This window comes from Pseudomonas sp. DTU12.1 (assembly GCF_009873475.1).
Classification (GTDB): Bacteria; Pseudomonadota; Gammaproteobacteria; order Pseudomonadales; family Pseudomonadaceae; genus Aquipseudomonas; species Aquipseudomonas proteolytica.
The window spans coordinates 4552088-4664589 of sequence record NZ_CP045254.1; the positions used below are offsets into that span (position 1 = coordinate 4552088).

At 60.1% G+C, this 112502-nt stretch carries 108 protein-coding genes, 4 tRNA genes, 6 pseudogenes and 1 riboswitch (2 of these 119 running past the window's edge); of the genes and pseudogenes, 50 read left to right on the forward strand and 68 right to left on the reverse strand.

What is annotated here, in order from left to right:
* The 6 genes from flgE to GDV60_RS20045 all read right to left on the reverse strand — a co-directional run.
* Positions 1–1120: the 5' portion of a flagellar hook protein FlgE gene (gene flgE, locus GDV60_RS20020; RefSeq protein WP_159908551.1), read on the reverse strand. Its footprint begins 200 nt before the window's first position; the window shows 1120 of its 1320 coding nt (coding positions 1–1120); its start codon is at positions 1118–1120; the stop codon falls past the left edge of the window.
* Positions 1121–1151: 31 nt separating this feature from the next.
* A complete protein-coding gene (flgD, locus tag GDV60_RS20025; protein WP_159908553.1) occupies positions 1152–1883 on the reverse strand; it encodes a flagellar hook assembly protein FlgD in 732 nt (243 codons plus the stop codon).
* A 16-nt stretch (positions 1884–1899) separates the two neighbouring features.
* The gene (flgC, locus tag GDV60_RS20030; RefSeq protein WP_029294486.1) at positions 1900–2343 is read right to left on the reverse strand and encodes a flagellar basal body rod protein FlgC; all 444 of its coding nucleotides are present in this window, start codon (positions 2341–2343) and stop codon (positions 1900–1902) included.
* Between the two features lie 3 nt (positions 2344–2346).
* On the reverse strand, positions 2347–2754 hold the full coding sequence (gene flgB / locus GDV60_RS20035) for a flagellar basal body rod protein FlgB (RefSeq protein ID WP_057439685.1): 408 nt from the start codon (positions 2752–2754) through the stop codon (positions 2347–2349).
* Positions 2755–3096: 342 nt separating this feature from the next.
* The gene (cheR, locus tag GDV60_RS20040) at positions 3097–3924 is read right to left on the reverse strand and encodes a protein-glutamate O-methyltransferase CheR (protein ID WP_029294484.1); all 828 of its coding nucleotides are present in this window, start codon (positions 3922–3924) and stop codon (positions 3097–3099) included.
* A 43-nt stretch (positions 3925–3967) separates the two neighbouring features.
* Complete coding sequence (locus tag GDV60_RS20045; protein WP_029294483.1) at positions 3968–4900, reverse strand: chemotaxis protein CheV; 933 nt, start codon at positions 4898–4900, stop codon at positions 3968–3970.
* A gap of 81 nt (positions 4901–4981) precedes the next feature.
* Between GDV60_RS20045 and flgA the strand changes: the two genes are divergently transcribed.
* The 4 genes from flgA to GDV60_RS20065 all read left to right on the forward strand — a co-directional run bounded on the left by flgA (position 4982) and on the right by GDV60_RS20065 (position 7566).
* A complete protein-coding gene (gene flgA, locus GDV60_RS20050; protein ID WP_159908555.1) occupies positions 4982–5746 on the forward strand; it encodes a flagellar basal body P-ring formation chaperone FlgA in 765 nt (254 codons plus the stop codon).
* 141 nt (positions 5747–5887) lie between these two features.
* Positions 5888–6205 carry a flagellar biosynthesis anti-sigma factor FlgM gene (flgM, locus tag GDV60_RS20055; protein ID WP_029294481.1) on the forward strand — a complete coding sequence of 106 codons (318 nt, stop codon included), beginning with the start codon at positions 5888–5890 and terminating at the stop codon, positions 6203–6205.
* Positions 6206–6253: 48 nt separating this feature from the next.
* Positions 6254–6721, forward strand: coding sequence for a flagella synthesis protein FlgN (locus GDV60_RS20060; RefSeq protein WP_029294480.1), 468 nt, complete (start codon positions 6254–6256; stop codon positions 6719–6721).
* 95 nt (positions 6722–6816) lie between these two features.
* Positions 6817–7566: a flagellar brake protein gene (locus tag GDV60_RS20065; protein ID WP_029294479.1), complete on the forward strand. Its 750-nt coding sequence runs from the start codon at positions 6817–6819 to the stop codon at positions 7564–7566.
* Between the two features lie 61 nt (positions 7567–7627).
* On the opposite strand, the gene GDV60_RS20070 is transcribed toward GDV60_RS20065, so the two are convergent.
* Together GDV60_RS20070 and GDV60_RS20075 are read right to left on the reverse strand one after the other, a co-directional pair.
* Positions 7628–9007 carry an MFS transporter gene (locus GDV60_RS20070; RefSeq protein ID WP_029294478.1) on the reverse strand — a complete coding sequence of 460 codons (1380 nt, stop codon included), beginning with the start codon at positions 9005–9007 and terminating at the stop codon, positions 7628–7630.
* A 368-nt stretch (positions 9008–9375) separates the two neighbouring features.
* Positions 9376–9452: transfer RNA gene (locus GDV60_RS20075), tRNA-Arg, on the reverse strand.
* 330 nt (positions 9453–9782) lie between these two features.
* Between GDV60_RS20075 and GDV60_RS20080 the strand changes: the two genes are divergently transcribed.
* The 3 genes from GDV60_RS20080 to GDV60_RS20090 all read left to right on the forward strand — a co-directional run bounded on the left by GDV60_RS20080 (position 9783) and on the right by GDV60_RS20090 (position 10926).
* Complete coding sequence (locus GDV60_RS20080) at positions 9783–10007, forward strand: hypothetical protein (RefSeq protein ID WP_029294477.1); 225 nt, start codon at positions 9783–9785, stop codon at positions 10005–10007.
* 11 nt (positions 10008–10018) lie between these two features.
* Positions 10019–10198 carry a PA3371 family protein gene (locus tag GDV60_RS20085; RefSeq protein WP_154906759.1) on the forward strand — a complete coding sequence of 60 codons (180 nt, stop codon included), beginning with the start codon at positions 10019–10021 and terminating at the stop codon, positions 10196–10198.
* Positions 10199–10599: 401 nt separating this feature from the next.
* Positions 10600–10926: an Arc family DNA-binding protein gene (locus tag GDV60_RS20090; RefSeq protein WP_029294475.1), complete on the forward strand. Its 327-nt coding sequence runs from the start codon at positions 10600–10602 to the stop codon at positions 10924–10926.
* Positions 10927–11092: 166 nt separating this feature from the next.
* Here GDV60_RS20090 and mgtE read toward each other — a convergent pair whose 3' ends face one another.
* The 8 genes from mgtE to ltaE form a co-directional block, all read right to left on the reverse strand.
* The gene (gene mgtE / locus GDV60_RS20095; RefSeq protein WP_029294474.1) at positions 11093–12535 is read right to left on the reverse strand and encodes a magnesium transporter; all 1443 of its coding nucleotides are present in this window, start codon (positions 12533–12535) and stop codon (positions 11093–11095) included.
* 381 nt (positions 12536–12916) lie between these two features.
* Positions 12917–12993 (reverse strand) — tRNA-Arg (locus tag GDV60_RS20100).
* A gap of 72 nt (positions 12994–13065) precedes the next feature.
* Positions 13066–13142, reverse strand: a tRNA-Arg gene (locus tag GDV60_RS20105).
* Between the two features lie 108 nt (positions 13143–13250).
* A tRNA-Ser gene (locus GDV60_RS20110) sits at positions 13251–13341 on the reverse strand.
* 62 nt (positions 13342–13403) lie between these two features.
* On the reverse strand, positions 13404–13592 hold the full coding sequence (csrA, locus tag GDV60_RS20115; protein ID WP_003178872.1) for a carbon storage regulator CsrA: 189 nt from the start codon (positions 13590–13592) through the stop codon (positions 13404–13406).
* A 183-nt stretch (positions 13593–13775) separates the two neighbouring features.
* Positions 13776–15017 (reverse strand): aspartate kinase, encoded by a 1242-nt coding sequence (locus tag GDV60_RS20120; RefSeq protein WP_029294469.1) that lies wholly within the window; start codon positions 15015–15017, stop codon positions 13776–13778.
* A 97-nt stretch (positions 15018–15114) separates the two neighbouring features.
* Positions 15115–17733 (reverse strand): alanine--tRNA ligase, encoded by a 2619-nt coding sequence (gene alaS / locus GDV60_RS20125; protein ID WP_092237642.1) that lies wholly within the window; start codon positions 17731–17733, stop codon positions 15115–15117.
* Between the two features lie 146 nt (positions 17734–17879).
* Entirely contained in the window at positions 17880–18884 is a 1005-nt protein-coding gene (gene ltaE / locus GDV60_RS20130) for a low-specificity L-threonine aldolase (RefSeq protein ID WP_133715414.1), read from the reverse strand.
* 209 nt (positions 18885–19093) lie between these two features.
* Positions 19094–19263, forward strand: a riboswitch (FMN riboswitch).
* 115 nt (positions 19264–19378) lie between these two features.
* On the opposite strand from ltaE, the gene GDV60_RS20135 reads away from it, so the two are divergent.
* Positions 19379–19888 carry a 6,7-dimethyl-8-ribityllumazine synthase gene (locus tag GDV60_RS20135; protein ID WP_029294462.1) on the forward strand — a complete coding sequence of 170 codons (510 nt, stop codon included), beginning with the start codon at positions 19379–19381 and terminating at the stop codon, positions 19886–19888.
* A gap of 54 nt (positions 19889–19942) precedes the next feature.
* On the opposite strand, the gene astE is transcribed toward GDV60_RS20135, so the two are convergent.
* The 7 genes from astE to GDV60_RS20170 all read right to left on the reverse strand — a co-directional run bounded on the left by astE (position 19943) and on the right by GDV60_RS20170 (position 27750).
* A complete protein-coding gene (gene astE / locus GDV60_RS20140) occupies positions 19943–20947 on the reverse strand; it encodes a succinylglutamate desuccinylase (protein ID WP_159908557.1) in 1005 nt (334 codons plus the stop codon).
* Positions 20948–20959: 12 nt separating this feature from the next.
* Positions 20960–21250 carry a hypothetical protein gene (locus GDV60_RS20145; RefSeq protein WP_029294458.1) on the reverse strand — a complete coding sequence of 97 codons (291 nt, stop codon included), beginning with the start codon at positions 21248–21250 and terminating at the stop codon, positions 20960–20962.
* 23 nt (positions 21251–21273) lie between these two features.
* Entirely contained in the window at positions 21274–22620 is a 1347-nt protein-coding gene (gene astB, locus GDV60_RS20150; RefSeq protein ID WP_159908559.1) for an N-succinylarginine dihydrolase, read from the reverse strand.
* Positions 22621–22772: 152 nt separating this feature from the next.
* The gene (astD, locus tag GDV60_RS20155) at positions 22773–24242 is read right to left on the reverse strand and encodes a succinylglutamate-semialdehyde dehydrogenase (RefSeq protein WP_169871674.1); all 1470 of its coding nucleotides are present in this window, start codon (positions 24240–24242) and stop codon (positions 22773–22775) included.
* Positions 24239–25264, reverse strand: coding sequence for an arginine N-succinyltransferase (gene astA / locus GDV60_RS20160; protein ID WP_070994679.1), 1026 nt, complete (start codon positions 25262–25264; stop codon positions 24239–24241). Before astA ends, astD begins: the two co-directional genes overlap by 4 nt.
* 51 nt (positions 25265–25315) lie before the next feature.
* Positions 25316–26335, reverse strand: coding sequence for an arginine/ornithine succinyltransferase subunit alpha (aruF, locus tag GDV60_RS20165; RefSeq protein ID WP_029294448.1), 1020 nt, complete (start codon positions 26333–26335; stop codon positions 25316–25318).
* Between the two features lie 194 nt (positions 26336–26529).
* Complete coding sequence (locus GDV60_RS20170) at positions 26530–27750, reverse strand: aspartate aminotransferase family protein (RefSeq protein ID WP_029294446.1); 1221 nt, start codon at positions 27748–27750, stop codon at positions 26530–26532.
* Between the two features lie 312 nt (positions 27751–28062).
* Here GDV60_RS20170 and GDV60_RS20175 point away from each other — a divergent pair, with 312 nt between their 5' ends.
* Positions 28063–33975: a dermonecrotic toxin domain-containing protein gene (locus GDV60_RS20175; protein ID WP_159908563.1), complete on the forward strand. Its 5913-nt coding sequence runs from the start codon at positions 28063–28065 to the stop codon at positions 33973–33975.
* Positions 33976–34026: 51 nt separating this feature from the next.
* Here the strand turns inward: GDV60_RS20175 and GDV60_RS20180 are convergent, their stop codons facing one another.
* From GDV60_RS20180 to acs, 7 genes are all read right to left on the reverse strand, one after another.
* A complete protein-coding gene (locus tag GDV60_RS20180; protein WP_070994681.1) occupies positions 34027–35007 on the reverse strand; it encodes a GlxA family transcriptional regulator in 981 nt (326 codons plus the stop codon).
* A gap of 216 nt (positions 35008–35223) precedes the next feature.
* On the reverse strand, positions 35224–35988 hold the full coding sequence (locus GDV60_RS20185; protein ID WP_029294441.1) for an ABC transporter ATP-binding protein: 765 nt from the start codon (positions 35986–35988) through the stop codon (positions 35224–35226).
* 27 nt (positions 35989–36015) lie between these two features.
* The gene (locus GDV60_RS20190) at positions 36016–37128 is read right to left on the reverse strand and encodes a succinylglutamate desuccinylase/aspartoacylase family protein (RefSeq protein ID WP_029294438.1); all 1113 of its coding nucleotides are present in this window, start codon (positions 37126–37128) and stop codon (positions 36016–36018) included.
* A gap of 1 nt (position 37129) precedes the next feature.
* The gene (locus GDV60_RS20195; RefSeq protein WP_029294436.1) at positions 37130–37828 is read right to left on the reverse strand and encodes an ABC transporter permease; all 699 of its coding nucleotides are present in this window, start codon (positions 37826–37828) and stop codon (positions 37130–37132) included.
* Complete coding sequence (locus GDV60_RS20200) at positions 37825–38514, reverse strand: ABC transporter permease (protein WP_029294434.1); 690 nt, start codon at positions 38512–38514, stop codon at positions 37825–37827. Before GDV60_RS20200 ends, GDV60_RS20195 begins: the two co-directional genes overlap by 4 nt.
* Before the next feature lie 91 nt (positions 38515–38605).
* Positions 38606–39391 (reverse strand): ABC transporter substrate-binding protein, encoded by a 786-nt coding sequence (locus GDV60_RS20205; RefSeq protein WP_104910755.1) that lies wholly within the window; start codon positions 39389–39391, stop codon positions 38606–38608.
* A gap of 626 nt (positions 39392–40017) precedes the next feature.
* Complete coding sequence (gene acs / locus GDV60_RS20210; protein WP_029294430.1) at positions 40018–41973, reverse strand: acetate--CoA ligase; 1956 nt, start codon at positions 41971–41973, stop codon at positions 40018–40020.
* Positions 41974–42366: 393 nt separating this feature from the next.
* Here acs and GDV60_RS20215 point away from each other — a divergent pair, with 393 nt between their 5' ends.
* The 6 genes and pseudogenes from GDV60_RS20215 (at position 42367) to GDV60_RS20240 (ending at position 46943) form a co-directional block, all read left to right on the forward strand.
* On the forward strand, positions 42367–42636 hold the full coding sequence (locus GDV60_RS20215; protein WP_092237663.1) for a DUF2790 domain-containing protein: 270 nt from the start codon (positions 42367–42369) through the stop codon (positions 42634–42636).
* 497 nt (positions 42637–43133) lie between these two features.
* On the forward strand, positions 43134–44384 hold the full coding sequence (locus GDV60_RS20220) for a ribonucleotide-diphosphate reductase subunit beta (RefSeq protein ID WP_092237666.1): 1251 nt from the start codon (positions 43134–43136) through the stop codon (positions 44382–44384).
* A gap of 88 nt (positions 44385–44472) precedes the next feature.
* A pseudogene (locus tag GDV60_RS20225) lies at positions 44473–44649 on the forward strand (HNH endonuclease); the annotation flags it as partial.
* Positions 44650–44721: 72 nt separating this feature from the next.
* On the forward strand, positions 44722–45375 hold the full coding sequence (locus GDV60_RS20230) for an HAD-IB family hydrolase (protein ID WP_159908565.1): 654 nt from the start codon (positions 44722–44724) through the stop codon (positions 45373–45375).
* 118 nt (positions 45376–45493) lie between these two features.
* Positions 45494–46444 (forward strand): hypothetical protein, encoded by a 951-nt coding sequence (locus GDV60_RS20235; RefSeq protein ID WP_159908567.1) that lies wholly within the window; start codon positions 45494–45496, stop codon positions 46442–46444.
* Between the two features lie 124 nt (positions 46445–46568).
* Entirely contained in the window at positions 46569–46943 is a 375-nt protein-coding gene (locus tag GDV60_RS20240; protein WP_029294417.1) for a helix-turn-helix transcriptional regulator, read from the forward strand.
* 22 nt (positions 46944–46965) lie between these two features.
* On the opposite strand, the gene GDV60_RS20245 is transcribed toward GDV60_RS20240, so the two are convergent.
* Entirely contained in the window at positions 46966–47667 is a 702-nt protein-coding gene (locus GDV60_RS20245; RefSeq protein WP_159908569.1) for an amidase family protein, read from the reverse strand.
* A gap of 176 nt (positions 47668–47843) precedes the next feature.
* Positions 47844–48899, reverse strand: a complete 1056-nt coding sequence (locus GDV60_RS20250) for an MBL fold metallo-hydrolase (protein ID WP_159908571.1) — start codon at positions 48897–48899, stop codon at positions 47844–47846.
* A 133-nt stretch (positions 48900–49032) separates the two neighbouring features.
* On the opposite strand from GDV60_RS20250, the gene GDV60_RS20255 reads away from it, so the two are divergent.
* The 4 genes and pseudogenes from GDV60_RS20255 to GDV60_RS27170 form a co-directional block, all read left to right on the forward strand.
* Entirely contained in the window at positions 49033–49656 is a 624-nt protein-coding gene (locus tag GDV60_RS20255) for a TetR/AcrR family transcriptional regulator (RefSeq protein WP_029294411.1), read from the forward strand.
* A 195-nt stretch (positions 49657–49851) separates the two neighbouring features.
* A complete protein-coding gene (locus GDV60_RS20260) occupies positions 49852–50910 on the forward strand; it encodes a diguanylate cyclase (protein ID WP_029294409.1) in 1059 nt (352 codons plus the stop codon).
* A gap of 163 nt (positions 50911–51073) precedes the next feature.
* Positions 51074–51841: pseudogene (locus tag GDV60_RS27165) on the forward strand (PAS domain-containing protein); the annotation flags it as partial.
* 114 nt (positions 51842–51955) lie between these two features.
* Positions 51956–52393: pseudogene (locus tag GDV60_RS27170) on the forward strand (methyl-accepting chemotaxis protein); the annotation flags it as partial.
* Between the two features lie 18 nt (positions 52394–52411).
* Here the strand turns inward: GDV60_RS27170 and GDV60_RS20270 are convergent.
* Entirely contained in the window at positions 52412–53299 is an 888-nt protein-coding gene (locus tag GDV60_RS20270; RefSeq protein WP_159908575.1) for a LysR family transcriptional regulator, read from the reverse strand.
* Positions 53300–53379: 80 nt separating this feature from the next.
* Here GDV60_RS20270 and GDV60_RS20275 point away from each other — a divergent pair, with 80 nt between their 5' ends.
* On the forward strand, positions 53380–54087 hold the full coding sequence (locus GDV60_RS20275) for a CTP synthase (protein WP_133715401.1): 708 nt from the start codon (positions 53380–53382) through the stop codon (positions 54085–54087).
* Positions 54084–54410 (forward strand): antibiotic biosynthesis monooxygenase, encoded by a 327-nt coding sequence (locus tag GDV60_RS20280; protein ID WP_159908577.1) that lies wholly within the window; start codon positions 54084–54086, stop codon positions 54408–54410. The genes GDV60_RS20275 and GDV60_RS20280 overlap by 4 nt, the downstream gene beginning before the upstream one ends.
* 107 nt (positions 54411–54517) lie before the next feature.
* Here the strand turns inward: GDV60_RS20280 and GDV60_RS20285 are convergent, their stop codons facing one another.
* Complete coding sequence (locus tag GDV60_RS20285) at positions 54518–54841, reverse strand: DUF2025 family protein (RefSeq protein WP_029294400.1); 324 nt, start codon at positions 54839–54841, stop codon at positions 54518–54520.
* A 246-nt stretch (positions 54842–55087) separates the two neighbouring features.
* On the opposite strand from GDV60_RS20285, the gene GDV60_RS20290 reads away from it, so the two are divergent.
* Positions 55088–56215 carry a glycerophosphodiester phosphodiesterase gene (locus tag GDV60_RS20290; RefSeq protein ID WP_029294398.1) on the forward strand — a complete coding sequence of 376 codons (1128 nt, stop codon included), beginning with the start codon at positions 55088–55090 and terminating at the stop codon, positions 56213–56215.
* Positions 56216–56893, forward strand: coding sequence for a helix-turn-helix domain-containing protein (locus GDV60_RS20295; RefSeq protein ID WP_133715400.1), 678 nt, complete (start codon positions 56216–56218; stop codon positions 56891–56893).
* A gap of 57 nt (positions 56894–56950) precedes the next feature.
* Here the strand turns inward: GDV60_RS20295 and GDV60_RS20300 are convergent, their stop codons facing one another.
* Positions 56951–57832 carry a sterol desaturase family protein gene (locus GDV60_RS20300; RefSeq protein ID WP_159908578.1) on the reverse strand — a complete coding sequence of 294 codons (882 nt, stop codon included), beginning with the start codon at positions 57830–57832 and terminating at the stop codon, positions 56951–56953.
* Positions 57833–57983: 151 nt separating this feature from the next.
* Here GDV60_RS20300 and GDV60_RS20305 point away from each other — a divergent pair, with 151 nt between their 5' ends.
* The 3 genes from GDV60_RS20305 to GDV60_RS20315 all read left to right on the forward strand — a co-directional run bounded on the left by GDV60_RS20305 (position 57984) and on the right by GDV60_RS20315 (position 61347).
* The gene (locus tag GDV60_RS20305) at positions 57984–58289 is read left to right on the forward strand and encodes a PepSY domain-containing protein (protein WP_159908579.1); all 306 of its coding nucleotides are present in this window, start codon (positions 57984–57986) and stop codon (positions 58287–58289) included.
* Between the two features lie 291 nt (positions 58290–58580).
* Positions 58581–59603: a transporter gene (locus GDV60_RS20310; protein ID WP_092237684.1), complete on the forward strand. Its 1023-nt coding sequence runs from the start codon at positions 58581–58583 to the stop codon at positions 59601–59603.
* A gap of 127 nt (positions 59604–59730) precedes the next feature.
* On the forward strand, positions 59731–61347 hold the full coding sequence (locus GDV60_RS20315; RefSeq protein WP_029294389.1) for an inorganic phosphate transporter: 1617 nt from the start codon (positions 59731–59733) through the stop codon (positions 61345–61347).
* A 96-nt stretch (positions 61348–61443) separates the two neighbouring features.
* Here GDV60_RS20315 and GDV60_RS20320 read toward each other — a convergent pair whose 3' ends face one another.
* The 3 genes from GDV60_RS20320 to GDV60_RS20330 all read right to left on the reverse strand — a co-directional run bounded on the left by GDV60_RS20320 (position 61444) and on the right by GDV60_RS20330 (position 64264).
* Positions 61444–62415: a biotin-dependent carboxyltransferase family protein gene (locus GDV60_RS20320; protein ID WP_159908580.1), complete on the reverse strand. Its 972-nt coding sequence runs from the start codon at positions 62413–62415 to the stop codon at positions 61444–61446.
* Positions 62412–63290 carry an allophanate hydrolase subunit 1 gene (locus GDV60_RS20325; RefSeq protein WP_029296493.1) on the reverse strand — a complete coding sequence of 293 codons (879 nt, stop codon included), beginning with the start codon at positions 63288–63290 and terminating at the stop codon, positions 62412–62414. The genes GDV60_RS20320 and GDV60_RS20325 overlap by 4 nt, the downstream gene beginning before the upstream one ends.
* A 152-nt stretch (positions 63291–63442) precedes the next feature.
* Entirely contained in the window at positions 63443–64264 is an 822-nt protein-coding gene (locus GDV60_RS20330; RefSeq protein ID WP_092237693.1) for a 5-oxoprolinase subunit PxpA, read from the reverse strand.
* Positions 64265–64383: 119 nt separating this feature from the next.
* Between GDV60_RS20330 and GDV60_RS20335 the strand changes: the two genes are divergently transcribed.
* Positions 64384–65301, forward strand: coding sequence for a LysR family transcriptional regulator (locus GDV60_RS20335; RefSeq protein WP_029296489.1), 918 nt, complete (start codon positions 64384–64386; stop codon positions 65299–65301).
* Here the strand turns inward: GDV60_RS20335 and GDV60_RS20340 are convergent.
* Complete coding sequence (locus GDV60_RS20340) at positions 65298–66194, reverse strand: LysR family transcriptional regulator (protein ID WP_092237696.1); 897 nt, start codon at positions 66192–66194, stop codon at positions 65298–65300. The two genes, GDV60_RS20335 and GDV60_RS20340, sit on opposite strands and share 4 nt — an antisense overlap.
* 123 nt (positions 66195–66317) lie before the next feature.
* Between GDV60_RS20340 and GDV60_RS20345 the strand changes: the two genes are divergently transcribed.
* Positions 66318–67076 carry an SDR family NAD(P)-dependent oxidoreductase gene (locus GDV60_RS20345; RefSeq protein ID WP_159908581.1) on the forward strand — a complete coding sequence of 253 codons (759 nt, stop codon included), beginning with the start codon at positions 66318–66320 and terminating at the stop codon, positions 67074–67076.
* Between the two features lie 15 nt (positions 67077–67091).
* Here the strand turns inward: GDV60_RS20345 and GDV60_RS20350 are convergent, their stop codons facing one another.
* Complete coding sequence (locus GDV60_RS20350) at positions 67092–67538, reverse strand: multidrug/biocide efflux PACE transporter (RefSeq protein ID WP_092237702.1); 447 nt, start codon at positions 67536–67538, stop codon at positions 67092–67094.
* A gap of 90 nt (positions 67539–67628) precedes the next feature.
* On the opposite strand from GDV60_RS20350, the gene GDV60_RS20355 reads away from it, so the two are divergent.
* Positions 67629–68483, forward strand: coding sequence for a LysR family transcriptional regulator (locus tag GDV60_RS20355; protein WP_133715394.1), 855 nt, complete (start codon positions 67629–67631; stop codon positions 68481–68483).
* Positions 68484–68490: 7 nt separating this feature from the next.
* On the opposite strand, the gene GDV60_RS20360 is transcribed toward GDV60_RS20355, so the two are convergent.
* Genes GDV60_RS20360 through GDV60_RS20375 form a run of 4 tightly spaced genes read right to left on the reverse strand, consistent with a single transcriptional unit; the run spans position 68491 to position 71034 of the window.
* The gene (locus tag GDV60_RS20360) at positions 68491–69720 is read right to left on the reverse strand and encodes an RNA polymerase sigma factor (protein WP_159908582.1); all 1230 of its coding nucleotides are present in this window, start codon (positions 69718–69720) and stop codon (positions 68491–68493) included.
* Positions 69717–70193, reverse strand: a complete 477-nt coding sequence (locus GDV60_RS20365; RefSeq protein ID WP_070995340.1) for an SRPBCC family protein — start codon at positions 70191–70193, stop codon at positions 69717–69719. Before GDV60_RS20365 ends, GDV60_RS20360 begins: the two co-directional genes overlap by 4 nt.
* Before the next feature lie 34 nt (positions 70194–70227).
* Entirely contained in the window at positions 70228–70572 is a 345-nt protein-coding gene (locus GDV60_RS20370) for a YciI family protein (protein WP_029296475.1), read from the reverse strand.
* Between the two features lie 42 nt (positions 70573–70614).
* Positions 70615–71034, reverse strand: coding sequence for a nuclear transport factor 2 family protein (locus GDV60_RS20375; protein WP_070995339.1), 420 nt, complete (start codon positions 71032–71034; stop codon positions 70615–70617).
* Positions 71035–71181: 147 nt separating this feature from the next.
* On the opposite strand from GDV60_RS20375, the gene GDV60_RS20380 reads away from it, so the two are divergent.
* The 3 genes from GDV60_RS20380 (at position 71182) to GDV60_RS20390 (ending at position 73646) form a co-directional block, all read left to right on the forward strand.
* Positions 71182–71667, forward strand: a complete 486-nt coding sequence (locus tag GDV60_RS20380) for an N-acetyltransferase (RefSeq protein ID WP_133715392.1) — start codon at positions 71182–71184, stop codon at positions 71665–71667.
* A gap of 20 nt (positions 71668–71687) precedes the next feature.
* A complete protein-coding gene (locus GDV60_RS20385; RefSeq protein ID WP_159908583.1) occupies positions 71688–72293 on the forward strand; it encodes a pyridoxamine 5'-phosphate oxidase family protein in 606 nt (201 codons plus the stop codon).
* 156 nt (positions 72294–72449) lie between these two features.
* The gene (locus GDV60_RS20390; protein ID WP_159908584.1) at positions 72450–73646 is read left to right on the forward strand and encodes a hypothetical protein; all 1197 of its coding nucleotides are present in this window, start codon (positions 72450–72452) and stop codon (positions 73644–73646) included.
* A gap of 40 nt (positions 73647–73686) precedes the next feature.
* Here GDV60_RS20390 and GDV60_RS20395 read toward each other — a convergent pair whose 3' ends face one another.
* Positions 73687–74166, reverse strand: coding sequence for a GyrI-like domain-containing protein (locus tag GDV60_RS20395; RefSeq protein WP_092237723.1), 480 nt, complete (start codon positions 74164–74166; stop codon positions 73687–73689).
* Between the two features lie 195 nt (positions 74167–74361).
* Between GDV60_RS20395 and alaC the strand changes: the two genes are divergently transcribed.
* The gene (alaC, locus tag GDV60_RS20400; RefSeq protein ID WP_029296464.1) at positions 74362–75573 is read left to right on the forward strand and encodes an alanine transaminase; all 1212 of its coding nucleotides are present in this window, start codon (positions 74362–74364) and stop codon (positions 75571–75573) included.
* A 118-nt stretch (positions 75574–75691) separates the two neighbouring features.
* Here alaC and GDV60_RS20405 read toward each other — a convergent pair whose 3' ends face one another.
* The gene (locus GDV60_RS20405) at positions 75692–77044 is read right to left on the reverse strand and encodes a GntP family permease (protein ID WP_029296462.1); all 1353 of its coding nucleotides are present in this window, start codon (positions 77042–77044) and stop codon (positions 75692–75694) included.
* Between the two features lie 83 nt (positions 77045–77127).
* The gene (locus tag GDV60_RS20410) at positions 77128–77661 is read right to left on the reverse strand and encodes a gluconokinase (RefSeq protein ID WP_029296460.1); all 534 of its coding nucleotides are present in this window, start codon (positions 77659–77661) and stop codon (positions 77128–77130) included.
* A gap of 213 nt (positions 77662–77874) precedes the next feature.
* Between GDV60_RS20410 and GDV60_RS20415 the strand changes: the two genes are divergently transcribed.
* From GDV60_RS20415 to GDV60_RS20430, 4 genes are all read left to right on the forward strand, one after another.
* Positions 77875–78906, forward strand: coding sequence for a LacI family DNA-binding transcriptional regulator (locus GDV60_RS20415; protein WP_178121364.1), 1032 nt, complete (start codon positions 77875–77877; stop codon positions 78904–78906).
* Between the two features lie 179 nt (positions 78907–79085).
* Complete coding sequence (locus GDV60_RS20420; RefSeq protein WP_159908587.1) at positions 79086–79718, forward strand: glutathione S-transferase family protein; 633 nt, start codon at positions 79086–79088, stop codon at positions 79716–79718.
* 10 nt (positions 79719–79728) lie between these two features.
* Positions 79729–80466 (forward strand): NAD(P)-dependent oxidoreductase, encoded by a 738-nt coding sequence (locus GDV60_RS20425; RefSeq protein WP_159908588.1) that lies wholly within the window; start codon positions 79729–79731, stop codon positions 80464–80466.
* 150 nt (positions 80467–80616) lie between these two features.
* On the forward strand, positions 80617–81117 hold the full coding sequence (locus GDV60_RS20430; protein ID WP_029296453.1) for a hypothetical protein: 501 nt from the start codon (positions 80617–80619) through the stop codon (positions 81115–81117).
* A gap of 53 nt (positions 81118–81170) precedes the next feature.
* On the opposite strand, the gene GDV60_RS27175 is transcribed toward GDV60_RS20430, so the two are convergent.
* Both GDV60_RS27175 and GDV60_RS27180 read right to left on the reverse strand, forming a co-directional pair.
* Positions 81171–81740, reverse strand: a complete 570-nt coding sequence (locus tag GDV60_RS27175; RefSeq protein ID WP_371923832.1) for a methyl-accepting chemotaxis protein — start codon at positions 81738–81740, stop codon at positions 81171–81173.
* Positions 81714–82490, reverse strand: a pseudogene (locus tag GDV60_RS27180) (PAS domain-containing protein); the annotation flags it as partial. The pseudogene GDV60_RS27180 and the gene GDV60_RS27175, both read right to left, overlap by 27 nt.
* Before the next feature lie 805 nt (positions 82491–83295).
* On the opposite strand from GDV60_RS27180, the gene GDV60_RS20440 reads away from it, so the two are divergent.
* A complete protein-coding gene (locus tag GDV60_RS20440; RefSeq protein ID WP_092237734.1) occupies positions 83296–83712 on the forward strand; it encodes a GNAT family N-acetyltransferase in 417 nt (138 codons plus the stop codon).
* Here the strand turns inward: GDV60_RS20440 and def are convergent.
* The 3 genes from def to GDV60_RS20455 all read right to left on the reverse strand — a co-directional run bounded on the left by def (position 83709) and on the right by GDV60_RS20455 (position 85572).
* Positions 83709–84248, reverse strand: a complete 540-nt coding sequence (gene def, locus GDV60_RS20445) for a peptide deformylase (protein ID WP_029296447.1) — start codon at positions 84246–84248, stop codon at positions 83709–83711. The two genes, GDV60_RS20440 and def, sit on opposite strands and share 4 nt — an antisense overlap.
* Positions 84249–84251: 3 nt before the next feature.
* Entirely contained in the window at positions 84252–85205 is a 954-nt protein-coding gene (locus GDV60_RS20450) for a YihY/virulence factor BrkB family protein (RefSeq protein ID WP_029296445.1), read from the reverse strand.
* Positions 85206–85380: 175 nt separating this feature from the next.
* Entirely contained in the window at positions 85381–85572 is a 192-nt protein-coding gene (locus GDV60_RS20455) for a CsbD family protein (protein ID WP_029296443.1), read from the reverse strand.
* 199 nt (positions 85573–85771) lie between these two features.
* Between GDV60_RS20455 and GDV60_RS20460 the strand changes: the two genes are divergently transcribed.
* On the forward strand, positions 85772–86149 hold the full coding sequence (locus GDV60_RS20460; protein ID WP_159908589.1) for a hypothetical protein: 378 nt from the start codon (positions 85772–85774) through the stop codon (positions 86147–86149).
* Positions 86150–86251: 102 nt separating this feature from the next.
* On the opposite strand, the gene fadD1 is transcribed toward GDV60_RS20460, so the two are convergent.
* Both fadD1 and fadD2 read right to left on the reverse strand, forming a co-directional pair.
* Positions 86252–87943, reverse strand: a complete 1692-nt coding sequence (gene fadD1, locus GDV60_RS20465) for a long-chain-fatty-acid--CoA ligase FadD1 (RefSeq protein ID WP_159908590.1) — start codon at positions 87941–87943, stop codon at positions 86252–86254.
* A gap of 318 nt (positions 87944–88261) precedes the next feature.
* Complete coding sequence (fadD2, locus tag GDV60_RS20470) at positions 88262–89950, reverse strand: long-chain-fatty-acid--CoA ligase FadD2 (protein ID WP_029296437.1); 1689 nt, start codon at positions 89948–89950, stop codon at positions 88262–88264.
* A 210-nt stretch (positions 89951–90160) separates the two neighbouring features.
* Between fadD2 and GDV60_RS20475 the strand changes: the two genes are divergently transcribed.
* Entirely contained in the window at positions 90161–91105 is a 945-nt protein-coding gene (locus GDV60_RS20475) for an alpha/beta hydrolase (protein WP_159908591.1), read from the forward strand.
* A gap of 68 nt (positions 91106–91173) precedes the next feature.
* Complete coding sequence (locus tag GDV60_RS20480; RefSeq protein ID WP_029296435.1) at positions 91174–91644, forward strand: MaoC family dehydratase; 471 nt, start codon at positions 91174–91176, stop codon at positions 91642–91644.
* Between the two features lie 138 nt (positions 91645–91782).
* Here GDV60_RS20480 and GDV60_RS20485 read toward each other — a convergent pair whose 3' ends face one another.
* A complete protein-coding gene (locus tag GDV60_RS20485) occupies positions 91783–92250 on the reverse strand; it encodes a PA2169 family four-helix-bundle protein (RefSeq protein ID WP_092237749.1) in 468 nt (155 codons plus the stop codon).
* A gap of 206 nt (positions 92251–92456) precedes the next feature.
* Between GDV60_RS20485 and GDV60_RS20490 the strand changes: the two genes are divergently transcribed.
* Together GDV60_RS20490 and GDV60_RS20495 are read left to right on the forward strand one after the other, a co-directional pair.
* A complete protein-coding gene (locus GDV60_RS20490) occupies positions 92457–92693 on the forward strand; it encodes a DUF3820 family protein (RefSeq protein ID WP_008056784.1) in 237 nt (78 codons plus the stop codon).
* Between the two features lie 12 nt (positions 92694–92705).
* Positions 92706–93878: an aminotransferase class V-fold PLP-dependent enzyme gene (locus GDV60_RS20495; protein ID WP_159908592.1), complete on the forward strand. Its 1173-nt coding sequence runs from the start codon at positions 92706–92708 to the stop codon at positions 93876–93878.
* 204 nt (positions 93879–94082) lie between these two features.
* Here GDV60_RS20495 and GDV60_RS20500 read toward each other — a convergent pair whose 3' ends face one another.
* The 3 genes from GDV60_RS20500 to zwf are packed head-to-tail and all read right to left on the reverse strand — an operon-like array spanning position 94083 to position 96932.
* Positions 94083–94748: a bifunctional 4-hydroxy-2-oxoglutarate aldolase/2-dehydro-3-deoxy-phosphogluconate aldolase gene (locus tag GDV60_RS20500; protein WP_029296409.1), complete on the reverse strand. Its 666-nt coding sequence runs from the start codon at positions 94746–94748 to the stop codon at positions 94083–94085.
* 17 nt (positions 94749–94765) lie between these two features.
* Positions 94766–95479: a 6-phosphogluconolactonase gene (pgl, locus tag GDV60_RS20505; protein WP_070995328.1), complete on the reverse strand. Its 714-nt coding sequence runs from the start codon at positions 95477–95479 to the stop codon at positions 94766–94768.
* Positions 95466–96932 (reverse strand): glucose-6-phosphate dehydrogenase, encoded by a 1467-nt coding sequence (gene zwf, locus GDV60_RS20510; RefSeq protein ID WP_029296404.1) that lies wholly within the window; start codon positions 96930–96932, stop codon positions 95466–95468. Before zwf ends, pgl begins: the two co-directional genes overlap by 14 nt.
* 219 nt (positions 96933–97151) lie before the next feature.
* On the opposite strand from zwf, the gene GDV60_RS20515 reads away from it, so the two are divergent.
* Entirely contained in the window at positions 97152–98012 is an 861-nt protein-coding gene (locus tag GDV60_RS20515; protein WP_169851198.1) for a MurR/RpiR family transcriptional regulator, read from the forward strand.
* Positions 98013–98135: 123 nt separating this feature from the next.
* Here GDV60_RS20515 and GDV60_RS20520 read toward each other — a convergent pair whose 3' ends face one another.
* The gene (locus GDV60_RS20520; RefSeq protein WP_029296399.1) at positions 98136–98981 is read right to left on the reverse strand and encodes a D-hexose-6-phosphate mutarotase; all 846 of its coding nucleotides are present in this window, start codon (positions 98979–98981) and stop codon (positions 98136–98138) included.
* 39 nt (positions 98982–99020) lie between these two features.
* Here GDV60_RS20520 and GDV60_RS26940 point away from each other — a divergent pair.
* Positions 99021–99122 (forward strand): annotated as a pseudogene (locus GDV60_RS26940) (outer membrane lipoprotein carrier protein LolA); the annotation flags it as partial.
* 88 nt (positions 99123–99210) lie between these two features.
* Here the strand turns inward: GDV60_RS26940 and GDV60_RS20525 are convergent.
* Positions 99211–100557 (reverse strand): carbohydrate porin, encoded by a 1347-nt coding sequence (locus GDV60_RS20525; RefSeq protein WP_029296397.1) that lies wholly within the window; start codon positions 100555–100557, stop codon positions 99211–99213.
* 82 nt (positions 100558–100639) lie between these two features.
* On the opposite strand from GDV60_RS20525, the pseudogene GDV60_RS26945 reads away from it, so the two are divergent.
* Positions 100640–100729: pseudogene (locus tag GDV60_RS26945) on the forward strand (outer membrane lipoprotein carrier protein LolA); the annotation flags it as partial.
* Between the two features lie 8 nt (positions 100730–100737).
* On the opposite strand, the gene GDV60_RS20530 reads toward GDV60_RS26945, so the two are convergent.
* From GDV60_RS20530 to GDV60_RS20565, 8 genes are all read right to left on the reverse strand, one after another.
* On the reverse strand, positions 100738–101895 hold the full coding sequence (locus GDV60_RS20530) for an ABC transporter ATP-binding protein (protein WP_159908593.1): 1158 nt from the start codon (positions 101893–101895) through the stop codon (positions 100738–100740).
* Positions 101896–101897: 2 nt separating this feature from the next.
* Entirely contained in the window at positions 101898–102740 is an 843-nt protein-coding gene (locus GDV60_RS20535; protein ID WP_029296393.1) for a carbohydrate ABC transporter permease, read from the reverse strand.
* Positions 102733–103641, reverse strand: a complete 909-nt coding sequence (locus GDV60_RS20540; protein WP_029296391.1) for a carbohydrate ABC transporter permease — start codon at positions 103639–103641, stop codon at positions 102733–102735. The genes GDV60_RS20535 and GDV60_RS20540 overlap by 8 nt, the downstream gene beginning before the upstream one ends.
* 168 nt (positions 103642–103809) lie before the next feature.
* The gene (locus tag GDV60_RS20545) at positions 103810–105096 is read right to left on the reverse strand and encodes an ABC transporter substrate-binding protein (RefSeq protein WP_092237758.1); all 1287 of its coding nucleotides are present in this window, start codon (positions 105094–105096) and stop codon (positions 103810–103812) included.
* A gap of 106 nt (positions 105097–105202) precedes the next feature.
* Positions 105203–106462, reverse strand: a complete 1260-nt coding sequence (locus GDV60_RS20550) for an AGE family epimerase/isomerase (protein WP_159908594.1) — start codon at positions 106460–106462, stop codon at positions 105203–105205.
* Between the two features lie 420 nt (positions 106463–106882).
* The gene (locus tag GDV60_RS20555) at positions 106883–107725 is read right to left on the reverse strand and encodes an ATPase (protein WP_159908596.1); all 843 of its coding nucleotides are present in this window, start codon (positions 107723–107725) and stop codon (positions 106883–106885) included.
* Between the two features lie 112 nt (positions 107726–107837).
* A complete protein-coding gene (locus GDV60_RS20560; RefSeq protein WP_029296383.1) occupies positions 107838–108836 on the reverse strand; it encodes an NAD(P)-dependent oxidoreductase in 999 nt (332 codons plus the stop codon).
* Positions 108837–108888: 52 nt separating this feature from the next.
* A complete protein-coding gene (locus GDV60_RS20565; protein WP_159908598.1) occupies positions 108889–109782 on the reverse strand; it encodes a LysR family transcriptional regulator ArgP in 894 nt (297 codons plus the stop codon).
* Between the two features lie 95 nt (positions 109783–109877).
* On the opposite strand from GDV60_RS20565, the gene GDV60_RS20570 reads away from it, so the two are divergent.
* From GDV60_RS20570 to GDV60_RS20580, 4 genes are all read left to right on the forward strand, one after another.
* Positions 109878–110477: a LysE/ArgO family amino acid transporter gene (locus GDV60_RS20570; RefSeq protein WP_029296379.1), complete on the forward strand. Its 600-nt coding sequence runs from the start codon at positions 109878–109880 to the stop codon at positions 110475–110477.
* Between the two features lie 178 nt (positions 110478–110655).
* Positions 110656–111252: a superoxide dismutase gene (locus tag GDV60_RS20575; protein ID WP_003212997.1), complete on the forward strand. Its 597-nt coding sequence runs from the start codon at positions 110656–110658 to the stop codon at positions 111250–111252.
* 154 nt (positions 111253–111406) lie between these two features.
* A complete protein-coding gene (locus GDV60_RS26610; RefSeq protein ID WP_166647888.1) occupies positions 111407–111583 on the forward strand; it encodes a hypothetical protein in 177 nt (58 codons plus the stop codon).
* 219 nt (positions 111584–111802) lie between these two features.
* A protein-coding gene (locus tag GDV60_RS20580; protein ID WP_029296372.1) for a bifunctional diguanylate cyclase/phosphodiesterase crosses the window boundary here: on the forward strand, positions 111803–112502 show its 5' end (the start). 1352 nt of this gene lie beyond the right edge of the window; the window shows 700 of its 2052 coding nt (coding positions 1–700); the start codon lies at positions 111803–111805; its stop codon lies off the right edge, out of view.

Here is a 112502-nt window from a genome sequence, read left to right on the forward strand (position 1 = left end):
AAGTTTCTTTCCAGGTGGTGCCACCTGCCGGCTGCAACCCTTGCTCGTTGTTGAAGCTGGCCAGGGAGATCTGGCCGATGGCCTTGCTCTGCTGGTTGCTGAAGGTGGCGAACAGTACACCGCTGCCGTCGATTTTCAGCCCGGTGATTTCGCCGGTGGCGTAGCCATCGGTGATCGGCGGGTTGCGGTAGCTGGCCGAGTTGTACTGAGTGATATCGGACATGTTGATCGCGATACCGCCCGGGTTGGCCGCCGCCCCGTTGTCAGGGTTCCACACGCCGTTGTCCATGACGCCCGGCTTCCAGTTGCTGATGGTCAGGGTGGTGTTGGATACAGTGCTCGGCGGGGTGACGATGCCCTTCAGGGTGCCTGATGTATCGAATGTCACCGTGGAGGCCACCGGGGCAACCGCGCCCGTTCCCTTGACCGGCGTACCGTCAGGGTTACGCCCATCGATCAGGGTGTAGGACTTCCAGGTATTGGAGCCGGTTTTCACCATGTACTGCACCATCTCATGGGCATTGCCTTGAGTGTCATACAAAGTGGTGCCGTACTGCTCGGTAAACGAGCTCGCTACCGTCGGATCAAACGGGCTGGTCGCCTGGTCGATCACCGGCTTGGAGGAGTTCAGGTTGCTGCTGGAGTCAACCTTGGTCGACGCTTTAGGCGGCAAGTTGGACAGGTTGATCCGCAGGTCGGTCAGGCCGCTCTTGGAGATTTTGCCATCTTCATCGGCTGCATAACCCTGCAAGCGCGAGGTGCCGGTGTTGTTGGTGATGTAACCGTCTTTGTTGGCCTGGAACGAGCCATTACGGGTGTACTCCAGCGAACCGTCGCTGCCCTTCTGTACGAAGAAGCCGCCGCCCTGGATGCCCATGTCCAACACGCCACCGCTGCCGTTGACTTCACCCTGGGTGAATTGCTGGGAAACCGCCGCCAGGTTCACGCCGGTACCGATGGTTTTATTGCCTGTGCCCAGGCGGGACGCGGCATAAATGTCGCCGAACTCTGCCCGGGACGACTTGAAGCCGGTGGTCGCGACGTTGGCGATGTTGTTGCCGGTCACGTCCAGTTGTTTGTTGGCCGCATAGAGGCCGCTAAGGCCGATATTAAAAGACATGTTTCTCTCCTCTTGCCGTATTTAGCCGGCTCTATGTACCGATAGTCTGAATTTGCGACAGCTTGATGCTGCCCATGCCGCCAGAAAGATTGAGCAGCATTTCGCCGCCGGTCTGGCTCAAGGTCACGCTGGTGACCGTGGCCGGCAGCGAGGTTTTCAAGGCCACCGGATCACCGGCGTCATTCTTGGTGCTGGCCGCGAAGGTGTAGGAGCCAGAATCAAGCTGCTCGCCTGCTTCGTTCTTGCCGTCCCAGATAAAGTCCGACTTGCCGGCGCTCTGGGCGCCCAGATCGATGGTCTTGACCAGGTTGCCGTCCTTGTCGGTGACCTTGACGGTAACGTTGCCCACCGACGCACCCACGGCAACCGAGCCGGTAAAGCTCTTGCTGGTGTCGACCATGGCCTTGTTGGTTTCAATAATTACCGAACGCCCCACCAGCGACGAGGCTTGCAGCGCCTGCGACGACTTGTAGTTACCGGTGATGGTGTTCACCGAATCGTTCAAGGTGTTGATGCCTTCCAGGCTGCTGAACTGCGCCAGTTGCGCCACGAACGCGCCGTTGTCCTGGGGCGACAGCGGGTTCTGGTTCTTCAACTGGGTGACCAGCAGTTGCAGGAATGCATCCTTGCCCAGGGACTGGTTGCCCGAGGCCGCCTTGGCGGTATCGGCCAGGTTGCCCTGGCTGGACTTGGCATCCTTGACCTTGGAGTCGAACAGACTCTGGATCGTCGATTGACTCGACACATCGTTAGTGACGGACATTCTTTAGCGCCCCTTATCACTGACCGAGGGTCAGGACCTTCTGCATCATGGCTTTGGCGGTGTTCATCATTTCCGCGTTGGTCTGGAACGAACGACTGGCGGAAATCATGTCTGCCATTTCCTCGACCACGTTGACGTTGGGGTAGTACACGTAGCCCTTTTCGTTCGCGGCAGGATGATTGGGTTCGTAGCGCGCATCGAGGTTGCTCTGGTCTTCGACCACACCCAACACCTGTACGCCCTGGCCGGCAGCATCCTGGCTCTGGAACAACGAGTCGCTGCCGCCGTTCTGACCGGCCTGGAACATGGTGGCGAACACCGGATGCCGGGCGCGGTAGGTCTGGTCGATGCTCGACGAGACCGTCTCGGCGTTGGCAATGTTACTGGCGACCGTGTTCAGACGCGTGGTCTGGGCGCTCATGCCACTACCGGCAATATTGAAAACACTGGATAGAGACATGGCTTACTCTCCGCGCAGGGCTGACATCAGCCCTTTGAATTTGCTGTTGAGCAGGGTGAAGCTGGCCTGGAAGTTCACCGAGTTCTCGGCGTAGTTCGATTGCTCCAACTGCGCATCGACGGTGTTCTGGTCGATCGACGGCTGCATCGGCGTGCGATACATCAGCGACTCATCGCCACTGCTCAGGCCCTGCGCTTCGATATGACGGTTATTGGTCATGTTCAAGGCGAAGGAGCCGTTCTTGGTCTTGTCGCTCTGTGCGGCGAGCACGGCGGCAAAGTCCAGGTCCCGAGCCTTGTAGTTCGGGGTGTCGGCGTTGGCGATGTTGTTAGCCAGGACTTCGGCACGCTGGGCGCGGAAGCCCAGGGCCTGTTCGTGGATACCGAGCGCTTTATCGAAGCTGATGCTCATGGCGGAGACCTTTAGGGGCTGACCTGCTTTTCGTAACAGGGATATAGCAAGCGCCATGCCAGGTTTATCAAGCCCAATAAATCAAGGGGTTAAGTAGAGGTTGCCGCCGGCAATGGCGGAAAAGCGGCAAGCGCTTTCCGCGAAACGTCAGGAAAGCGGCAATGGGGAGTTGCCGCTTTCCAAGGTCTGACACAAAAAAATGTGGGAGCGGCGGTGCGACGGTTCGACTTGCTCGCGAAGGGCGCACTTCAGTGTGTCAGTCAGCTATCAACCAACTTCACTACCGCCTTCGCGAGCAAGCCCGCTCCCACACAAGCCCCACCCCAAATGTTGGGTGGGGTGTTATTTAGCCTGGTAGATAATACCGGGGCTGCACTGCACCATCTGGTAATGGTCCGGCAAGCCGTTCAACGCTTCGGACGCGCCGAGGAACAGATAGCCACCGCGCTTGAGCGTGCCGTGGATGCGCAGCAGGATGTCCTTCTTCACTTCAGCCGAGAAGTAGATCAATACGTTGCGGCAAAACACGATGTCGAACTTGCCGAGACTGGCGTAGCTGTCCAGCAGGTTGAACGAGCGGAACTCCACACGGCTCTTGATCGGCGCCTTGACCGCCCAGCGCCCGGCGCCCTTGGGGTCGAAGTAACGCTGCAGGCGCTCCTGGGACAGGCCGCGACCCAGGGCGAGGCTGTCGTATTCGCCGGTCTTGCAGTTGGTCAGCATGGTGCCGGACAAATCAGTGGCAACAATTTGCACACCCGCTTTCAACTGGCCCATGTTGGTCCGCTCGAACTCATCGATGGACATCGACAGCGAATAGGGTTCCTGCCCCGATGAACACGCCGCCGACCAGATGCGCAAGCGCTGGCCGGGGCTGGCCTTGATGGCCTCGGGCAATACCTTGTTCTTGAGCACCTCGAAGGGGTAGGTATCACGAAACCACAAGGTTTCGTTGGTGGTCATGGCATCGACCACCATCTCCTTCAACCCGCTGCGCGGTTGACCCTGGATGCGCTGCACCAACTCGCCCAGGGACTTGATGCCCTGCTGTTCCATCAATTTGTTGAGACGGCTTGATACCAGGTATTGCTTGTTTTCACCGAGCAATATGCCACAGGCTTTTTCCAGGAATACCCGGAACTGTTCGAAATCCAAATTACCCGTAGACAATGAAACCGCCTCTTAACTCGTGTGACCGCCAGGGAGAAAGCCCCTAGCCGTGATCTGCAGATTTGATCCGTTCAACGACCCGGGAAGCCAGGTCATCTGGACGGAATTTGGCCAGGAAGTCATCGGCACCGACCTTCTTGACCATTGCCTGGTTGAATACACCGGACAATGAAGTATGCAGGATGATATGCAATTTTTGCATGCGTGGGTCGTTACGTATCTCGGCCGTGAGGGTGTAGCCGTCCATTTCCGGCATCTCGATGTCGGAAATCATCATCAGGAATTCTTCTTCCGGCTTCTTGCCTTCGTCCACCAGCTTGCGCAGATAGTCCAGGGCCTGGCGGCCGTCATTGAGTGCCACTACTTCGACACCAACGGTCTGCAGGCAACGGGACACCTGCTTGCGTGCCACAGAGGAGTCATCCACCGTCAACACCCGCAGGGACACGGCCTTCTGCTGGGTCTGCTCATCCACCACACCCACCGAAATATGCTCCGAAGTGGGCGCCACCTCTGCGAGGATCTTCTCCACGTCGATGATTTCCACCAACTGGTTATCGACCCGCGTCACTGCCGTGAGGTAGTGATCACGCCCGGTGCCCTTGGGTGGTGGATGGATCTCTTCCCAGTTCATGTTGACGATACGTTCCACCGAGCGCACCAGGAAACCCTGGGTCTTGGTGTTGTACTCGGTGATGATCACAAACGGACTCTCGCGGTCCTGCAAACCGGCAGAACCGGTGGCCATCGCCAGGTCAAGAATCGGAATCGTCGAGCCACGGATGTTGGCCACGCCACACACCACCGGGTTGGACTTGGGCATTATGGTGAGTTTGGGGCATTGCAGCACCTCCCGCACCTTGAAGACGTTGATGCCATATAGCTGCTTGCCATCGAGTCGAAACAGCAACAACTCCAGGCGATTCTGCCCTACCAGCTGTGTGCGCTGGTTCACTGAATCCATTACACCCGCCATGCCCAGACTCCTACGCTACAAAACTTACGGGTACGACGCGCACCCAACACGAAACGGCACGCGCTTTGCTTTTTATTGGCCATGGACATCAAAACGACAGTTTCCCGACGCCTTCGCTTGCCACAGTACCGCAGATTGCTCTGTGCCTGGATGGCGTTGCTTGCCTTGGGCGCAGGCCATCAGGCCCGTGCCGACAACGTCACCTTGCCTGATCTGCTTATCGGCGTCACTCAAGGCTTTCTTGAGTTCACTGTAGAAGATTATCTGGCGACCACCCAGACACCGGGCCGTTATGAAATCCAGGTCAACCAGTTGGACCCGCGTTTGCGCATGCCCATGTGCGACAAGGAATTGACAGGCTCCCTGGAAAGCCCCGCCCAGCCCATCGGCCGCGTGACCGTGCGCGTGCGCTGCGACGGCAGCTCGCCCTGGACGGTGTTTGTGCCGGCCCAGGTCCGCCTGTTTCGCGACGTAGTGACCGTCACACGCCCGCTCAAGCGTACCGGCATCATCGGTTTTGAAGACGTAGCCCTGCGTGAGCGGGACATCAGCCAGATCAGCCAGGGTTACCTCACCTCCGTGGACCAGGCCGTTGGGCAGAGACTGACCCGACCAATGGTCACCGACCAGGTCATTACCCTGGTTCACCTGGAACAGGCCGAAGTGGTGCGCAAGGGTGACCATGTGTTGATATCCGCCAGCAGCGGCGGCCTGAACGTGAAAATGCCGGGGGAAGCCCTGGCCAACGGCGGGATGAGCGAACAGATTCGCGTGAAGAACCTCAACTCCAAGCGCGTGATCAAGGCCCGGGTGACAGCCCCTGGCCAGGTGGAGGTGGCTTTATAGATCACTGGCGTGGGACGCTGGCTTTTCCTACACTGTGCGCATGATCTCGCTATGCACAGGTTTATTGTCGATCGAGCCTAAAGTTTGTCCGGGTATGGCCGAAAACATGGCAAGCGTCCAAATACCCAGAGGTTTTTTAACATGGTCATTGATTTCAGCCGATTGAACGGCGCCCAGGCAACGCCCGGCGGCACGCGTACCAACGCGGCCAAGGACAGCGTTGAAGCCAAGGCCCCGGCACTGCCTGCCAAGGCAGAACAAACCGCTTCGACCCAAAGTGGCGAATCGGTGCATTTGAGCAACGAGGCTCAACAGTTGCAGAAGATCACGGACTCGCTGCGCGATCAGCCGGTTGTCAATAAAGCCCGCGTGGCCGAATTGAAACAGGCGATTGCCGATGGCAGCTATCAGATCGACAACGACCGTTTAGCCGGCAAAATCATCAAAGCCGAGCGCTAGGCCAAGGCCTGCGCCAGGCTTTTGGACGCTTAAACCCCAAGGCCAGCCATGCACGACGAAAATCTGCTGCAACTGATCAACGAAGACCTGGCTCCGGCGCAACACCTGCTGGAGCTGCTTCAAGAAGAATTCGTGGCCCTCTATGGCCGCGATATGCGCCTGCTGGAAGATATCCTGGCACGCAAGCAATCGCTGATCATCCTGCTCGAACAGCACGGCCAGAAACGCAGCCAGATCCTGCTCAGCCTGGGCCTGCCCGCTGACCACAGCGGCCTGGAACAGCTGGCCAGCCATTCGTCGGTCGGCGACCAGTTGCTGGCCCAGAGCGCAGCGCTCAATCAGTTGTTGATCAGTTGCCAAGAGGCCAATGTGCTCAATGGCCAGTCGATCCAACTGCAGCAAGCTACCACCGCCAACCAGTTGCGCATCCTGCATGGTGGCGAACCTCCAGCACTGTATAACGCCCAAGGCTCCACCTCACGGCTGGTCAAGCCCAGCACCCTCAGCCAAGCCTGACGCCGGTTTATCGCGCGCCCTATCAAGGCACGCCACATGCTGGCAAAATGCCGGTTCTTGCGTGTAGTCGTATTTTGTCTGGAGATGGAAGAACCGTGTTCAACACCCTTAGCGCGGAAGATGCTCCGCAGCCACCCAAGGTCCTCACCACCCCTCTGGAAATTGCCAGCACCCTGCGGCTGCTGCAAGAGAGCCACGACCCGCTGATCATTACCTTCCACGAACGCAACCAGCGCTTCCAGAGCTACCTGGTGGATGTCGACAAGGACAGCAAGACCCTGAGCCTGGACGAAATGATCCCGCCCGAAGGTGAACGCTACCTGGAGAATGGCGAAGCGTTTCGTATCGAAGGCTTCCATGAAGGTGTACGCGTGGCCTGGGACAGCAATGGCACCCTGACCATTGGCGCAAAGGACGGCCACCGCATCTACAAGGGCAGCCTGCCGGAAGAAGTGGTCTACCATCAGCGGCGCAATGCCTTTCGTGCGGCATTGAAGCTGGCACAACTGGTGAATATCGAATTGGGCGGCGAGAAACTCAAGGCGCCCATCAGCGGCAAGTTGCTGGATATCTCCGCCACCGGCTGCAAGCTGCGCTTTGAAGGCGACATCTCCGAGCGCCTGCAACTGGGCCAGGTCTACGACCGTTTCATCGCCGCCCTGCCCTTTGGCAGCATGACCACGGCGGTGGAGTTGCGTTACCTGCACTTTGAAGAAAGGATCAACACCACCTTTGCCGGCGTGCGCTTTCACAACATGAGCGGCCTGGTGCAGCGCCAGGTCGAGCGTTTTGTTTACCAACTGCAGCGCGAGGCGCGACGGTTCGATAAAGACGACGACATGTAAACGTCGAACCATCGGCATAAAAAACGGGCAGCTCCTTTGGGAACTGCCCGTTTTTTTTGCTTCAAGGGCGGGCGCGGCTCAGGTCATGCGGGTGATCATCCGGGTCGGGATGCTCCGGCGGCTCGGGCTCGGGTTGCGGCGCAACTTCAGGCTCAGCCTCGGGCTCAGGCTCAGGCACGGCGGTTTGCATCTGGTCCTGGACCACCTGTTCATCGACACGCGGGTCGAGGGCGGCGACCAATGGCGAGCTGGACATGCTGTCGGGCATCGCCACGTGATGCAGCGGCGCGTCGTCCACCTGATGCAGGTTGGTCACAGCCTTGGGTCGAATGCGCCAGACCAGGATCAATGCGCACAAGCTGAAGAACGCATAGAGCATCTGGTTGCCAAACAGCTTCATGACCACACCCGCCAGCAACGGCCCGATACTCGCCCCCACACCGTAGGTCACCAGCAACATTGCCGTGAGGGACACCCGGCGATCACCTTCGACATGGTCGTTGGAAAACGCCACGGCCAGTGGATAGAGGCAGAACTGCACCAATGAACACAGGAAGCCGGCGATAAACAGTACTTCCAGCGGCACCTGGGTCATGATCGCCAGTGGCAACGCAGCCACCGCCAGGGCCAGGGCGAAACAGCGAATCAGCAACGCACGGTCATACCGATCCGACAGCCAGCCCAACGGCCATTGCACCAACAGGCCGGCAAAAATGCAGCTACCCATGAACAGACCGACCTGCTCGGTACTCAGCCCCTGCTGAGCCGCATACAGTGGCGCCAGACCGTAGAAGGAACCGACGATCAGACCTGCCCCCAACACCGTACTCAGGGACTGCGGCACGCGCTTGATAAAGAAGCGCGGCTCCATCGGCGCCGGATGCAAAGGCGCAGGGTGAATACGCCGGGTCATGGCGACCGGCACCAGGCACAGCGCAAAACACAATGCCACCAGCATCAGCAGCTCAAGCCCCAACTGAGGGTGCATGACCAGAATCAACTGGCCCAGCACCAGGCCCAGGTACGACGCGATCATATAACCGCTGAACACCACGCCGCGCTGCTTGGCATCCGCCTGCTCGTTGAGCCAGCTCTCGATGACCATGTACTGGCACATCATGCCCAGGCCGACAATGATCCGCAGGACGATCCAGGCCGGCAGCCAATCCACCAGACCATGACCGAGCACTGCCGCGCCGACGATCCCGGCGCAAGTGGCATAGGCACGGATATGCCCGACCCGGGCGATCAGGCGATGCCCGATCTTGCCACCCAGCACCAAGCCAAAATAGTTGGCAGCCATCAGCGCACCGACCCACAGGCTGTCGACGTTATCCGCCGCCAGGCGCAGGGCCAGGTAAGTACTGAGCAGGCCGGAGCCGATCAGCATCATCAAGGAAGCGAAATAAAGGGCTCGAAAAGATTTCCAGATCTGGCGCATCGGCGGTCCGAGCGGCTCCTTGCAGTGGGTGTCAGGCTATTCAGACTAGCCTGAGGGCGAAGCGTCGTTAAACCCAGGTACCCAACTACATCGGCACCCAGGGGTATTTTGATCCGGCAAACCTCGCGATCGTCGAAGCATGCAGCCTTCGATGAACTCGAGACCCAACAGTTCCTTCGCTGTTCAGATACGTGTCAGACGCACCTAGACAGGGGGCGAGGTACAAGGTTTTGACAATATATCTCGCCAACCCGCCCGAAGGCACTGGCCAGACGGCTAAGAAAACTGACCCCCACAAAAAAACCCCGCCAGAGCGATCTGGTCGGGGTTCTTTCACGTCACGGCCGGGTAGGCGGCGCAACTGCAGATGGTGTCCCAGGGCCGGTTCGAACGGCCAACCTTCCCCTTAGGAGGGGGATGCTCTATCCAATTGAGCTACTGGGACTAATGACAGGCGCAGAGCCAAATTGCACTGCGACAGACGGCGTGCATGTTAACGGCCAAGGTGAGTTTTGTCATGTCGTCCGTCAGCTTTTTAGGCGTAAGACTCCACCACTCCATACCCACGGCCGGCCCAGGTCCACAGGGCTGCCAAGTCTCATCGTGCAAAATGCACTAACACAAAAGGCCATCATTGCATCTTGCAACGAGCAGCACTTGCGAAGTCATTATAAACTATTGTTTTTAAAGGATATTTATCGATCTAGAAGCTGGCACGATGACTGCACTCTTTACCTTATCAATCTGTCCTGCACATGAACACGGGGAAACACCCATGAACAGCACCCTCCTGCTTCTGAACGCACTGGCCCTGGCCGTCCTGGTGATGTTCCAGTTCCAGAACAGTAGCGACAGCGATGCGGCACAGCTCAGCCACACAGGCAGCCACCAGACACAGCAACGAGCACAATTGGCGGTGATGACAGCCAATGGCCAACCCTCTGTCCAACTGGCACAAGGTGCGCAGGCCGCCAGCACTTCTGAACACTGGATTTTCTAAGCGAGCCGATCATGACCAAGACCACCTGGTTGCTTCTTTCCCTGACAATCGCCACCGGTATCCTGGGGTTCAACGCAACGTCGAATTATTGGCAGATCCTTTCTCTGAGCGCCTGCGCCGTCTTCGCCAGCGCATGGGTGATTGCCGCGATTGTCGGGCGCCGCTTCAAATTCGACCCGGTCCTGCGCTGAATAGCCGATTCACCCTCCTCGCTCCAGCCCTCGCCTATCGCCCGACCTTATGTCGCCTCGGCTCGCAAATCGGCCATTTGCCACTAGTCTTAAAATTAAGGGCAAAAGGCCACATTGCTATAGGATGTGCGCCCGAAAACCCTCTCGCGTCGAGAGCCCGCGCCGCGTTTACGGCGTGGAAAAGTTTTCCAACCAGTCCGCAAATTTGAAAATGAGTACTGGCATAACGCCTTTAGTAAGTTCAATATTTGTCACAGAATTGACGCCAAGGAACTGGCAAATTTGAGGCATGATGCGGCCTCTTTGCAATTCAGGTTGAACATTTGTTCGCAAGCCTTGTCCTAACACACATCTTGCGGCCAATTCCAAAAACCGCTCCCCTGAACTAACCGGTTAAATATATGCGCCCATTGAAACAGGCAATTTATTCCAGCCGTACGGCTGACAAGTTCGTCGTACGTCTGCCAGACGGAATGCGGGAACGCATTGCCGAGGTGGCTCGCAATCATCACCGCAGCATGAATTCTGAAATCATCGCGCGCATGGAGCAAAGCCTTATTCAGGAAGGCGCGTTGGGTGACGAACTGAGCATGCGCATGGACAGCCCGGAGCTGTCACTGCACGAACGCGAGCTGCTGCAGCGGTTTCGCCAACTGTCCCACCGTCAGCAAAATGCGCTTGTGTCGCTGATTGCCCATGACGTCGAGGCAGCCGCAGAAGCCGAATAATCGGCAACTGAAAGCTGAAGCCAGCCTTGCGCTGGCTTTTTTTGCCTGGAATTTAGGGGCGACTCGCGAAAAACCAAGGGGACCGATTTTCTATTGGTGCCCGGCGTTATCGTTAACGATTTTCGCGAGCAAGCTCGCTCCTACAGAAGTGGGAGCGAGCTGCGGGTCAGAGCAGGAAGATCGTCGCCAAGCCCAGGAAGATGAAGAAGCCACCACTGTCGGTCATGGCGGTGATCATCACACTGGCGCCCATCGCAGGGTCGCGCCCAAGGCGTGCCAGGGTCATAGGGATCAATACCCCCATCAACGCTGCCAGCAACAGGTTGAGCGTCATGGCCGCTGTCATGACCACCCCCAGGGACCAACTGCCATACAGCAGATAGGCCACCACACCAATGACACCACCCCACACCAGGCCATTGATCAGACCCACCGCCAATTCCTTGCGCATCAAGCGCGAAGTATTGCCCGTACTCACCTGATCCAGGGCCATCGCCCGTACGATCATGGTGATGGTCTGGTTACCCGAGTTGCCGCCAATACCGGCCACGATGGGCATCAGCGCTGCCAACGCCACCAGCTTCTCGATAGAGCCCTCAAACAGGCCAATCACCCGCGATGCAATGAACGCAGTGACCAGGTTGACCGCCAGCCACGCCCAACGGTTACTCAGGGATCGCCAGACTGACGCAAAAATATCTTCCTCTTCACGCAGACCCGCCATGTTGAGGACTTCGTTTTCGCTTTCTTCACGGATCAGGTCGACCATCTCGTCGATGGTCAAACGGCCGATAAGCTTGCCGTTCTTGTCGACCACCGGGGCCGAGATCAAGTCATAACGCTCAAATGCCTGGGCGGCATCATAGGCATCTTCATCAGGATGAAAACTGACCGGGTCGCTGGCCATGACCTCGGCCACCTGCTTGTCCGGATCGTTGACCAGCAGGCGCTTGATCGGCAGCACGCCCTTGAGGATGCCTTCATAGTCGACCACAAACAGCTTGTCTGTGTGCCCGGGCAGCTCCTTGAGGCGCCGCAGGTAACGCAGGACAACTTCCAGGCTGACATCCTCACGGATGGTCACCATTTCGAAGTCCATCAGCGCACCGACCTGCTCCTCGTCATAGGACAACGCGGAGCGCACTCGCTCACGCTGCTGGCCGTCGAGGGTCTCCATCAGCTCATGGACAACGTCACGGGGCAGTTCAGGGGCCAGGTCGGCCAGCTCGTCGGCGTCCATCTCCTTGGCCGCAGCCAGGAGCTCGTGATCGTCCATGTCGGCGATCAGGGTCTCACGCACCGAGTCGGATACTTCAAGGAGGATGTCGCCATCGCGATCAGCCTTGACCAGTTGCCAAAGCGTCAGACGGTCGTCCAGCGGCAAGGCTTCAAGGATGTAGGCAACGTCGGCAGAGTGCAGGTCATCGAGCTTGCGCTGCAATTCGACGAGATTCTGCCGGTGGACCAGGTTCTCGACCCGGTCATGATGAGGACCTTCCTGGCGATGGGTCAGATCTTCGACCACACGCTGGCGATGCAGCAACTCGACGACTTGCGCCAGGCGATCCTGCAGGCTTTCTTGTGTTTTCTTTACTTCTACTTCGGTCATAGGCGAACTCCACTCCCAGCAGCGGGGCACGCCGGAAGGATCAATCAGTCAATTCATGATTGGTAAAACGGGGTACTGAGTAACTACTGGGTAAGTCCATGGAGGTATTCCACAAGCCCCGGCGGGGCTGACGGGCGCAATGATACACGTTGCGCCCGCTTTAAACGTTAAAAAACTGGAAAGAACAAGCGCTTGCGCAGCAAAGCTGAGTATTGGCCGAACGTATGAAACTGCGACGACACCGACAGAAAAGAAAACACATAGGCGAGAGAAAAACATGCGCGACCGAGATAGGCCCAACAAAAAACACTCGACCCGCAACAGGAAAATAAAAAAACCCAAACGGCAAAAAGCCCGCACTAGGCGGGCTTTTTGTTTGTATGGTGCACTCGACAGGATTCGAACCTGTGACCGCTCGGTTCGTAGCCGAGTACTCTATCCAGCTGAGCTACGAGTGCAGATTGTGGTTTTATACCAGATCACAACTGGTTGGAGCCAAGTTACCTGCATTGCTGCAACTAACTCTTAAATGGTGCACTCGACAGGATTCGAACCTGTGACCGCTCGGTTCGTAGCCGAGTACTCTATCCAGCTGAGCTACGAGTGCATTTGTTGCCGCGCATTATAGGCCGTTCAATCTCTATGTAAAGCTATTTTTTCGTTTAATTTCAACAACTTAGCGAAAAAACCAGATTGCAACGTACTAAGCAAATAATGGCGGAGAACGGGGGATTCGAACCCCCGACACCCTTTTGAGGTGTACTCCCTTAGCAGGGGAGCGCCTTCGGCCACTCGGCCAGCTCTCCGCAACACGGGGCGTATATTAACCAGCTTCATCCCCGTTTGCAAACATAAAAAACGATAAAAATTAATGGCTTGGTTCGTCGTCCTTCTCTTTCTTGATCCGCAGGTAGATTTCCTCACGGTGGACGGCCACCTCTTTGGGGGCATTGACCCCAATCCGCACTTGATTGCCTTTGACGCCAAGCACGGTCACGGTGATTTCGCCATCACCAATAATCAGGCTTTCTGCGCATCGACGAGTCAGAATCAGCATACCTTTCTCCTCACGCATTTCATTTCGGGAACAACAGTCTGCAAAAAAAGGCCTTGGCCCCATGACCCAGCGGCCATGACCCTACATGCCTAAGTATTGTCGAGCGCGGACAAAAGAACAGGCCTGCACCCTCACCCGACAAAAAAGAAAGGCGCGGATCAACCGCGCCTTCCTGGCAACGCGTTACTCGCCCTGTCGAGCCGGCGCGTCCAGTTCGAAAGCGGTATGCAGTGCACGCACAGCCAGCTCCAGGTACTTCTCTTCGATCACCACCGACACCTTGATCTCCGAGGTGGAGATCATCTGGATATTGATGGTCTCCTTGGCCAGGGATTCGAACATGCGGCTGGCAACACCTGCATGGGAGCGCATACCCACACCTACGATCGACACCTTGGCGATCTTGGTGTCGCCCACCACTTCACGGGCGCCGATCTCCTTGGCGGTGTTCTGCAGGATACGTTCGGCCGCGTCGTACTCGTTGCGGTGCACGGTGAAGGTGAAGTCGGTGGTGTTATCGTGCGCAACGTTCTGCACGATCATGTCGACTTCAATGTTCGCGCCACTGATCGGCCCAAGAATCTTGAATGCCACGCCCGGGGTGTCTGGCACGCCACGGATGGTCAGCTTGGCTTCATCGCGATTAAAGGCGATGCCGGAAATGATCGGCTGTTCCATGGATTCCTCTTCATCAATAGTAATGAGGGTGCCCGGACCCTCTTTAAAGCTGTGCAATACGCGCAGCGGTACGTTGTACTTGCCGGCGAACTCCACCGCACGGATCTGCAGCACCTTGGAGCCGAGGCTGGCCATTTCCAGCATCTCTTCGAAGGTGATCTTGTCCAGGCGCTGGGCCACGGACACCACGCGCGGATCGGTAGTGTAGACGCCGTCCACATCCGTGTAGATCTGGCATTCGTCAGCCTTCAAGGCTGCCGCCAGCGCCACACCAGTGGTGTCGGAGCCACCACGGCCCAAGGTCGTGATATTGCCGTGCTCGTCAACGCCCTGGAAACCGGCGACGACTACTACGCGACCGGCCTTCAGGTCACCACGAATCTTCTGGTCGTCAATCTGCAGGATGCGCGCCTTGGTATGCGCGCTGTCTGTCAGGATCCGTACCTGAGTGCCAGTGTAGGACACCGCCGGAACGCCACGCTTGTTCAGCGCCATGGCCAACAGGGCAATGGTCACCTGCTCGCCCGTGGACACGATCACATCCAGCTCACGTGCCAGCGGAGCTTGATCACCACTGATTTGCTTGGCCAGCTCGATCAGGCGATTGGTCTCGCCGCTCATGGCCGACAGCACCACAACCAGGTCGTCGCCCGCATCGCGGAATTTCTTAACCTTGTCGGCGACCTGCTCGATTCTTTCGACAGAGCCGACCGAGGTGCCTCCAAATTTCTGTACGATCAAAGCCATTTCTAAGCCGCCTCAGCCCGTAAAGGGGCGCCCAATAAACAAATCTTCCAGTACCTAGGCAAGCCCATGCCTTAAGCATGGGCCCGCCGACAGCGCCTTAAATACCGGCTTCGACAAATGGCACGGTCAGGGCCAGCGCCGCGTCCAGGGCTCCAGCGTCTACACCACCGCCTTGCGCCATGTCCGGACGACCGCCGCCCTTGCCGCCCACTGCCGCAGCAGCTTGCTTCATCAAATCACCGGCCTTGAGTTGGCCAGTCAGGTCCTTGGTTACACCGGCAACCAGTACGACCTTTTCCTCATGGACACTGCCGAGCAGGATCACTGCGCGGCCGAGCTTGTTCTTCAACTGATCAACCAAGGCCAACAACGCCTTGCCGTCCTGACCGTCCAGGCGTGCGGCCAGAACCTTCACGCCCTTGATGTCCAGTGCCGAGGCCGACAAGTCGTCGCCCGCTGCGCTGGCCGCCTTGGCTTGCAACTGCTCCAGCTGTTTTTCCAGCAGGCGGTTGCGCTCCAGTACGGCAGAGAGCTTGTCGATCAGATTGTCACGGCTGCCCTTGACCAGGGTCGCCGCTTCCTTGAGTTGTTCTTCGGCCGCATTGAGATAGGCCAGGGCCGCAGCACCGGTCACTGCCTCGATACGCCGTACACCGGAAGCCACACCGCCTTCGCTGATGATTTTCAGCAGGCCGATGTCGCCGGTGCGCTTGGCATGGATACCACCGCACAGCTCCACGGAGAAGCTGCCGCCCATGCTCAGCACGCGCACGTTGTCGCCGTATTTCTCGCCGAACAGCGCCATGGCGCCTTTGGCCTTGGCGGTCTCGATGTCGGTTTCTTCGGTTTGCACCGGGGTGTTCTTGCGCACCTCGGCGTTGACGATATCTTCCAGGGCCTTGATCTGCTCAGGCTTGATCGCTTCGAAGTGGCTGAAGTCGAAGCGCAGGCGCTGGCTGTCGACCAACGAACCCTTCTGCTGGACGTGCTCGCCCAGTACCTGGCGCAGCGCGGCGTGCAGCAAGTGGGTGGCCGAGTGGTTCAGCGCAGTAGCGTGGCGCACGTCGGCGTCCACCTGGGTTTCCACTGGCGCGCCCACCAGCAGGCTGCCCGACGCCAGCACACCGTGGTGCAGGAACGCGCCGCCGGTCTTGGTGGTGTCACGCACATCAAAACGACCGGAGGCTGCCTTGAGCACACCACAGTCGCCAATCTGGCCACCGGATTCGGCGTAGAACGGCGTCTGATCAAGGACCACCACGCCCTCATCGCCTTCATTCAACACATCAACCGATTGGCCTTCTTTATAGAGGGCAACCACCTTGGCCGAACCGTTGGTGGCGGTGTAACCGGTAAATTCGGTGGCCACGTCAACCTTCACCAGGCTGTTGTAGTCCATGCCAAAGGAGCTGGCCGAACGTGCGCGCACGCGCTGGGCTTCCATCTCGCGCTCGAAACCGGCCTCGTCGAGGGTCAGGTTGCGCTCGCGGGCGATATCGCCGGTCAGGTCCATCGGGAAGCCGTAGGTGTCGTAGAGCTTGAACACCACATCACCCGGCACCACGTCGCCTTTCAACTCGGCGAGGTCTTGCTCGAGGATTTTCAGGCCCTGCTCCAGGGTCTTGGCGAACTGCTCTTCTTCAGCCTTGAGCACGCGCTCAATGTGCGCCTGGTTCTGGGTGAGCTCGGGGAACGCCTGGCCCATCTCGGCCACCAGGGCCGCGACGATCTGGTAGAAGAAGCTGCCGCTGGCGCCCAGCTTGTTGCCGTGACGGCAGGCGCGACGAATGATGCGACGCAGCACGTAGCCACGGCCTTCGTTGGATGGCAACACGCCATCGGCAATCAGGAAGCCGCAGGAACGGATGTGGTCAGCCACCACTTTGAGCGATGCCTGGTCGTCGTTGGCGCAGCCGATGGCCTTGGCCGCCGCCGCCAGCAGGCTTTGGAACAGGTCGATTTCGTAGTTGGAGTGCACGTGCTGCATCACCGCACTGATCCGCTCAAGGCCCATGCCGGTGTCGACCGACGGCGCTGGCAACGGATGCAACACGCCATCAGCGGTGCGGTTGAACTGCATGAACACGTTGTTCCAGATCTCGATGTAGCGGTCGCCGTCTTCCTCTGGCGAACCCGGTGGGCCGCCCCAGATGTCGGCGCCGTGATCGTAGAAGATCTCGGTGCACGGGCCGCACGGGCCGGTATCGCCCATGGTCCAGAAGTTGTCGGAGGCGTACGGGGCGCCTTTGTTGTCGCCGATACGCACCATGCGCTCGGCCGGCACGCCGACTTCCTTGGTCCAGATGTCGTAGGCCTCGTCATCGCTGGCGTAGACCGTGACCCAGAGTTTTTCCTTCGGCAGTTTCAGCACGCCAGTGAGGAAGGTCCAGGCGAAGTTGATCGCGTCTTGCTTGAAATAGTCGCCAAAGCTGAAGTTGCCGAGCATTTCGAAAAAGGTGTGGTGACGGGCGGTATAGCCGACGTTTTCCAGGTCGTTGTGCTTACCACCGGCGCGCACGCACTTCTGGCTGCTGACAGCACGGGTGTAGGCGCGTTTTTCCTGGCCCAGGAAGCAGTCCTTGAACTGGTTCATCCCCGCGTTGGTGAACAGCAGGGTTGGGTCATTGCCTGGGATCAAAGAGCTGGAGGAGACACGGGTGTGACCTTGCTCTTCGAAGAAGCGAAGGAAGGCTTCACGGATTTCTGCGCTTTTCATTAGGTTCTTCCACGGAGGCTGCGGCCAAAGGCCAGTGCGCAACATCATCAGACGGAGCGACGGCAAAGGGCCGCATTATATCGGCCCTTTGCCCGTGGTACAGCGTGTTTATACGATAGAAACAGTCAATTAGACGGTCTGCACTGTCATTTCCGGGAAAACTCGACAAATGTCGCCAACACTTGTTCGATCTGTGCCCGGCTGACGTCCAGGTGCGTGACCATGCGCAGGCGCGGCGCCGCACTCAACTTGATCCCGCGATCCTCGGCAAAGGCTTTCAGCGCCTGGGCCTGCTCGCCGATCTGCACGTAGACCATGTTGGTCTGTACCGGCTCCACGCTATAACCGGCCTTGCGCAGCTCGTCGCCCAACCACAAGGCATTGGCGTGGTCTTCGGCCAGGCGTGCCACCTGATGGTCCAGGGCATACAGCCCCGCCGCTGCCAGCGAACCGGCCTGGCGCATGCCACCGCCGACCATCTTGCGCAAACGGCGAGCCTTGGCGATCAACGCACTGGAGCCGCACAGCACCGAGCCCACCGGCGCGCCAAGGCCCTTGGACAGGCATACCGAGACCGAATCGAAATGCTGGGTAATCTCCCGCGCATCCACACCCAGCTTGACCGCTGCGTTGTACAGGCGCGCGCCGTCCAAGTGCAGGGCCAGGCCATGCTCACGGGTAAACGCGCGTGCGGCAGCCAGGTAGCTGATGGGCAGCACTTTGCCCTGCATGGTGTTTTCCAGGGCCAACAGCCGGGTGCGGGCGAAGTGGAAGTCATCCGGCTTGATCGCTTCTGCGACCTGGGCCAGGTCCAGCGAACCGTCGGCCTGGACTTCCAGGGGCTGCGGCTGGATCGAGCCCAGCACCGCCGCGCCGCCGCCCTCGTATTTGTAGGTGTGGGCTTGCTGGCCGACGATGTATTCCTCGCCCCGCTCGCAGTGAGCCATCAGCGCCAGCAGGTTGCTCATGGTACCGGTAGGCACGAACAGCGCGGCGGCAAAGCCCAGGCGCTTGGCCAGTTCGGCCTCAAGGTGGTTGACGCTGGGGTCTTCACCGTAGACATCATCGCCGCTCGGCGCGCTGGCCATGGCATCGCGCATGCCTGGGGTGGGTTGGGTCACGGTGTCGCTACGAAGATCAATCACGGACATCAAGCTGGCCTCTGCGTGTGGGGAGTTCCCTGTTGTAACCGATTACTGCGGGTATCACGGGCAAATATCAACCCCTGCCCTTGTAGGATTCGGCTTGCCGGCTCCTACAGGGGCAGCCCGCAAACCTGTCGATAGTCGATATCAACAAGCACCCTATGCAGTTTTTCGAAATGTATGGTAAAAACTCTCCGCTGCCAGGGTTCTGGTGGCAACGTTCTCAGGGCGGGGTGTAATTCCCCACCGGCGGTAATTGCGTGCAATACGCATAGCCCGCGAGCGCTTGGCGCCTCGAACTGCTTATGCAGGACGGCGGCAAGGTCAGCAGACCCGGTGTGATCCCGGGGCCGACGGTCATAGTCCGGATGAAGAGAGAACGGGATTGGCGCCTAAGGGCCGTGTGCGAGAAATCATGCCTGGCATGATCGATTCGGCCGTACCCTTAAATCCCATTCGATTCATAACGCCCTGTTTTTTTCATAAACAGGAGTCAGAACATGCAACCCACCGCAATCGACAGCAAGAGCAAAAACCATCACGGTGAGCGCGTCGCGTTTATCCAGGCTTGCTGGCACAAAGATATTGTTGATCAGAGCCGTAAAGGCTTCCTCGCCGAAATGATCGCCCAGGGCTACCAGGAATCGGATATCGATTTCTTTGAAGTCGGCGGCGCCTTTGAAATGCCCCTGCACGCCAAGCTGCTGGCCAAGTCCGGCCGCTACGCCGGCATCGTCGCCGCCGCGCTGGTGGTGGACGGTGGGATCTACCGCCATGAATTCGTCGCGCAATCAGTGGTCAGCGGCCTGATGCAGGTGCAGTTGGAAACTGAAGTGCCAGTGTTCTCGGTGTCCCTCACCCCGCATCATTTCCACGCGGGCAGCGAGCATCACAACTTCTTCTTTGAGCACTTTGTGCACAAGGGCAAGGAAGCCGCGCAGACCTGTGCCGATACCCTGCACAAGATCCGTGCGATCCGCCGCAATGAGCCACGCGCCTTAGCAGTCTAAGCCGCACCGCAAAACCAATTGTGGGAGCGGGCTTGCTCGCTCCCACATTTGGATCTAGGCCAGGCCGGCGTCTGTGGTCGGCACAATCAGGATGCCTGCCCGCAAGCCATTCTTGACCTTGGGGTTGGGGAAGATGATGCGCGCGCCCTCCTCCTCGATCACCCAGCGGGTCTTGGCAATGTCCTCGGCCAGCAGATAGCCCTTCTCCAGTGGCGAAAAATTCTCCACGTCCGCCGGCAAATGCAGGGTGAAGGCGTCGCTGTGCTTGATCACTTCCCGGGCCACGCTGAACAACTTCAGGCCGTCCAGGCCGTCGGTGGCCGGCTCGTTGCCTTCGATGATCTGTATGAGGCGGGTTTCCAGGCGCGATACATCCACCCCCTGGTTCTGCCCGAATGGCCGGGCCTTGCCCAACTCCAGGGTGAACGACTCAGCGCCCAGTTGCTCGTAGGTAAACGCGGTGAAGGTAATGGAGGTCTTGTTCTGCAACAGCACCGCTTCCATCCCCGCCGCCCGCAGGCGGGCCAGTTCGGCGCGGGAGTGCTGGCGCCCTTCTTTGAACGGATAAAGCGCGAACTGCTCGATCTTCGAGCCACGAATCGCCGTATGCAGGTCGTAGTGCAAACGACTACGGTCAGGCACGCTGAAGAAGGTACGGGCCAACTGTTCGAGCTCGGCCGCGCGCATCGCTTCCGGGCCGATGCTTTGTTCGTGACGGCCATTGAACAGCCGGTTGACGTCCTGTTCGAGGTAACGCTCGCCACGACGCATGGCCTCGGGGTTACCGAACAGGAACAGAATACGGGTGCGGGGCTTGATCTCCCCACGGGCGATGCCATGCAGCAAACGGTCGGCCAATTCGATCGGCGCGGTTTCGTTGCCATGGATGCCGGACGACAGCAGCACGTCGGCGCCGTTGTCCCGGGCTTGTGGAGGCCGCACTTCGAGTGCGCCCTCACTGAGCCAGCGCATCTGCACGCCGTCGACAGTCAGTTGAATTTTTTGCGCCGGTTCACGACCGGCGAGGGTCAGTTCAAGCAGTTTGCCGAGGGCGAGCATAGAGCAGCTTCCTTAGTGGTTGCAGCCTGGGCCGTGGACGTGATCGTCGTCATCACCTTCAACATCGGCCGGTTCCATTTCCAGCTGCAGGCTCATCAGGTTGGTGGCCAGGGGACGCATCAGCAGGTTGGCGTATTCGGCATCACCTTCTTCCACATCCACGCCGATCAGCAGTTGGCCACGGCCGTCGTGCTGGATCCAGATTTCCTTGCCCTGCCATACCACGGCCAGGCGAGTGCAGGAGGTTTCCAGCTGGGTGCCGTCGGTGTCTTCAAGGATCAGCTTCAGGGTATCGGTGGTCATAAATAGGTCTCAGCCGTGGGGTATTAATTGATCTGGAAAGGATAAACCGTGCCCAGTTTAAGGATTTGCGTCAGTTCATCCAATGCCGTGCGACATTCAAGCAGCAACTGCGGGTCAGCCAGGTCGGTTTCGCGCAGGCTATCGCGGTAGTGCTTGTCGACCCATTGGGTCAACGTTTCATACAGCGGTGCAGTCATGATAACCCCTGGATTGACCGCCGCCAGTTCACTCTCCTTCAACGCTACGCGCAAACGCAGGCAGGCCGGGCCACCGCCGTTCTGCATGCTTTGCTTGAGGTCGAAGACTTTGACTTCGCCGATCGGCCCGCCGGAGCTGGTCAGGCTTTGCAGGTAGTGCCAGACGCGCTCGTTGTTGCGGCACTCTTCGGGCACGATCAGCAACATCGACCCGTCAGCGCGGCTCAGCAACTGGCTGTTGAACAGGTAGGAACGCACGGCGTCTTCGACACTGACCAGGGCGCGGGGTACGCAGATCGCCTGGAAGTTGCCGCCGACCTTGCCCAGCTTGGCCTGCAGTTCAGCGAGCATCTGGTCGGTATTGAGGAACGCATCCTCGTGATAGAACAGCACTTCACCGTTGCCCACAGCGATCACGTCGTTGTGGAACACCCCGGCATCAATCACCGCCGGGTTCTGCTGGCCGTAGACCACCCCGTCATCCTGCAGGCCGTGCAAGCGCGCAACTGCCTGGGACGCTTCGAGGGTCTGGCGCGCCGGGTACTTTTGCGGCGCCGGGTAGCGCGTGTCGAACGCACTGCGGCCAAACACGAAAAACTCCACGCCCGCCTCGCCATATTCGCGGCAGAAACGCGTGTGGTTGGCCGCGCCTTCGTCACCGAACTGCGCCACCGCCGGCAACGCGGCGTGGTGGGCGAAGTGCTGCTGATCGGCAAACATCGCCCCCAGCACGCGGCTGGTGGTCGGGTGTTCGATGCTGCGGTGGTATTTGCAGTTGAGGTTCGCGGCAGTGAAATGCACACGCCCGTCAAAGGTGTCGGCGCTCGGGCTGACAGTGGCGGCGTTGGCCACCCACATGCTCGATGCGGAACAGCTGGCAACCAGCAACGGCATGGCTTGCTTGGCCGCCTGCTGGATCACCTGGGCATCGCTGCCGGCAAAGCCAAGGCGGCGCAGCGCGGCCACATCCGGACGTTCCTGGGGCGCCAGTACACCTTGCACAAAACCCATGTCCATCAGGGCTTTCATTTTCGCCAGGCCCTGCAGCGCCGCTTCCTTGGGGTTGGAGGATTGCTGGCTGTTGCTCTGGGACGCGACGTTGCCGTAGGACAAACCGCCGTAGTTATGGGTCGGCCCCACGAGACCGTCAAAATTGACTTCACAGGATTTCATCGGCGAGGCTCCACGAACATCTGTTTTTATAAACAATCTTCATCACACCACAGATCGAATGTGGGAGCGGGCTTGCTCGCGAAGGCGGCGGACCAGTTACCTAATCTATCAACTGACAGACCGCATTCGCGAGCAAGCCCGCTCCCACATTTTTAGATCAGCGTAATGCCAGGGGTGAGGGTTGCTGGCAGCACCAAACTCGGGGTCTCCAACGACGCCACCGGGTACGCGCAATAATCCGCTGCGTAATAGGCACTGGCGCGATGATTGCCCGACGCCCCTACCCCACCAAATGGCGCGGTGCTCGCCGCGCCGGTCAGCTGTTTGTTCCAGTTGACGATACCCGCACGGCTTTGCAGCCAGAACTGCTGGTAGCGCGCCTCGGAGTCCGACAGCAAGCCAGCGGCCAGGCCGTACTGAGTGTTGTTGGCTTCACTGATCGCCGCTTCGAAATCCGCGTAGCGAATCACTTGCAGCAACGGGCCGAACAGCTCTTCGTCCTCACGCTCGGTCACGGCAGTCACGTCGATGATGCCAGGCGTCAACAAGGCTGCCTGCGCCTGGGGCTGGGTCATTTCCAGCAGCGCCACGGCGCCGTTGGCCAGCATCAGCTCCTGGGCATCCATCAAGGCCTTGGCCGCGCCCAGGGAAATCACCGAACCCATGAAGGGTGGCGGTTGCTGGTCGAAGGCGCCCACGGCAATCGTCGCGCTGACGGCAACCAGGCGCGCCAGCAGTGCATCACCCCAGGCGCCTTCCGGCACCAGCAGGCGCCGGGCGCAGGTGCAGCGCTGGCCGGCCGAAATGAAAGCGGACTGGATGATGGTGTAGACCGCCGCATCGACATCGGCCACCTGATCGACCACCAGCGGGTTGTTGCCGCCCATTTCCAGCGCCAGGATCTTGTCCGGGCGCCCGGCGAATTGCTGGTGCAGGTGGTTGCCGGTGCGGCTGGAGCCGGTGAAGAACAAACCGTCGATCCCCGGGTTGGCGGCCAGGGCAATCCCGGTCTCCCGCGCGCCTTGCAGCAGGTTCAAGACGCCCGCCGGCAGGCCGGCTTCGACCCAGCACTGCACGGTCAGCTCGGCCACTCTAGGGGTCAGCTCGCTCGGCTTGAACAACACGGTGTTGCCCGCGAGCAAGGCCGGCACGATATGCCCGTTGGGCAAGTGGCCGGGGAAGTTGTAGGGACCGAACACCGCGACCACGCCGTGCGGCTTGTGGCGCAACACGGCGGTGGCGTCGCCCAGGGGGCCGCTCTTCTCGCCGGTACGTTCGCGGTAGCTCTGCACCGAGATCGCGATTTTGTTAGCCATGCTGGTGACTTCGGTAGCCGACTCCCACAGCGGCTTGCCGGTTTCTTCGCCGATGCAACGGGCGATTTCATCGGCGCGGCTTTTCAAGGTCGCGGCGAAGGTTTCCAGCACGCCGATGCGCTCTTCCAGCGGGCGCATGGCCCAGGCCGGGAAGGCCTGGCGGGCGGCCTGCACGGCGGACTCAACCTGCTCGACGGTGGCGCCATTGCCGGCCCAAACCACTTGCTGGGTCACCGGATTCAGCGACTCAAAGCGTTCACCCTGGCCAGCCAGCCAGCTCCCTGCGATATACAGCGAATTCATTATTTCGACTCCCGGGCAGCAGACAACGACACGGCACGCACTTGATCACCGGCCACCAGTTGCAGGCGCTTGGCGGTCAGCGGATCGACCACCAGGGTGCCAGCCGCCAGGCGCGCCGGTGCGGCGGTGATGCGGCAATCTTCACGTTTACGGTTATGCATCAGGAACGGCGTGGCGTCGTCCCCCGGCGTGCCGATGGCCAGCACCAGCGCCTGGCTGTCACGCACCGCACGGATCTTGCCGGTCTCACACTCCACCGCAGGACCTGCGTCGAAAATATCGACGTAGCCCTGGTAGCTGAAGCCTTCGCTCTTGAGCATGCTCAAGGCCGGCTCGGTGTCGGGATGGACCTTGCCGATCACGTTGCGCGCGTCCTCGGACAAGAAGCAGGTGTACAGCGGGAACTTGGGCATCAGTTCGGCGATAAACGCCTTGTTACCCACGCCGGTGAGGTAGTCGGCCTGGCTGAACTCCATCTTGAAGAAGTGCCGGCCCAGGCTTTCCCAGAACGGCGAACGCCCGGCCTCGTTGGACACACCGCGCATCTCGGCAATGATCTTGTTGCCGAACAGTTGCGGGAACTCGGCAATGAACAGCATCCGCGCCTTGGCCAGCATGCGGCCGTTGAGGCCGTTGCGGTAATCGGCATGCAGGAACAGCGAGCACAGCTCGGAGTTGCCCGTCAGATCGTTGGCCAGGAACAGCGTGGGGATCTCGCGGTAGATATTCAGCTCCTGGGAGGCGCTGACCGTCAGACCGACCCGGAAGTTGTACCAAGGCTCACGCAGGCCGACCGCACCGGCGATCGCCGAAATCCCCACCACGCGGCCTTCGTCGTTTTCCAGCACAAACAGGTAGTCGGCATCACCACGCCCGGCTTCGCCGCGAAAGGTCTTTTCAGCCCAGCCAACCCGGTGGGTCAGGCGCTCTTCGTTGGCCGGCAAGGTGGTAAGGCCGGTGCCGGTGCTGCGCGCCAGATCAATCAGGGCCGGTAAATCGCTGCTGCGTACGGGACGAACGATCATGCTATCTCCTCGGACGGGCCGCCTGTTACAGGCCACCCGTTAAACTCTGCTTTAAACCGCTACCAGACGCACACTGGCGCCTTCGCCGACGCCCAGGGCTTCGGCTGCTTCCAGGTCCAGGGTCACTGGCTTGCCTGGCGCGTAGTCCAGTTCCAGCATCACCGCACGGTAATCCTGCAACTGCGCGTTGCTCACCAGGTACTGGCGGCCGACGCCCTTGACCATTTCGCCGACCTTCACCGGCACCACGCGGCTCTGGGCAATCGAACGGATGCCAGAAACCCGTGCATGCAGGGTCGGGCCACCGTCGAAGATGTCGATGTAATGGTCGGTTTCAAAACCTTCGCGCATCAGGATGTCGAAGGTGATCTGCGCACGCGGGTGCACCTGGCCCATGGCTTCCTGGGCTTCGTCGGGCAACAGCGGCACGTAGATCGGGTAATGGGGCATCAGTTCGGCGAGGAACGTGCGGCTCTTCAACCCACACAGGCGCTCGGCGGCGGCGTAGTTGAGGTCGAAGAAGTTGCGGCCGATGGCATCCCAGAACGGCGAATCACCGTTCTCGTCGCTATAGCCGACAATCTCGGTCACCACCGAGTCAGCGAAGCGCTCGGGGTGGCTGGCGACAAACAGCAGGCGGCCACGGGAATTGAGTTCCGACCAGGCCGACCCCACCAGTTCCGGCACCACGTAGAAACTGGTCAGCAAGCTGTTGCCGGTCAGGTCGTGGCATTGGGACAGGACGTGGATCTTGTTGTGGATCTTCAGTTCGCGGGACGCGTGGACGAAGGTCTCGTTGCGAAAGCTGTAGAACGGCTCGGAATACCCGGCCGAAGCGACGATGGCCGAACAGCCCACCAGCTTGCCGGCGACGGTGTCTTCAAGGACAAAGAAATAGCTTTCTTCACCATTGAAACTCACTTCGGCGGCGAAGGACGCTTCGCTGGCGGCGATCTTGTCGCTCAGGCGTTCAACGTCATCCGGCAGGGAAGTGACACCAATCGGGCTGTCCGCAGCCAGGCGCTGTACCTCGCCCAGATCAGCCATTTGCGCGGGGCGCATCACCAGCATGGTGTCACTCCTTAACTCGAAAACTTCATAAAAAAATGCCGGACACTGAACCTGGAATCACCCAGGTCCCAATGTGGGAGCGGGCTTGCCCGCGATTGCGGTGGGCCAGTCACAACAACGTCGACTGACAGATCGCTATCGCGGGCAAGCCCGCTCCCACATTTGATCCGGTTCGTTAGACAAATGTGTTTCTATCAGGCTTGCGTCAGCGTTTTTACAGCACGTTCAAAACGATCCAGGCCTTCGGTGATATCCGCGTCTTCCACCACCAGGCTCGGGGCAAAACGCACCACGTCCGGGCCGGCTTGCAGGATCATCAGGTTTTCTTTCTCGGCAGCGTTGAACACATCCTTGGCCTTGCCTTTGAACGCGTCGCTCAATACGCAACCGAGCAGCAGGCCCATGCCACGGACTTGGGTGAAGATCCCGTACTGCTTGCCGATCTGCTCCAGGCGGGCCTTGAACAGGTCATGCTTGGCGTTGACGCCTGCCAGCACTTCAGGAGTGTTGATCACGTCGATCACCGCTTCGGCTACCGCACACGCCAGCGGGTTGCCGCCGTAGGTGGTGCCGTGGGTACCGACCACCAGGTGCTTGGCCAGGTCTTCACGGGTCAGCATCGCGGCAATCGGGAAACCACCGCCCAGGCTCTTGGCGCTGGTCAGGATGTCGGGCACCACGCCGTAGTGCTGGTAGGCAAACAGGTGGCCGCTGCGGCCCATGCCGGTCTGCACTTCGTCGAACACCAGCAGCGCATTGTTGGCATCGCACAGGTCACGGGCGCCTTGCAGGTAAGCAAGTTCGGCCGGCAATACACCGCCTTCGCCCTGGATCGGCTCCAGGACCACCGCGCAGGTCTTGTCCGACACGGCGGCTTTGAGCGCTTCCAGGTCGTTGAACGGAACGTGGGTGATACCGGTGATTTTAGGACCGAAACCGTCGGAGTATTTCGACTGGCCACCGACGTTGACGGTAAACAGGGTGCGGCCGTGGAAACTGTTCAGGGCGGCGATGATCTCGTATTTCTCGCTGCCGAAACGGTCGAACGCCACGCGACGGGCCAGCTTGAAGGCGGCCTCGTTGGCTTCGGCGCCGGAGTTGCAGAAGAACACGCGCTCGGCAAAGGTCGCATCGATCAGCTTATGGGCCAGGCGCAAGGCCGGCTCATTGGTGAAGACGTTGGAGACGTGCCACAGCTTGTTGGCCTGTTCGGTCAGTGCACCGACCAGCGCCGGGTGGGCGTGGCCCAGCACGTTCACTGCGATGCCGCCGGCAAAGTCGATCAGCTCGCGACCCGCCTGGTCCCACACGCGCGAACCTTCGCCACGCACAGGGATGAAAGCGGCAGGTGCGTAGTTAGGCACCATGACCTGGTCGAAATCGGCACGTTGCACCGGGGCTTGCTCAACGGACATCGGAGTCTCCTGAAGAGGAACGCCTGCCTGGAACTGGCGGGCGATGCAGGGATTGTAAGGACAGTTTTCAGAGCGGCCTTGCCGCCAAGCGACAACTTCTTATAGCGCCAACCCGTGTTTTGCGCGGGTTTACGCCAATGCGACAAATAGCGTCGCAAAGGCGCAGTTTAAACCGTGCGCAGGCTTTGTGGGCAGGGGATGACGGGATCTTCGCAAATCCGCAAGACACGCTCGCACTAACTGTCTACCGCCTGCACCGCCTTGCGCACTGGTTTGCTGAAGGAACTTCAAGAGCCATCAAGGACAGGCACCATGGCGCAACCGCTTGCAACCCAATCCCCGCACCTCGACATCCCCAGCAACGCCATCCCCTCCTGGCTGGGCACTGCATCAGCCGCCAAGCGTGCGGCGCTGGCCGAGGGTACGCCGGCCATTGCCGCCTGGTACCTGCGCGCCACCGAGCAGCAGCACGCGCATCTCAAGCAGCTGAATGCCGCCGCCTGGACCGCACAAAACCGCGTGGACAAAGCCCTCGCCGCCCTGCAGAGCCCCGAGACCTTTGGCGCCGCACGCCTGCAAGCGGCGCTCAAGGATGAGTTCGGCTTCGACGCCGACGTGCGCACGACCTACCTGCAACTGTATGTACCGCTGACCCTCGCCGGGTTCACCGTCAAGCCGGGGGCGGCGCGCACATGGTCGGTCTCGTTGCTGGACGCGGCCCTGCATAACTTCGAGACCGACGAGCCCTACGAGCAGCACTCCGGATTCAGCACCCAGCCAACGCCAGCGGGCCAGTTCAGCCAACTGCCGGCCCTGGACGCGAAGATCAGCATCGCCCAATTCACCCAACTGTGCCGCCGCCTGGATATCGGCGCGGCCTATCGGCGCTATCTGGATGAATACCTGGACCTGGACAATCCCGTGGCCCGCACCAGCCTGGAATACTGGCTCAAACAAAGCCACCTGGGGGCGCTGCAGCTGGCGTTGTACATGGCCTTGCTGAAGGGCGACCTGCCTGCCGCCAGCCATGATGCCGTCCTCAACCTGCTCCACAATGGCCATGCAGCACACAACGGCTGCCCGCCGCTGGTGGCCCATGAACTGCTGATAATGGACTGCCGCCTGACTGGCATTGTGCTGTTTGCTCCGGACCTGGAGGCCAGCCGCGAGGTGGTGCCCTTGATCGCCTACATTCCCGACGACCCGCAAACCCCGGTCAAACACTACCCCAGCAGCGCGGCGTTCATGCAAAGCCTGGTCGCCAGGCTGCGCGCCACGGACTATCAACAGTTTTTCAGCCGCTTTGTGCGCCACGAAGACGCCGCGGTATTTTTTGCCAACCTCAACCAACGCCTCGGCCAGGTCTCGTGGCATCCGCACACCGCAGGCGATCCGCTGCCCAGTTGGCGCGAGAGCCCCACACAGCGCCCCAACCTGCAATTTCGCGGGCTTAAAATCAGCGGTGATCTGTTCGCTCATCTGTTCCAGATGCAACTGAGCAAGCTGCAAGCCGACAGCCAAAGCCGCGCTGTCGCCACCGCGCGCGTCGACCAGAACGCCCGCTGGCGACGCTGGGCGTTCATTCAGAAGATCGCCGAAAGTGTTTTGCAAGTTATAGCCTTTGTGGCCCTGCCATTCATCCCGCCCCTGGGCGCGCTGATGCTCGCCTACACCGATTATCAAGTCCTCGACGAAGCCTTCGAAGGGGTTGTCGACTGGGCCCAGGGCCTGCAACGCGAAGCCCTGGGCCATGCCTTGGGCTTGATGGAACAACTGGCGCAACTGGGCCTGTTTGCCACCGGCATTCCCATCGCCACCGAGTTGCTGCGCAAGGCTTTACCCCAACAGATGCTGGATTTTTTCGAAAGCCTGCTGCCCGTCAAGCGCCCCGACGGTCAACACCGCCTGTGGCAACCGGACCTCAGCCCCTATCGCCAGGAGGTGACGCTGCCGGCCGATACCCGCCCTGACGCGCAAGGCCTGCACCGGCACAACGGCAAACCCATCCTTGCCCTCAACGGCGAGCATTACCACGTAGAACAAGACGCCGGGCGCTATTTCATCCAGCACCCCACGCGCCCTGGAGCCTACCGCCCGCGGGTCATGACCAATGGCCAGGGCGCCTGGGTCACAGAGCTGGAGAACCCACTGGGCTGGGACCGCGCCACCCTGATGCGCCGCCTCGGTTACCAGACCGATAGCTTCAGCGATGAGCAACTGGCCCAGGTCCGCGACTGCAGCGCCACCCACGACAACACCCTGCGAAAAGTGCATGCCACCCAGCAGACACCCCCGCCACTGCTGGCTGACAGCCTCAAGCGCTTTGGCATCGACCAGCAGTTGCAGGACTTCCTGGCGCAACTGAACAGTGACGATCCGGCGGTCTACGCCAAGGCCGATCCGCAGGCCCTGTTGCAGTTACTCATCAGCTATGGACTGTGGCCCTCCAGCAAGACCCTGCGGGTACTCGATGCCAGCGGCAGAACCCTCTGGCAATTCCCCGGTGACGAGGGGGCCAGCACCGTACAGGTGCTGGAAGCACAACTGCACAACGGCGATCTATTGCCGACCCTGATCGAGGGCTTGAGTGAGCCGGAGCGCAAACACCTGCTGGAAGAAGAGTTCGGCCTGCCGCCCTCTTCCAGCCGCACCCGCGCCACCGCCTTGCGCAAGCAATTGGCGCGGATCGCCCAGGACAAGCGCTTCTCGTTATTCGAGTCACGCTACCGCGGCCTGGACCGCGCGCCCAATGCCCGAGTCCAGAAAATCATCGACAGTGCCTCGCGCCCCGGCCTGCCCGCGCCGGTGGCCGAGGAACTGCTGTCCAGCGCCAGTGGCGAGGAGCTCAAGGCCATCGACGCCGGTAATGTACCCACGCGCCTGGCGGAACTGGCCGACTGGTCGCTGCATGAAGTGCGCACCACCCGCGCCTATGAAGGGCTGTACCTGGACACCGTGGAGAACCCGGACACTTGCCGGTTGGCCCTGCACTCCCTGGAAAACCTCAGCGGCTGGCCGACGTGGATACGCCTGGAAGTCAGGGAGTACCGCGCCGAAGGCACGCTGCTCGATGCAATCGGCCCTACCTATGCGTTGACCAAAAGAACCCTGGTGGCGACACCCGACGGCCTGTACATCCCGGAAAACGGCCAAGGCGCGCTGTTCGGCAGCACGGATTTTTACACCGCCATCCTGCAAGCCCTGCCTGACAGTGCCCGGGATGCCGTGCAGATCCATATCGGCCAGGGCCCGCGCCTCAAGCAGGCAATCGGCGAACACCCACTGGACCGTCCGAGCCTGCGTACGCTGCTTGATACCGACCCGCCGCGCAAACCCGCCTACGATCCCACTGTCATGCGCCTGCGCGGCGGCATGGACGGCTACCCGCCGGCCCTTCCCGAACAGCCTGGGCCAAGCCGCGGCCCTTCACTGGAGCAACAACTGCAGACACTGCGCCCGCAACTGTCGCCGGCAAAAGTCCGCGAAATGATCGCCACCCTGCAAAACACCTTTGGCGGTGCCCAGCCAGTGCTGACGCGCCTGAGAAACGAATACATCCGGCTGGACCTCGCCCTGACGGTCTGGGAATCTCAAACGCCCGACCTGCACCCTCTCACTCAGGCGCCGCTCAGTGCGACTGACAAGGAGTACCTGCGCCGTGATCGCAGCCTGTTCGCCCACCAGTTGCGCCGGGCGTGGCGCCAGGAAACCGCAATCGACAACTTCTACGAGGCACCGGCCACCAACGGCCGCATGCTGCGACTGTCCGGCCCACTGCTCGGCGAACTGCCCGCACTGACTGCAAACTTCGACCATATCTCGCACCTGGAACTGCAAGGTGCGCACCAGCGCATCGACGTCGACGGCTTCCTGCAGCTTTTTCCAAGGCTGCGCTACCTGAGCATCCGCAATGTAGCCTTGAACGAACTGCCGCCTTGCCTGGCCTCGTTCACTGGGCTCAACGAACTGATCCTGAGCGGTTGCAACATCAGCCTGACCGAGCAAAGCCTGGCTGTCGTCAACGGCATGACGCGCCTATTGACCCTTGACCTGTACAACAACCCCCTGACCCTGCTGCCCAACCTGGAACAGATGCCGCAGTTGCAATACGTGGACTTGGCCAGCACCGGCATCAGCCAACTGCCTCCTGGTCTGTTGAGCCGCGCTCATCTGATATTCGTGATGCTGTCCAACAACCAGATCAGCGACCTGCCTGCGCAGTTGTTCGAGCTGCCCACCGACATCACGCGGCACTTCGACCTGTCCGGCAACCCGCTTTCAAACGAGGCGCTGGAGCGCATCAAAATCTACTTCCAGCGTACCCATCACTATCTGGAAGCCACCCCGCCCCAGCCCGACGTGGAGCAGGCCAAACGGTTGTTCCCCTCATTCAACGGCGATCAAATCAACCGCTTCATTTTTGCCCTGCCGGGCGACCTGGCTGCCGGCCGCACCGAGATGAACCGGTTGGAGAGCGAGTTTCCCCTCATCCGCCTGGACACCCTCGACTGGGCCAACGACAGCCGCGTCGACGCGGCAGAACAAGCCTTGCGCCACAGCTTCATTGATGCCCTGGAGACAGGCTGGCGCCGGGATGTGACGTCGGGCGAGCCACCCGAGGGGCAACCCACGTCCAGCTACGAATTCAGCCTATTCATCACCGTGAGCGGCACACTGCCCGCCCTGCGTGCATCCTTCAATCACGTGTCGATGCTCGCGCTCAAAGGTCGCGGGACACCCTTGAATCTGGATGCGTTCCTGCAGAGCTTTCCCGCGCTGACCGGGCTGCATATCGAGGACTACGCACTGGGTGAACTGCCGCAGATCAGCCACTTGCCGCAACTCTCCTACCTGGTGCTGGAACGCTGCGCCCTGAGCTTATCGCCCACCAGCGCGCAAGCCTTGCAGCGCATGGTCGAACTCAAGCACCTGAACCTGAACAGCAACCCTTTGACGACACTGCCGGACTTCAGCCGAATGCCACAGCTGATCAGCCTCTCACTGCGCAACACCAGCTTGACGCAACTGCCCGACTCACTGATTCAACCCGCCACGGTGCGCGCTCACGTGGACTTGAGCCAAAACCTGCTGCGCGAGCTGCCAGACCAGGCCTTCCTCTTGCCCCCCGCCGTCAGCGCCGCGCTTGACCTGTCGAGCAACCCCTTGTCGCCCTCCACCCTGCGACGTGTGAAAGGCTATTGCCAAACCAAGGGAGAACACTGGAACGCTGACATTCCCGCCAGCGACCTGCAGCGCCTCAAGACCCTTTACCCCACGTTTTCGGAGCGTGACAGCAAGCGCATCTTCTTCGAACTGCCGGGCGAACTGGAGGACGCCGACACCCATATCAACCGCCTGAGCGCCGACTACGCAGAGTTGGGCACCCAGCTGCAGGAGTGGGCCTTGAACGTGCCGCTCATGGATCAATTGCAAGTCCCGTTACTGAACGAAAACGCGCGTGCCGAGGAACAGGTTCGCCGCTTGGCGCTCAAGGAGTTACTCCTGGGCTGCTGGCGTCGAGAGACGGAACCGGACGAAACTCAATGGCCGACTCGGCGCAGCTACAAGCTGATCTTCAACAACTCACTGCTCGGCGATCTGCCGCCGCTGAATGTGCGCCTGGAGCATGTCACGCTATTGGAACTGATGGGCGACGGTAACCATAAACGTGTAGGCGAGTTCCTGCGCGCTTTCCCCAACCTGACAAGCCTGACGGTGGAGCGCCATGCCCTGCAGCGCATTCCCGAGCGCGTGTTTGATCTCAATCACCTGCAGCACCTGAAACTCAACGAAAACTCAATCCACCTGACACCAGACAGCATCGAGCAGCTGTCGCGCCTGACCAACCTCACCCACTTGGACTTGAGCGACAACCCGCTCACGCTGAGTCCGGACCTGCGCAATCTCACACGCCTGGTCATCGTCTACCTACACAATTGCGGGTTGAGCGAGCTGCCGCTGGCAGTGTTCAGCCTGCCACGCTTGCAGGCCCTGGATTTGAGCGACAACCTGATCCAGCACCTGCCGACAGACCTGCTGGAAATGCCCTTGCCCCTCAACGACGACTCAGACCTGAGCGGCAACCCCTTGTCCGCCGCAAGCATGACGCTACTGCGCACTTACTATCGGCAGACCGGTTATGAGTTGGGCGTGGAAGAAGCGATGTTCGACGAAAACCGTGCCGCACTGACACCGCCCAGCACGCCAGAGCCTATGGAAGAGTGAGCCTGCTGCGGTAAGGGGGCTTGTCCCCTCTCCACAAAAAGCGGCGCCTTGTCAGCCGCGCTCGGAGGGTACCGACGACAATTCGAACGGGCTGCTGCTACGGCGCTGGTTGCGATCTTCACGGGGGGTGGCGCCAAAGAAGTTGCGGTAGGCGCTGGAGAAGTGCGGCCCCGAGGAGAAGCCGCAAGACAGGCCGATCTGGATGATCGACTTGCTGGTCTGCATCAACATCTGCCGCGCCTTGTTCAGGCGCAGCTCCAGGTAGTACTGGCTGGGAACGCGATTGAGGTATTGCTTGAAGATCCGTTCCAGTTGTCGTCGGGACACGCATACGTGCTGGGCAATTTCGTCGGTGGTCAGCGGCTCTTCGATATTGGCTTCCATCAACAACACGGCCTGGGTCAGCTTCGGGTGGCTGGAGCCCAGGCGGTTTTGCAGGGGGATTCGTTGGCGCTCGCCGCCTTCGCGGATGCGCTCCACCACCAGTTCTTCGGAGACCGCACCAGCCAGTTCGGCGCCGTGGTCACGGGCCAGCACCGCCAGTAGCAGGTCGAGCACCGACATGCCACCGCAGGCCGTCAGGCGATCACGGTCCCAGTCGAACAAATGGCTGGTGGCGATGACCTTGGGAAAACGCTCGGCGAAATCGTCCTGCCAGCGCCAGTGCACGGCGGCGCGGTAGCCGTCGAGCAGGCCCAGTTGCGCCAGCGGATACACGCCTGCCGACAGGCCGCCGATCACGCAACCGGAACGAACGAGCTGCTTGAGCGCCGAGCTTAGTTGCGAGGCGATCACGGTCGGCGGCTCGTCGGCCAGCAGGAACAGTTTCTGGAAGCCTTCGAGCTTGCCGGCCCAGGGTTCGCCCGGCAGTTGCCAGGCCCCTTCGGTTTGCGGCTCGGCCTGCAGGAACGACAGTTCATACACCACATCCGGATGCACACGCTGAGCAACGCGCAAGGCCTCCTCAGCCAGCGCAAGCGTGAGTGCTTTTGTGCTGGGCCAAATCAGGAAACCAATTTTATGGGCGGTCATGGAGTGCTATCCGAAGCGAGTAACGGTAATGAAGACAAAGGCCAATGCTAGCCCGTAAACCAACACAAAGCTTAAAAACGATAAAGACCTGCTTTCCTGTAGGAGCAAGCTTGCTCGCGAAAAACCTGAGAACACCACGGGGTATCAGGCTTCCCGCGTTTTCGTTGACGATCTTCGCGAGCAGGCTCGCTCCTACAGGGGGAGCAACGGCCTTGATTATTTCAAGCTACCGGACAGGAACTGCTGCAACCGCTCGGACTGCGGGTTGACCAGCACTTCACGCGGGTTGCCGCGCTCTTCGACAATGCCTTTATGCAGGAACACCAACTGGTTCGACACCTCGCGGGCAAAGCCCATTTCGTGGGTCACCACCACCATGGTGCGGCCTTCCAGGGCCAGGTCCTGCATGACTTTCAGGACTTCGCCGACCAGCTCCGGGTCGAGGGCCGAGGTCGGCTCGTCAAACAGCATCACCTCAGGCTCCATCGCCAGCGCCCGGGCAATCGCCACGCGCTGCTGCTCGCCACCGGACATATGGCCGGGGAAAGCGTCCTTGCGGTGGGCCACGCCCACTTTTGCCAGGTAGTGCTCGGCCTTTTCACGGGCGTCTTTTTTCGACATGCCCAATACGTGCACCGGTGCTTCCATGACGTTTTCCAGCGCGGTCATGTGCGACCACAGGTTGAAATGCTGGAACACCATCGACAGGCGCGAACGCATGCGCTGCAACTGCTTGGGGTCGGCAGCTTTCATCGCGCCGTCCTTGTTGGCCACCAGCTTCAGCTCTTCGTTATTGAGCAGGATCTTGCCGGCGTGAGGCTGCTCCAGCAGGTTGATGCAGCGCAAAAAGGTACTTTTGCCCGAACCGCTGGAACCGATGATGCTGATCACATCGCCGGCCGCGGCGGCCAGGGACACCCCTTTGAGCACTTCATGACTGCCATAGCGTTTATGCAGGTCTTGGACTTCAAGTTTGTACATGCGGTCGGTTCTCACAAAAACAGTTGGTCAGTCGTTGAGCAAGCGCCCGTGACGCAGCGCTTCGCGCCCCGCCACCTTGGCCAGCCAGAAACCCGCTTGGGCATAACGTAGCCGTTCAACGGCAAACAACACCCCCGAGGTGCCGGCACAGACAATGCTGACGCGGTCGGCCACAGGGTCAATCACTTCAAAAATCGGTTCGCCGGTTTCCACCCAGTCACCGGCCTTACGCAGGTAACTGATCACTCCGGCATGGGGTGCAAACAGCAATTCGGTGCCCTCGAAGGGCACGCCTTCACACGGCTCGTATTGCGGCGCCGCAAATTCACCGTTGATCAGGCCCTGCTCGGCGAGGAACGCGAGGATGCCTTCGGCATGGAAGATGGCCTCGTCGCGTCCGGTATCGGCCTGGCCACCCAGCTCCAGGGTTGTCGCCAGGCACGCCAGGGGAATCTGTGCCTCGGGAAACGCCCGCGACAAACGCAGCCAGGGCAGCGAGCAGGCTTCATCAAACGAACTGCCACCGGAGTCTTCCGCCAACAGGCCGACTTTTACATTCAAGTGCGCCGACAACGAACGCCATTGCGGCCAGTGCTGGGGCAGCGCGTACATGTGCAGCGCGGCTTCGGCGTCGCAGTGCAGGTCGAGGACCACATCGGCGGTGCAGGCGTGGCTCAGCAATACCCGTTGCATGCCTTGCAGCTGGCTGCTCGGCTCAGGCAGCGCGTTGAGCGTGTCGCTCATCGCCTGGCGGATCATGCGCACGTTGGCGTGGGGATCATCCCCCAGCTTGCCCTCCAGCAAGGCCGCAACCGGCTCGCTCAACTCCACGAAATCACGGTTGAAGTTCTTGCCGCTGCCTATCTCGAAACGCCCCTGGTGGCTGCCTTGCAGCAGTTGGCCGAGGCCCATCGGGTTGGCCACCGGCACCAGCTCGATCACCCCGTTGAGGGCGCCCTGCTGCTCCAGTTCGACCAGGCGCTTTTTCAGCTCCCAGGCCGCGCGCATTCCCGGCAATTCATCGGCGTGCAGGCTGGCCTGGATATACGCCTTGCGCTCGCCGTGGCCGAAACGGAACACCGTCAGTTGGCGCTCGCAGCCCAAGTGGCCCCAGGGCAGTACGTGATCGATGCGTTCCATATCAGTGCTTCCGTGGAGCCAGGTAGCTCAACCAGCGACGCTCGGCCAATTTGAACAGGCGCACCAGGATGAACGTCAGGCACAGGTAGAACAGGCCAGCGGTGATATAGGCTTCGAACGGCAGATAGTACTGGGCGTTGACCGTACGTGCGGCACCGGTGATATCGATCAGGGTGACGATGGAGGCCAGGCTGGTGGTCTGCAGCATCATGATCACTTCGTTGCTGTACTGCGGCAGCGCCCGGCGCAGGGCCGAAGGCAGCAGGATGCGGCGGTACAGCTTGTAGCGCGACATGCCCATGGCCTTGGCTGCTTCGATCTCGCCGTGGGGCGTAGCCTTGAGGCTGCCGGCAATGATTTCGGCGGTGTAGGCGCTGGTGTTGATGGCAAAGGCCAGGCACGCACAGAACGTTGCGCTGGACAGCCACGGCCAGAGGAAACTCTCGCGCACGGCTTCGAACTGGGCCAGGCCGTAGTAGATCAAAAACAGTTGCACCAGCATCGGTGTACCGCGGATCACGTAGGTGTAGAGCCAGGCCGCGCCATTGACCAGCGGCTGCTTGGACACCCGCATCAGCCCCAGGGGGACGGCAGCGAGCAAGCCGAAGAACAGCGAAATCAACAGCAGCTTGAGGGTGGTCAGCAGGCCGCCAAGGTACAGCGGCATGGCCTCCCAGATGACGTTGTAGTCGAAGATCATAGATCAGCCGCCTTTACGCCTACCGAGTAGCGCTTCTCAAGATAACGCAGGGCCAGCAACGAGACGCTGGTGATCACCAGGTACATCGCCGCCACTGCGAGGAAGAAGGTAAAAGGTTCGCGGGTGGCATCTGCCGCCTGCTTGGCCTTGAACATCATGTCTTGCAGGCCCACCACCGAAATCAACGCAGTGGCCTTGGTCAATACCAGCCAGTTGTTGGTAAAGCCGGGGATTGCCAGCCGGATCATCTGCGGCACCATCACCCGGAAAAACACCTGGAACGGGCTCATGCCATAGGCCATGCCCGCTTCGGCCTGCCCCTTGGGGATGGCCATGAACGCACCGCGGAACGTTTCCGACAGGTAGGCGCCAAAGATGAAACCCAGGGTGCCGATGCCGGCGGCCAAGGGATTCAAGTCAATATAGTCGTCGTAGCCCAGTAGCGGCGCGACGCGGTTGAGCAGGTCCTGGCCGCCGTAGAAAATCAGCAGGATCAGCACCAGGTCGGGGATCCCGCGGATCACCGTGGAGTACAGGTCACCCAGCCAAGCCAGCCAGCGTACCGGCGACAGGCGCAATGCAACCCCGATCAGACCCAGAACAATGGCCAAGGCCATGGACGACAAGGCGAGCTGAAGCGTCAACCATGCGCCATCGAGGATAACGGCCCCGTAGCCTTTCAACATGATTCAGGTCCTCGAAAAGGCGGATGAAAAAATGGCGCAAACTTCAGAGACCCTGGTGCTTGCGCCATTCTGGACAGACAACTGCGAAGGTTTACTTGGCGTCAGCGCCGTAAATATCGAAGTTGAAATACTTTTTCTCGATTTCTTTGTACTTGCCATTGGCGCGGATCGCGGCGATGGCAGCATTGATGCGGTCCAGGTTGGCCTTGTCGCCTTTACGTACTGCGATACCGATGCCATCACCGAAGTATTTGGCGTCGGTGAACGCAGGACCTACGAACGCGTAGCCTTTGCCAGAGTCGGTCTTCAGGAAACCGTCTTCGAGCAGGGTCGCATCGGCCACGGTGCCATCAAGGCGACCGGCAGCCACGTCCAGGTAGATTTCGTTCTGGGTGCTGTAAGGAACGACGGTCGCACCTTTAGGCGCCAGGACTTCCTTGGCGAAACGGTCGTGGATCGAACCGCGCTGTACGCCGATCTTCTTGTCCTTGAGCTCAACCAGGCTGTCGCTGACGGTTACGCTGTCCTTCATCACCAGGCGGGCTGGGGTCAGGTAGTAGCGGTTGGTGAAGTCCACGGACTTCTTGCGGTCGTCAGTGATGGACATGGACGACAGGATCGCGTCGATCTTGCGTACTTTGAGGGCCGGGATCAGACCGTCGAACTCTTGCTCGACCCAGGTGCACTTGACCTTCATCTCTTCGCACAGGGCGTTGCCGATGTCGTAGTCAAAACCGACGATGCTGCCATCCGGCGCCTTCGAGGCAAACGGAGGGTAGGCTGCTTCGATACCAATTTTCAGCGGCTTCTCTTCAGCGAAGGCCTGCATGGACAGCACGGACAGCGCCAGGGCGCCCAACAGCACGAGTTTCTTCATCTTGGGACTCCATCGGTATAGGACAAAAACAGCAGTATGAGCCATGGCCCACGATGCGACTGAGTGAAACCGAATAGCGGTGCTGCGTCCTACACCAGTTGAACATGGCGACGACGAGCGAGTGATCGGCATTCTAACGACAGGCCGGAAGCCGATATTTCCTCAATGCGACAACAATTTACAGAAGCACCGAGAAAGCGACCCCAACACATTGACAGCCTCTGATTTTTATGCAGAGGCAAAAGATATTAAACCTATTAACGCTGCAAATTGCGGGCCTATTATTCGCAAACCCTTCTATTCCGGCAAGTGTAGCGTTTGATCTAATTTTACCGGGCGTCTAAAACGGGCGTTTTCGGGGCATGGATGTAGCACTTTGCCTCATGTTTGGGCGCAAGGTTACACATTTGCACCGCGGGGTAACATTCAGAAACGTCCTACTAGATAAACCGATATTTATTGGCTTGGTGCTGAGAACGGTCTGTCAGCTCCCCCACCCCATTTGAAACTGACCCACCGCTATCGCAGGCAAGCCAGCTCCCACATCGACCCTATTTCATATTCAAATTCCCACAAAAAAGCCCCACCCGGCCTACGCCGAATGGGGCTTGGTCCCATAAACCCGCTTACGCGACGTTCATGGTCTTGTGGGTATCAATCAAATGCTGCACCACGCTTGGATCGGCCAGGGTGGAGATATCCCCCAACCCGTCATACTCGGCCGTGGCAATCTTGCGCAGGATACGGCGCATGATTTTCCCCGAACGGGTCTTCGGCAAACCAGGTGCCCATTGGATCACGTCTGGCGATGCAATCGGGCCGATCTCCTTGCGCACCCAGTTCTTCAGCTCCAGGCGCAGCGCTTCGGTCGGCTCCTCACCGTTTTTCAGGGTGACATACACATAGATGCCCTGGCCCTTGATGTCGTGCGGTACGCCGACCACGGCGGCCTCGGTGACTTTCGGGTGGGCAACCATGGCGCTTTCGATTTCGGCGGTACCCATGCGGTGCCCGGAAACGTTGAGCACGTCATCCACGCGGCCGGTGATCCACCAGTAGCCATCTTCATCGCGACGCGCACCGTCGCCGGTGAAGTACATGCCACGGAAGGTCTTGAAGTAAGTGTCGACGAAACGGTCATGGTCGCCATACAGCGTGCGCGCCTGGCCCGGCCACGAATCGAGGATTACCAGGTTGCCTTCGGCAGCGCCCTCGATGATGTTGCCCAGGTTGTCCACCAACGCTGGCACCACGCCAAAGAACGGACGTGCCGCCGAACCCGGCTTGAGCGCGTGGGCGCCCGGCAATGGGCTCATCAGGGTTGCGCCGGTTTCGGTCTGCCACCAGGTATCGACAATCGGGCAACGGGATTGGCCGACGTTCTTGTAGTACCAGTCCCACGCTTCCGGGTTGATCGGCTCACCCACCGAACCCAACAGGCGCAGGCTGCTGCCATCAGTGCCTTCGCAGGCGGCGGTGCCAGAGGCCATCATCGCGCGGATCGCGGTCGGCGCGGTGTAGAGAATATTGACCTTGTGCTTGTCGACGATTTTCCCGACCCGCGTGATATCCGGGTAGTTCGGCACGCCTTCGAACAGCAGCGTGGTCGCGCCATTGGCCAGCGGGCCGTAGACAATATAGGTGTGGCCAGTGACCCAGCCGACGTCGGCGGTGCACCAGTAGACTTCGCCCGGACGGTAGTCGAACACGCGCTCGTGGGTCAGGGCCGCGTACAACAGGTAGCCGCCGGTGGTGTGCTGCACGCCCTTGGGCTTGCCGGTGGAACCGGAGGTATAAAGGATGAACAGCGCTTCTTCGGCGCCCATCTCTTTTGGCGCGCAGACGGTGCCCGCCACTTTCATCAGGTCTTCGTACCAGATGTCGCGATGCTGGTTCCACTTGATCTGGCCATTGGTGCGCTTGCACACGATGACTTTCTGGATGCTGCTGGTTTCCGGGTTGGTCAGCGCATCGTCGACATTGGCCTTGAGCGGCACCTTCTTGCCGGCACGAATACCTTCGTCGGCAGTGATCACCACTTTGGATTTGCAGTCGATGATGCGACCGGCCAGGGCTTCAGGGGAGAAGCCGCCAAACACCACCGAGTGGATCGCGCCGATGCGGGTACAGGCCAGCATGGCGACCACGGCTTCGGGGATCATTGGCATATAGATGGTCACCACATCGCCGCGGTGCACATCCTGGCCACGCAGGGCGTTGGCGAATTTGCAGACCTGTTCATGCAGTTCGCGGTAGGTGATGGTGCGGCTCTCGGAAGGGTCGTCGCCCTCCCAGATAATCGCTGCCTGGTCGCCACGCTCGGCGAGGTGACGGTCCAGGCAGTTGTAGGAAACGTTGAGGGTGCCGTCAGCGAACCACTTGATATCCACATGGTGGTCGTCGAACGAAGTCTGCTTGACCGTGGTGAAAGGCTTGATCCAGTCAAGACGCTTGGCTTGCTCGCGCCAGAAGCCGTCGGGGTTGACCACCGACTGCTGGTACATGGCCTTGTAGGTCGCCTCGTCGGTCAGCGTGTTGGCTGCTACTTCGGGGCGAACGGGGTACAGGGAAGCCGCACTCATCTTTCTTACCTCGGTGACAATAGTTGTTGTTGTATGCCCCTGTTTTAGCCGGGGTAGGCCTATAGAACCATTCGACGATGGTAGTAACAAGCCCCTACAAATTACCCTGATATCCCCTTGCAGCGCTCTGGCTCGGCGCCTGTAGCGCATTTTGCAACACTGCAAAAAACCTCTGTCGTGGATTGTTACGAAAACCACCAATAGTGTTTATCAAAAGCACGGGTATATGAATGCAACCCAGGCGCCTAAAATCGGCCTCGCCAACAAGGCACCGTGATTAACCAAGTTGCAGCCCCCACGAAGGCACGTTAATCCGAACTCACTACTCAAGTTACACACGTGGCCTCACAAGGGCCCCGTGACCCCCTTCGACTGTAAAAAGGTAAATTGGAAATGAAAGCTTTATTAGTTATGGCCCTTGCCAGCCTGTGCGCTACCGCAGCCCTGGCCGACGAGATCCCGACTGACGTAGCCAGCCAGAGCACCGCCGTTGTTGAGGAATACACCTACTCCACTGATCTGGATATTGCCAAGGTGGTATCCATGAGTTCCATTCCGAATGTCTGCGAAGTTGTTCCAGCGCGCATGGAATATGAAGATCACCAAGGCCAGCGGCATATCCTTAATTACAAAGTCATGGGTAACGGTTGCTCTAACGGATAATTAATTAGTTAGTTGAAACCTATCCTGGCAATGTTCGCCGCAAGGAATTGTCCTTGCGGCAAAGAAACACCCGCAAAATCCTCGCCTTGCCCCCTGCTCCGAAAATACCTCACCGCCCGTCAAAAAAATCCTACCCCGGCAAACCCTTGTAAACCCGCACCCCGGCCGGAAATACCCTCATTTTGGCCCTTGGCTGAGGCTATCCGCCGCAACACAAAGCCAAATTTTTCCCTATAATACGCGGGTAAATCGGGCCTGCAATATCCCTTTACACGGGGGTAACGAGCCAGACCTGAGGCCCCGCAGGAGTACGACACCGTCGCTCCGCCCCTCAGGCATCATGCAGAGTACCCGTAGCCCTATTCCGTTTAATGCCTGCGCGAGCTGTTGCAACAAACGATTCCTTAAAGATCCACCGCGGCCCTTGGGCCGTGTGAACACCCAACCATCCGGTTTCACACGGGCACCATTGGCCCTCACGCAGGAGACGACACGTCATGCTGAGCTGGGACGAATTCGACAAAGAAGAAGAAGGCGAAGTAGCCGCCAAAGGCGCCAACGCCGGCCACGCCACCGAAGCCAACATGGACCGCCTCGACGGTGCCGGCGCCGCCGCTGCCATCGAAGCCCGCGCCGTGACCGCCAATGACTCCGCCGCCATCGTGCGGGCCAAGGCTGCCCTGGACAAACTCGACGTCGCCGAAGGCCTGGCCGAGCTCGAAGGCGCTTCCGCCCGTGTCGCTGTCGACGAAAAGCGCATGATCAACTGCCGCGCCGACCTCAACCAACTCGTGCCGTTCAAGTACGACTGGGCCTGGCAGAAGTACCTCGACGGCTGCGCCAACCACTGGATGCCGCAAGAGGTCAACATGACCGCCGACATCGCCCTGTGGAAAAACCCCGAAGGCCTGACCGACGACGAACGTCGCATCGTCATGCGCAACCTGGGCTTCTTCTCCACCGCCGATTCCCTGGTGGCCAACAACCTGGTCCTGGCCGTGTACCGCCTGATCACCAACCCGGAGTGCCGCCAGTACATCCTGCGCCAGGCCTTCGAAGAGGCGATCCACACCCACGCCTACCAGTACTGCATCGAATCGCTGGCCATGGATGAAGGCGAGATCTTCAACATGTACCACGAGATCCCATCGGTCGCTAAAAAAGCCGCCTGGGGCCTGAAGTACACCCGTTCGATCTCCGATCCGAAGTTCGAAACCGGCACCGTCGACACCGACAAGGAACTGCTGCGCAACCTGGTCGCCTACTACTGCGTGCTGGAAGGCATCTTCTTCTATTGCGGCTTCACCCAGATCCTGTCCATGGGCCGTCGCAACAAAATGACCGGCGTGGCCGAGCAGTTCCAGTACATCCTGCGCGATGAGTCGATGCACCTGAACTTCGGCATCGATGTGATCAACCAGATCAAAATCGAAAACCCACACCTGTGGGATACCGAGATGAAGGAAGAAGCGACCCAGATGATCCTGCAAGGGACCCAGCTGGAGATCGAATACGCACGCGACACCATGCCGCGCGGCGTGCTGGGCATGAACGCAGCGATGATGGAGGACTACCTCAAGTTCATCGCCAACCGTCGTCTGTCGCAAATCGGCTTGAAGGAAGAATACCCAGGCACCACCAACCCGTTCCCGTGGATGAGCGAGATCATGGACTTGAAGAAAGAGAAGAACTTCTTCGAGACCCGCGTGATCGAGTATCAGACTGGCGGGGCGTTGAGCTGGGATTGATCGGCGCATAGTCGCGACATGAAAAAGCCCTGGGGTCGCACCCAGGGCTTTTTTTATGGGAGCCGGTCACGGCGCATCAACAGTGGGCGGTTTGCCATTTCTTGAAGTACATCACCTCAAGCACCTGGCCCGGAAGGGTTCGGATCCCATCTCCAATGCTGTAGCCTTGTGCCCCAATTGCCATCAGCGTTGTTACCGGTCGACTGATCGGGATGAATTCACCACAGGGTTTTACTCGAAAATCGATAGATTGATATCCGAGTAGACTCCTGCGGTCACAGCGTATGCATTCCAAAAAAATAGTAGATAGGACCGAGGCCACCCCGTGAACCCAGACATGCTAGAAGCCGGCCCAGTGGGCGCCAAGGTACTTTCAGTCTTCGACTTCGACGGCACCCTGACCCGCCACGACAGTTTTGTGCCGTTCCTCAAGTTTGCTTTCGGCAAGCAGGAATTCAACCGCAGGATGCTCAAGCTCGCACTGCCTGGCGTGCGCTTCCTGTTGCGCCAGATGAGCCGCGATGAGCTCAAGGCCCAGTTGATTCGCACCTTTATGACCGGTGTGGACAAGGCTTGGGCCCAGCAGAAAGCCGAGGAGTACTGCAAGGCCTCCTGGAACAAGCTGATGCGCCCTGCCGGCCTGCAGTCGGTGGCCGACGAGATTGGCTCCGGCGCCGAGGTGACGCTGTGCTCGGCGTCGCCGGCAATCGTGTTGCAGCCTTTTGCTGATCGGCTGGGGATCAAGCTGATCGGCACCGAGCTTGAGGTGGTCGATGGGGTGTTGAGTGGGCGCCTTACGGGCAACAACTGCCGCTGTGAGAACAAGGTGCTGCGCCTTGAGGCGATTTATGGCGACTTGGCTGAGTATCGGCTCAGGGCCTGGGGTGACACACGCGGCGATCGCGAGTTGCTGGCAGCGGCGCAGGATGCCCATTGGCGGCATTTTCATTCGGCCAAGCGCCGTGGCAAGCCGAAGCTGAAAGCCCGGTAATCGCAGGCGCTCTCTCGTAGGGGTAGGCACGCCCCTACACAGTGGAGTGCCTATGGATGTTTGAAGTACCGCCGCGATCCCGCTATTAATAGCGCACCTTCCTACGGATCCGCCTGCGATGAAGTTCGACACAGCCTATTGCCTGAGCCTGGATGAAAAGCTGTCGATCTATGACGTGCGCGACCTGAATTTCGACGAAACCGCCGCCTTCGATTCCGACAGGGACAGCTTCCTGTGCCCCAACGATGACTGCCGTGCGGCGTTTGCGGCGGGCAATGTACTGGGCACGTTCAATGGCAAGAACGTCAACTACCTGCGCACCCCGCATTTCAAGAACCTGCCCAGCACCCGGCATATCGAGGGCTGCCGCTATGCCAGTCACAAAGCCACGGCAGGAGAAACCGAGGATGGGCGCGAGGAAAACTTCCCATCGGAGTTTGTGCTGACTCGGCGTCAGTACGAACGCAAGGCAGCCATCCAAGGCGCCACAGACGTTATCCCGCAGGCGCCGGCGAAAGAGCCCTCGAGAACAGCCAATACTTCCCACAGTGCCAGCGAAACCACACCGGACAAGACCAGTGTCTTCGCACACCCGGTCGAATGCTACGTGTCCAACATCGACAACAAGGACAAGCTCAAGGGCATGCCGTTGAAGATCGCTGAGCAGACCGCGACCTATTGGGCGTTTTTCAAGAAAATCGAATACCTGCAGGACAACAAAGGCTTGATCTACTGGGGCCGGATCAAGGCGATCAAGGACTACACCAGCAGCTTTCGCATCGACTTCGAAAAGAGGGTGTGGCTCGACAAGAAGCCCTACTCCGTCAACGTGTACCTGAACAAGAAGCTGATCGAGAACTACCGCAAGCGCAAGGCGTTCCTGGAGCAGATCAAGGCCGCCGTAGACAGTGAGCGCCCCTTGTATTGCTTCTTTTATGGCGTGACGCCGGAGTTGAAACAGGTGCCGAGCAAGAAAAACCCCGAGCAGACATTCGGGGTGTTCAGTGCCGATATCCAGAACCTGGACCACCTGCTTATCCGCGAGGCACCGGGGCTGGAGGAGAAATGACCTGAAGCGCCCGCCAATCAAGGGCCGGCCACGGGGGAAGTGAACCAGTTGATGAACGGTCAAAACAACTGTACAAAAACACAGTATAGTTTGTCCTCCCCCGTCGGCATCCTGGAGAAACCCCATGTCCTCTCTGGCAGTGAGCACCACCGTAGATCAGCAAATCGTCCTTCATCAGTTCACCCCACGGCACAGTGTGCAAGCACGCGCTTTGCTGGGCTGGAGCCGGGAAGACCTGGCCCGGCACGCCGGGGTTGGAGTGGACGCCATACAACGCTTTGAAAGCCATCATGAGGTGGACGACGCCATCCGCATCGCCCTGGCGTTTCGCCTGGAGCACGAAGGCCTGGTGTTTTTCCCGGGGTTTGCGCCGGGGTGGGGCATGAGTGGACGCCGCTCCCAAGCGTCACAGGCTGGTGCCGAACCGGGTCGCCGCAGCCTTATTGCGCGGCTGCTGGGCGCGACATCGTCGAACACGCCGCATCCCAACGGCGCATAGGCTCACTGGCCACGCAGCAGGTTCACCTGCCGGGTATGTCGGCACGTGCCTGCATCGCCTGTTGATAAACCCGTATCAAGGCCGACAGTGATTCCCGTGCCCAGCGGGCACCGTAGAACCAGAGCACGACCTTGGTGCCATGCAGATCGTCGTGGAATATCTGGCACACGCCTGGGTATCCGGTTTTGCAGAAGCCATGGAAAGCCGGGCTTTGGCCATCGGACACCAGCGCGTCGAGGCGATGCTCGCTCACCCGCTCATCGATCTCGTTGCTGGACGCCAAGGTGAAATGTGCAGTGGAATCCGGTAGCAGCGCCAGCACTGGCACCACTTCAGCACCGGCGGCCCGTAACACCTCCAAGGCCTGGAGAAATACGCTGGAGTGCTCCACCATTTCACGTGCATTGTTGCGCAGGTATTCGTCGGCATAACCGATACGCCAATCGGCCAGGGCAGGAGCTGATTTCGCGGCATTGTTTTCCATGACGGGCGGGACTTCCACCATAACCGGGCCCACGGGATCGACGCCACTCAGGGCCAAGAGTGATAACGACGGATCACGCACGGTCTTCATCATCGGCCCCGGAATATCGAACCTGGGGCCCTGGACAACAGGCGTTGCCGCAGGCTGGAACTCAATGCCACCCCGAGGCGGCGCCTTATTGTCCGTCGCTCCAGCCGAGGGGTTCAGTGCACAAGGTGCTGTGTCCAGGATGTTGAGCATCGACGGTACTCCCCCAGAACAGGAAGCACCTGGCACCAAGATCTTCCTACATTTTTCCTCCATCAAGCCCACTCCCAGGAAATGACTTTCCCGAGATCATCGCATCCTTTTCCAGTCGGTTCTCAAGGCGGAAACACCTTGAAAGCCCTTTCACCGACAGCGCATTGCAAACCCCGTCAACTCACCAGCGGTTGCGCCGCCTGGGCCTCGACATCCAGCCACCAGGCATGGCCGCGCTCAGGTGCAGCCAGCATGAAAGCCTGCCCCATGGCTGGCGTGGTAATCGCAACATTACGCTCCCACGCCAAGGCCATGATGCGGTCGAACGGCTCATGCCAGGCATGAAATGCCAGATCAAAGGTGCCGTTGTGGATCGGCAGCAACCAACGCCCCTTCAGATCGATATGGGCCTGCAAGGTTTGTTCAGGCTGCATATGCACATGGGGCCAGTCGACGTTGTAGGCACCCGTCTCCATCAGCGTCAGATCAAATGGCCCGTACTGCTCGCCAATACGCTTGAAGCCATCGAAATAACCGGTGTCGCCACTGAAAAAGATGCGCCGGGTACTCTCGATCATTACCCACGATGCCCAAAGTGTCTGGTTGCCATCAAACAGACCACGTCCGGAAAAGTGCTGGGCTGGGGTGGCGACAAAACGGATGCCATCCACTTCAGTGGCCTGCCACCAATCCAGCTGCCGCACCTTGTCTTGCGCAACGCCCCATTTGATCAAGGTGTCGCCGACGCCCAGTGGCGCGAGAAAATAGCGGGTCTTGGCGGCCAGGTGCACGACGGCCTGGCGGTCCAGATGGTCGTAATGGTTGTGCGACAGGATCACCGCCTCAATCGGCGGCAGATCCTCAAGGCTGATGGGCGGCTGGTGAAAGCGCTTGGGCCCCGCCCAACTGAAAGGCGAAGCACGCTCGGCGAACACCGGATCGGTCAGCCAGAACTTGCCGCGCATTTTCAGCAGTACGGTGGAGTGCCCCAGGCGGTACACACTGTGATCCGGGGCACTGAGCAGTTGCTCGCGCGTCAGGCGCTGCACCGGAATCTCCCCCACTGGCCGCGTACTGCGAGGCTTGTGAAAAAGCATTTTCCAGAAAATCTTCAGGGTCTTGCCAAAGCCAGCTCGGTTGACCGGCGCATGATTGTTGAAGTGACCTTGCTGCTGCTCGGATGGCTTGAGCGCTGCCGAGGGGGTGTCGAGGCGGTTAGAAATCGTGGCCATTACAGAGTGACTCCGGTACGTTCTGCTGATGCAGATCAACAACTACACTGCACAGTGTAGTTTCAAGATTGCAACAAAACCCGGACCAAGTAAACTACCGAGTGTAATTTTCTTCCCAGAGCCGAAAAGCCCCATGACTGCACCTCAACGCCTCACCGACCGCAAACGCGAAGCCATCGTGGCAGCGGCCATTGCCGAGTTTCGCGACAACGGCTTCGAGGTCACTAGCATGGACAAAATCGCCGCCACCGCCGGCGTATCCAAGCGTACGGTGTACAACCACTTCCCCAGCAAAGAGGAGTTGTTCACCGAGATCCTGCATAAGCTGTGGGCCAGCAGCGTGGCGCAACTGGATGTCAATTACTGCAGCCAACAACCCCTGCGCGACCAATTGCGCGTGTTGCTGCAAGCAAAGATGAAAATGATGTCGGACGCCAACTTCCTCGATCTGGCCCGGGTGGCGATTGCCGCGACCATCCATTCCCCGGAACGCGCACAGGACATCGTCAATCGCCTGAGCGAGCGCGAAGAGGGGTTCACTTTGTGGGTACGTGCCGCCCAGGAAGACGGGCGACTCAAACCCGTCGACCCGTGTTTTGCCGCCCATCAGGTGCAAAGCCTGCTCAAGGCGTTCGCCTTCTGGCCGCAAATCACCCTCGGCCAACCTACCCTGGACGCCGCCACCCAGGCCAACGTGATTGAATCGGCGATGGATCTGTTCCTGGCCGGCTACGAGATTGCTACCTGCCCCCGATAAGCCCCCGTGTCGCAATACGACGCAGCAGGTCGTTTTTGCCCTAATCCCTGTGGATCTCCACGCAAATGGCTTGGAAGGACACTGATTATTCCTGCGTAAATCAATGACAATATTCGCCTCTCATCTGGCGTAAATGGCCTTTGGTAAACGTACGCCGTCGCCCCTTAAAAAAAGAAAAACCTGACGCAGGGATCTATGGAAAACCTTCGAGGCAAAGGGCTGTCGTTTGCCCGGCGCATTTATCGGCCGCGCATTATCGGGCTGGGCATTGGCAGCCTGTGCGTGCTGGCCGCCCTGTACCCGCTGGCCATGCCCGGATGGATCTGGGCATTGTGGCTGCTCAACGCATTTATCTGGCCGCACCTGGCGTACCAGTTATCGAGCCATTCGGCATTTCCCTACCAGGCCGAGCGCCGCAACCTGCTGTATGACTCACTGTCCGGTGGGTTCTGGGCCGCAGCTACGCAATTCACACCACTGACCGCAGTGACCATCCTCGCGATGATGACCATGCACAACGTCGCGGCGGGCGGCAAGCGGTTGATGGTCCAGGGCATGCTCGCGCAACTGGTGGGCGTGGCACTGGCCTGGCTGATATTCGGCCCTTCATTCAATCCCAACGTCGGCCTGATCCAGGTGTATGCGTGCCTGCCAATGTTGATCCTCTATCCCGTCGCCATCGGCATGGCCAGTTATCGTTTGGCCATCAAGCTTTCGGAACACAAGCGTGCCCTGAGCGCCTTGAGCCGTACCGACAGCCTCACCGGCCTGCTCAATCACGGCTCCTGGAAAGACCTGCTGCAACTGAAGTTCCACAAGTGCCAGCAGCAACAATCCCAGGCCACCATTGCGCTGATCGATATCGACCACTTCAAGCAGATCAATGACGCCTATGGCCATATCGTTGGTGACCGAGTGCTGCGACAACTGAGCAAGGAATTGCAGCGCAACGTGCGGGAAAATGACCTGGCGGGCCGCTACGGTGGCGACGAGTTCTGCGTGATCCTCCCGGACGTTGCGCTGGAACAGGCCAGCTATGTGATGGAGCGTCTGCGGGAAATGTTCAGCCGCTACCGCGACCCGCAGGTCCCGGAGCTGCGGGTCAGCCTGAGCATTGGCCTGGCGGCCTACCAGGTGCAATTCACCCAGGCTCATATGTGGCTCAACGCAGCGGACAAGGCGCTGTACGCCGCCAAGGGCACCGGGCGCAATCGGGTGACGGTGGCTGAATCCCTGGTGGCCCGTTCCGCCTGAATAGAACTTCCCTCGGGGGCCAAGACTCAGAGCTCTGATCTGTACTGTCTGCCGGTAGAAGGGAAGCCGGCAATGAGCACGTCTGCCGTGGGCCTGGGGCTACACGGTGAGCAAGCGCAACCATGGATACATTCTCGCACTGTGCATCACTGAGCCCGCGACCATGCTATTTACTGCCCATAAAAAAACCATCACTACCCTGCAAGAAACGATCAGCCAACAAGCCGGCCTTCTCGATGCTCTCGAGCGCTCCATGGCCGTGATCGAGTTCGATCTACAAGGCAGCGTTTTGCGCGCCAATGACAACTTCCTCAAGACCATGGGCTACCGCGCGGATCAAGTCGTCGGCCAACCCCATCGCCTGTTTTGCACCCAGGCGTTTGCCCGCAGCGCCGATTACGGCCAATTATGGACGCAACTGCGCAACGGCCAGTTCCAGTCGGGCACCTTCGAGCGCGTCGCCGCCGATGGCCACTCGGTGTGGCTGGAAGCCAGCTACAACCCGGTGCGCGATCAGGCCGGCCGAGTGGTGAAAATCATCAAATATGCCCTGGACGTCAGCGCCAGGATGCAGGCCGAAAGCGAAGCCAATGCCAAGCTCGAGGCGATTGACCGGGCCATGGCGGTGATCGAGTTCAACCTCGACGGCACCATCATTACCGCCAACCAGAACTTCCTCCAGCGCCTGGGTTACAGCCTGTCGCAGATCCAGGGCAAACATCATCGCCTGTTCTGCAAACCGGAGCTGGCCAACAGCCAGGAATACAGCGATTTCTGGCGCCGGCTGAACCAGGGTGAGTTATTCAGCGGCCAGTTCGAGCGCATCACTCACACCGGCCAGACGCTGTGGCTGGAAGCCAACTACAACCCGGTCTACGACGCCAGCGGCCGCTTGTGCAAGATTGTGAAGTTCGCGTCGGACGTCACCGCCATGGTGGAAAAACACGCCGAAGATGCCCAGAGCGCCACCCAGGCCTATCACATCTCCCTGCAGACCCGGGAGATCGCCGAAAAAGGCGCCGAGGTGATTCAGCAGACCGCCAGCGGCATCCATGACATTGCTGCCGACATAGAAAGCTCATCCAGACTGATCGCCAAGTTGGGCGAGCGCTCGCAGCAGATCACCGCCATCGTCAACACCATTCGCGCGATTGCCGACCAGACCAACCTGTTGGCCTTGAATGCCGCCATTGAAGCCGCACGTGCAGGTGACCAGGGCCGCGGGTTTGCGGTGGTCGCCGATGAAGTCCGGCAACTGGCCGCCCGCACCAGCGGCTCCACGGCGGAGATTTCGAGCATGATCGAGATGATCCAGAGCGAAACCCGCCAGGCCATCGACAGCATGGACAGCACCCGCGACCGGGCCGCCCAAGGCGTGGACCTGGCCAACCAGGCCGGCACGGTGATCCTGCAGATTCGCGAAGGCACCAGTGATGCCGTGCGGGCAGTGAGTATGTTTGCCAATGACCGGGTTGGGTTGTAGAGACTGGCTTGCCGGCACCTACGAGGGGTGGCGCAAGTGCTGGCCCAGTTCATCGAACAACGTCACCACTGATCGCAGCGCCCGGCAGTCCGGGCGTGTCAGCAACCACAGGGCCGTATCATGCCCCGCGAGTGCTGGCCCCAGTGGCTGCAACCCATGGCCTTCCCCCAACAGAAAATCCGGCAGCGCCGCCACGCCCAGGCCGGCACGTACCAACTCGGTCGCGGACAACATGCTGTTGCAGCGGTAGCTGGGCCTGACGCCGGGCAAGTGCTGGCGACGCCAAGCCACGGTGGGGTGGTCGGGCAGGAAGTCATCCGGCGCGATCCAGGCCAGGCTGGCCAAGTCCTGAATGTCGTGCTGCTGCGCATAGCCGGGACTGGCGCAGACGCGATAGGACACCGTCCCCAGGCACCGCCCCACCAAATGCTCCGCAGGTGTGCGGGTCAGGCGCAAGGCGATGTCGGCATCGCGCCGACTGAGGTTGGCAAAGTCGTTGGACGTGCTCAGCTCCAGAGTCAGCGCCGGATAGCCCGGCATGAACCGGGCCAGGGCCGGCAGCAACAGGCCCTGCAACACCGAATCGGTGCAGGTCAGGCGCACTGTGCCGCTGATCACCTCGCCGCCCTGCTCTACCCCAACCCGCGCAGCTTCCAACGCCTGCTCGGCACGTTCCGCCTGCTGGGTGAGTGTGGTGGCCAGGCTGGTCGGCAGGTAACCGGTACGGCTCTTTTCGAACAGCGCCTGGCCCAGTGACGACTCCAGGCGCCGCACAGCCCGAAACACCGTGGACACATCCACCCGCAGCAAGGCCGCCGCCCGGGCCAGGGTGCCACCACGCACCAGGGCAAGGACCAGCGCCAGGTCGGGATAGTCGAGTTGATAGTGCGTGGCTGCATTGAGCATGTGGAGTAACGCCAATATTGATTGCGTGAGCGCCAATCTATAGTGCGCTCCAGGACTCGACAAGCCATTGGACGCCAGCCATGAACCCCACTGCCCTGCACCTCGCCCTGATTGGCGACTACGACCCGCAAGTGACAGCACACCAAGCCATCCCGCTTGCATTGCAACAGGCCAGCGCACAGCTGGGCCTGACGATCCATGCTCAGTGGCTAGCCACTGACACCCTCCTCGACGCCCAATCCCTGCAACCCTTCGACGGATTCTGGTGCGTACCTGCCAGCCCCTATCGCGATATCGACGGTGCCTTGCGGGCGATCCGTTTTGCCCGCGAACAGCGGCGTCCTTTCCTCGGCACATGCGGCGGTTTTCAACATGCCGTGCTGGAATATGCGCGCAATGTGCTGGGCTGGGCCGATGCCGAACATGGCGAACTGGCCCCCGATGCGCCCCGTGCGGTGATCGCCCCCTTGGCATGCGCCCTGGTCGAGACCATCGCCCCGTTACGCCTAATGGCATTCACACGGATTGCCGAAGCTTACGGCACCCTTGAAATTCAAGAGGCTTATCGTTGCCGCTATGGCGTCAATCACGACTTCGAACAAGCATTGCTGGAGGACAATCTGATTGGCAGCGCCCATGACTCCACGGGCGAGGTGCGGGCGATAGAACTGCTGGACCATCCGTTTTTTGTCGCCACGCTGTTCCAGCCAGAACGCGCGGCACTCAAGGGAGCCAACGTGCCGCTGGTCACGGCATGGCTCAGGGCCTGCCAGGAGCGCTCGGCATGATTGCCCAGACACCCGCCACGCCCTATTACGCCGTGATCTTCACCTCCCTGCGCGCCGACACCGATCCAGGCTACGCACAGGCCGCCGAACGCATGCTCGAACTGGCCCGCCAGCAACCGGGGTTTCTCGGTGTCGAGTCGGCCAGGGGCGAAGAGGGGTTGGGAATTACCGTGTCCTACTGGGCCAGCGAGGCCGCCATCCTGGCCTGGAAACAACACACCGAGCACCGCGAAGTGCGCGAGCAAGGTAGGGCCTCCTGGTACTCAGCCTTTCACACACGGGTATGCAAGGTGGAGCGGGCTTACGCCTTCAACGCCCTGTAGTTGCAGGGCTGAACTGGCGATCGGTGTCCCCCTGTGAGCGCTGGCTTGCCGGGGCGTTCTTGCTGACGCCATCGCTGCAAGCCAGCGCCTACAAGGGGTGAGCGTGATCAACTGACCAGGCTGCGCACCGCGCTGATCTGCGGGATTTCAACCCGGCGCATGTACACCCGCAGCGGTTCGGTGATGTTGATCCGGTCGTCGATGTTCTGGTCCAGCAGCAGTTGGATGTGCTCGCGGGACAGGGTCATGGCCTGGTCGGCCGCGGGCTGCCAGACGAACTCGCTGGTGGGGATGATGCCGTCGTCGGCGACGTCCATGCCGAACGAGTCTTCGCTGAAACGTACGATGTACTGGCCGGTCTTGCGGTTCAGGCCGACAAAGCCGTTGAGTTGGTCGGCGGCCTGGCAGATGAGTTCTGAAGTGATGCGCATGCTAAACCTCACTGAAAAATCCCACAGGGGAAGTGAACGATGGTTTACACGCGAGGCAGAAAAATAAGGCAATACAGGTTTCCCTCTGGCGGGGAAGCTCGGACCAAGAGTACTGCATAGCACGGCACAAAAGCGCAGAAAAATAGCGCATGCGCACGTTAATGTCGGTTTGGTGATAGCGCGATTTGCATGCAATTGTTAAAAAGGAACCCTTCTTGAAGCTACCTCCACGAAAGGACCTCGCACATGCCTGCTACGTTTACCAAGAGTGCCCTGCTGCTCGCTCTGATGATGGGCCTTGGCCACGCACAGGCTGCAAGCCCCATCAGCCCGGTTGAACTGGCGACCAAGGACGGCATTCCCCACCCTGCCGTGATCGCCCACCGAGGTGCATCCTTCGATGCCCCGGAGTCCACGGCCGCCGCCTACAAGCTTGCCCGCGACCTGGGTGCCGACTACCTGGAACTGGATCTGCAACGCAGCAAGGACGGCGTCCTGTTCGCCTTGCATGACAACAATCTGCAACGCACCACCGACGTGGCCACCAAGTTCCCTGAGCGCAAAGACAGCCCGGCCAACGAGTTCACCTGGAAAGAACTGCAAACCCTGGATGCCGGCAGTTGGTTCAACGCCGCCTACCCGGATCGTGCGCGCCCGGGCTTTGTCGGTTTGAAAATCCTCAGCCTGGACGAAATCATCAAGATCGCCGAAGGCAACCCCCAGCACAAACCCGGCCTGTACATCGAAACCAAGGAGCCCAAGCAGTTTCCGGGGATCGAAGCCGATCTGAAAGACAAGCTGCTGGACAAGGGCTGGCTCAGTTCCGTGGGCTCCAAGCTGGGCAAGAGCAACACGGGCGTCGGCCAGGGCAAGGGCCGGGTGGTGCTGCAGACCTTCGAGACCGCCAGCCTCAAGGAACTGCAGAAAGAAATGCCCAACACCCCGAAAATCCTGCTGCTGTGGGTGGGTGAAGGCAGCATCGAGCCCAAGTCCAAGGTGACCTTCGCCGAATCCGGCGAGCCGACCAAGGCGGCCTACTATGCCAAGCAGGAACCCAAGGACGCTGCCGAATTCGAGAAGTGGGTCGATGAAGCCAAGAGCCTCGGGGCGATTGGCACCGGCCCGTCCGCACAACTGACGAACCTCGGCGACCAGAGCTATTCGGACCTGGTCAAGCCCGAGATGAACCAGCTGACCCACGACAAAGGCTTGCTGGTACACGTCTATACCGTCGATGAACCGGTGGATTTCGAGAAGGTCATGAGCGCCGGGGTCGATGGCATCTTCACCAACCGCGCCGCCGAACTGCTGAAGTTCTACAAGCGCTGGCCGTCGTCCAGCGTGCAGGACCTGCTGCAGGACAACGGTTACTGAGTGAACGAGTGGTCAGGGCAACTGTGGCTGGGCCGTGACTACGGCCTGATCCTCGGTGAGACGGGGCGCACTGCGCCCCACGCTCATTACGCCCATCAATTTATCCTGTCCTCGGAAAGTCCCGTCACCGTCAGCCTTGATGGGCACCTGCAAACGGCCTATCGCCTGTTCATCCCCTCTCGCCAGCCCCATGCCATCGTCCACGCCCCCGGCACTGTGTTGATGGCTTATGTGGAACCCGGGGCATTCGACCTCGATTCGTTGCAAAAAACCCTGCAGACGGCCGAGTTCTCCCCCGAACGCCTTGAGCAGTCTTTGCGCCAACTGCCACGTCGCCAGGCTGACGATGAGCGGGTGCAGCGCGCACTGCACACCCTTGATCAACAGTTGAACGGCAAGGTCTCGGCGCAAGCCTTGGCAGAGGCGGCGCACCTGTCCTTGAGCCAGTTGGAACGCCTGTTCGTCAGCCAACTCGGCGTGCCGGTGCGGCGCCTGGTGATGTGGCGACGCTTGCGCCTGGCCCTGGACCTGGCCCTGAACGGCCACACGTTGACACAAGCCGCCCATGGCGCGGGGTTTGCCGACTCGGCGCACTTTTCCCGGACCATGAAGCAACTGTTTGGCGTGACCGCCGGGGCCTCGTTGCGCCATCTGCGGGTACACCTCCTCCCCCTGTAGGAGCGAGCATGCTCGCGAAGAACTCGAGAGCACCGCATCAAACCAGACAGCTCACGCCTACATTTGGAGAGCGCTTGGGACAGGCGGTTCTTTACTCAACTGGGTCGCCGTAAAGGGGTCACGCAGTTGCCCAAGATAATCCACCGGGAAATCCGGACGGCTACCAATCCCCAGGTCGCCCTCGCCCATTCGATAGTCCTCGGTGTAAAACGCAGTCCCCAACAGCCAGTCCCACAGGTTGAAAAACAAACCGAAATTCACATCCCCCGCGCGCCCGTACTTCATGTGGTGAAAGCGATGCACCGGCGCCCAGGCAAACACCCAGCGCAGCGGCCCCAGGCGCATATCGACATTGGAGTGCTGCAACAGCAACTGCACCGCAATGGCCAGCGCCAGCAACATCGCTACCTCCACTGGAATGCCCAGCAGGACCAGCGGCAGCAAACCCGCTGTGGCTTCGAGCATCTGGTGCAAGGGGTGCTTCATCAAGCCATTGAACCCATAGAGCCGCTGCACGCTGTGGTGCACCGCGTGCAAACGCCAGAGTGCGGCGATGCGGTGACTGGCGTAATGCATCAGCGTGATGCCCGCATCGGCAATCACGATGGCCAGCAGCAATTGCGCCCCCAGTGACCAGGCGCGCGGCCAGGCGCCCTCGATCGCCAGCCAGGCCGTGAGCAGCGGCAATGCCAGCAACCCCAGGGCATTCAGGCTTTCATTGACCAATGCATGGAGGACATCCCGGCGTCGGTCGCCCAGCGGGCGGTTCCACTGAGGCTCGTAGGGCAAGCACAACTCGGCAATGAACGACACGCCGATGGCCAGCGCAAACACCGCCAGCAACCACTGCGACGCGCCAACCGTGACCAACCAAAGCCCCCCACCTATAAACCCCACCCAGAACACGGGTGCATACAGCCAAGCCAGTATCTGTTTCATGTGTGTCTCCTGAAGTTGAGACACCAGCATGAAATTTCCCGGCGCGGGGCGATTGAACAAACAACGCAAACGTCCTACACAATTAAGGGTGAATTAAGTTGCGCGGGTTAATCTGATCCTACTTAAACAGCTCACCCCAAAGGACACCACCATGAAAAACCTGACCGCTTTGTTCGCCGCTGCTGCCCTGACCCTGACTGCTGGTTTGGCCCAGGCCGATGTTCGCCCGGACCAGATTCCAAGCCTGCTGCAATCGGGTGCCGTGATGCCATTTGAACAACTGAATGCCGCCGCCCTAGCCCAACACGCCGGCGCGACCATCAACGACACTGAGCTGGACAACGAAGCCGGTACCCTGGTCTACGAAGTGGACCTGACCGACACCACTGGCAAGAAATGGGACGTGAAGCTCGACGCCAAGACCGGCAAAGTACTGGAAAACAAGCAAGACACCTGAGTTACCCCAGCACTTCTGGTAACCGGTCCAGGAAAGCCCCCCGTGTCGAGGGGGCTTGTCCCGCTGGGCTGCGCAGAAGCCCCAATAAGACCGCCGCTTTTTATCAGGCAGACCGCAGCGCCTGGGTTCAGGGCTGCTGCGCAGCCCAGCGGGGGTGCCCCCTCGCCACAGCACGCTAATTCACCACAACAAGCCGCCTTGCCACAGGCCGCTGGTGACTGACACAAAACTGTCAAATCCCCTTGCAATGATTGCGCGACGCGCACCTGTCGCTTTCCTCTGCGAGCCACCATGAACCACAGCATCGACCACGGCCACCAGGACTCCGACCTGTTTGGCCTGCTTTATGGTTTCCGCTTCAAGCCCGGCGAAAAAGCCGAGCAAATCGACTCAGCGACTGTGCTCAAGGCCTTGCAACAACCGGCTGATCCCGATGAGTTCCTGTGGCTGCACCTGAACCTGGCCCACGCGGCCTGCCAACGCTGGATGCAGGCCCACCTGGAACTGCCCGAAGAGTTCTTCGAGGCGCTGCACGAAGGCTCGCGCTCGACGCGCATCGAGCATGTGGACTCAGCCTTGCTGGCGGTGGTCAACGACGTGGTGTTCAACTTCAGCAGCATGATGTCCTCGGACATTTCCACCTTGTGGGTCTGCGCCCGCAGCCGCCTGCTGATCAGTGCGCGCCTGCAACCCCTGCACTCGGTGGACAAGCTGCGCTCCTCGGTAAAGGCCGGCGAGCACTTTCGCTCGCCGCTGGAGCTGTTGGTGCATCTGTTGCGCGACCAAGGCGAGGTGCTGACACAGATCGTGCGCAAGACCAGCCAGAGTGTGGACCAGATCGAAGACCAGTTGCTGTCCTCGCGCCTGTCCACCAACCGCGCCGAACTGGGGGCCATGCGCCGAGTGCTGGTACGCCTGCAACGCCTGCTGGCGCTGGAGCCGGGCTCGCTGCTGCGCCTGCTCAATCGCCCGCCGCAGTGGCTGCAAAAGGAAGACGTGAAGGAGCTGCGCAAATCCACCGAAGAATTCGCCCTGATCATCAACGACCTCACGGCCCTGGGCGAACGGATCAAGTTGTTGCAGGAAGAAATCGCCGCCAACCTCAACGAGCAAAGCAACCGCACGCTGTTTACCCTGACGGTGGTGACGGTACTGGCATTGCCGATCAATATCATCGCCGGCTTCTTTGGCATGAACGTCGGTGGCGTGCCGCTCTCCCAGGACCCCGAAGGGTTCTGGATCCTGGTGGCGTTGGTGGCGACGTTCACCTTGATTGCCGGCCGATGGGCGTTTCGCAAGCGCCGGGATTACTAAGCCGGCTCCTACAGGGATTTGTGGACCGGCGGTGATCTCTATCCACCAAACACTGATTTGACGCAGCATCTCTGTAACATTCTGCAACGATCATGGGAAACATCCTCCCCACACTGGATGCTCCGGCATGGCCACCCCTTCCCTCACTGCCTCCTCCCAGGCAGGCGCCACTGACGCAAAACCGCAATTGGACAAGAAACCCGGCCTGCTCACGGTGATCGTGTTCTTCGCCGTACTCGCCATGGGCCTGTTGTTCACCGCCTACAGCCTGATGCACGACATGCAAGAGTTGGGCACGGTGGTCACCACCTGGACCCCGTTCCTGCTGCTGGGCGTGGCGTTGCTGATTGCCTTGGGGTTCGAGTTCGTCAACGGCTTCCATGACACCGCCAACGCGGTGGCGACGGTGATCTACACCAACTCGCTGCCGCCGCATTTCGCCGTGGTCTGGTCGGGGTTCTTCAACTTCCTCGGGGTGCTGCTGTCCAGTGGCGCGGTGGCCTTTGCCATCATCGCCTTGCTGCCGGTTGAGTTGATCCTGCAGGTCGGCTCATCGGCTGGTTTTGCGATGATCTTCGCCCTGCTGATCGCCGCGATCCTGTGGAACCTCGGCACCTGGTGGCTGGGCCTGCCGGCGTCGTCTTCCCATACGCTGATCGGCTCGATCATCGGTGTTGGCGTGGCCAATGCCCTGATGCACGGCCGCGACGGCACCAGCGGCGTGGACTGGGCGCAAGCGATCAAGATCGGCTACGCGCTGCTGCTGTCGCCACTGATCGGCTTCGGCTTTGCAGCCCTGCTGTTGCTGGCACTGCGGGCCTTTGTGAAAAACCGCTCGCTGTACAAGGCCCCCAAGGGCAACACACCGCCGCCCTGGTGGATTCGCGGCATGCTGATCGTGACCTGCACCGGCGTATCCTTTGCCCACGGTTCCAACGATGGCCAGAAAGGCATGGGCCTGATCATGTTGATCCTGGTGGGCACCCTGCCCATGGCCTACGCCTTGAACCGCACCATGCCGGCCGATCAATCCCTGCAATTTGCCGCGGTGGCAGAAGTCACCCAGCAAGCCCTGGTCAAGAGCGCGCCGCAGGCGGCCCCGGCCGACCCGCGACCGACGCTGTCGACCTATGTGCGCACCAAGGACGTCACGCCCGAGTTGATCCCCGCCCTCGCCGCCCTGACCGGGCACATCGGTGAACAAGTGAAAGGCTACGGCTCCCTGGCCAAAGTGCCCGCCGAGGCCATGGGCAACGTGCGTAACGACATGTACCTGACCAGCGAAACCATTCGCCTGATGGACAAGGGCAAGGTCGGCCATTTCGATGCTGACACCCAAGGCAAGCTGCAACTGTTCAAGCAACAGATCGACAACGCCACGCGCTTCATCCCGCTGTGGGTGAAGATCGCCGTGGCCATCGCCCTGGGCCTGGGCACCATGGTCGGCTGGAAACGCATCGTGGTGACCGTCGGCGAGAAAATCGGCAAGACCCACCTGACCTACGCCCAGGGCGCCTCGGCGGAAACCGTGGCCATGCTGACCATTGGCGCCGCAGACATGTTCGGCTTGCCGGTATCCACCACCCATGTGCTGTCCTCGGGCGTGGCCGGGACCATGGTCGCCAATGGCGGCGGCTTGCAGATGAAGACCATCCGCAATTTGTTGATGGCCTGGGTACTGACGTTGCCGGCGGCGATTGTGCTGTCGGGTAGCTTGTACTGGTTGTTCACCCAACTCTTCTGACAGGCAAACCTGTAGGAGCCGGCTTGCCGACGATGGCGGTGCAACAGCCAACAGCGGTGTTGATTGTCATGGCCTCATCGCCGGCTCCTACAAGTTTCAGGAGAATAGGGCCGCCATCGCTTTGAGCCGCTTCTTGTACACCCGCCGCGCTTGCAGCGCTTCTTCCAACGTCACCGCGACAAACCCCGCGCGCTGGTTAGGCTGCATCTGCCCGATCAAATCAAGGTCGGCGCTGATCACCGTGCCGATCATCGCGTAGCCGCCGCCGGATACGGCATCGCGGTGCAGCACGATGGGTTCCAGGCCGGCCGGGACCTGGATCGAGCCGATGGGGTAGCAGCTGTCGACGATGTTCGATGGGTCAGAGCCTGCGCCAAACGGTTGCTGCCGCGGCTGGAAGCTCAAGGCACTGCCGCCCTTGAAGCGGTAGCCGATCCGGTCGGCTTCGGAGCCCACGGTCCAGGGTTCGGCGAAAAAGCTGCTTTTGGCCTCGGGCGTCAGGCGCTCGTAATACAAGCCCGGCACCACACGCAATGTCACATCGCCGCCCACCGAGCGGCGCAGGGCCATCGGCAAACTGTTGCCGGCCCGGCTTTGCCCGCGGGTCTCGCCGATAGGCAACACATCCCCCTCCTGCAAGCGCCGCCCATGAAACCCGCCCAACCCACCCAAGGTGTAGGTGGAGCGACTGCCCAGCACCAGCGGCACGTCGATCCCCCCGGCCACCGCCAGATAGGTCCGCGCACCGGCCACCGGAAACTCAAAGCGCAGCACCTGCCCGGCACGCACCTGGAATGCCGTGTCCTGGTGCACCACTTCACCGTCCAGGCGCGGCGACATCAGCGCGCCGCTCAACGCCACCAACCCATCCTGTTGAAACTCCAGCTCCGGGCCGATAAGCGTGCATTCCAACCCCGCCGCGCCCGCCGGGTTGCCCACCAGGTGGTTGGCCGCACTCAAGGCGTACTGGTCCAGGGCACCGGACGGCGGGATTCCCAAGTGGTAAAAGCCTTCGCGCCCCAGGTCCTGCACGGAAGTCGCCAGGCCAGGCTTGAGCACCTTGATCATAGGAGCGCCTCCTGCAGGGTTTTCGGATAGCCGGTCGGGTCGGCAAAAAAAGCATCCAGGGAGAACTCCACCGGCCGAATGCGTAAGTCAAAACGTCCGGCTTCTACCTCGGCCACTGCCAGGTCGTAGGCATCCCGGTCGATGGGCTTGAACTGCACGATATCGCCTGGGCGAAAGAACACCATGTGCTCCTTGAGGTAGGCCAACTGCTGGGCCGGGTCGTAGATCGGCGCCGGGGTCACGCCAAACATCTGGTAGCCGCCGGCACCGCGCACTGAGTAGATACAACCAAAACAGCCGCCATGGCCAAGTGTCAGCTTCGGCGTGTCGGTGCGTGGGCGCAGGTATTTGGGCACCTGCAACTGGCGCTCGCGCTCGACCATCTGGAACATGAACGGCAGGCCGGCCACAAAGCCGACCATCGACACAAACCACGGCGCGCCACTGTGGGCAGCAACAAACGCCTCGACATCCGCCAGGCCATTGACCCGCGCCGCGTACTCCAGGTCCGTGCCAGTGGGGTCTTGGTGACGGTCGCGAAAACGCATCAGGGTTTCATGGGTCCAGGGGTCGTTGTACAGCACCGGGATCTCGATGATGCGTGTATGCAAGGTACGTTCGGCCACCGCTTGGGCCTCGGCGGTTTGCACCGCGTCGAGCAGCACATGGGGGGCGATCAGGTCCGGGTCGAAACGGATCTGGAACGAGGCATTGGCCAGGCAGATATCCAGCACGCCGGGCAGTTCCAGGCGCTGCACCGCACGGGTGACAGCCATGCCTTTGAAGAACGCCTCCAGGGACATGCTTTCGCTGACCTCGGCGAACAAATGCTCATCGGCGCCAAAGCTGTAGCGAATCGGGGATGTTTGAGCCATGTCTGTTCCTCTTGGAATCATTGTAGAAAGGCAGGCAAAAAAACCATGTAGATGGCGGGATTCTTGTGGCGAGCGGGCTTGCCCCGCGCTGGGGTGCGAAGCAGCCCCAACAAGACCAATGATTTCTATCAGAAAGATCCGGGGGGCAGGGTTTAGGGCTGCTTCGCACCCCAGCGCGGGGCAAGCCCGCTCGCCACAACAAGCCCGCTCGCCACAGAAAGCCCGCTTGCCACGGTGATGCCCGCCTGGTCCAGGGCTGTGCGGGTCGCTTCCACCAGATCCAGGGCGCCCGGTGTATCGCTGTGCAAGCAGATGGAATCGAATTCGATAAACAGGTCTTCGCCTTCGACGGTGCGCACCAAGCCGGTCTGACAGGCACGCAGCACACGCGCTGCCACCGTTGCGGGGTCCAGGGCGCGTACGTTGCGGGTAAACACAATGGAACCAGACAGATCGTACTCACGGTCGGCATAAAACTCGCGAACCACCGGCTGCCCCAGTTCCTTGGCAATGCGCCAGATCACCGAACCGGGCATGCAATACAGCAGCAGTTCAGGCTCCAGGCGCTGCAGGTTTTCTACCAGCAGCCGTGCGGCCTCTTCGTCCCGGGCCAGGTGCATGTACAGCGCGCCATGGGGCTTGATGTGCTGCAAGGTCACGCCCTGCACCCGCGCCAATTCGCGCAGGGCACCCAGTTGGTAGAGCATGTCGTCTACCAGTTCCTGGGCCGGGGCGTTGATATGACGGCGGCCAAACCCCACCAGGTCGCGAAAGCCCGGGTGCGCGCCAATGGCTACGCCCAAGGCCTTGGCGCGCTCGATGGTGCGGCGCATGGTGCCGGGGTCGCCGGCATGGAAGCCGGTGGCCACGTTGGCGGAGCTGATAAACGCCATCAGTTCATGATCCACACCGTCACCGATGGTCCAGGGGCCGAAGCTTTCGCCCATGTCCGAGTTGAAATCCACTGTTTGCATCGGGGCCTGCTCCGCAAGAGTTCGTGCCATCGAAAATAGGCCGGCCCTTGATCCCTTGGGAAGATCTATTATCAGATAGGGTATCTTCTGAAAATCAGATACCACGATGAGCAATCTGTATGTCCTTGACGTTGCGCCAGGTTCGTTACTTTGTCGCCACCGCCGAAATCGGCCAGATTTCCCAGGCGGCGATCCACCTGAACATCTCCCAGTCGGCGGTGACCACCGCGATCAAGGAACTGGAAGCCATGCTCGGTGCCCAGCTGTTTGTGCGCTCGGCCCAGGGCATGAACCTGACCGATGCCGGGCGGCATTTTCTCAACCGCGCCTATGTGATTGTGCGCAGTGTCGACGACGCGCTGAACAGTCCGCTGCCAGACTACCGCGCCAGTGGCGTGCTGCGGGTTGCGGCCAGTTACACGGTGTTGGGTTACTTCCTGCCGCACCACCTGCAACGCATGGAACACTGGCATCCGGACGTGACCATCGAGGTCTTCGAGCAGGAGCGCCAGGCGATCGAACAAGGGCTGCTGGATGGCCAGTTCGATATGGCCGTGGTACTCACCGCCAACCTGACCCACCCGGATATCGTCTCGCAGATCCTGTTCAATTCCGAACGCCGCCTGTGGCTGCCCAGCCACCACCCGCTGTGCGAACGCCGTGCGGTGAGCCTGGCCGATGTGGCGCGCGAGCCCTATATCCTGCTGACCGTGGATGAGGCGGAACAAAGTGCCATGCGCTACTGGGAACAGGCCGGGCAAGCGCCCAAGGTGCGGCTGCGCACCAGTTCGGTGGAAGCGGTGCGCAGTATGGTGGCCAATGGCAGCGGCGTGGCGATTCTGTCCGACCTGGTGCACCGCCCCTGGTCTTTGGAAGGCAAGCGCATCGAGACCCTGAGCGTGACCGACAAGGTCACGCCCATGAGCGTCGGCCTGGCCTGGCACCGCGAACGCGCGTTCACCCCGGCGATGCAAGCATTGCGCGACTACTTCCACGACGCCTTCCTCGCGCCCCAGCAATTATCCACACGCCGTTAAAGCAGGCCCTTCAAGGTGGCCGCCAACCAGTCCATCAGCACCCGCACCCGCAGCGGCAAGTGCCGCTGGCCGGCATACAACATCGACACATCCAGCGCGGGCGCGGGGTAGTCGGGGAGCACCGCCACCAACTCGCCCTTTTCGAGCAATTCGCGGATGCCCAGCCCCGGCACCTGAATGATCCCGAAACCGGCGAGGCACGCCGACTGGTACGCGTCTGTGCTGCTGACCGTGACCCGCCCGGCCATGGCAATGCGCTGCACCTTGTTGCCCTGCGCATACTCAAAACCCGCTGAACGCGCACCCAGCGGCCGCACGTAGTGCACCAACTGATGCGCGGCCAGGTCGGCCAGGGTCTTGGGTTCGCCATAGCGTTGCAGGTAGCCGGGGCTCACGCAGTTGATCATCGGCATGCTGCATAACAGCCGTGCGACCACCGACTGGTCCGGCTGTACGCCCACGCGCAGCACACAATCAAAGCCTTCGGCCAGGAGGTCGACCTGACGGTCAGAGCTGCTGATTTCCAACTCGATCAAGGGATGCCGATCCATAAACTCCGGCAGGCGCGGCACGATCACCTTGCGCGCCATCACATTGGGCATGTCGATACGGATCCGCCCGGTCAATTGCGCCTCATCCTGGCGAAACAGCCCTTCGAGCTCCTCCATATCGGCCAGCAGGTCCTTGCTGCGCTCATACAGCACCCGCCCGTCCTGGGTGGCTTGCACCTTACGCGTGGTGCGCTGCAGCAGACGCGTGCCCAACAGGTCTTCCAGGGCGCGCACCTGCTCGGATACGGTCGAACGCGGCAGCCCCAGGCTATCGCCGGCCTGGGTGAAGCTCGACAGTTCGGTGACGCGGACAAAGGTGCGCAACAACTCCAGCTTGTTCATGGTGGTGATCCGTGATTGTTCGCTTGATCCGACCAGTGATTCCGGATCAGCCATGTTTATCACGTAATGCCCGGACAAATACACTCAGTCCCAGCGTTACCCACCCGCTCCGAGGACTGCACCATGACCCGTAAAATCGCACTGATCACCGGCGCCAGCCGTGGCTTGGGCAAAAGCACCGCCCTGCACCTGGCCGCCCAAGGCATCGACATTATCGGCACCTACTACAGCAAGGCCGAAGAGGCACAGGCAGTCGTGGCGCAGATTGAACAACTCGGTGGCCGCGCCGCCATGTTGCAATTGGATGTGAGCAAAAGCGCCACATTCGACGGCTTCGTCGGCGAAGTTGGCCGCACGCTGAAGGAAGTTTTCGCACAGGAACAGTTCGATTTCCTGATCAACAACGCCGGTATCGGCACCCACGCCAGCTTTGTCGAGACCACCGAAGAACAGTTCGACCAAATGGTCGCAATCCACCTCAAGGGCCCGTTTTTCCTGACCCAGAAGCTGCTCGCGCACATCGTCGACGGCGGGCGCATCATCAATATTTCCAGCGGCCTGGCGCGTTTCAGCCTGCCGGGCTATGCCGCGTATGCCTCAATGAAAGGCGCGGTGGAAGTACTGACCCGCTACCAGGCCAAGGAGTTGGGTGCACGAGGGATCAGCGTCAACACGCTCGCCCCTGGCGCCATTGAAACCGACTTCGGCGGCGGCGCGGTGCGCGATAACGCCGGGATCAATGCCTTTGTCGCCAGCAACACGGCCCTCGGTCGGGTCGGCCTGCCGGACGACATTGGCGGGGCGATCTCCACGCTGCTGGCCGATGGCAGCAAGTGGATCAACGGGCAACGCATCGAGGCGTCGGGTGGGATGTTCGTCTGACGGCCCGCGTCATCGTTAACGTCCTTCGCGAGCGAGCTCGCTCCTGCACAGGAATTTTTCCCGCAGCACGTCGTAGACCCAGTGGTACACATAGGTGTACGGCAGGAAGAACAACAGCACGCCGATATCCAGGATAAACGCCTGCATCAGGCTGATATTCAGCCACGCGGCAATCAGCGGCACGGCAAACAGAATCAGCCCGCCCTCGAACAGCAGGGCGTGGATGACCCGGGTCTTGACGCTGTTGGCCAGTTGCAGGCGCACCTTGAGGCGGTCGAACACGCTGTTGAAAATCATATTCCACGTCAGCGCCAACAAACTGATGGCCAGGGTCACCGCGCCCATTTCCAGGGCCGGCCGGCCGGTGATCCAGACGAGCAACGGGGTACAGATCAGCAAGGCCAGGCCTTCGAAGCCAAGGGCCTGGAAAACACGTTCGGTGACGGACTTGGTGGTGTTCATAAGTGTGGCTCTGGGAATGTCTTGGGTTGCCATTATCGATCCCGCACTCGATACTTAATAATCAATAACCATCGATCAAGGCGATAGATGATGGCTTCGCATGAAGTGTTGCAAGCGTTTGTGCAAGCGGCGACCCAAGGCTCGTTTTCGGCGGCGGCGCGCAAACTGGGCAAGAGCCAATCAACGGTCAGCGCCGCAGTGGCCAGCCTGGAGATTGATCTGGACGTGGTGCTGTTCGACCGCAGCAGCCGCAAACCCACCCTGACTCCGGCCGGGCATGTGCTGCTGCAACGGGCCGAACACGTGCTGGAGGCCAGCAGCCGCCTGGAGCTTGCCGCCAGCCAGTTGTCCCAGGGGCTGGAGCCCAAGCTCAGTATTGCCATGTCCGATACTTATCAGTCGGGACGCTTCGAAACCCTGCTCAGCGCCCTGGAACAACGTTATCCGGACCTGGAACTGGAGTGGCTGATTGCCGAATGCGAAGACCTCATCGCCCTGGTGCAAAGCGGGCGGGCGCAGCTCGCGTTTATCGAGGCCCAGGAGGTCTACCCGCCAGACCTGACCCATGCCACCGTCGATGAGGGCGCGCAGCTTGCGCTGTTTGTTTCCCCGCGGCATGCACTGGCCAGCCTCGATCCCATCAATCAGCAAAGCCTGCAACAACATCGCGAGCTGCGCCTGGCAAGCATCATCAACCCCAATGAAAACCGGCAGACCGGCCGAGTGTGGTCCGCCCCCAGCTTTTTGATGCTGATGGAAATGGCCATCCTCGGTTTTGGCTGGGCAGCCTTGCCGCGCTGGTTGGTGGAGCGCTTTGCCAATGGTCAGCTGGTGGAGCTCAAGGCTCGCGGCTGGCCACGCTCGGTGGCCGTGGATGCCTTATGGTCACGGCAACACCCGCCAGGACCTGCGGGGAGCTGGCTGCTGGAAAAAATGCTCGAATAGCCGGCTCCTACAAGGAGGTGTCGGTGCAGGTGGCCAGGCGACGTTCGATGAAGCGTTTTTCCGGGGTTTGATGGGTCAGGGCCAGGGCTTTTTCGTAGGCCTGGCGCGCCTCTTTCATACGCCCCAATTGCCGACAGAACTCCCCACGCGCCGAATGCGCCAGGTGGTAGTCCAGCAACTCGCCACGCGCCAGGATTCCCTCCACTTGCTGCAACCCCGCCAAGGGCCCATCGCGCATGGCCAGGGCAGCAGCGCGGTTGAGTTCGATCACCGGCGACGGCAGCATCCTCAGCAACACGTCATACAAACCAATAATCTGTGGCCAATCCGTCGGCGCCGCGCTCGGCGCCTCGGCGTGCACTGCCGCAATCGCCGCTTGCAGGCAGTAAGGACCAAAGCGCCGGGTGGCGAGAGCCTGCTGCACCAACCCGCAGCCTTGGGCAATCAACCCTGCATCCCACAGCGTGCGGTCCTGTTCATCCAGCAGCACCAGTTCAGCGGCAGGTGATAACCGGGCCGGGCGCCGGGACTCGTGGAGCAGCATCAAGGCCAGCAGGCCCATGACTTCCGGTTCCGGCAGCAACTCCAACAGCAGATGGCCCAGGCGTATGGCCTCGCGGGTCAAGTCATCACGGGTCAGGTCGGCGCCCATGGACGCCGAATAGCCCTCGTTGAACACCAGGTAAATCACCCGCAGTACGCTGTCCAGGCGTTCGGGCAACTCCGCCAGGGCAGGCACTTGATAGGGAATCCTCGCTTCGCGGATCTTGCCCTTGGCGCGCACGATGCGTTGGGCGATGGTGGCCGGCGTGACCAGGAAGGCCCGGGCAATTTCCTCGGTGGTGAGGTCACAAATCTCACGCAGGGTCAGCGGCACCTGGGCATCCGCCGCCAGCGCCGGGTGGCAGCACGTAAAAATCAGGCGCAGGCGGTCGTCTTCCACGTCTTCGGTACTCCAGTCAGCCGCTTGCAGCGCATCGGCCTGCTCCTGCAGCAACGGGGTGAAGCGGGCCTGGCGACGCAGACGGTCGATGGCCTTGAAGCGCCCGGTCGAGACCAGCCACGCCCGCGGGTTGTCAGGCACCCCCTCCTGCTGCCAGCGCTCGACCGCGACGAAGAACGCCTCATGCAGGGCTTCTTCGGCGAGGTCGAAATCCCCCAGCAGGCGAATCAAGGTCGCCAGGATGCGCCGGGACTCGCTGCGGTAGATCGCCTCGACCTGGTCTTTGACGGTCAATCGCGCAGGCTCTGGGTCACCAGGCTCACCAACCGATCCAGGCTCTCGCCCCAGCCCTGATGAAAGCCCATGGCTTCATGGGCCTGCTTGTCGGCTTCGCTCCAGTGCATGGCGCGGGCGGTGTAGCGGGTCTTGCCCTCGACCTCCTCGAAGGTCACTTCGGCGCTCATGAACGGCTTGCCCGATGGAATCCAACCCGGCAGGAATGCATCGGTAAACACCAGCCGGCGCGGCGCGTCGATCTCCAGGAATACGCCCTGGGTCGGATACTCGCTGCCATCCGGCGCGCGCATCAGGGTGCGAAACAGACCACCGACCCACAGGTTCATTTCGCACTCCGGCGTGGTCATGCCGTGGGGGCCCCACCATTGCTGCAACAAGGCCGGCTCGGTCCAGGCACGAAACACCCGGCTCGGTGGCGCGTCGATCACGCGGCTGATGGACAGTTCGAATGCAGCAGGTTGAGTGTTCATTGGGTAAACCTCCTGAGTCTTATGATTGTTGGGTTCAGAGATTCAATTCACGCACGGGGCGCACTTCCACACTGCCGACCCGCGCCGCCGGGATACCACCGGCTACCTGCAGCGCCTCATTCAAGTCCTTGGCCTCAATCAGGTAGAAGCCGGCAAGCTGCTCCTTGGTTTCGGCGAACGGCCCATCGGTGATCGACAGCTTGCCGTTGCGCATGCGTACGGTGGTGGCCGTGCTCACCGGCTCCAGGGCCTGCGCCGCGAGCATGCGGCCACTGGCGTGGATCGCTTCGGCGTAGGCGTGGCATTCCGGGTCCTTGGGGCTGTCGGGCAGGCTGTGCAGCAAGGCTTCGGCGCTGTAGACCAGGCACAGGTATTTCATGGCGTTCTCCGTTTGCGGACTACTGACTATAGTTGGCGGCGATCAAGGTTTCAGGTCGAACAGACCGGCGCCGGTTTCCATATCGAACGGTGCAGACCAGTGCTCATGCACCACCTGCCATTGCCCGTTGGTCCGCTGATAACCGGCGGTGACGCGCATCCAGCAGGTCTTGAGCACGCCGTCTGGCCCCGAACCACCACAGTGCGCGAGCCAATGGGCAAAGGCGCTGTTTTCGGCGGCGACGATATGCAGCTCATGGAACTCAAAGACACCGGGGCCCGGGCAAGACTCCATGCAGGCCTGCCAATGGGCGCGGTAGGCTGCCTTGCCTTTGAACTGCAGGGCATTGACGGCATCGAACGCGACGATATCGTCGGCGTAAAAGCTGACAATCTGCTGGATATCCTTAGCGATGACTGCTTGTTTCCATTGCTCGATCAGGCTGTTGATTGCGTTGTTCATGGCGATGCTCCTCGGGGTGCAAATCACGGAAGACACCTTTGGTCGAATGCCCCGCCGGCAAATCGACAAGCCTGCGAAAAATAATTTCGCCGAGGGTAAAGCCGCTAGAATTCGCGACTTCCCTGTAGGACTTCGGATACCTGCCCGATGGAAACCCGCCTCGCGCCCTATGAGACGCTGACCGCTGTCCAGCAACAGCAACTCGCCACTCTGGAAGTCCACCCCGAGCAACTGCCCTATAGCGGCGACATCTACTGCGCGCTGAACAGCCTGCAGGTCAACCCCAGCCCCGGCATCAAGGGCTTCGCCCTGCTGGCCGACGACATTCCCGTAGCCTTCCTGCTACTCAAGCGCCCGCCCTGCCTGCCCCATTGGGCCAGCGAACACAGCGCCACCCTGCACGCCCTGCAAGTCGATCGCCACCAACAAGGCCGAGGTTTCGGCAAAGCCTGCCTGCAAGCCCTGCCCGCCGCCGCCCGCCAGGCCTGGCCGCAGATCACCGCCCTGGAGTTGTCGGTGGACAGCGACAATGTGGCGGCGATGAGCTTGTACTTGCAGCAAGGCTGGGTAGACCGGGGCGAGGCGTATAAGGGGCGGGTTGGCTATGAGCGGCGGTTGTCGCTACTGTTCTGATGACGCACAAGGAGACTCCCATGCTAACCAGCCTCGAACAGCTCGAAACCCTTTACGGCAAGCCCCACGAGCGCGCCGTGCACAAGGAAATCGGATTTCTCAATGAGGATTACCAGGCGATGTTGAAAGCCTCGCCGCTGGTGATTGTCAGTTCTTGCGGACCTGATGGCCTCGACGGCTCGCCTCGGGGCGATGTGCCGGGGTTTGTGCGCATCATCGATGAGCGCACCTTGGCGATTCCGGATCGGCCGGGCAATAACCGGCTCGATACCTTGCGCAACCTGCTGGTGGACCCGCGCATCGCCTTGCTGTTTATCATCCCGGGGATCGGTGAGACGTTGCGGGTCAATGGGCGGGCGCAGATCTCCATCGAGCCTCAGTTGCTGGAAAGCTTTGCGGTGAATGGCAAGCCAGCGCGGTCGGTGATTGTGGTGCAGGTGGACGCTGCGTATTTCCACTGCTCCAAAGCCTTTGTGCGCTCCGACTGCTGGAACCCGGACAAGCATCTGCAGCGCACGGCGCTGCCATCAGCGGGCGCCATTCACAAGCGTTTGAATGATGGGCAGTTCGATGCCGAGGCCTATGACCGGGAGATGCCGGAGCGGGTAAAGAACAGTCTCTATTGAACGACTGCAACTCCATACAAAACCTGAGCTGTCTACTGTCAGCTTTCACAGCTATACAGGCTTTCGCCCTGGGTTTTTACTGAACTACCAAGGTTGTCGCTCAACGTCTACATCGAGCAGGAATGGGAATTCCAAACTTCCCCATGGAGAGTGACCATGAGCATTCCATCCAACACCCCCCCGATGAATAGCGCTGGAGCCCCAGACCTTTCGTTTGGTAACTCATCCCCTAAAAACGGTACTGTTATCGCCCTACAGTCCGAGGGAATTTCCCGCGTGCTCAACGATGGGTCAACCATTACTGTAGGGTTAACTTCCGCCGCAGGTGAAAGACGTATCGTCGTAACCAAACATACACCTGCTGGAGAACTGGATTTAAACTACGGGACTTGGGAAACGGAAACTAGCGAGGTCATCCGCCTCGTTCACCTGACCATTCAACCCGACGGAAAACCCCTGTTATTGGCTGCGCGTGGAAACGAGGGCGCCGCATTTATTACCCGCTTCAATGCACAAACCGGCGAAGTGGATCACTCGTTTGGCATCGCAGGAACCAGAGAACTCGGGAAAAGAATCTACACCGGCCTACTTCCCAGAGGGGGTCTTGCGGTGCAAGCCGATAACAAGATCGTTTCTGTGTTCCATGATGGCACCCAAAGTTTTATCTTTCAGCTCAGCGTCAGCGGCGAGCTGATCAACTTTGGATATCTCGGGCCCATTGAGTCGCCAAATACCCTTCTCAACACATTACTGATCACCTCCAGCGGTTTTGTCATCGCCGGCACCAGAACTGGCACCGACACCCGCAGGGCACATATGAGGGGGTTTCTTGCAAATGGCCAACCGGACTCCACGTTCGGCAAGGAGGGGGTCGTTGAGCTGGAGTTTTCAAATAATGAAAACAAACAAATCTCAGCGCTCGCGAAGGGGCCAAATGGTCAAATAGCTGTCGCGGGGGGGAGTTATTACTTGCCATCAGAGATGAACTTCGTGGCCAGTGTACTTGCCGACGGTCAAGCCAACCCGCAGTTCAATGGCGGAAAACCTGTGGAGAGCAGCTCCAATATTTACTCCTATACCGATGTCGTGACCCAGGCCGATGGGAAAGTTGTTGCTTTAGCGCGTAGCTCTAACGGCGCCCAGGTTGATCTGATCAGGCACACCGTGACCGGTCGGTTGGACCCCGATTTTGGTCAGCAAGGTATTGCACAGGCATGGCGCGATCCGCAAGGACGGCCCGAGCATTCCTTTGTCGACACACTGGAGTTGGTACAACCGGGTGAAAAACTGCAAAGCAGTGGTGTTCTAAGTAGTTACCGCGGATCCTTTATCGGGCGACTGCTCAGCCAGTAGTACTACCGGCTGAGCTGCCCTGGCAGCTCGGCCGTATGCCTCAACGTTTCTTGACAGGCAGCCAGATTTCCACGGTGCCGGTGCCCTTATCCACATCGAAGTCGGCGCTGTAGCGCTCGAAATCCGCGCCCGCCACTGTGTAACCCGAGGTCGGCAGCCACTCGTACATGACTCGCTCATAGGTCTGCGACAGCGCATACACCGGCCCGTAATGCGCAAAGACCGCATAATGATTGGCCGGCACTTCGATGGATTCGAAGTTGCTTGGCACATCGCCCTTGGCCGGCACTTCGACCCCGGCGATGTAATCGAATTCTTCTTGCGTGGCGTTGTAGCAAACGCCGTAGGTCACGCCGCCAATGCGGTTCTTGATCTCTTTGATGCAGGTGTCGAACAACTCCCACAACTTCGGGATGTCCCCCAGCGTGGCCTTGCCGTAATGACCGCCGACCCCGGCGATCACCATGGCCTTGCCCTCTTCCATGCGGGGTTCGAGGGGTAGCGTTGCCTGTTGGTTCATCTGCACAATCTCCATGGGTGAGTGACCAAAACCATACCGAGTATAGGGGCATACGCACTTCACACTCCAGATGGAAAAATTTCCTACGCCATCTGGACAACCGGCTGTCATCGCCCGTATTGTCTGCCCCGCAGGCCACCGCAGTGGCCGACGTCGCTCGGACGGTTCCGGGCGCTTACGTACTCCGAGGCAACAATGGCTGACCAAGGTTCGCCGCGCCGCTTTGCGCGCATAGATCGACTTCCCCCTTATGTTTTCAATATCACTGCCGAGCTGAAGATGGCTGCGCGTCGGCGCGGCGAAGACATCATCGACTTGAGCATGGGTAACCCTGACGGCCCGACTCCACCGCATATCGTGGAGAAACTGGTGACCGTCGCCCAGCGTGAAGACACCCACGGCTACTCCACCTCCAAAGGCATCCCGCGCCTGCGCCGCGCTATTTCGCGCTGGTACAAGGATCGCTACGAAGTGGATATCGACCCGGAAACCGAAGCCATCGTCACCATCGGTTCCAAGGAAGGCCTGGCGCACTTGATGCTGGCCACCCTGGATCAGGGCGACACGGTCCTGGTGCCCAACCCCAGCTATCCGATCCACATCTACGGTGCCGTGATTGCCGGCGCCCAGGTGCGCTCGGTGCCGCTGATTCCCGGCGTGGATTTTTTTGCCGAGCTGGAACGGGCGATTCGCGGTTCGATCCCCAAGCCCAAGATGATGATCCTCGGCTTCCCGTCCAACCCCACGGCGCAGTGCGTGGAGCTGGATTTCTTCGAGCGGGTGATCGCCCTGGCCAAACAGTACGACGTGCTGGTGATCCACGACCTGGCCTACGCCGATATCGTCTACGACGGCTGGAAAGCCCCGTCGATCATGCAGGTGCCGGGCGCCAAGGACATTGCGGTGGAGTTTTTCACCCTGTCCAAGAGCTACAACATGGCCGGCTGGCGCATTGGCTTTATGGTTGGCAACGCCGAACTGGTCAACGCCCTGGCGCGCATCAAGAGCTACCACGACTACGGCACCTTCACCCCGCTGCAAGTGGCGGCCATTGCCGCGCTGGAAGGTGACCAGCAATGTGTGAAAGACATTGCCGAGCAATACCGCCAACGCCGCAACGTGCTGGTCAAGGGTCTGCATGAGCTGGGCTGGATGGTGGAAAACCCGAAGGCGTCGATGTACGTCTGGGCGAAGATTCCCGAGGCGTATGCCGCCATGGGCTCCCTGGAATTTGCCAAGAAGTTGCTGCTGGAAGCCAAGGTGTGTGTCTCGCCGGGGATCGGCTTTGGCGAGTATGGCGATGACCATGTGCGCTTTGCGCTGATCGAGAACCAGGACCGCATTCGCCAGGCGGTGCGCGGGATCCGGGCCATGTTCCGGGCTGATGGGCTGGTCACCAAAGCCTGATAGCCGCCCGATAACGAATGTGGGAGCGGGCTTGCCCGCGATTGCTGTGTGTCAGGCAATACATCTTGCCCTGATACACCGCAATCGCGGGCAAGCCCGCTCCCACATTTTGCTTGGGTTACACCACCAACGACAGCAACATGATGAAGCCCAGTGCCACGATGGACAGAATGGTCTCCATCGCCGTCCAGGTCTTGAACGTCTCGGCCACGGTCATGTTGAAGTACTGCTTCACCAACCAGAACCCTGCATCGTTGACGTGCGACAGAATCAACGACCCCGCCCCCGTCGCCAGCACCAGCAACTCCAGGTTGACCCCCGGCACCATACCCACCACCGGCACCACGATACCCGCGCCAGTAATGGTGGCAACGGTCGCCGAACCCGTGGCAATGCGAATCACCGCCGCTACCAGCCAGGCCAGCAGGATCGGATTGATCTGCGCCGTCACCGCCATATGGCCGATCACGTCACCCACGCCGCTGGTCACCAGCATCTGCTTGAAACCACCGCCGGCACCGATGATCAGGATGATCGCGGCGGTCGGCGCAAGGCTGGCGTCGAGCAGCTTGAGGATCTGCTTGGAGTGGATGCCCTGGCGATGGCCAAAGGTGTAAAGCGACAGCAGCAACGCCAGGAGCAAGGCACTGATCGGGTGGCCGATCATGTCCATCCAGTTGCGCACCACATTGCCTTCGGCAAAGGCGATGTCAGCAAAGGTTTTGAGCAGCATCAGGAACACCGGCAGCAGCACGGTGATCAGGGTGATGCTGAAGCTCGGCAGGTTTTTCGAGTCGGTCTCACGGGCCAGTTGATCCACCAGCTCCTGGGACGGGTTGCCCGGGATGTGCTTGGCAATGAACGTACCGAAGATCGGCCCGGCAATGATGGCGGTCGGCAAGGCAACGATCAGGCCGTAGAGAATGGTCTTGCCAATGTCTGCGCCAAACACGCCGATGGCCAGCAGCGGCCCCGGATGCGGCGGTACCAGACCATGGACCGCCGACAGGCCGGCGAGCAGCGGGATGCCGATCTTGATCAGCGATACACCGGTACGGCGCGCGACGATGAACACCAGCGGGATCAGCAGCACAAAGCCGATCTCGAAGAACAGCGGGATGCCCACCAGGAAGGCGGCGAACATCATCGCCCATTGCACCTTGTCCTTGCCGAAAGCACGGATCAGGGTTTGCGCGATCTGATCGGCACCGCCGGATTCGGCCATCATCTTGCCGAGCATCGTACCCAGCGCCAGGATAATCCCGACAAACCCGAGCACACCGCCAAAACCGTCCTGGAAGGCCTTGATGATCTTGTCCACGGGCATGCCCGAGGTCAGGCCAAGGAAGCCTGCGGCGATGATCAGGGCAATAAAGGGGTGAACCTTGAACCGGGTGATCAACACGATCAGCCCGATGATAGTGACCACTGCATCAAGCAGCAGGTACGACTCGTGGGACATTCCAAACATGGGGGTCTCTCCTGTTTGTTGTTGTTATTAAAGCGGGTGTTGAGTTTCGTGCCGCCAGATAGCGCTATCTTTCGGCCAAAAAATCATCGGGAAGGTTCAAAGCCGTGGGTCAGCCACCAGGCGTGGGTCTGCGCGGCCAGGTCCTCGATGCTGTCTTCACTGGCATTGAGGGCCAGGGTCAGCGGCTCGCCGATAGGCGATTCGAGGGTGGCGAACTGGCTGTCGATCAGGCTGGCCGGCATGAAATGGCCGGGGCGATGGGACACGCGGTCGGCGGCCACCTCGCGGGTCAGTTCCAGGAAGACAAAGCCCAGGCCCGGCGCGGCTTCGCGCAGGTGATCGCGGTATTTTTTCTTCAGCGCCGAACAGGTCAGCACTGGATGCTCGCCAGCCTTGAGCGCACGGCGCAGCTCATCGCAGAGGATGTCCAGCCAGCCGGCACGGTCGTCGTCGTTGAGAGGATGGCCTGCGCTCATCTTTTCGATATTGGCAGCCGGGTGAAAGCTGTCGCCTTCAATGGCGGTGGCGCCGTTCAACAGGCACAGGGCCTCGCTGACACTGGACTTGCCACAGCCGGAAACACCCATGATGACCAGGGCGGTAACAGGTTGACTCATGAAACACCTCAGGACGCAGATAGCGCTACCTTTGCACGCCCTAAGGCTAGTGCAAAAACAGGCTTTTCCCGCGCCTAATTGTCATTTTTATGGAGTGACGCGTGCATCCGCTCCAACCGTTTGAGCAAGGATCAGGCAACCCTTTGCGCAAGTATTTGCAGGCCTTTGGAGACAGCGCTACCTTAGTGCCTCGATTTTTGTTTGGCAAGCCGCCTGATGACCTCCAAGAACGATAAAAATACCCGCACGACGGGTCGCCCTACCCTCAACGAAGTTGCCCGCCTGGCGGGCGTCAGTCCGATCACGGCCTCCCGGGCCTTGCGCGGCATCAGCACCGTGGCCCCCGACCTGGTGGAAAAGGTGCAAAAAGCCGCCGCCGAGCTGAGCTACGTGGTCAACCCGGCCGCCCGCGCCCTGGCCTCTGCACAGAGCCAGTCGGTGGTGGTGCTGGTGCCTTCGCTGTCCAACCTGCTGTTTATCGAAACCCTGGAGGCCATTCACCAGGTGTTGCGGCCCAAGGGCTTCGAAGTGCTGATCGGCAATACCCACTATTCCCGGGACGAAGAAGAAAACCTGCTGCGCAACTACATGGCCTATCAGCCGCGGGGCTTGCTGCTGACCGGTTTTGATCGCACCGAAAGCGCCCGGCGCATGGTGGAGTCGAGCAATGTACCTTGCGTGTACATGATGGACCTGGACCCCACGGCCGGCCTCAACTGCGTGGGTTTCTCGCAGATCAGTGCCGGTGAAACCGCCGCCGCGCACCTGATCTCCCGGGGTCGCAAGCGCCTGGCCTATGTTGGCGCACAGCTGGACCAGCGCACGCTGCTGCGCGGCGAAGGCTTCCGCCAAGGCCTGCAGAAGGCTGGATTGTATGACCCGGCATTGGAACTGCTGACCCCACGCCCCTCGTCGGTGGGCCTGGGTGGCGAATTGTTCCTGCAACTGCTGGCCAGCCATCCGGACGTGGATGCGATTTTTTTCGGCAACGATGACCTCGCCCACGGCGCCCTGCTCGAAGCCTTGCGCCACGGGATCAAGGTGCCGGAGCAAATCGCAGTGCTGGGCTTCAACGACCTGCCCGCCTCCAGCTTCATGGTGCCGCGCCTGAGCAGCATCAGCACCCCGCGCGAAGCCATTGGCCGACGCGCGGCAGAGCATTTGCTGACAGTGATGGCAGGCAACAAGATCGCCCGGCCGGTGGTGGATATGGGGTTTGAATTGAAGGTGCGCGAGAGCACCTGAACCAATGTGGGAGCGGGCTTGCCCGCGATAGCGGTGTATCAGTGCCAGATGTATTGCCTGACACACCGTTATCGCGGGCAAGCCCGCTCCCACATTTTTGAGCGTGCCCACTTAACTCTATCGCTGTCCTCGCGCGCCCCTGCTAAATTGCCCAACTCACCTTTTGCCAGGGAAGCACCATGGGACACGCGCTGAAAATCTTGGGTCGCACTTCGTCCATCAACGTACGAAAAGTCCTGTGGACCTGCCAGGAACTGGCTATCCCCTACCAGCGTGAAGATTGGGGCATCGGCTTCACCCCTACCCAGTCACCCGACTTCCTTGCCTTGAACCCTAACGCCCAGGTACCGGTCATCGTCGATGACAACGGCGTGCTATGGGAATCCAACACCATTTGCCGTTACCTGGTGGGCCTGCACCAACGCCACGACCTGCTGCCCGCCGCCCCTGCGCCACGGGCCAGGGTGGAGCAATGGATGGATTGGCAAGCCACCGAGCTCAACCCCTCCTGGGGCTACGCCTTCCATGCCCTGGTGCGCAACAACCCGGACTTCCAGGACCCGCAGCGCGTTGCCGCCGGGGTGCGCGGCTGGAACGACAAGATGGGGCTGCTGGAGCAACAATTGATCAAAACCGGCGCCTATGTGGCCGGGGATAACTTCACCCTGGCCGATATCCTGATCGGCCTGTCAGTGCACCGCTGGCGGATGACGCCCATGGAGCGCCCTGCCTACCCGGCTGTGGACGCGTACTACGCCCTACTCAGCCAGCGCCCAGGTTTCCAGGCTTTTGCCCTCGACGGTCACAACTAAGGACTACACGATGAAAGGACTCAACGTACTGCTCACCGGTGCCTGCGGCAGAATCGGCAAGACCTTCTTCGAGGCCTCGAAAGATCGTTACCGCTTCACCCTCACCGACCGCGTCACACCAGGCTTCGCCCTCGACGGCCATCGCTTCGTGCAGGCCGACTTGAGCGACAAAACCGCACTGCCAGCGCTGCTCGACGGCATCGATGTGATCGTGCACCTGTCGGGCATTCCCCACGCCAGCGCGACCTTTGACGAACTGCTACCCAACAATATCCTCGCCACCACCTACCTGTTCGAAGCGGCCGCGGCCGCCCACGTCAAGCGCCTGATCTTCGCCAGCAGCGCCCAGACCATCGAAGGCTATCCGGTGGACCGGCAAATCACCCCCGGCATGCCGGTGCTGCCGGCCAACCTGTATGGCGTGAGCAAATGCTACGGCGAAGCGCTGTGCGGGTATTACGCGGCCAAAACCCCACTCTCCACCATCGCTCTACGCATTGGGGCCTTTGAATTTGCCGAAACCCACGACCTGAACAACGCTCGCGACCTCAGCGCCTGGCTCAGCCCTCGGGATGCCGTCCAGTTGTTGCAGCGTTCGGTGGAGGCCGAGGGGGTCAAGCACCTGATCGCCCATGGCATTTCCAACAACCGCTTCAAGCGCCTGGATTTGAGCGAGACCACGCGGGTCCTGGGTTATCGACCGGTAGATGATGCGTTCCAGTTATTCGAGATTCCCATCACCTACTGAAGCCTGTGGCCGCCGGCGGCAAACATTGGCCGTTGGCGGCACCCCTCATGACTATCCAGCGCCCTCAACGCCAATGAATCCGGGGGTGTTGGCTCTCGGCACGCTAATTGCTAAATCCTCTGCATCGTTCAAACCCACAGGTGCCCGATCATGTTGGTCAATACCCAAGTCTCGTCCGTGATCCAACAGTCCAAACGCCCCGACCTGGACCCCGCCAACGCCGCCGCCAGTGCGCTGTACAGTGGCGTGATGCAGAACGTGCAGAATGCTGCTGCCGCGACCCAGGTGCAGGCCACGCAAAAGGCCACTGACGCCACCGCAAGCAACGTGGATGCCGCTTTTGCCAAGACCCGCCTGCAACTGCAAGCGACCCCGCCGACCAGTGCCACGCCGACCACCGCGACCAGCACCCAGGCTCGCGCAGAATTCACCGACTATATGACCAAGACCCCGGCCGAACGCATCCGCGATCAGATCCTGCTGGAAAAGGGCCTGACCGAAGACGATGTAAAAGCGATGCCCGTGGAACAACAAGACGCTATTGCCCAGGAAGTGGCTGATCGCCTAAAGATGCAGGTAGCGGAGCAGTTCGCCGAGAAGACTGCGGATCCGCAGATCAAGGCCGTGAAAGACGCCCTGGCGGCGATCTGACTTAGCACAACGCCCTTTGTAGGAGCGAGCTTGCTCGCTCCTACACAGAGGCACTATTGCAGTTGCAGGGTGGAGTTGAACTGGCCGATGGCGTCCACCACATGCCGCGAGCCTTCCTGGATCTCCAGGATCACCTGCCCCGCTTCATTGGCCAACTCCACCCCCAGCCCGGTACGACTCAGGCTCGACTGCATGCTCGACACCGCGCTCAGGGACAAGTCGTGGTTCTTGCGCACCACATCGACAATCTCGATTGTCGCCTGGCTGGTACGCGCCGCCAGGCTGCGCACCTCGTCCGCCACCACCGCAAAACCCCGTCCGTGCTCACCGGCCCGTGCCGCTTCAATGGCCGCGTTGAGCGCCAACAGGTTGGTTTGATCGGCAATCCCACGAATGGTCTGCACGATGGTGCCGATAATGTCCGACTGCTTGCTTACCGCGTCGATGCTGACTGCCGCTTGATTGAGGTCGCGGGAAATTTCTTCGATGATCTGCACCGTCTGCTGCACCACTTGCGAACCCTTGCGGGCACAGGCGTCATTCTGCACCGAGGTGGCATGGGCCGAATCGGCAGCGGTGCGCAAGGTAGTGACTTGGTCGGTGATGTCACTGGCGAACTTCACCACTTTGTACAGACGCCCGTTGGCATCGAAGATTGGGTTGTAGGAGGCTTCCAGAAATAGCGTCTGACCCTGTTTGTTGCGCCGCTCAAAACGATGGGAGTGGAATTCGCCCCGGTTCAGTGACGCCCAGAATGCTTTGTAGGTCGGCGATTCCACCTCGGCGCGATGACAGAACATGCTGTGGTGCTGGCCGACGATTTCACCGAGGGAGTACTGCACCGTCTTCAAGAAGTTCTGGTTGGCATTGAGGATCTGCCCCTGGGGCGTGAACTCGATGACCGCCATGGAGCGGCCTATGGCATCGATCAGGCTTTGGTTTTCGTGCTCGCGGTGAACCCGTTCGGAAATGTCCGCAGCCACCTTGATCACGCTCTGCACTTGTTTATCCGGACCGTAGACCGGCATGTAACTGGCCTCCAGCCACACTTCCTGGCCAGTTTTGGTCAAGCGCATGAACGTGCCGCTGATGGGTTCGCCCTGGCCCAGGTCGCGCCACAATTTGGCGTAGTCATCGCTGCGGTAATAGGACTCTTCACAGAAGATTCGATGGTGTTTACCGCGTACTTCCTCGGCGCTGTAACCCATGACCTTGCAGAAGTTTTCGTTGGCATCCAGTACCACGCCGTCGCGATCAAACTCGATCATCGCCATGGAACGGCTGATGGCCGCCAACTTGGCTTGGGCCTGGGTCAGCGCGCAGGAAAAGCGCTCGATTTCCAACAGGTCGGATTTGTGGTGGAGGTTAAACATGATCGGATCACCTTCAGCGCTGTCTTTGAATGACGGTTAGTTCTTGGATTTGACCCAGTACAACTTTCCACAAAACAGGCAAACGCAGCTGTCCATAAGGCAGGACAAGTGTCAGGCGATAGATAAATGATGGCTAATCGGAGAGTCCATGGGACAACGCTCGTTTCAAGGCATCCTTTTCTTGATGACCCCAGCCGGGGCCCGCTTTAACCGACACACGTAAATCCATTTAACCTGCAGCTCCTTTTTCCGGCGCTTTGACATACGCACTTATCTATTCACAGTTTGTATAGTGCTCATCAACCACTATGCAAACAGCCACCCGAAACGCTTCATATGGCAAGCGACATAAGTGGTTATGGGTGAGCATAGACAGGGCTTGGCGCTATGCAAGGCCATTAATCAGCCAGCATTTATAGACAGGTGTTGAAGGGGATGTGCAGGGGCAGGATGTATCGATGCCGCTGTAGGAGCGAGCTTGCTCGCGAAAAGCTCGAGAGCGCCGTGTTTTTCCTGCGAACACGCGTTTTCGTTAACGCTCTTCGCGAGCAAGCTCGCTCCTACAGTGAAGTACTCAGTGGCCGAACAGGCCTGTCTCGGTCTTCTTGGCTTTTTTGTCCGCACGTTTTTCATCAGCGGTCTTTGCCGGTTTTTTCTTCGCGGCTTTCTTTGAATCCATACCTTTGGCCATGCTGCATGCTCCACTAACAGAGGAAGTAACAAGGGGTATAACACCTATTGTCCACCAGAAGGCGCTTTGCCCGACTTATAATCCCCGCCCCTGGATCACACCTGTCATACCACCATGCCCGAGTTGCACATTGATCAACTGGCAGAGCCCCTGTGGCCGCTGCTTAACAAGTTTTATCGCAGCCACAATTCATCGATGAAAGCCCTCAAGGGCGGCCAATTGTGGGTGGCGCGTAATAGCGAGATTGTGGCCGGTCTGTGTCTGAGCCCGGTGGTCGGCGGCCAGTGGCTGACCGGGCTGTTTGTCGATCCGGCATTACGTGGGCAAGGGCTGGCGACGCGGCTGATTGCGCAAGCGATCGCGCCTGTCGAAGGCTCGGTATGGCTGCTGTGCCACCCGGACCTGGAAGGGTTTTATGCAGCCCAGGGCTTCAGCCAGCAGACGGTGTTGCCACAGTCCCTGGCCGAGCGCCTGGTGCGCTATAAGCGCAACAAGCCGATGATCGCCATGGGCGTGTGCCGCCAGGCCTAGGCGTCGGCGGCAGGATCCAGTTCAGGGAACATCACCTCGATAAACCCGAACTTGCTGAAATCAGTGATGCGCGAAGGGTACAGGCGACCGATCAAGTGGTCGCATTCGTGCTGCACCACCCGCGCATGGAAACCATCGGCAATCCGCACAATCGGCTCGCCCTTGGGGTCAAACCCTTCGTAGCGAATCTGCTGGTAGCGATCCACTGCACCACGCAGGCCTGGCACCGACAGGCAGCCTTCATAGCCCTCCTCCAACACCGGGCTCAGCGGTGTAATCAGCGGGTTGATCAGGATGGTCTGGGGCACCGCCGGGGCATCCGGGTAGCGCTCGCTGCTTTCGAAGCCGAAGATCACCAGTTGCAGATCAACACCAATCTGCGGCGCGGCCAGGCCGACGCCGCCCACATGCTCCATGGTCTGGAACATGTCATCGATCAGTTGCCACAGCTCGGGGCTGTCGAACATTTCCGGTGGTACCGGTGGCGCGATACGCAGCAGGCGTTCGTCGCCCATTTTCAGGATTTCACGAATCATCGGTCAGGTTTCATCAGTGGTGGGCTTGGGAATCGAGTGGTCCCGGCCGAGGCCCGAGACATGCTGTTTTTCATCGGGGTGGTGTTCGCCAAAATCCTTCTCCCCCGGATCCTTGCCTTCGGCGGACATATGTTCGATCACCGCATTCATTTCCGCACCGAGCAACAATACGGCGGCGGAAATGTAGAAATACAACAACAGCACGATGATCGCACCGATGCTGCCATACATGGCGTTGTAGTCGGCGAAGGTCTTGACGTAATAGCCAAAGCCCAATGAAGCCACGATCCAGACCACCACCGCCAGCACTGAGCCTGGCGTGATAAAGCGAAATTTCTGCTTCACATCCGGCATCACGTAGTACATCAACGCCACGGCGAACATCAGCAGGATCACGATCAAGGGCCATCGCAGGATGGTCCACAGGGTAACGACAAATTCCTGCATGCCGATCTGCCCGGCCAGCCACTCCATCACTTGCGGCCCCAGCACCATCAGCGCAGCAGCGGCCAGCAACATGCCGGCGATGCCCACGGTGTAGAGAATCGACAGCGGGAAGCGCTTCCAGATCGGCCGGCCTTCCACCACGTCGTAGGCGGCATTCATCGCGCTCATCATCAGGCGCACGCCGGCCGAGGCGGTCCACAGCGCGATGACAATACCCACCGACAGCAGCCCGCCCTTGGATTGCTGCAATTGGTCGATCACCGGGTTGACCTGCTCCAGGGCCTGGGGCGGCAGCACCAGTTCCGATTGCAGGCGCAGCCAACTGAAGAAATCCGGCAGGTGCAGGAAACCGATCAGGGCAATCAGGAACAGCAGGAAGGGGAACAGCGAAAACAGCATCTGGTAGGCCAGTGCCGAGGCGTAGGTGGGCATCTCGTCATCGATGAATTCTGTGACGGTGCGCATCAATACGCGGTGCAGCGGCAGATCTTTTAATACCGGAAAAATCATAGCGTCTCCTTTCGCCGCAAAAAGGTTGAGTTCGTGGGCGACTCAGGGGCCGTTTTCTACATCAAGGTAGCCTATTTGGCGACCTTGAAACAATTTCGAAACTTTAAACATCGGGCGTGACATAAAAACGGCCATCCGTGGATGGCCGTTGTACTGCGTGTTGCAAATGCTGGAATCAAGCCTTGTCGACTGTATTCTTTACCGCATCCTTGACCTTGCCGACCGCTTGCTGGGCTTCGCCCTTCTTCTCTTGAATCTTGCCTTCGGTCTCAAGCTTGGTGTTGTCAGTGGCTTTGCCGACACCTTGCTTGATGTTGCCGATGGCTTCGTTCGCTAAACCTTTTGCCTTATCCGCTGTGCTGCCCATGGTATTTCTCCGTAAGAACAATCGAGGGTTTTGGTCATTACGTAAGGGTTGACCCTGGGCCTCTGCGCAGAGTTTCAATTATTTGCGTGAGGCATTTCATCACCCGCTACAGGTTTGGCTTTATGTTTTGCCGCCAACCCCCGAGAATGCCCGGCAGATTCAGGCTCAATCGCTGAATAACAGATCCCGTAGGAAGGTTATGAAACTCAATAAATCACAGGCCATCGCCCGCAGAAACCTGGAACTGGGCGGTGCCGTGCTCGGCGTCAACAACTGCCACTTCACCGATCTGGACCGCAAGCGCAACATCTGGTGGTTCGACCTGCCGGTGGCCCGCATTGCCATCGGCCAGTACGAGTGGATTCACTTGTTGATGCACAACGCCGAGACCGACCAGTTGTTGCACCTGAAAGTGCCGACCGCGTTCCTGCGTGAAAAGCTTGAAGGGTTGGTGGTGCGCAATGCGGGCAAGCGCAAGCCGGAGATTACCCTGGAGCTGAGCGCGGATAAGGATTCGTTCCTCAAGGATGTACGCCCGACGGGCGCTGGCGTGAGCTTTGCGCAGTTCGCCCTGTAGGCACGCGCTCAAAAATGTGGGAGCTGGCTTGCCTGCTCCCACATTTGGATTGCATTCCAATTAGCGCCCAATAAAAAGCCCCACATTCGCGGGGCTTTTTGTTTACTTCTTCAGGCCCAGTTTCTTCAGCTCTTCGTCACGCAACTCACGGCGCAGGATCTTGCCCACGTTGGTGGTCGGCAGCGCCTCGCGGAATTCAACAGCCTTCGGCACTTTGTAGCCGGTGACGTTGGCGCGCATATGCTCCATCACCTGCTCCTTGGTCAGCGTCGCGCCCGGCTTGACCACGATGAACAACTTGATGTGCTCGCCCGACTTCTCGTCCGGCACACCAATGGCCGCGCACTGCAGCACGCCAGGCAGGCTTGCCAGCACGTCTTCCAGTTCGTTGGGATAGACGTTGAAACCGGAGACCAGAATCATGTCCTTCTTGCGATCAACGATACGCATGTAGCCATCTGGCTGGATGATCGCGATATCACCGGTCTTCAACCAGCCTTCGCTGTCGAGGACTTCGGCGGTGGCGTCTTCACGCTGCCAGTAACCTTTCATTACTTGCGGGCCCTTGACGCACAGTTCGCCGATTTCGCCCAGGGGCAACTCGACGCCCTCATCCGAGATGACCTTGCACAGCGTCGAAGGCACCGGAATGCCGATGGTGCCGATCTGGATATTCTGGATCGGGTTGACCGTGGCCACCGGGCTGGTTTCGGTCATGCCGTAACCTTCACAGATGCTGCAGCCGGTCACGGCTTTCCAACGCTCGGCTGCCGCCAGTTGCAGGGCCATGCCGCCCGACAGGGTGACCTTGAGCGCCGAGAAGTCCAGCTTGCGAAAGCCTTCGTTGTTGCACAGCGCAACGAACAGGGTGTTCAGGCCGACAAAGCCGCTGAACTTCCACTTCGACAACTCCTTGACCATCGCCGGCAGGTCGCGCGGGTTGCTGATCAGGATGTTGTGGTTGCCGATCAGCATCATCGCCATGCAATGAAAGGTGAAGGCATAGATGTGGTAAAGCGGCAGCGGTGTGATCAGGATCTCGCAACCTTCATTGAGGTTGGAGCCCATCAGCGCCTTGCACTGCAGCATGTTGGCCACCAGGTTGCGATGGGTGAGCATCGCGCCCTTGGCTACGCCGGTGGTGCCACCGGTGTATTGCAGCACGGCCACGTCTTCGCTGGCGGGACTGACTTCGTTGACCGGCTGGCCATGGCCCTTGGCCAGGACGTCGTTGAACTTGATCGCCTGGGGCAAGTGATACGCCGGGACCATTTTCTTCACGTACTTGATGACGCTGTTGATCAGCAGCCGCTTGAGCGGTGGCAGCAGGTCAGCCACTTCAGTGACGATCACATGCTTGACGCCAGTCTTGGGTACGACTTTTTCCGCCAGGTGCGCCATATTGGCCAGGCAGATAAGGGCCTTGGCCCCGGAATCGTTGAACTGGTGTTCCATTTCCCGAGCGGTGTACAGCGGGTTGGTGTTGACCACGACCAGGCCGGCACGGATGGCGCCAAACACGGCCACCGGGTATTGCAGGAGGTTGGGCAATTGCACGGCGATTCGATCACCGGGCTGCAAGTCGGTATGCTGTTGCAGGTACGCGGCAAAGGCACCGGACAGTTCGTACAGCTCACCGTAGGTGATGGTCTTGCCCAGGTTGCTGAAAGCCGGTTTGTCGGCGAAGCGCTGGCAGGACTGTTTCAGTACCGCCTGAATATTTTGATACTCGTCTGGATTGATGTCTGCAGCAATCCCGGCGGGGTACTTGTCCTTCCAAAAGTCTTCGATCATGGAAGCCCACTCCTCAGCGACGCGAATTCATTCACCGCATTTGATGCGATTATTATTTGTGTGTGTTTTTTTAGGTGATTCTGGCTGTTTCAAGCAGGCCGAGAGGTCACAAAGCGCGCCGAGAGTAGCAGCTTTGCAAAGGGCCGCCTAGAGCCAAAAGAGGGCCCTACAGTCATAAACATGACTCAAGAATATGCAGTAGTCATTTTTAGAGCAAAGATTCTATAACCCCCGAAACAGCTCTATTTTGCGGACTTACACCGTAAATGTAGGAGCTGGCTTGCCAGCTCCCACATTTGAATCGCATTTCAGTCCAGGTCAGGCGATGTCGCGCAGCTCCCGGCGCAGGATCTTGCCTACCGGCGTCATCGGCAACGAGTCCCGCAACACAATGTGCTTGGGCACTTTGTAACCGGTGAAGTTGGCCTTGCAGTAGGTCTTCAATTCCTCAAGGCTGACGCCCTGGGCCCGCGCCACCACAAACAGCTTCACGGCCTCGCCGGTGCGTTCGTCGGGCACGCCGATCACCGCGCAGTTGGCGACGTTCGGGTGGGCCATCACTACGTCTTCGATCTCGTTGGGGTACACATTGAAGCCCGAGACGATGATCAGGTCCTTCTTGCGATCGACAATGCGCACAAACCCGTCCGGGTCGATCACCGCAATATCGCCCGTCTTGAGCCAGCCCTCGGCATCCAGGCTCTCGGCGGTGGCCGCCGGTTGCTGCCAGTAGCCCTTCATGACCTGCGGGCCCTTGATGCACAACTCGCCGCGCTCTCCCAGCGGCAACTCCACGCCGGCGTCATCGATGACCTTCATGGCCGTGCCCGGCACTGGAATACCCACGGTGCCCAGGCGCGATTGATCCCCATAGGGGTTGGTGCTGGCCACCGGCGACGTTTCGGTCAGGCCGTAGCCTTCACCGATGGAACAGCCGGTGATCTGCTTCCAGCGCTCGGCCGTGGCCTTGACCAGGGCGGTGCCGCCGGAGTTGGTGATCTTCAGGTGGGAGAAGTCCAGGGTCTTGAAGTCCGGGTGTTCCATCAGCGCGACAAACAGGGTGTTAAGCCCCAGTAGTCCGGTAAACCGCCACTTCTTCAATTCCTTGATAAAGCCGCCGATGTCCCGGGGATTGGTGATCAGCACATTGTGGTTGCCGGTGACCATCATGCACATGCAGTTCGCGGTGAAGGCATAGATATGGTAAAGCGGCAACGGCGCGACCATCACCTCCTGCCCTTCCTTGACCAGCGGATGCCCGTCTTCGCGCACCTGTGACATGCACGCCCGCACCTGTTGCATGTTCGCCACCAGGTTGCCGTGGGTCAGCATCGCGCCCTTGGCCAGGCCGGTGGTGCCACCGGTGTATTGCAGCACCGCGATATCATCCAGGGTGACCGGATGGCGGGTCACGGCCAGGCCTGCCCCCATGTGCAAGGCGCGCTTGAACGACATCGCCCGGGGCAGGCTGTAGGCCGGCACCATCTTCTTCACCTTGTCGACCACAGTGTTGATCAGCCAACCCTTGGCGGTGGGCATGAAATCGCCCATTTTGGCTTCGATCAGGTATTCGATCTCGGTGTCGGCCGCCACTTCCTGCACCCTGGAACCGAACAGGTTGAGGTAGACCAGGGCACGAATGCCTGCGTCCTTGAACTGATGACGCATTTCCCGCGGCGTGTACAGCGGGTTGGTATTGACCACCACCAGCCCGGCGCGCAAGGCGCCGAAGACGGCAATCGGATAATGCAGGACGTTGGGCATCTGCACCGCAATACGGTCGCCCGGTTTCAGGTCTGTGTGGTGTTGCAGGTAGCCGGCGAACGCCGCGCTCTGGCGCTCCAGGTCGGCGTAGGTCAGGGTGATCCCCATGTTGCTGAATGCCGGACGGTCGGCAAAGGCCTTGCAGGAACGCTCGAAGACTTCGATTACTGACTTGTACGCCGACAGGTCAAGCTCATTGGGCACACCGGCCGCGCGTTTGTCATTCCAGAAATCAGGTTGCATTATTCTTGTCCTCTTACCCGAGTGTGCCCGACCGCTTCCGGCTGTTTACGGGAAGCGGAGCTTCGGGGACGTTAGCAGTTATGGCTAAACAGGCAAATACACAAAAACGTGTCATTGATTGTATGAATCTTGCCCCTGAGGCCAAGGGTGATCAGACGCCCGCCCACAGATGAGCTATACACTGCAACGACCCTGAGCAAAGGAAGCGCCATGAACCACACCACTTTCTGGCTGACCGCGAATGACCGCAGCCGCCTGCACGTCAACCAGTGGCTCCCGGACGAAACGCCCACGGCGCTGGTGATGCTGGCCCATGGCATGGCCGAGCATAGCGGCCGCTATGCGCGCCTGGCCCAGGCCTTGTGTGGCGCCGGCTACGGTGTGTATGCCCCGGACCTGCGCGGGCACGGCCGCACCGCCGATGAAGGTACCCTGGGCCTGTACGCCGAGCAGGATGGCTGGAACAAGGTGGTGGGTGACCTGGCCGCCCTCAACCAGCATATCGGCCAACAGGCCCCCGGTGTGCCGATCATCCTGTTGGGCCACAGCATGGGCAGCTATATCGCCCAGGCCTATCTGCTGCATCACAGCGCCAGCCTGCACGGGGCGATTCTCAGTGGCTCGAATTTCCAGCCGGTGGCCCTGTACCGCGCCGCGCGCCTTATCGCCCGGGCCGAACGCCTGCGCCAGGGCCTGCGGGGGCGCAGCGCGCTAATCGAGTTCCTGTCGTTTGGCTCGTTCAACAAGGCCTTCAAACCCAACCGCACGGCATTCGACTGGTTGAGCCGCGATCCGGACGAAGTGGACAAGTACATCAACGACCCCCTGTGCGGGTTTCGCTGCACCAACCAGCTGTGGATCGACTTGCTCGGTGGCTTGCAGCAAATCAGCAAAGCGTCCAATCTCAAACAGATTGATCCGGGCCTGCCGATCCTGGTGATGGGTGGCGAATGTGATCCGGTCAGTGAAGGCAAGCGTCTCACCAGCCTGGCCAACGCGCTGCGCGATGCGGGCTGCCAGAACCTGCAATTGAATATTTACCCGCAGGCCCAGCACGAACTGTTCAATGAAACCAACCGCGATGCGGTCACCGCCGATGTGCTGGCGTGGATGGCCCAGGCCGTGAACCATCGCCGGCCGGCACGCTGCGAATGAACAGAAAAATATTTTCGTTTAAAATCAACGAATTAAGACTATCGATTAGCCACAGGATGCACGATTAGATGACCCAGGTTACCAACACGCCTTACGAAGCCCTCGAAGTCGGCCAGAAAGCCACCTACAGCAAAACCGTGGAAGAGCGCGATATCCAGCTGTTCGCGGCGATGTCCGGCGACCATAACCCGGTGCACCTGGATGCGGAGTTTGCCAAGGCGACCATGTTCAAGGAGCGTATCGCCCACGGCATGTTCAGCGGCGCATTGATCAGCGCGGCAGTCGCCTGTGAGTTGCCTGGGCCGGGCACCATCTATATCGGCCAGCAGATGAGCTTCCAGAAACCGGTGAAAATCGGCGACACCCTGACCGTACGTCTGGAAATTCTCGAGAAGCTACCCAAGTTCCGCGTGCGGATTGCCACCCAGGTGTTCAACCAGCGTGATGAGTTGGTGGTGGATGGCGAAGCGGAGATCCTCGCACCGCGCAAGCAACAGGTCGTGACCTTGACCCAATTGCCAGCGATCAGCATCGGCTGAAAATCCGTGGTCCTGTGAAAGCAAAATAATGTGGGAGCGGGCTTGCCCGCGATGGCGGTGAAGCAGTCGATATCTAAATTGACTGATCCACCGCCATCGCAGGCAAGCCAGCTCCCACAGTTGTTACTGCGAGGCTACTCAGGACTGGGCGCGGGCCTGGTTACGCAGGGCTTTGACCTGGTCATGGTTGCGCTGTGCGCCGTGGTACTGACGCTCAACCAAGTCACGAATACCGACCAGGTTGTGCTTGTTGATTTTCTCGATGGCTTCTTTGTAAGCCTTCAACGCATGGTCTTCACCACGCTCGGCTTCGTTGAGGACTGCTTCTTCATCCTTGCCAGTCACCAGCGACTTCACGTCAACCCAGCCACGATGCAGGGCACCGGCAACGCTGCCGGAATCTTCCGGGTCACCACCCAAGGCACGCACGGCTGTCTGCAGTTCGGCAGCCGCCGAGGCGCAGTCAGCTGAACGCTTGGTGAACAACGCCTTGAGCTCTGGGTGCTTGATGTCTTCTGCGCAGGTCTTGAAGCCTTCCTGGCCGTCTTTACTGGTTTCGATCAGGTCGTTGAGTACGGAGATCGATTCTTTGTTGATGTCAGTCATTTTTCAATTCCTTCACAGGTTTAGAAACGTACTGGGGTAGTTGCAGCGCCCGTGCCAGGTCTTGAATTAAAAATTAAACCTTAATTTTCAATGAGTTATAAATAAACTCAAAATCTGTATCCGCTTTATTTGCATGATCTGTCATTTGGCCTTCATGCAGAATGCCTGTATTTTCCAGGGCATCCTCCTGATTGCCTGAAGCACCTATGAACCCCGAAAAACTCGAACTGCTGATCACCCGCCAAATGCCGTTCGGCAAGTACAAGGGCCGGATCATTGCCGACCTGCCCGGTCCTTACCTGAACTGGTTTGCCCGCGAGGGTTTCCCCCACGGCGAGTTAGGCGGCCTGCTGGCGTTGATGCAGGAAATCGATCACAACGGCCTGTCCGAACTGCTCGAACCGCTGCGCGCCAAACACGGTAAACCTGCCCCTCGCCACTAATCGAGCCTGACCATGCCCTACACCCGCGACGAGGCCTACTGGCAGGCCATTGCCCAGCGCTATGAGCTGGAACCCGGCCCCATCAACCTGGAAAACGGCTACTTCGGCCGTATGAGCCGGGCGGTGCTGGCGCAATATCAGGAGCATGTGGCCTTTATCAATCGCAGCAACTCGGTGCATGTGCGCCAACGTTTCGAGCAAGGGGACAACGTCGAGATTCGCCGGCAACTGGCCGAATTAGTCAATGTCGATCCAGAAGCCATCGCCTTCACCCACAATGCCACCGAAGCCCTGCAATCGTTGATCCGCAACTACAACCGCCTGCAACCGGGCGACCAGGTGCTGATCAGTGACCTGGAATACGACACGGTCAAGGGCGCCATGCGCTGGCTCGCCGGCTACCGGGGTGTAGAGGTGATAGAAGTATCCCACGCCCACCCGGCCAGTTTCGACAGCCTGGTGCAGACCTATCGCGATACCTTCAGCCGCTACCCGCGCCTGAAGCTGATGGCGCTGACCTATGTCACCCACCGTACGGGCCTGGTTATGCCGGTAGAGGCCATCGCCCGGGCTGCACGGGAATCTGGCGTCGAAATCATCCTCGATGGCGCCCATGCGTTGGGCCAGATCGACTTCGACCTGGCGCAACTGGGCATTTCGTTCGCGGGTTTTAACCTGCACAAGTGGATCGGTGCGCCGCTGACCCTGGGCTTTTTGTACATAGCCCCTGAGCGCCTGGCCCAGATTGATCCGGACATGGCCGAGTTCCATTACCCGATCACCGATGTGCGTGCCCGTACGCCCTACAGCACACCGAATTTTCCGGCGCTGATGACCTTACCGCTCGTGCTTGAAGAACATCGAGCCTTGGGCGGCGCGCATGCCAAGGGTGCGCGGGTGAAGTACCTGCGTGACCTGTGGGTGAGCCAGGTGCGGCCATTGCCGGGGATCGAGGTGCTGACCTCGGATGATCCACGGTTGTATTGCGCGATTACCGCGTTCAAGTTCATCGGGCGCGACCAGCAGGTGATGGCGGATCGATTGCTCGATGAGTACAACCTGTTTACCACCCTGCGCAGCGGGGCGGCATTTGGCAGTTGTATCCGGGTGACACCGGGGTTGGTGACCTCGGCGGCGGACATCGGCGTGCTGGTCAACGCGATTAACAAGCTGAATGCCGATTAAAACTGTGGGAGCGGGCTTGCTCGCGAATGCGCGGTAACAGTCACTGAATGTGTTGAATGACACACCGCATTCGCGAGCAAGCCCGCTCCCACAGTTCGATTGTCGTGATTTCAAGGTTTTCTGTAGGCAAAAAAAAGCGGCACACCGACCAAGTGCACCGCAAACATGCCGTGAAGCACAGCAACAACGATTCGGTAAATCAGATCAATCGAGCAGCGCCAGCGCCTCGGCGGTGACTTCCTGGATACGCCCCCAGTCGCCGTCCTTGATCCACTGTGGATCAAGCATCCAGCTACCGCCCACGCACATCACGTTTTTCAACGCCATGTAGTTTTTGATGTTGGCCGGGCCAACGCCGCCAGTCGGGCAGAATTTCACTTCGCCAAACGGCCCACCCAAGGCCTTGATTGCTGCCACGCCGCCGCTGACTTCCGCGGGGAACAGCTTGAAGCGGCGATAACCCAGGCCATAGCCTTCCATGATGCCGGAGGCATTGCTGATGCCAGGCAACAATGGGATCGGGCTGTCGACACTGGCTTCGAGCAGGTCGCGGGTAATGCCGGGGGTGACGATGAACTGCGAACCCGCCGCCTCGGCTGCCGCCAGCATGGTGCGATCGAGCACCGTGCCCGCACCGGTGACCAGCTCCGGACGCTGCTCACGCAGGACCTGGATAGCCTTGAGGCCGAACTGCGAACGCAGGGTTACTTCCAGCGCGGTCAAGCCACCCGCCGCCAGGGCATCAGCCAGGGGCAGAATGTCCTGCTCGCGGGCAATGGTGATCACCGGCAGGATCCGCGCCTTGGCGCAGAGGCTGTCGATCAGGGCAACTTTATCCGCCATGGACACGGTCGGGTGAGGGCTTTTCATAGCGGCTGATCCTTGGCTCATGGGCACCAGTAAATCTCTAGAGTAGGTTGCAAAAACGCGCGAATCGGCATGCCGGCAACATCGTCGCCAGCCAGCGCTTCGCTCAGGGTGTGGAGTTTCGAATCGCCGGCAATCGACAACACGGTGTACCGGGCACTGGCCAGCAACGCACGGCTCATGGTCAGGCGCTGATGGGGCACGCTCGGCGCCAGCATCGGCCAGCAACGACGAGTGCCATCCGGCTTCAAGGCTTCGGCCAGGTTCGGGCTGTTGGGGAACAGGGAGGCGGTATGCCCGTCATCGCCCATGCCCAGCACCAGCACATCAATTGCCGGCAGTTCAGCCAGCAGGCGATCGGCCTGTTCGGCAGCACCGTCCAGGTTCACCGCAGCACTGTAGAGGCTCAAGAACCGGGCCTTGGCCGCCGGGCCTTGCAGCAGGTGTTTTTTCAACAGGCCGGCGTTGCTGTCGGCATGCTCGACCGGCACCCAGCGCTCGTCGGCCAGGGTGATCGTCACCTTGGACCAGTCCAGGCCCTGCTTGGCCAGGTTCTGGAAAAACGCCACCGGGCTGCGGCCACCGGACACCACCAGCGTCGCCTCGCCCCGGGCACTGATGGCCGCGCGCAGTTGTTCGGCCACGTCATTGGCCAAGCCTTCGGCCAGCAGTACCGGCGTGCGGTACTCGTGGGGTGTTACGCCTTGCGGCAGTTTCAAATCAGATATCGCCATACCACGACCTCCCATCCCGCGTGATCAGTGCAATGGAGCTCATCGGCCCCCAGGAACCCGCCGCGTACGGCTTGGGTGCATCACCGGACTTCTTCCACCCGGCGATCAACTGGTCACACCACTTCCACGCGGCTTCGATTTCATCTTTACGGACAAACAGGTTCTGATTGCCGCGCATCACTTCCAGCAACAACCGCTCGTAGGCATCGGGGATCCGCGTACTACGGTAGGTGTCGGAAAAATTCAGTTGCAGTGGCCCGCTGCGCAGTTGCATGCCTTTATCCAGGCCCTGCTCCTTGGTCATCACACGCAAGGAAATACCTTCGTCCGGCTGCAGGCGGATGATCAGCTTGTTGCTGATCTGCAGGCGCTGCTCGGGGGCGAAGATATAGTGGGACGGTTCCTTGAAATGGATGACGATCTGCGACAGTTTTTGCGGCATGCGCTTGCCGGTGCGCAGGTAGAACGGCACCCCGGCCCAACGCCAGTTGCGGATATCGGCACGCAGGGCAACGAAGGTTTCGGTGTCGCTCTGGGTGTTGGAATTTTCTTCTTCCAGGTAGCCCGGTACCGGTTTGCCGGCGCTGTAGCCGGCGATGTACTGGCCGCGCACTACCTGGGTGGTCAGGCCTTCGGGGCTGATCGGCGCCAGGGCCTTGAGCACCTTGACCTTCTCATCGCGGATGCTATCGGCCGACAGGTCGGCCGGCGGGTCCATGGCAATCAGGCAGAGCAATTGCAGCAGGTGGTTCTGGATCATGTCCCGCAGTTGCCCGGCCTTGTCGAAGTAGCCCCAGCGGCCTTCGATACCCACCTGCTCGGCCACGGTGATTTCCACGTGGGAGATGTAGTGCTGGTTCCACTGGGTTTCAAACAGGCTATTGGCAAAACGCAGGGCGATCAGGTTCTGGACCGTCTCTTTGCCCAGGTAGTGGTCGATGCGGTAGGTACGGTTTTCCGGGAAAAACTGCGCCACGGCGTCGTTGACCTTGCGCGAGGATTCCAGGTCCGAACCGATGGGCTTTTCCAGGACAACGCGGGTATTTTCCGCCAGGCCAACCTTGGACAGGTTCTCGCAAATCGCGCCATACACCGCGGCCGGGGTGGCGAAGTAGGCGATCAGGCGTTGTTCGGTGCCGGCCTTGGCGGCCAGGGCCACGTAGTCATCGGCATTCATGAAGTCGACGTGCACATAGGCCAGACGCGCCAGGAAGCGCGCGGCCACCGCTTCATCCAGCTCTTGGCCGACGTACTTGCGCAGTTCGTGCTCGATGTGGTCCAGGTGCTGCTGCTCGGAACCGGCTTCACGGGCCAGGGCCAGGATGCGAGTGTCGGCGTGCAAGAGCCCGGCGCCATCGAGTTGATAGAGGGCAGGAAATAACTTGCGCAGCGCCAGATCACCCAAGGCGCCAAACAGGGCAAAGGTGCAGGGTTCCACGGTTATCGAAGGCATGATGTTTGTTCTTTTATCAAGTTAAGCTACAAATACCTTTTTTCAAGGCATCACTCAAGGAAAAATGTAGTAATAACCACAACATTTTCCCAAAAAACGCATTGCGAGTGGTGGTGTTCAACTACCCTCAGTAGGATAGGCCACCGCCAAGGGCCGCTCGTCGACCTTTTACTGGCCCCTACTTGCATCGTCGCCCGAAGGAAAGACTGAATGGACCGCGTGCGAAATCTTCTGGAACAGATCCGGAACCGCCTCGAAGAATTGAACAAGGCCGAGAAAAAAGTCGCCGAGGTCATCCTGCTCAACCCACAGCAGGCGACCCGCTTCTCTATCGCGGCCCTCGCCCAAGCCGCCTCGGTCAGTGAACCGACGGTCAACCGTTTCTGCCGCTCGTTCGGCGTCAGTGGTTACCCTGAACTGAAATTGCAGCTGGCGCAAAGCCTGGCCAGTGGCGCGGCCTATGTCAGCCGCGCGGTGGAGGCCGATGATAACCCCGAGGCCTACACGCAGAAGATTTTTGGCAGCGCCATTGCCTCTCTGGACAGCGCCTGCCAGGCCCTGGACCCCAACCTGATCAGCAAGGCCGTGGACCTGCTGATCCAGGCGCGGCAGATCCACTTCTTTGGCCTGGGGGCTTCGGCGCCGGTGGCCATGGATGCCCTGCACAAATTTTTCCGTTTCAACCTGTCGGTCACGGCCCATGCCGATGTGCTGATGCAACGGATGATCGCGTCGGTGGCCCACACCGGGGAGTTGTTCGTAATCATCTCCTACACCGGGCGTACCCGTGAGTTGGTGGAAGTGGCGCGTATTGCGCGGGAAAACGGTGCTTCGGTGCTGGGCGTAACTGCCGAGAACTCGCCACTGGCCAAGGCCAGTACGGTGAGCCTGAACATCCCGTTGCCGGAAGACACCGACATCTATATGCCAATGACCTCGCGGATCATTCAGTTGACGGTGTTGGATGTACTGGCTACGGGCATGACCTTGCGTCGCGGGGTGGATTTCCAGCCGCATTTGCGCAAGATCAAAGAGAGTTTGAACGACAGCCGGTATCCGGTTGGGGATGAGTTCAACTAAAGCTGGAACCTCCTCAAGCAGGGCCGGCCCTATCGCGGGCAAGCCCGCTCCCACATTTTTGATGGGTGAACACATTCGAATGTGGGAGCGGGGTTGCCCGCAAAGACGCCATCAGCAACACCGTTAAACCCCAGCCCGGGCCTGCAGACTCAAATGCGCCCTCTCCCCGGGCGCCAGGCAGGCCCCGGCCATGGCCGACTCGACACACACAAAGCCCGACGCTTCATTAAAGCTCACCCCCAGCAATGGCCGGCTGCCCGGATGCCAGACCACCGTGTCTGCACTGTCACCCGTATCAATGCACAACTCGCGCTGCCACGCATGGTCCTTGAGCTGCAATTCGCCCTCATGCTGGAACACGCGCTGGCAGCCGCCATCGACGCGCAGCTCACCTTCCTGCTGGCAGGCCTGGCGGCTCAACTGGTCGTAACCTTGCGCACCCTCTAGCCCAGACAGCGCTATCTCACCAACGTGACCAATACGCCAATAAGCGTGCAAAGCGTGGCTCAATTGGCACGGCAGCTCGTCCTGGTGCTCGGTGCTCAAGCGCAATTGCAGGCTTTCACCCAAGTGCGCATGCAGGTCCACCTGCCAATCGCACAACTGCAATTGCCAGTGCAGGCGCACGCCGTCCTCGCCGGTGCTGCTGTCCAGCAGCTTCCAGTCGATCAAGCGAGCCCAGCCATGGGAGGGCCAGGCGTTTTCGCTGGGATGACGGCCATACCACGGCCAGCACACGGGCACGCCGCCACGAATCGCCCCGACTTGCGGCCACTTTGCTGCGCACCACAGCCATGGCTTCTGGCCCGTAGGCTGGAAGTGCAGCAATTGCGCGCCCTGGCGGCTGAACACCGCCTGGCAGAGCGGGTGATCGATCACCAGCACGTCACGCATCTGGAAGCGCTCCCAGGCAAACACCGGTTGCTCGCGCAGGGATTTGAAAAAGCGTTGCAGCGGTTGCTCATGCATGTGCCACGGTCCTGATAATCATGTCGCGCAAATGCGCCCATACCTGTAGGAGCGAGCTTGCTCGCGAAGATCGTTAACGCTGACGCGGGCATCTTGGATGAACGCGGCGCTCTCAAGTTTTTCGCGAGCAAGCTCGCTCCTGCAGGGCTGTTCGCCCTTCGCAAAAAAAAGCGGATAGCCATGGCTACCCGCAAATGCGCACAGAGAGAAGGAGCTTATCGCAACAGCGTTAGAACACCGACTGAATTTTCAGGCCGGCCACCAGCGCGTTGTCGACTTTATCCACGCCGCCCGGCTGGACAACGTATTGCAGGTTGGGACGCACGGTCAGCCAGTTGGTGACGTGGAAGCCGTAGTTGATTTCGAAGTTGTACTCGGTTTCGCGCAGCGGCGAGAACCGCGCATTGTCGTAGTCACTCACACCGTTGGAAATGTTGCGCAGCTCGGCGTTTTTCTTCACGTCGTCGTTGACGTGCAGACGAGCGGCGCCAATCCCTACGTCATCTTTTGGACGCGCGTCGAATGGGCCTTTGTACACCAGCATGATCGACTGGTAGTTATCGACGGTGTTGGTTTCTTTGTCGTGGAACGTGGCGTTGGCAGCGATATTCAGACCACGAGACGCGTCGCCGTTATGGGTGGTGAGTTGCTGTTGCGCAACGAACCAGTAGCCTTTCTTGCTGCTGCGGGTGCGGTAGTCAGCGCCAGTGGTGGCGGCATCGTTACCGTTGACGTCCTCACGCACATCAGGAGCATCGGCGGCGCTCTTGTAGTAACCCACACGGTATTCGCCCGGCAGGTTATTGACCTTCGGCGACCAGACCAACTCCACCGGAATCACGGTGCCCTTGGTGCCACTGCCGCTGAGTTTGAAGCCGTTGCCGTGCTCCAGTTGCGATGGGTTCTGGTTGTACGCACCGATCTGCGCATACAGCTCAGGGGTGATGTGGTACTTCACGCGGATCGCGGCCTGGCTGACCGGCCAGTTGTACCAGGTGTTGACGTAGTTACCCACTTGGGAGCCGCAGAACGACAGGTTCTGGAAGTCGCATGGGAAGGTGTTGAAGTCTTCGCCTTCACCGAAGTAACCGAGTTTTACATCCAGCTTGTTGTCGAACATCTGGTGCTGAATCCAGAACTGGGTCAGGCGCACCATATGGCCACGGCCGTACACTTCTTGAGATGAACTCAAGGTGCCTGCACGCGGGTCGCCAATACGGTCATTGGAAATGTTACGACCATTACGGCTGGTCATCTGGATCTTGGCCTGGGTGTTGTCCCAGCCCCACAGCTTTTGCAGGTCCAGCGCGACGCCGAGGCCGAACTGGTCAGCGTAACGACCGGTCTTGTCATCGTTGTAGCCGCCGCGCGCGTTGTAGCCCGCTTCCCCAACGTAGTCGGCCTTGATGTCGATACCCTGCTCGATCAGCTTGGTTCGCTCGCCGCCCCAATCGCCGGTCATCCATTTGGAGTCGGCGCTGAAGGCTTCATCTGCCATCGCATTGGCGGACAAAACCAGGGCTGCTGCCGCTGACAGTTGGCAGATCAGCCGGGTGTTGTTGTGTTGCTTTTTCATCCCTACATCCTCGTCTTTATTGTTATTAACTGTTTTTATCTAACGCGGTTTACATCTATTTTTATCTGAAGTAGGAGCGAGCTTGCTCGCGAAGATCGTTAACGCTGACGCGGGCATCCTGGATGAACGCGGCGCTCTCAGGTTTTTCGCGAGCAAGCTCGCTCCTACAGTTACTGGTCTTTAGCGGCCCTTGAATTGGGTGACGTTATCAGCGTGTTGCACCGGCACTGACGCAGCGGTGCCCAGGCGTTCACCGGTCTTGGCGTCGAACAGCAGCACCTTGGCCGGATCGAACTGCAAGGTCAGGCTCTCGCCCACTTGCGGTGCCACGTCCGGCGCCAGGCGGCAGCAGACCTTGGTGTCATTGAGCTGGACAAACACCAGGGTGTCCGGGCCGGTGGGCTCAGTGACCTGGACCTCGGCCCGAATGCTCGGCAAACCATTGCCATCACCGGCAGCCAGCACAATCTGTTCCGGACGCAGGCCAAGAATCACATCACGCTCTTCAAGACCGGCGTCGCTCATGCTCAGCGGCAGCTCACAACGCGCCTGGCCACTGTCGAGCAGGGCCAGCAGACGGCCTTCCTTGCGCTGTAAACGCAGGGGGATGAAGTTCATCGGCGGCGAGCCAATGAAGCTGGCAACAAACAGGTTGGCCGGATCGTTGTAGATCTCTTTGGGCGTGCCGAACTGTTGGATGATGCCGTCCTTCATCACCGCCACTTTGTCGCCCAGGGTCATGGCTTCGATCTGGTCGTGGGTCACGTAGACCGTGGTGGTTTTCAGGCGCTGATGCATCAGCTTCATTTCGGTGCGCATCTCGACCCGCAGTTTGGCGTCGAGGTTGGACAGCGGTTCGTCGAACAGGTAGATCTTTGGCCGCCGCGCCAGCGCCCGGCCCATGGCCACCCGCTGCTGCTGGCCGCCAGAGAGCTGGCCCGGCTTGCGATTGAGCAAGTGTTCGATCTGCAGCAGCTTGGCCACCCGCGCCACTTCCTCATCGATGGCCGGCTGGCTCATCTTGCGGATTTTCAGGCCGAACTCGATGTTCTCGCGCACGCTCATGGTCGGGTACAGCGCGTAGGACTGGAACACCATGGCGATGTCCCGATCCTTGGGGCTCATGCCGCTGACGTCCTGGTCACCGATCATGATCGCGCCGCCGCTGATGTTTTCCAGGCCGGCGATGCAGTTCATCAAGGTGGATTTGCCGCAGCCCGAGGGCCCGACGAGGATCAGGAATTCGCCGTCCTTGATCGACAGTTCGATATTTTTCAGGGTGTCCGGCAGGCCAGCACCATAGGTCTTGTTTACATTGCGAAGTTCGAGCGTAGCCATGATTACCCCTTGACCGCGCCGGCCGTGAGACCGCGCACGAAATACTTGCCTGCGACCACATAGACCAGCAGGGTCGGCAGCCCGGCGATCATCGCCGCCGCCATATCAACGTTATATTCCTTGGCCCCGGTGCTGGTGTTGACCAGGTTGTTCAGCGCCACTGTGATGGGCTGCGAATCACCGCTGGAGAACACCACGCCAAACAGGAAGTCGTTCCAGATCTGGGTGAACTGCCAGATCAGGCAGACCATGATGATCGGCGTGGACATCGGCAGAATGATCCGACGGAAGATGGTGAAGAACCCGGCACCATCCAGGCGTGCAGCCTTGACCAGCGCATCCGGGATGCTCACGTAGTAGTTACGGAAGAACAGCGTGGTAAACGCCAGGCCGTAGACCACATGCACAAACACCAGGCCGGTGGTGGTACTGGCCAGGCCCATCTTGCCGAGGGTGAACGAGGCTGGCAGCAAGACCGTCTGGAACGGCAGGAAGCAGCCGAACAGCAACAACCCGAAGAACAACTGCGAGCCGCGAAAGCGCCACATCGCCAGCACATAGCCGTTCAATGCACCGATGGTGGTGGAGATCAGCACCGCCGGGACGGTGATCAGGAACGAGTTCCAGAAGTAACCGTTCACCGTGGCCCAGGCCTTGACCCAGCCAATCCCGGTGATGACCGTCGGCCAGCTCAGCAGGTTGCCGGTGCTGATATCTTCCGGGGTCTTGAAGCTGGTGAGCAGCATGACCACCAGCGGCACCAGGTACAGCACCACGGCCAGGATCAGCACCGCATGGATTGCGACACGACTGAAGCTGATGGAAGGTTTGGCGAGACTAGTCATGGCGCTTGGTCCTCAGCTCGGAGTACAGGTAAGGCACGATGATCGCAAGGATCGCCCCGAGCATCAGGATCGCACTGGCCGAGCCCATGCCCATCTGGCCACGGCTGAAGGTAAAGGAGTACATGAACATCGCCGGCAAGTCGGATGAGTAGCCTGGACCACCGGCCGTCATCGCGGCCACCAGGTCGAAGCTCTTGATCGCGATGTGCGCGAGGATCATCACCGCACTGAAAAACACCGGGCGCAGGCTGGGCAGCACCACGCTCCAGTAGATGCGCGGCAGGCTCGCACCGTCGATCTGTGCGGCACGGATGATCGATTGGTCAACGCCACGCAGGCCGGCGAGGAACATCGCCATGATAAAGCCCGAGGCTTGCCATACCGCCGCGATCACCAGGCAATACACCACGCGGTCCGGGTCGATCAGCCAGTCCAGGCGAAAGCCTTCCCAGCCCCAGTCGCGCAGCAGTTTGTCCAGGCCCATGCCGGGGTTGAGCAGCCATTTCCAGGCGGTACCGGTGACGATCATCGAGAGCGCCATCGGGTACAGGTAAATAGTGCGAATGAAGCCTTCGCGGCGAATGCGCTGGTCAAGGAATACCGCCAGCAGCACACCGATCACCAGGGTGATGCCGATAAACATGCCGCCAAACAGCGCCAGGTTTTTGCTCGCCACCCACCAGCGATCGTTGTCGAACAACCGCGCGTATTGCGCCAGGCCTACCCACTTGTAGGTCGGCAGGAAGGTGGAGTTGGTGAACGACAGTACGAACGTCCACAGGATGTAGCCATAGAAGCCCACCAGGACGATGAACATGCTCGGGGCCAGCACCAGTTTAGGTAGCCAGCGCTGCAATGCATCGAACGGCGAGGCCTTGCTGAACACAGCAACAGAACTCATGGGGAAATCCAGGGCAGGGAGTAAGGGACTAGTGGATAACCGTGTATGGGCCGGCTTCAGGTGGGAGCTGGCTGGCCTGCGATGGCATCACCTGGGTGTCATTGATACACCGAGGCGCCTGCATCGCGGGCAAGCCCGCTCCCACACTCAAGCCCAGCCTTCCAAGGGTTACTTGGCAGACTTGATCGCCGCTCCAAGCTTCTTGGCGGTGTCGGCCGGGTCGGCTTTCGGGTCGTTGATGAAGTTGGTCACCACATCAAAGAACGCGCCCTGTACCGCCAGGGTGGTCGCCATGTTGTGCGCCATGCTTGGTTGCAGGCCGCCAGACTTGGCATCGACCAGGAAGTCCTTGGCCGCAGTCTGGGCGCAGCTGTCAAAGCCGTACTTGGCCATATCGCCGAGCATGTCGTTGCGCACCGGGATCGAGCCCTTGTTGATGCTGAAGACCTTCTGGAAGTTCTCGCCCAACACCACCTTGGCGATGTCCTGCTGCCCGGCCGAGGTGCCGGCATCTTTCTGCTTGAACACTGCCAGGGAGTCGATGTTGTAGGTGAAGGCCTTGTCGGTGCCCGGGAAGGCTACGCACTCGTAGTCCTTGCCGGCGACTTTCTTGGCGGCAGTCCACTCGCTCTTGGCCCAGTCACCCATGATCTGCATGCCGGCCTTGCCGTTGATGACCTTGGCGGCTTCCAGGTTCCAGTCCTGGCCCTTGCCGTCGGCGTCCATATAGGTCGCGACTTTCTTCAGCTCCGTCAGCGACTTGACCATATCCGGGCCGGTCAGGGCTGCGTTGTCGAGGTCGACCAGGGCTTTCTTGTAGCCATCAGCCCCCATGACCGACAACACCACGGCCTCGAACACCGTGCTGTCCTGCCAAGGCTGACCACCGTGGGCGAGCGGGATGAAGCCTGCGGCCTTGAGTTTGTCGCCAGCGGCGTAGAATTCTTCGAGGGTCGTAGGGTTTTTGGTGATGCCGGCTTTCTTGAAGACTTGCGGGTTGATCCACAGCCAGTTGACGCGGTGGATGTTCACCGGCACGGCCACGTAATCGCCTTCGTACTTCACGGTATCGGAGACTTTTTTGTCGAGCAGGCCATCCCACTTCTCGGCCTTGGCCACGTCCTTGAGGACGTCAGTGTCGAGCAACCCGGTGGAGGCCCACTCCTGGATGTCCGGGCCCTTGATCTGGGCAACGCCTGGCGGGTTGCCGGCGACCGCGCGGCTTTTCAGCACGGTCATGGCAGTGGCGCCGCCACCACCTGCAACAGCCCCGTCTTTCCAGGTAAAGCCGTCTTTCTCAACTTGGGCCTTCAGGACATCCACCGCCGCCTTCTCACCACCCGAGGTCCACCAATGCACAACTTCAACCGTCCCTTTCGAGTCGGCGGCAAATGCACTGAGGGGAAACAACGAGGCAACGGAAATAGCAACGGCGAGGCGATTAATCGCGTTCATCTGAGTACCTTTTTCTTGTTGTTATGCATGCAAGTCTGGAGCTTGCGCTGCATAGGATTCTAAACAGGGATTTTTCCCAGGCACGTAACAAAGGGACGGCCAAATGTCACCACTTGGTGACATAAGCACCCGCCCCCAACGCACTGGCCATGCTTGGGGATAAAGGCAGACCCGGCAGCAATACCGCTTGCCAGGCATGGTACAGATCCGGCTTGCCGCCCCAGATCTTGCTGGCGGGCTGGTTGAGCGGGTCGAGTTCATGATGCCAACTGCCCTGGACCCGGTCGATCAGGTGAGTTTCACAAAACTCCCAGAAACGCCGGTACCAGGTTTCGTAATGCCACTCACCCGTGCGCTTGAGCAGGGCCTGGGCGGCTGCACTGGCTTCGGCGTGGGTCCAATGCAGGCGCTCACGCACCACCGGGCGAAAGTGCCAGTCCAAGGTGTAGACCAGGCCCGGGGCACCGTCCACCGACCAGCCATACTCGCAGGCACTGGCGAACAAACCCTTGGCGTCCTCCAGCAACCACTGCGGCGTGACGAGCCCTGCCTGCTGGCGTGCGGCTTCGAGGTGCAGCACCAGGCGCGACCATTCGAAGCCATGGCCGGGGGTAATGCCGTAGGGACGAAAGCCGTCGGCCGGGTTGTCTTCGTTGTAACGATGCAGGGGCTGCCAATAGCGGTCGAAATGTTCGATCACCATAAATTCATTGGCGCTGGCGTGCTGATGGATCACCCGTTCGACAATGCGCAACGCCCTCCCCAGCCATCGGCTGTCGCCGGTGACGTCAGCCAGGGCAAGGAACGCTTCGGTGGCGTGCATATTGCTGTTGGCCCCGCGATAGGCTTCCTCGCCGCTCCAATCCTGGGCGAAGGATTCAAGCATCGCGCCCTCCTCCTCGCACCAGAAATGCTCGTCGATGCATTGGATGGCGTCCGCCAGCAAGGCTTGCGCCCCTGGGGCACCCGCCACTACCGCGGAGCTGGCGGCCAGGGCGACAAAAGCGTGCAGGTAGGCGGCCTTGCCTGTATTGCCATCACGCGCGCCGGCGACGGCGAACCAGCCGCCATGTTCGGCATCGCGCAACGGGCCACTGAGACTGGCCACCCCGTGCTCTACCAACTGTGCATAGCCTGGCAGCCCTTGGGCGTGGGCCATGGCAAAGCTGTGGGTCATGCGGGCGGTGTTCATGGTTTCGGCGATTGCATCGGCGGGCAGGCAGCCGTGGACGTCGAGGTTGCCGAAGCCTTCAGGCAGCCTGGAAGCCTTGGCAAACGCCAGCAGGCGCTGCCCCTCGGCGGCAAGCCAGGCGTGATGGGCAGGTGCGTTCAGCCAACTGCTGGCGGGCAGTGGTTGGATGGTCATGGGTGGCCCTTTTTGTTTTTGTGGGATGACCGCAGTCTAAACAAGGGCCGAGAAGGGACATGTAACGAAAGGGAAGACAAATGTCACTGAACGGTGACACTTGCCGGGGATGGCGGCCCTGGAATCAGCGCAAGGCTACTGGCCCCATCGCCGCATAGGTATCTACACAACTTTGCCGCAACGCCTAAATCCAGGCAGATAGCGCCGTTGTGGCGAGCGGGCTTGCCCCGCGCTGGGCTGCGAAGCAGCCCCAATAAGCCGAATGCGTTGTACCAGATACACCGCAGCGGCTGGTTTTGGGGCTGCTTCGCAGCCCAGCGCGGGGCAAGCCCGCTCGCCACAGGAGAGCTCGTCAGTTTCTGAAAGTTGTGTAGATACCTATGCCCATCGCCGGCAAGCCGGCTCCTACAGGAATAGGGCTCATTGGCCCAGGGGCGTGAGCCTGGCCGGTGCGCTGACTTCCCGTTGCAGGTTCTGCATCTGGGTCTGCAAGGTCGTGATGTTGCGGGTGGTCTGGATGCGGAACACGTCGAACTCTTTATTCGACGGCCCTTCCGTGGCGGCGCGGTTATCCAGTTCGCTCTTGATTACCAACAGGTCCTGTTCCAGCCGTGCAACGGCCGTGGCCGGGTTGCCCTGCTTCTTCAACGCTGCCACATCCGTGCTCAGTTCCTTGACTTCGGCATTCAACTTGGCGGCTTCGGCCTGCGCAGCCTTGAGGGCCGTCAGTTCTGTCGCCAGGGTTTGCACCTGGGCCTGCATCTGGGTATTGGCAGTGGTTAGTTCCGTGGTGCTGGCACTCATCTGCGCCAAGCGCTGGTCCAGGTCGGTGGCCTGGCCTGCCACACCCAACTGCTGCTTGCCCTGCTCCAGCAATTGGCTTTCCAACTGTTTGATCTGCAGCTTGAGCGCTTCACTGCCGGTATTGACGTTGGCCTCACTGGCCACCACCTTGCCGGAAATGTCCTGCAAACGGCCGGCAGCTTCTTCGCTGATGCGCGCAAAACTTTCCTGGGTCGCCACCAGTTGCTGCCCCATCAGGGAAATCTGCTGGAAGCTCCACCACGCCAGGCCCACAAAGGCGAACAGCAGCGCCCCGACCAAGGCCCACAACGGCCCGGTGCTGGCGCTCTTGACCTTGACCACCGGCGCCGGACGCGAGCGCATGGACGTGGCGGCGGTCGGCACAAAATCATCGTCATCGCCAACGTCGGCCCGCAGGCTCGGCACATTGTCGAAGTCGTCTTTAATATCGTTACGCATGAATCAACCTTGAAATAGCCGCATAAAAAAACTGAGCGGCGGGAGTATAAACCCCTGGCCCGTCGCCTTGGTCGACCGGTAACCGAAAAATCGGTTCCCGGTGTTACCAACGCTAGTTGGAGCCCGGCTCCTGGACTTTCCACCAATGACAGAACTCATCGAGGGCCGTCCACAGGCTGACCTTGGGCTGGTAGTCGAGATAGTGCTGCGCACGGCTGATATCGAGGCTGAAATCCTTGTTCATCACTTGCATCCCCAGGCGTGACAGGGAAGGTTCCGGACGCCCCGGCCACATCGCGCAAAAGGCCTCGTTGAGCGCCGCGATGCTATAAGACAAGCCGTAGGAGCGGTAACGAGTGACCTGGGGCATGTCCATCTGGCGCATCACATAGTTGACCACGTCCCACACCGGCACCGGCGCGCCATTACTGATGTTATAGGCCTTGCCCAGCGCCGAGCCGGTGGCCAGCAGGCTGCTGAGCAGGGCCTCGTTGAGGTTGTGCACACTGGTGAAGTCGACCTTGTTCAGGCCATCGCCAACGATGGCGAGACGGTTCTTGCGCTGCATTTTCAACAGGCGCGGGAAGATGCTCATGTCGCCAGCCCCGGTGACAAAACGCGGGCGCAGGGCCAGCACTTCCAGGCCGAATTCCTGGGCACCAAAGACTTTTTGCTCGGCCAGGTACTTGGTCGCCGCGTAGGGATGTTTGAAGCGTTTGGGCACTTGCTCTTCGGTCAGTCCCAGGTGATCGCGGCCATCGAAATAGATCGATGGCGACGACAGGTGCACCAGGCGGCCGACCCGTTGTTTAAGGCAGGCTTCGACCACGTTTTCGGTGACCTGCACATTGCCCTGATAGAAGTCCTGGTAACGTCCCCACAGCCCTACGGCGCCGGCGCAATGAACCACGGCCTCAACGTCGCGGCACAGGTTGCGCGCCAAATCCGGATCATTCAGATCACCCTGGATAAACTCGGCGCCGCGCCGTACCAGGTGCTCGACACCCTCGGCGCGCCGCCCGTTGACCCGCACGTCCAGGCCCTGCTCCAGGGCGAAACGCGCAAAGCGCCCGCCAATGAAGCCGCTTGCGCCGGTGACCAGAATTTTCATGTGTTACCCCGTGTTCTTTCATTTTTCATCGCAGTTGCGTTGACGCCGACGGTCACTCCAACGGCACCAGCAATTGGCCGGTAGCCCGTGCCAGATGCTCGGTCAACAAACCGAGCAATTGCCCGCCACTGCGCCAATGATGCCAGTACAGCGGCACATCGATGGGTTTATCTGGCAGTAATTCCACCAGCACGCCCCGTTGCAGTTGATCACGCACCTGCAACTCCGGCACCAAGCCCCAGCCCAGGCCGGCCTCGGTCAGGCGGATAAAACCTTCGGAGGACGGGCATAAATGGTGTTCAAAACCACCGTCCACGCCCAGCGACGCCAGGTAGCGATGTTGCAGGAAGTCATCCGGACCAAATACCAGCGCTGGCGTGCGCGCCAGTTGATCGGCCCGTACCCCGCCGGGGAAGTGCCGGGCAATAAACGCCGGGCTCGCCAACGCCCGATAACGCATGGCCCCCAGCAACAGGCTGCGGGCACCGGCCACCGGGCGTTCGCTGGCGCAGACGCAACCCGCCACCTCGCCGGCGCGCATGCGCTTGAGGCCGACGGTCTGGTCTTCCACCACCAGGTCGAGCAGCAAGTGCTGCTCGGCGCAAAAATCCCCGACGGCCTGCGCCCACCACGTCGCCAGGCTGTCGGCGTTGATGGCGATGCGCAGCCGCTCGGGCATGCCTTCTTCATCCAACGCCGGCACCTGGCTTTGCAGGTCGCGCTCCAGCAAGCGCACCTGCTGCACATGGTTGAGCAGGCGGCGGCCGATTTCCGTGGGGGTCGGCGGGGTCGCGCGTACCAGCACCGGCTGGCCGATGCGGGCTTCGAGCAATTTGATGCGCTGGGAAATGGCCGATTGCGACACACCAAGCACCTGGGCCCCGCGCTCGAAACCGGCCTGTTCCACCACTGCCGCCAGGGCGGAGAGCAACTTATAGTCGAACATCAGTTTTCCTAATGAGCGATCAGCAATATTTGTTTTTCTTATACAGCCTCAACGCCGACAATCGCCAGCATTGATTAGCAAGCAGAGTAAATATTATGTGGCAGAGTTATGTGAACGGCCTGCTGGTCGCCTTGGGGCTGATCATGGCCATCGGCACGCAAAACGCGTTTGTCCTGGCCCAGAGCCTGCGTCGCGAACATCACTTGCCCGTGGCGGCGCTGTGCGTGGTGTGCGATGCGTTGCTGGTGGCTGCCGGCGTATTCGGCCTGGCGACAGTGCTGGCGCATAACCCGCTGTTGCTGGCGATTGCGCGCTGGGGCGGCGCGGCGTTCCTGCTGTGGTATGGCGCCCTGGCCTTGCGCCGCGCCTGTTCACGTCAAAGCCTGGAGCAAGGTGAAGGGCAAAAAGTGCGCTCGCTGCGCGCGGTAATGCTCAGTGCATTGGCCGTGACCCTGCTCAACCCCCACGTCTATCTGGACACGGTGTTGCTGATCGGCTCCCTCGGCGCCCAGCAGACCGAACCCGGCGCTTATGTCGCAGGTGCTGCCAGTGCGTCCTTGCTGTGGTTTTCCGCCCTGGCCCTCGGCGCGGCGTGGCTGGCCCCGTGGCTGGCACGCCCGGCGACCTGGCGCCTGCTGGACCTGCTGGTGGCGGTGATGATGTTCAGCGTGGCCTATCAATTGATCAGCAACTGAGGAATATTCCAAAACGCTCTGGAACCTCTATTCCACACAGTTGTTGCGTGGTTTTGCCGCACCCCCGGTGCTATGATCCAGCCCCTGCGCCGCAAAGAGTACAAACTCCCCGGCGCTTGTTTGGCCGCCCGTGATCGGCCTTGCGCTCACCGCAACTGACCTGATTAGGAGAATTATCATGGCTTTCGAATTGCCGCCGCTGCCGTACGCACACGATGCCCTGCAGCCGCACATCTCCAAGGAAACCCTGGAGTACCACCACGACAAGCACCACAACACCTACGTCGTGAACCTGAACAACCTGGTGCCAGGCACCGAGTTCGAAGGCAAGACCCTGGAAGAGATCGTCAAATCCTCTTCGGGTGGCATCTTCAACAACGCCGCCCAGGTCTGGAACCACACTTTCTACTGGAACTGCCTGGCGCCAAACGCTGGCGGTCAACCAACTGGCGCATTGGCTGAAGCCATCAACGCTGCGTTCGGTTCGTTCGACAAGTTCAAGGAAGAGTTCACCAAGACTTCCGTCGGCACCTTCGGTTCCGGTTGGGGCTGGCTGGTGAAAAAGGCTGACGGTTCTCTGGCCCTGGCCAGCACCATCGGCGCCGGCAACCCGCTGACCAGCGGCGATACCCCGCTGCTGACCTGCGACGTCTGGGAGCACGCCTACTACATCGACTACCGCAACGTGCGTCCAAAATATGTGGAAGCGTTCTGGAACCTGGTCAACTGGAAGTTCGTTGCCGAGCAGTTCGAAGGCAAGACCTTCACTGCGTAAGTAACCCTTGCAGTACAAAGAGCCCGGCAATTGCCGGGCTTTTTTGTGGGCGATCAGTTGCAAGCACCCCAGAAATAGTGGAACTCCCTGACAGAACTTAACCAATCAACAAGTGAGAGAAATAACTCTCTCAGCCCAAACAGGAGAGTCAAATATGGATCCAATGTCGATGATCTCGGGTGCCGCCTCAACACTTCTTCCACTGGTAACAAAAGGTCTGGAAATGGGGATGGATGCACTCAAAGAGTTGACGGCGGGCGCTGGAGACCAGGCGCCCGGCAAGATAGGCGGGGATCAACAGCAGCAGGCGCCAGTACAGATTAACTTCTAATCTAAAAGACGCTTACGACCGCGTGCAGAGAGCCATCATGGCATTCGCCTGCTCTCATGCGTGTGGATCAAGAGGGGGGCGGACATAATCCGCCCTCCTCTCACGCCCCTCCCCCCTCCCAAAGACTCCTCAAGCCGCAATGTTCCTTTGACTGCCACCCCGGGATTGCCAATACTCATGGCATATTGAGGCTACCCGAATGGAACAAGGAATGACCCTTTGAAGCTGGAACTCAAAAACAGCTTGTCGGTGAAGTTGCTCCGGGTGGTGCTGTTGTCGGCACTGATTGTGGGCGTGGCACTGAGCGTGGCGCAGATCGTCTTCGATGCCTATAAGACGCGCCAGGCCGTGGCAGGCGATGCCCAGCGCATCCTCGACATGTTTCGCGACCCTTCGACCCAGGCCGTCTACAGCCTGGACCGTGAGATGGGCATGCAAGTCATCGAGGGCCTGTTCCAGGATGATGCGGTGCGTATGGCCTCCATCGGCCACCCCAACGAGCCCATGCTTGCCGAAAAGAGCCGGGAACTGCAGCACTCCCCAAGCCGCTGGCTGACGGACGTGATTCTCGGCCAGGAACGCACCTTCACGACGCCCTTGGTGGGGCGCGGGCCCTACAGCGAGTATTACGGCGACCTGAGCATCACCCTCGACACGGCCACCTACGGCCAGGGCTTTATCGTCAATTCGGTGATCATCTTTATCTCCGGGGTGCTGCGCGCCCTGGCCATGGGCCTGGTGTTGTACCTGGTCTACCACTGGCTGCTGACCAAGCCCCTGTCGCGGATCATCAGCCACCTCAGTTCGATCAACCCCGACCGGCCCAGCGAGCACAAGATCCCCCAGCTCAAAGGCCACGAGAAAAATGAACTGGGGCTGTGGATCAACACCGCCAATCAATTGCTGGCCTCTATCGAAC

Bases quoted from the DNA above. Each gene is read 5' to 3' on its own strand.
- flgD (WP_159908553.1), bottom strand. From the start codon at position 1,883: ATGTCCGTCACTAACGATGTGTCGAGTCAATCGACGATCCAGAGTCTG.
- flgC (WP_029294486.1), bottom strand. From the start codon at position 2,343: ATGTCTCTATCCAGTGTTTTCAATATTGCCGGTAGTGGCATGAGCGCC.
- flgB (WP_057439685.1), bottom strand. From the start codon at position 2,754: ATGAGCATCAGCTTCGATAAAGCGCTCGGTATCCACGAACAGGCCCTG.
- GDV60_RS20045 (WP_029294483.1), bottom strand. From the start codon at position 4,900: ATGGCGGGTGTAATGGATTCAGTGAACCAGCGCACACAGCTGGTAGGG.
- flgA (WP_159908555.1), top strand. From the start codon at position 4,982: ATGGACATCAAAACGACAGTTTCCCGACGCCTTCGCTTGCCACAGTAC.
- flgM (WP_029294481.1), top strand. From the start codon at position 5,888: ATGGTCATTGATTTCAGCCGATTGAACGGCGCCCAGGCAACGCCCGGC.
- GDV60_RS20060 (WP_029294480.1), top strand. From the start codon at position 6,254: ATGCACGACGAAAATCTGCTGCAACTGATCAACGAAGACCTGGCTCCG.
- GDV60_RS20070 (WP_029294478.1), bottom strand. From the start codon at position 9,007: ATGCGCCAGATCTGGAAATCTTTTCGAGCCCTTTATTTCGCTTCCTTG.
- GDV60_RS20080 (WP_029294477.1), top strand. From the start codon at position 9,783: ATGAACAGCACCCTCCTGCTTCTGAACGCACTGGCCCTGGCCGTCCTG.
- GDV60_RS20085 (WP_154906759.1), top strand. From the start codon at position 10,019: ATGACCAAGACCACCTGGTTGCTTCTTTCCCTGACAATCGCCACCGGT.
- GDV60_RS20090 (WP_029294475.1), top strand. From the start codon at position 10,600: ATGCGCCCATTGAAACAGGCAATTTATTCCAGCCGTACGGCTGACAAG.
- mgtE (WP_029294474.1), bottom strand. From the start codon at position 12,535: ATGACCGAAGTAGAAGTAAAGAAAACACAAGAAAGCCTGCAGGATCGC.
- csrA (WP_003178872.1), bottom strand. From the start codon at position 13,592: ATGCTGATTCTGACTCGTCGATGCGCAGAAAGCCTGATTATTGGTGAT.
- GDV60_RS20120 (WP_029294469.1), bottom strand. From the start codon at position 15,017: ATGGCTTTGATCGTACAGAAATTTGGAGGCACCTCGGTCGGCTCTGTC.
- alaS (WP_092237642.1), bottom strand. From the start codon at position 17,733: ATGAAAAGCGCAGAAATCCGTGAAGCCTTCCTTCGCTTCTTCGAAGAG.
- ltaE (WP_133715414.1), bottom strand. From the start codon at position 18,884: ATGTCCGTGATTGATCTTCGTAGCGACACCGTGACCCAACCCACCCCA.
- GDV60_RS20135 (WP_029294462.1), top strand. From the start codon at position 19,379: ATGCAACCCACCGCAATCGACAGCAAGAGCAAAAACCATCACGGTGAG.
- astE (WP_159908557.1), bottom strand. From the start codon at position 20,947: ATGCTCGCCCTCGGCAAACTGCTTGAACTGACCCTCGCCGGTCGTGAA.
- GDV60_RS20145 (WP_029294458.1), bottom strand. From the start codon at position 21,250: ATGACCACCGATACCCTGAAGCTGATCCTTGAAGACACCGACGGCACC.
- astB (WP_159908559.1), bottom strand. From the start codon at position 22,620: ATGAAATCCTGTGAAGTCAATTTTGACGGTCTCGTGGGGCCGACCCAT.
- astA (WP_070994679.1), bottom strand. From the start codon at position 25,264: ATGATCGTTCGTCCCGTACGCAGCAGCGATTTACCGGCCCTGATTGAT.
- aruF (WP_029294448.1), bottom strand. From the start codon at position 26,335: ATGCTGGTGATGCGCCCCGCGCAAATGGCTGATCTGGGCGAGGTACAG.
- GDV60_RS20170 (WP_029294446.1), bottom strand. From the start codon at position 27,750: ATGTCCGTTGAGCAAGCCCCGGTGCAACGTGCCGATTTCGACCAGGTC.
- GDV60_RS20175 (WP_159908563.1), top strand. From the start codon at position 28,063: ATGGCGCAACCGCTTGCAACCCAATCCCCGCACCTCGACATCCCCAGC.
- GDV60_RS20180 (WP_070994681.1), bottom strand. From the start codon at position 35,007: ATGACCGCCCATAAAATTGGTTTCCTGATTTGGCCCAGCACAAAAGCA.
- GDV60_RS20185 (WP_029294441.1), bottom strand. From the start codon at position 35,988: ATGTACAAACTTGAAGTCCAAGACCTGCATAAACGCTATGGCAGTCAT.
- GDV60_RS20190 (WP_029294438.1), bottom strand. From the start codon at position 37,128: ATGGAACGCATCGATCACGTACTGCCCTGGGGCCACTTGGGCTGCGAG.
- GDV60_RS20195 (WP_029294436.1), bottom strand. From the start codon at position 37,828: ATGATCTTCGACTACAACGTCATCTGGGAGGCCATGCCGCTGTACCTT.
- GDV60_RS20200 (WP_029294434.1), bottom strand. From the start codon at position 38,514: ATGTTGAAAGGCTACGGGGCCGTTATCCTCGATGGCGCATGGTTGACG.
- GDV60_RS20205 (WP_104910755.1), bottom strand. From the start codon at position 39,391: ATGAAGAAACTCGTGCTGTTGGGCGCCCTGGCGCTGTCCGTGCTGTCC.
- acs (WP_029294430.1), bottom strand. From the start codon at position 41,973: ATGAGTGCGGCTTCCCTGTACCCCGTTCGCCCCGAAGTAGCAGCCAAC.
- GDV60_RS20215 (WP_092237663.1), top strand. From the start codon at position 42,367: ATGAAAGCTTTATTAGTTATGGCCCTTGCCAGCCTGTGCGCTACCGCA.
- GDV60_RS20220 (WP_092237666.1), top strand. From the start codon at position 43,134: ATGCTGAGCTGGGACGAATTCGACAAAGAAGAAGAAGGCGAAGTAGCC.
- GDV60_RS20230 (WP_159908565.1), top strand. From the start codon at position 44,722: ATGCTAGAAGCCGGCCCAGTGGGCGCCAAGGTACTTTCAGTCTTCGAC.
- GDV60_RS20235 (WP_159908567.1), top strand. From the start codon at position 45,494: ATGAAGTTCGACACAGCCTATTGCCTGAGCCTGGATGAAAAGCTGTCG.
- GDV60_RS20240 (WP_029294417.1), top strand. From the start codon at position 46,569: ATGTCCTCTCTGGCAGTGAGCACCACCGTAGATCAGCAAATCGTCCTT.
- GDV60_RS20245 (WP_159908569.1), bottom strand. From the start codon at position 47,667: ATGCTCAACATCCTGGACACAGCACCTTGTGCACTGAACCCCTCGGCT.
- GDV60_RS20250 (WP_159908571.1), bottom strand. From the start codon at position 48,899: ATGGCCACGATTTCTAACCGCCTCGACACCCCCTCGGCAGCGCTCAAG.
- GDV60_RS20255 (WP_029294411.1), top strand. From the start codon at position 49,033: ATGACTGCACCTCAACGCCTCACCGACCGCAAACGCGAAGCCATCGTG.
- GDV60_RS20260 (WP_029294409.1), top strand. From the start codon at position 49,852: ATGGAAAACCTTCGAGGCAAAGGGCTGTCGTTTGCCCGGCGCATTTAT.
- GDV60_RS20270 (WP_159908575.1), bottom strand. From the start codon at position 53,299: ATGCTCAATGCAGCCACGCACTATCAACTCGACTATCCCGACCTGGCG.
- GDV60_RS20275 (WP_133715401.1), top strand. From the start codon at position 53,380: ATGAACCCCACTGCCCTGCACCTCGCCCTGATTGGCGACTACGACCCG.
- GDV60_RS20280 (WP_159908577.1), top strand. From the start codon at position 54,084: ATGATTGCCCAGACACCCGCCACGCCCTATTACGCCGTGATCTTCACC.
- GDV60_RS20285 (WP_029294400.1), bottom strand. From the start codon at position 54,841: ATGCGCATCACTTCAGAACTCATCTGCCAGGCCGCCGACCAACTCAAC.
- GDV60_RS20290 (WP_029294398.1), top strand. From the start codon at position 55,088: ATGCCTGCTACGTTTACCAAGAGTGCCCTGCTGCTCGCTCTGATGATG.
- GDV60_RS20300 (WP_159908578.1), bottom strand. From the start codon at position 57,832: ATGAAACAGATACTGGCTTGGCTGTATGCACCCGTGTTCTGGGTGGGG.
- GDV60_RS20305 (WP_159908579.1), top strand. From the start codon at position 57,984: ATGAAAAACCTGACCGCTTTGTTCGCCGCTGCTGCCCTGACCCTGACT.
- GDV60_RS20310 (WP_092237684.1), top strand. From the start codon at position 58,581: ATGAACCACAGCATCGACCACGGCCACCAGGACTCCGACCTGTTTGGC.
- GDV60_RS20315 (WP_029294389.1), top strand. From the start codon at position 59,731: ATGGCCACCCCTTCCCTCACTGCCTCCTCCCAGGCAGGCGCCACTGAC.
- GDV60_RS20320 (WP_159908580.1), bottom strand. From the start codon at position 62,415: ATGATCAAGGTGCTCAAGCCTGGCCTGGCGACTTCCGTGCAGGACCTG.
- GDV60_RS20325 (WP_029296493.1), bottom strand. From the start codon at position 63,290: ATGGCTCAAACATCCCCGATTCGCTACAGCTTTGGCGCCGATGAGCAT.
- GDV60_RS20330 (WP_092237693.1), bottom strand. From the start codon at position 64,264: ATGCAAACAGTGGATTTCAACTCGGACATGGGCGAAAGCTTCGGCCCC.
- GDV60_RS20335 (WP_029296489.1), top strand. From the start codon at position 64,384: ATGTCCTTGACGTTGCGCCAGGTTCGTTACTTTGTCGCCACCGCCGAA.
- GDV60_RS20340 (WP_092237696.1), bottom strand. From the start codon at position 66,194: ATGAACAAGCTGGAGTTGTTGCGCACCTTTGTCCGCGTCACCGAACTG.
- GDV60_RS20345 (WP_159908581.1), top strand. From the start codon at position 66,318: ATGACCCGTAAAATCGCACTGATCACCGGCGCCAGCCGTGGCTTGGGC.
- GDV60_RS20350 (WP_092237702.1), bottom strand. From the start codon at position 67,538: ATGAACACCACCAAGTCCGTCACCGAACGTGTTTTCCAGGCCCTTGGC.
- GDV60_RS20355 (WP_133715394.1), top strand. From the start codon at position 67,629: ATGGCTTCGCATGAAGTGTTGCAAGCGTTTGTGCAAGCGGCGACCCAA.
- GDV60_RS20365 (WP_070995340.1), bottom strand. From the start codon at position 70,193: ATGAACACTCAACCTGCTGCATTCGAACTGTCCATCAGCCGCGTGATC.
- GDV60_RS20370 (WP_029296475.1), bottom strand. From the start codon at position 70,572: ATGAAATACCTGTGCCTGGTCTACAGCGCCGAAGCCTTGCTGCACAGC.
- GDV60_RS20375 (WP_070995339.1), bottom strand. From the start codon at position 71,034: ATGAACAACGCAATCAACAGCCTGATCGAGCAATGGAAACAAGCAGTC.
- GDV60_RS20380 (WP_133715392.1), top strand. From the start codon at position 71,182: ATGGAAACCCGCCTCGCGCCCTATGAGACGCTGACCGCTGTCCAGCAA.
- GDV60_RS20385 (WP_159908583.1), top strand. From the start codon at position 71,688: ATGCTAACCAGCCTCGAACAGCTCGAAACCCTTTACGGCAAGCCCCAC.
- GDV60_RS20390 (WP_159908584.1), top strand. From the start codon at position 72,450: ATGAGCATTCCATCCAACACCCCCCCGATGAATAGCGCTGGAGCCCCA.
- GDV60_RS20395 (WP_092237723.1), bottom strand. From the start codon at position 74,166: ATGAACCAACAGGCAACGCTACCCCTCGAACCCCGCATGGAAGAGGGC.
- alaC (WP_029296464.1), top strand. From the start codon at position 74,362: ATGGCTGACCAAGGTTCGCCGCGCCGCTTTGCGCGCATAGATCGACTT.
- GDV60_RS20405 (WP_029296462.1), bottom strand. From the start codon at position 77,044: ATGTTTGGAATGTCCCACGAGTCGTACCTGCTGCTTGATGCAGTGGTC.
- GDV60_RS20410 (WP_029296460.1), bottom strand. From the start codon at position 77,661: ATGAGTCAACCTGTTACCGCCCTGGTCATCATGGGTGTTTCCGGCTGT.
- GDV60_RS20420 (WP_159908587.1), top strand. From the start codon at position 79,086: ATGGGACACGCGCTGAAAATCTTGGGTCGCACTTCGTCCATCAACGTA.
- GDV60_RS20425 (WP_159908588.1), top strand. From the start codon at position 79,729: ATGAAAGGACTCAACGTACTGCTCACCGGTGCCTGCGGCAGAATCGGC.
- GDV60_RS20430 (WP_029296453.1), top strand. From the start codon at position 80,617: ATGTTGGTCAATACCCAAGTCTCGTCCGTGATCCAACAGTCCAAACGC.
- GDV60_RS20440 (WP_092237734.1), top strand. From the start codon at position 83,296: ATGCCCGAGTTGCACATTGATCAACTGGCAGAGCCCCTGTGGCCGCTG.
- def (WP_029296447.1), bottom strand. From the start codon at position 84,248: ATGATTCGTGAAATCCTGAAAATGGGCGACGAACGCCTGCTGCGTATC.
- GDV60_RS20450 (WP_029296445.1), bottom strand. From the start codon at position 85,205: ATGATTTTTCCGGTATTAAAAGATCTGCCGCTGCACCGCGTATTGATG.
- GDV60_RS20455 (WP_029296443.1), bottom strand. From the start codon at position 85,572: ATGGGCAGCACAGCGGATAAGGCAAAAGGTTTAGCGAACGAAGCCATC.
- GDV60_RS20460 (WP_159908589.1), top strand. From the start codon at position 85,772: ATGAAACTCAATAAATCACAGGCCATCGCCCGCAGAAACCTGGAACTG.
- fadD1 (WP_159908590.1), bottom strand. From the start codon at position 87,943: ATGATCGAAGACTTTTGGAAGGACAAGTACCCCGCCGGGATTGCTGCA.
- fadD2 (WP_029296437.1), bottom strand. From the start codon at position 89,950: ATGCAACCTGATTTCTGGAATGACAAACGCGCGGCCGGTGTGCCCAAT.
- GDV60_RS20475 (WP_159908591.1), top strand. From the start codon at position 90,161: ATGAACCACACCACTTTCTGGCTGACCGCGAATGACCGCAGCCGCCTG.
- GDV60_RS20480 (WP_029296435.1), top strand. From the start codon at position 91,174: ATGACCCAGGTTACCAACACGCCTTACGAAGCCCTCGAAGTCGGCCAG.
- GDV60_RS20485 (WP_092237749.1), bottom strand. From the start codon at position 92,250: ATGACTGACATCAACAAAGAATCGATCTCCGTACTCAACGACCTGATC.
- GDV60_RS20490 (WP_008056784.1), top strand. From the start codon at position 92,457: ATGAACCCCGAAAAACTCGAACTGCTGATCACCCGCCAAATGCCGTTC.
- GDV60_RS20495 (WP_159908592.1), top strand. From the start codon at position 92,706: ATGCCCTACACCCGCGACGAGGCCTACTGGCAGGCCATTGCCCAGCGC.
- GDV60_RS20500 (WP_029296409.1), bottom strand. From the start codon at position 94,748: ATGAAAAGCCCTCACCCGACCGTGTCCATGGCGGATAAAGTTGCCCTG.
- pgl (WP_070995328.1), bottom strand. From the start codon at position 95,479: ATGGCGATATCTGATTTGAAACTGCCGCAAGGCGTAACACCCCACGAG.
- zwf (WP_029296404.1), bottom strand. From the start codon at position 96,932: ATGCCTTCGATAACCGTGGAACCCTGCACCTTTGCCCTGTTTGGCGCC.
- GDV60_RS20520 (WP_029296399.1), bottom strand. From the start codon at position 98,981: ATGCATGAGCAACCGCTGCAACGCTTTTTCAAATCCCTGCGCGAGCAA.
- GDV60_RS20525 (WP_029296397.1), bottom strand. From the start codon at position 100,557: ATGAAAAAGCAACACAACAACACCCGGCTGATCTGCCAACTGTCAGCG.
- GDV60_RS20530 (WP_159908593.1), bottom strand. From the start codon at position 101,895: ATGGCTACGCTCGAACTTCGCAATGTAAACAAGACCTATGGTGCTGGC.
- GDV60_RS20535 (WP_029296393.1), bottom strand. From the start codon at position 102,740: ATGACTAGTCTCGCCAAACCTTCCATCAGCTTCAGTCGTGTCGCAATC.
- GDV60_RS20540 (WP_029296391.1), bottom strand. From the start codon at position 103,641: ATGAGTTCTGTTGCTGTGTTCAGCAAGGCCTCGCCGTTCGATGCATTG.
- GDV60_RS20545 (WP_092237758.1), bottom strand. From the start codon at position 105,096: ATGAACGCGATTAATCGCCTCGCCGTTGCTATTTCCGTTGCCTCGTTG.
- GDV60_RS20550 (WP_159908594.1), bottom strand. From the start codon at position 106,462: ATGACCATCCAACCACTGCCCGCCAGCAGTTGGCTGAACGCACCTGCC.
- GDV60_RS20555 (WP_159908596.1), bottom strand. From the start codon at position 107,725: ATGCGTAACGATATTAAAGACGACTTCGACAATGTGCCGAGCCTGCGG.
- GDV60_RS20560 (WP_029296383.1), bottom strand. From the start codon at position 108,836: ATGAAAATTCTGGTCACCGGCGCAAGCGGCTTCATTGGCGGGCGCTTT.
- GDV60_RS20565 (WP_159908598.1), bottom strand. From the start codon at position 109,782: ATGTTCGACTATAAGTTGCTCTCCGCCCTGGCGGCAGTGGTGGAACAG.
- GDV60_RS20570 (WP_029296379.1), top strand. From the start codon at position 109,878: ATGTGGCAGAGTTATGTGAACGGCCTGCTGGTCGCCTTGGGGCTGATC.
- GDV60_RS20575 (WP_003212997.1), top strand. From the start codon at position 110,656: ATGGCTTTCGAATTGCCGCCGCTGCCGTACGCACACGATGCCCTGCAG.
- GDV60_RS26610 (WP_166647888.1), top strand. From the start codon at position 111,407: ATGGATCCAATGTCGATGATCTCGGGTGCCGCCTCAACACTTCTTCCA.